The 115,343-nt window shown below is 47.0% G+C and carries 86 protein-coding genes, 1 tRNA gene, 1 pseudogene and 1 CRISPR repeat array; of the genes and pseudogenes, 47 read left to right on the forward strand and 41 right to left on the reverse strand.

The window, feature by feature from the left end:
* The first annotated feature begins 354 nt into the window (after positions 1–354).
* A complete protein-coding gene (locus NG796_RS14495; RefSeq protein ID WP_261207552.1) occupies positions 355–2,358 on the forward strand; it encodes a serine/threonine protein kinase in 2,004 nt (667 codons plus the stop codon).
* A gap of 225 nt (positions 2,359–2,583) precedes the next feature.
* Here NG796_RS14495 and NG796_RS14500 read toward each other — a convergent pair whose 3' ends face one another.
* Positions 2,584–2,832, reverse strand: a complete 249-nt coding sequence (locus NG796_RS14500) for a hypothetical protein (protein WP_261207553.1) — start codon at positions 2,830–2,832, stop codon at positions 2,584–2,586.
* A gap of 1,066 nt (positions 2,833–3,898) precedes the next feature.
* On the opposite strand from NG796_RS14500, the gene NG796_RS14505 reads away from it, so the two are divergent.
* On the forward strand, positions 3,899–4,123 hold the full coding sequence (locus NG796_RS14505) for a DUF2811 domain-containing protein (RefSeq protein ID WP_015150167.1): 225 nt from the start codon (positions 3,899–3,901) through the stop codon (positions 4,121–4,123).
* Positions 4,124–4,627: 504 nt separating this feature from the next.
* Here NG796_RS14505 and NG796_RS14510 read toward each other — a convergent pair.
* Together NG796_RS14510 and NG796_RS14515 are read right to left on the reverse strand one after the other, a co-directional pair.
* Positions 4,628–5,350: a response regulator transcription factor gene (locus tag NG796_RS14510; protein ID WP_261207554.1), complete on the reverse strand. Its 723-nt coding sequence runs from the start codon at positions 5,348–5,350 to the stop codon at positions 4,628–4,630.
* Between the two features lie 655 nt (positions 5,351–6,005).
* Positions 6,006–6,194 carry a hypothetical protein gene (locus tag NG796_RS14515; protein ID WP_261207555.1) on the reverse strand — a complete coding sequence of 63 codons (189 nt, stop codon included), beginning with the start codon at positions 6,192–6,194 and terminating at the stop codon, positions 6,006–6,008.
* Positions 6,195–7,081: 887 nt separating this feature from the next.
* Here NG796_RS14515 and NG796_RS14520 point away from each other — a divergent pair.
* From NG796_RS14520 to NG796_RS14530, 3 genes are all read left to right on the forward strand, one after another.
* The gene (locus tag NG796_RS14520; protein ID WP_261207556.1) at positions 7,082–8,293 is read left to right on the forward strand and encodes a hybrid sensor histidine kinase/response regulator; all 1,212 of its coding nucleotides are present in this window, start codon (positions 7,082–7,084) and stop codon (positions 8,291–8,293) included.
* A gap of 651 nt (positions 8,294–8,944) precedes the next feature.
* On the forward strand, positions 8,945–9,409 hold the full coding sequence (locus NG796_RS14525; RefSeq protein ID WP_261207557.1) for a DUF2141 domain-containing protein: 465 nt from the start codon (positions 8,945–8,947) through the stop codon (positions 9,407–9,409).
* Positions 9,410–9,693: 284 nt separating this feature from the next.
* The gene (locus tag NG796_RS14530; RefSeq protein WP_261207558.1) at positions 9,694–10,695 is read left to right on the forward strand and encodes a tetratricopeptide repeat protein; all 1,002 of its coding nucleotides are present in this window, start codon (positions 9,694–9,696) and stop codon (positions 10,693–10,695) included.
* 42 nt (positions 10,696–10,737) lie between these two features.
* On the opposite strand, the gene NG796_RS14535 is transcribed toward NG796_RS14530, so the two are convergent.
* Entirely contained in the window at positions 10,738–12,246 is a 1,509-nt protein-coding gene (locus NG796_RS14535; RefSeq protein ID WP_261207559.1) for a hypothetical protein, read from the reverse strand.
* 552 nt (positions 12,247–12,798) lie between these two features.
* On the opposite strand from NG796_RS14535, the gene NG796_RS14540 reads away from it, so the two are divergent.
* Both NG796_RS14540 and NG796_RS14545 read left to right on the forward strand, forming a co-directional pair.
* On the forward strand, positions 12,799–13,347 hold the full coding sequence (locus tag NG796_RS14540; RefSeq protein ID WP_317619316.1) for a sugar O-acetyltransferase: 549 nt from the start codon (positions 12,799–12,801) through the stop codon (positions 13,345–13,347).
* 29 nt (positions 13,348–13,376) lie between these two features.
* The gene (locus NG796_RS14545) at positions 13,377–13,505 is read left to right on the forward strand and encodes a hypothetical protein (protein ID WP_261207561.1); all 129 of its coding nucleotides are present in this window, start codon (positions 13,377–13,379) and stop codon (positions 13,503–13,505) included.
* Between the two features lie 66 nt (positions 13,506–13,571).
* On the opposite strand, the gene hsdR is transcribed toward NG796_RS14545, so the two are convergent.
* The 9 genes from hsdR to NG796_RS14590 form a co-directional block, all read right to left on the reverse strand.
* A complete protein-coding gene (gene hsdR / locus NG796_RS14550; protein WP_261207562.1) occupies positions 13,572–15,911 on the reverse strand; it encodes an EcoAI/FtnUII family type I restriction enzme subunit R in 2,340 nt (779 codons plus the stop codon).
* An 8-nt stretch (positions 15,912–15,919) separates the two neighbouring features.
* Positions 15,920–16,318, reverse strand: a complete 399-nt coding sequence (locus tag NG796_RS14555) for a type II toxin-antitoxin system VapC family toxin (protein ID WP_261207563.1) — start codon at positions 16,316–16,318, stop codon at positions 15,920–15,922.
* A complete protein-coding gene (locus tag NG796_RS14560) occupies positions 16,309–16,533 on the reverse strand; it encodes a hypothetical protein (protein WP_261207564.1) in 225 nt (74 codons plus the stop codon). Before NG796_RS14560 ends, NG796_RS14555 begins: the two co-directional genes overlap by 10 nt.
* A 33-nt stretch (positions 16,534–16,566) precedes the next feature.
* On the reverse strand, positions 16,567–17,811 hold the full coding sequence (locus tag NG796_RS14565; protein ID WP_261207565.1) for a restriction endonuclease subunit S: 1,245 nt from the start codon (positions 17,809–17,811) through the stop codon (positions 16,567–16,569).
* Positions 17,808–19,325 carry a class I SAM-dependent DNA methyltransferase gene (locus NG796_RS14570; RefSeq protein ID WP_261207566.1) on the reverse strand — a complete coding sequence of 506 codons (1,518 nt, stop codon included), beginning with the start codon at positions 19,323–19,325 and terminating at the stop codon, positions 17,808–17,810. The genes NG796_RS14565 and NG796_RS14570 overlap by 4 nt, the downstream gene beginning before the upstream one ends.
* Before the next feature lie 207 nt (positions 19,326–19,532).
* Positions 19,533–19,606 (reverse strand) — tRNA-Met (locus tag NG796_RS14575).
* A gap of 221 nt (positions 19,607–19,827) precedes the next feature.
* Positions 19,828–20,550: a TIGR00266 family protein gene (locus tag NG796_RS14580; protein ID WP_261207568.1), complete on the reverse strand. Its 723-nt coding sequence runs from the start codon at positions 20,548–20,550 to the stop codon at positions 19,828–19,830.
* Between the two features lie 35 nt (positions 20,551–20,585).
* On the reverse strand, positions 20,586–21,272 hold the full coding sequence (locus NG796_RS14585; RefSeq protein WP_261207569.1) for a TIGR00266 family protein: 687 nt from the start codon (positions 21,270–21,272) through the stop codon (positions 20,586–20,588).
* Between the two features lie 25 nt (positions 21,273–21,297).
* Positions 21,298–22,023 (reverse strand): TIGR00266 family protein, encoded by a 726-nt coding sequence (locus NG796_RS14590; protein ID WP_317619314.1) that lies wholly within the window; start codon positions 22,021–22,023, stop codon positions 21,298–21,300.
* Between the two features lie 391 nt (positions 22,024–22,414).
* On the opposite strand from NG796_RS14590, the gene NG796_RS14595 reads away from it, so the two are divergent.
* The 16 genes from NG796_RS14595 to NG796_RS14670 all read left to right on the forward strand — a co-directional run bounded on the left by NG796_RS14595 (position 22,415) and on the right by NG796_RS14670 (position 47,520).
* Positions 22,415–24,172: a Mu transposase C-terminal domain-containing protein gene (locus tag NG796_RS14595; protein ID WP_261207570.1), complete on the forward strand. Its 1,758-nt coding sequence runs from the start codon at positions 22,415–22,417 to the stop codon at positions 24,170–24,172.
* A 72-nt stretch (positions 24,173–24,244) separates the two neighbouring features.
* Positions 24,245–25,084: a TniB family NTP-binding protein gene (locus NG796_RS14600; protein WP_261207571.1), complete on the forward strand. Its 840-nt coding sequence runs from the start codon at positions 24,245–24,247 to the stop codon at positions 25,082–25,084.
* Positions 25,081–25,587 carry a TniQ family protein gene (locus NG796_RS14605; protein ID WP_261207572.1) on the forward strand — a complete coding sequence of 169 codons (507 nt, stop codon included), beginning with the start codon at positions 25,081–25,083 and terminating at the stop codon, positions 25,585–25,587. Before NG796_RS14600 ends, NG796_RS14605 begins: the two co-directional genes overlap by 4 nt.
* A gap of 119 nt (positions 25,588–25,706) precedes the next feature.
* Positions 25,707–26,066: a hypothetical protein gene (locus NG796_RS14610; RefSeq protein ID WP_261207573.1), complete on the forward strand. Its 360-nt coding sequence runs from the start codon at positions 25,707–25,709 to the stop codon at positions 26,064–26,066.
* A gap of 406 nt (positions 26,067–26,472) precedes the next feature.
* Positions 26,473–27,411 carry a DUF4007 family protein gene (locus NG796_RS14615; protein ID WP_261207574.1) on the forward strand — a complete coding sequence of 313 codons (939 nt, stop codon included), beginning with the start codon at positions 26,473–26,475 and terminating at the stop codon, positions 27,409–27,411.
* Positions 27,404–30,916: a hypothetical protein gene (locus tag NG796_RS14620; protein WP_261207575.1), complete on the forward strand. Its 3,513-nt coding sequence runs from the start codon at positions 27,404–27,406 to the stop codon at positions 30,914–30,916. Before NG796_RS14615 ends, NG796_RS14620 begins: the two co-directional genes overlap by 8 nt.
* Positions 30,897–31,700 carry a phosphoadenosine phosphosulfate reductase family protein gene (locus NG796_RS14625; RefSeq protein WP_261207576.1) on the forward strand — a complete coding sequence of 268 codons (804 nt, stop codon included), beginning with the start codon at positions 30,897–30,899 and terminating at the stop codon, positions 31,698–31,700. Before NG796_RS14620 ends, NG796_RS14625 begins: the two co-directional genes overlap by 20 nt.
* Before the next feature lie 65 nt (positions 31,701–31,765).
* Entirely contained in the window at positions 31,766–34,105 is a 2,340-nt protein-coding gene (locus NG796_RS26475) for a DUF262 domain-containing protein (protein WP_261207577.1), read from the forward strand.
* A gap of 202 nt (positions 34,106–34,307) precedes the next feature.
* Positions 34,308–36,638 (forward strand): DNA sulfur modification protein DndB, encoded by a 2,331-nt coding sequence (locus NG796_RS14635; RefSeq protein WP_261207578.1) that lies wholly within the window; start codon positions 34,308–34,310, stop codon positions 36,636–36,638.
* Between the two features lie 457 nt (positions 36,639–37,095).
* Positions 37,096–38,265: a cysteine desulfurase family protein gene (locus tag NG796_RS14640; RefSeq protein ID WP_261207579.1), complete on the forward strand. Its 1,170-nt coding sequence runs from the start codon at positions 37,096–37,098 to the stop codon at positions 38,263–38,265.
* A 195-nt stretch (positions 38,266–38,460) separates the two neighbouring features.
* Entirely contained in the window at positions 38,461–38,862 is a 402-nt protein-coding gene (locus tag NG796_RS14645) for a hypothetical protein (protein WP_261207580.1), read from the forward strand.
* An 86-nt stretch (positions 38,863–38,948) separates the two neighbouring features.
* Positions 38,949–39,239, forward strand: a complete 291-nt coding sequence (locus NG796_RS14650; RefSeq protein ID WP_261207581.1) for a hypothetical protein — start codon at positions 38,949–38,951, stop codon at positions 39,237–39,239.
* 103 nt (positions 39,240–39,342) lie between these two features.
* Positions 39,343–41,175 (forward strand): DUF262 domain-containing protein, encoded by a 1,833-nt coding sequence (locus NG796_RS14655; protein ID WP_261207582.1) that lies wholly within the window; start codon positions 39,343–39,345, stop codon positions 41,173–41,175.
* Positions 41,176–41,219: 44 nt separating this feature from the next.
* Positions 41,220–43,154 carry a type V CRISPR-associated protein Cas12k gene (gene cas12k / locus NG796_RS14660; RefSeq protein ID WP_261207583.1) on the forward strand — a complete coding sequence of 645 codons (1,935 nt, stop codon included), beginning with the start codon at positions 41,220–41,222 and terminating at the stop codon, positions 43,152–43,154.
* 567 nt (positions 43,155–43,721) lie between these two features.
* Positions 43,722–44,470: a CRISPR direct-repeat array (repeat unit 37 nt; unit sequence GTTTCAACACCACTCCCGCGTTGGGGTGGGTTGAAAG).
* A gap of 289 nt (positions 44,471–44,759) precedes the next feature.
* Positions 44,760–46,799, forward strand: coding sequence for an NACHT domain-containing protein (locus NG796_RS14665; protein WP_261207584.1), 2,040 nt, complete (start codon positions 44,760–44,762; stop codon positions 46,797–46,799).
* Positions 46,800–47,118: 319 nt separating this feature from the next.
* On the forward strand, positions 47,119–47,520 hold the full coding sequence (locus NG796_RS14670; RefSeq protein WP_261207585.1) for a fasciclin domain-containing protein: 402 nt from the start codon (positions 47,119–47,121) through the stop codon (positions 47,518–47,520).
* Between the two features lie 38 nt (positions 47,521–47,558).
* Here NG796_RS14670 and NG796_RS14675 read toward each other — a convergent pair whose 3' ends face one another.
* The 4 genes from NG796_RS14675 to NG796_RS14690 form a co-directional block, all read right to left on the reverse strand.
* On the reverse strand, positions 47,559–48,854 hold the full coding sequence (locus NG796_RS14675; RefSeq protein ID WP_261207586.1) for a CO2 hydration protein: 1,296 nt from the start codon (positions 48,852–48,854) through the stop codon (positions 47,559–47,561).
* Positions 48,855–49,013: 159 nt separating this feature from the next.
* Complete coding sequence (locus tag NG796_RS14680) at positions 49,014–50,522, reverse strand: NADH-quinone oxidoreductase subunit M (RefSeq protein WP_261207587.1); 1,509 nt, start codon at positions 50,520–50,522, stop codon at positions 49,014–49,016.
* A 63-nt stretch (positions 50,523–50,585) separates the two neighbouring features.
* A complete protein-coding gene (locus NG796_RS14685; protein WP_261207588.1) occupies positions 50,586–51,311 on the reverse strand; it encodes a carbonic anhydrase in 726 nt (241 codons plus the stop codon).
* 158 nt (positions 51,312–51,469) lie between these two features.
* Positions 51,470–53,329: an NAD(P)H-quinone oxidoreductase subunit F gene (locus NG796_RS14690; RefSeq protein WP_261207589.1), complete on the reverse strand. Its 1,860-nt coding sequence runs from the start codon at positions 53,327–53,329 to the stop codon at positions 51,470–51,472.
* A 950-nt stretch (positions 53,330–54,279) separates the two neighbouring features.
* Between NG796_RS14690 and NG796_RS14695 the strand changes: the two genes are divergently transcribed.
* The gene (locus NG796_RS14695; RefSeq protein WP_261207590.1) at positions 54,280–55,332 is read left to right on the forward strand and encodes an NAD(P)-dependent alcohol dehydrogenase; all 1,053 of its coding nucleotides are present in this window, start codon (positions 54,280–54,282) and stop codon (positions 55,330–55,332) included.
* 195 nt (positions 55,333–55,527) lie between these two features.
* Here the strand turns inward: NG796_RS14695 and NG796_RS14700 are convergent, their stop codons facing one another.
* The 6 genes and pseudogenes from NG796_RS14700 to cobN all read right to left on the reverse strand — a co-directional run bounded on the left by NG796_RS14700 (position 55,528) and on the right by cobN (position 66,658).
* A complete protein-coding gene (locus NG796_RS14700; protein ID WP_261207591.1) occupies positions 55,528–56,376 on the reverse strand; it encodes a nitrate ABC transporter ATP-binding protein in 849 nt (282 codons plus the stop codon).
* A 90-nt stretch (positions 56,377–56,466) separates the two neighbouring features.
* Positions 56,467–58,473: a nitrate ABC transporter ATP-binding protein gene (locus NG796_RS14705; protein ID WP_261207592.1), complete on the reverse strand. Its 2,007-nt coding sequence runs from the start codon at positions 58,471–58,473 to the stop codon at positions 56,467–56,469.
* Between the two features lie 93 nt (positions 58,474–58,566).
* On the reverse strand, positions 58,567–59,403 hold the full coding sequence (gene ntrB / locus NG796_RS14710; protein WP_261207593.1) for a nitrate ABC transporter permease: 837 nt from the start codon (positions 59,401–59,403) through the stop codon (positions 58,567–58,569).
* A 159-nt stretch (positions 59,404–59,562) separates the two neighbouring features.
* On the reverse strand, positions 59,563–60,912 hold the full coding sequence (locus NG796_RS14715; RefSeq protein WP_261207594.1) for a CmpA/NrtA family ABC transporter substrate-binding protein: 1,350 nt from the start codon (positions 60,910–60,912) through the stop codon (positions 59,563–59,565).
* Positions 60,913–61,587: 675 nt separating this feature from the next.
* Positions 61,588–62,124: pseudogene (locus NG796_RS14720) on the reverse strand (filamentous hemagglutinin N-terminal domain-containing protein); the annotation flags it as partial.
* A 652-nt stretch (positions 62,125–62,776) separates the two neighbouring features.
* Positions 62,777–66,658 (reverse strand): cobaltochelatase subunit CobN, encoded by a 3,882-nt coding sequence (cobN, locus tag NG796_RS14725; protein ID WP_261207595.1) that lies wholly within the window; start codon positions 66,656–66,658, stop codon positions 62,777–62,779.
* 620 nt (positions 66,659–67,278) lie between these two features.
* Between cobN and NG796_RS14730 the strand changes: the two genes are divergently transcribed.
* Positions 67,279–69,738 (forward strand): GAF domain-containing hybrid sensor histidine kinase/response regulator, encoded by a 2,460-nt coding sequence (locus NG796_RS14730; protein ID WP_261207596.1) that lies wholly within the window; start codon positions 67,279–67,281, stop codon positions 69,736–69,738.
* A gap of 126 nt (positions 69,739–69,864) precedes the next feature.
* Entirely contained in the window at positions 69,865–70,590 is a 726-nt protein-coding gene (locus NG796_RS14735; RefSeq protein WP_261207597.1) for an N-acetylmannosamine-6-phosphate 2-epimerase, read from the forward strand.
* 286 nt (positions 70,591–70,876) lie between these two features.
* Here NG796_RS14735 and NG796_RS14740 read toward each other — a convergent pair whose 3' ends face one another.
* Complete coding sequence (locus NG796_RS14740; protein ID WP_261207598.1) at positions 70,877–71,782, reverse strand: hypothetical protein; 906 nt, start codon at positions 71,780–71,782, stop codon at positions 70,877–70,879.
* Between the two features lie 83 nt (positions 71,783–71,865).
* On the opposite strand from NG796_RS14740, the gene NG796_RS14745 reads away from it, so the two are divergent.
* Positions 71,866–72,804, forward strand: coding sequence for a metallophosphoesterase (locus NG796_RS14745; RefSeq protein WP_317619315.1), 939 nt, complete (start codon positions 71,866–71,868; stop codon positions 72,802–72,804).
* Between the two features lie 76 nt (positions 72,805–72,880).
* Here the strand turns inward: NG796_RS14745 and NG796_RS14750 are convergent, their stop codons facing one another.
* A complete protein-coding gene (locus NG796_RS14750; protein WP_261207599.1) occupies positions 72,881–73,723 on the reverse strand; it encodes a DNA adenine methylase in 843 nt (280 codons plus the stop codon).
* Between the two features lie 175 nt (positions 73,724–73,898).
* Here NG796_RS14750 and NG796_RS14755 point away from each other — a divergent pair, with 175 nt between their 5' ends.
* The 7 genes from NG796_RS14755 to NG796_RS14785 all read left to right on the forward strand — a co-directional run bounded on the left by NG796_RS14755 (position 73,899) and on the right by NG796_RS14785 (position 79,535).
* Positions 73,899–74,024, forward strand: a complete 126-nt coding sequence (locus NG796_RS14755) for a hypothetical protein (RefSeq protein WP_261207601.1) — start codon at positions 73,899–73,901, stop codon at positions 74,022–74,024.
* Between the two features lie 407 nt (positions 74,025–74,431).
* Entirely contained in the window at positions 74,432–74,791 is a 360-nt protein-coding gene (locus NG796_RS14760; RefSeq protein WP_261207603.1) for a hypothetical protein, read from the forward strand.
* A gap of 33 nt (positions 74,792–74,824) precedes the next feature.
* Positions 74,825–75,841, forward strand: a complete 1,017-nt coding sequence (locus NG796_RS14765) for an ADP-ribosylglycohydrolase family protein (RefSeq protein ID WP_261207604.1) — start codon at positions 74,825–74,827, stop codon at positions 75,839–75,841.
* Between the two features lie 27 nt (positions 75,842–75,868).
* Positions 75,869–76,075 carry a DUF751 family protein gene (locus tag NG796_RS14770; protein WP_261207605.1) on the forward strand — a complete coding sequence of 69 codons (207 nt, stop codon included), beginning with the start codon at positions 75,869–75,871 and terminating at the stop codon, positions 76,073–76,075.
* 350 nt (positions 76,076–76,425) lie between these two features.
* Entirely contained in the window at positions 76,426–76,854 is a 429-nt protein-coding gene (gene rbfA / locus NG796_RS14775) for a 30S ribosome-binding factor RbfA (protein ID WP_261207606.1), read from the forward strand.
* Between the two features lie 10 nt (positions 76,855–76,864).
* A complete protein-coding gene (locus tag NG796_RS14780; protein WP_261207607.1) occupies positions 76,865–78,517 on the forward strand; it encodes a glycoside hydrolase family 3 protein in 1,653 nt (550 codons plus the stop codon).
* A gap of 787 nt (positions 78,518–79,304) precedes the next feature.
* Entirely contained in the window at positions 79,305–79,535 is a 231-nt protein-coding gene (locus tag NG796_RS14785) for a DUF4327 family protein (RefSeq protein ID WP_254564369.1), read from the forward strand.
* A 557-nt stretch (positions 79,536–80,092) separates the two neighbouring features.
* Here the strand turns inward: NG796_RS14785 and NG796_RS14790 are convergent.
* The 6 genes from NG796_RS14790 to NG796_RS14815 form a co-directional block, all read right to left on the reverse strand.
* Positions 80,093–80,488, reverse strand: coding sequence for a hypothetical protein (locus NG796_RS14790; protein WP_261207608.1), 396 nt, complete (start codon positions 80,486–80,488; stop codon positions 80,093–80,095).
* Positions 80,489–80,666: 178 nt separating this feature from the next.
* Entirely contained in the window at positions 80,667–81,827 is a 1,161-nt protein-coding gene (proB, locus tag NG796_RS14795) for a glutamate 5-kinase (protein ID WP_261207609.1), read from the reverse strand.
* A gap of 254 nt (positions 81,828–82,081) precedes the next feature.
* Positions 82,082–82,606 (reverse strand): YqeG family HAD IIIA-type phosphatase, encoded by a 525-nt coding sequence (locus NG796_RS14800; RefSeq protein ID WP_261207610.1) that lies wholly within the window; start codon positions 82,604–82,606, stop codon positions 82,082–82,084.
* A gap of 274 nt (positions 82,607–82,880) precedes the next feature.
* Positions 82,881–83,999 carry an endolytic transglycosylase MltG gene (mltG, locus tag NG796_RS14805; RefSeq protein WP_261207611.1) on the reverse strand — a complete coding sequence of 373 codons (1,119 nt, stop codon included), beginning with the start codon at positions 83,997–83,999 and terminating at the stop codon, positions 82,881–82,883.
* A gap of 485 nt (positions 84,000–84,484) precedes the next feature.
* Complete coding sequence (locus NG796_RS14810; protein WP_261207612.1) at positions 84,485–85,066, reverse strand: DUF3727 domain-containing protein; 582 nt, start codon at positions 85,064–85,066, stop codon at positions 84,485–84,487.
* A gap of 262 nt (positions 85,067–85,328) precedes the next feature.
* Positions 85,329–85,583: a hypothetical protein gene (locus NG796_RS14815; protein WP_261207613.1), complete on the reverse strand. Its 255-nt coding sequence runs from the start codon at positions 85,581–85,583 to the stop codon at positions 85,329–85,331.
* 41 nt (positions 85,584–85,624) lie between these two features.
* Between NG796_RS14815 and NG796_RS14820 the strand changes: the two genes are divergently transcribed.
* Complete coding sequence (locus tag NG796_RS14820; RefSeq protein WP_261207614.1) at positions 85,625–86,656, forward strand: helix-turn-helix domain-containing protein; 1,032 nt, start codon at positions 85,625–85,627, stop codon at positions 86,654–86,656.
* Positions 86,657–86,682: 26 nt separating this feature from the next.
* Here the strand turns inward: NG796_RS14820 and NG796_RS14825 are convergent, their stop codons facing one another.
* Positions 86,683–87,285 (reverse strand): DUF3611 family protein, encoded by a 603-nt coding sequence (locus NG796_RS14825; RefSeq protein WP_261207615.1) that lies wholly within the window; start codon positions 87,283–87,285, stop codon positions 86,683–86,685.
* A 1,349-nt stretch (positions 87,286–88,634) separates the two neighbouring features.
* Between NG796_RS14825 and NG796_RS14830 the strand changes: the two genes are divergently transcribed.
* On the forward strand, positions 88,635–89,042 hold the full coding sequence (locus NG796_RS14830; protein WP_261207616.1) for a PadR family transcriptional regulator: 408 nt from the start codon (positions 88,635–88,637) through the stop codon (positions 89,040–89,042).
* Between the two features lie 122 nt (positions 89,043–89,164).
* Here NG796_RS14830 and NG796_RS14835 read toward each other — a convergent pair whose 3' ends face one another.
* Both NG796_RS14835 and NG796_RS14840 read right to left on the reverse strand, forming a co-directional pair.
* The gene (locus NG796_RS14835; protein ID WP_261207617.1) at positions 89,165–90,469 is read right to left on the reverse strand and encodes a tetratricopeptide repeat protein; all 1,305 of its coding nucleotides are present in this window, start codon (positions 90,467–90,469) and stop codon (positions 89,165–89,167) included.
* 328 nt (positions 90,470–90,797) lie between these two features.
* Positions 90,798–91,091 (reverse strand): hypothetical protein, encoded by a 294-nt coding sequence (locus NG796_RS14840; protein WP_261207649.1) that lies wholly within the window; start codon positions 91,089–91,091, stop codon positions 90,798–90,800.
* On the opposite strand from NG796_RS14840, the gene dnaX reads away from it, so the two are divergent.
* On the forward strand, positions 90,977–94,630 hold the full coding sequence (dnaX, locus tag NG796_RS26480) for a DNA polymerase III subunit gamma/tau (protein WP_317619317.1): 3,654 nt from the start codon (positions 90,977–90,979) through the stop codon (positions 94,628–94,630). The two genes, NG796_RS14840 and dnaX, sit on opposite strands and share 115 nt — an antisense overlap.
* Positions 94,631–94,798: 168 nt before the next feature.
* On the opposite strand, the gene NG796_RS14860 is transcribed toward dnaX, so the two are convergent.
* Complete coding sequence (locus NG796_RS14860; RefSeq protein WP_261207618.1) at positions 94,799–96,220, reverse strand: glycosyltransferase; 1,422 nt, start codon at positions 96,218–96,220, stop codon at positions 94,799–94,801.
* 496 nt (positions 96,221–96,716) lie between these two features.
* On the opposite strand from NG796_RS14860, the gene ebsA reads away from it, so the two are divergent.
* The 4 genes from ebsA to NG796_RS14880 all read left to right on the forward strand — a co-directional run bounded on the left by ebsA (position 96,717) and on the right by NG796_RS14880 (position 101,408).
* Positions 96,717–97,097 (forward strand): type IV pilus biogenesis protein EbsA, encoded by a 381-nt coding sequence (gene ebsA / locus NG796_RS14865; protein WP_261207647.1) that lies wholly within the window; start codon positions 96,717–96,719, stop codon positions 97,095–97,097.
* Between the two features lie 284 nt (positions 97,098–97,381).
* Positions 97,382–98,485, forward strand: a complete 1,104-nt coding sequence (locus NG796_RS14870) for a phosphotransacetylase family protein (protein WP_261207619.1) — start codon at positions 97,382–97,384, stop codon at positions 98,483–98,485.
* A 293-nt stretch (positions 98,486–98,778) separates the two neighbouring features.
* The gene (locus NG796_RS14875; protein WP_261207620.1) at positions 98,779–99,057 is read left to right on the forward strand and encodes a hypothetical protein; all 279 of its coding nucleotides are present in this window, start codon (positions 98,779–98,781) and stop codon (positions 99,055–99,057) included.
* A gap of 170 nt (positions 99,058–99,227) precedes the next feature.
* Positions 99,228–101,408: an NACHT domain-containing protein gene (locus NG796_RS14880; protein ID WP_261207621.1), complete on the forward strand. Its 2,181-nt coding sequence runs from the start codon at positions 99,228–99,230 to the stop codon at positions 101,406–101,408.
* Between the two features lie 151 nt (positions 101,409–101,559).
* Here the strand turns inward: NG796_RS14880 and NG796_RS14885 are convergent, their stop codons facing one another.
* Positions 101,560–103,005, reverse strand: coding sequence for a carotenoid oxygenase family protein (locus NG796_RS14885; RefSeq protein ID WP_261207622.1), 1,446 nt, complete (start codon positions 103,003–103,005; stop codon positions 101,560–101,562).
* An 80-nt stretch (positions 103,006–103,085) separates the two neighbouring features.
* Here NG796_RS14885 and NG796_RS14890 point away from each other — a divergent pair, with 80 nt between their 5' ends.
* The 3 genes from NG796_RS14890 (at position 103,086) to NG796_RS14900 (ending at position 104,969) form a co-directional block, all read left to right on the forward strand.
* Positions 103,086–103,592 carry a DNA recombination-mediator protein A gene (locus NG796_RS14890; RefSeq protein WP_261207623.1) on the forward strand — a complete coding sequence of 169 codons (507 nt, stop codon included), beginning with the start codon at positions 103,086–103,088 and terminating at the stop codon, positions 103,590–103,592.
* A 324-nt stretch (positions 103,593–103,916) separates the two neighbouring features.
* Positions 103,917–104,408, forward strand: a complete 492-nt coding sequence (locus tag NG796_RS14895) for a YajQ family cyclic di-GMP-binding protein (protein WP_261207624.1) — start codon at positions 103,917–103,919, stop codon at positions 104,406–104,408.
* A 105-nt stretch (positions 104,409–104,513) separates the two neighbouring features.
* Entirely contained in the window at positions 104,514–104,969 is a 456-nt protein-coding gene (locus NG796_RS14900) for a YidH family protein (RefSeq protein ID WP_261207625.1), read from the forward strand.
* A 41-nt stretch (positions 104,970–105,010) separates the two neighbouring features.
* On the opposite strand, the gene cbiD is transcribed toward NG796_RS14900, so the two are convergent.
* Together cbiD and NG796_RS14910 are read right to left on the reverse strand one after the other, a co-directional pair.
* On the reverse strand, positions 105,011–106,072 hold the full coding sequence (gene cbiD / locus NG796_RS14905) for a cobalt-precorrin-5B (C(1))-methyltransferase CbiD (protein ID WP_261207626.1): 1,062 nt from the start codon (positions 106,070–106,072) through the stop codon (positions 105,011–105,013).
* 87 nt (positions 106,073–106,159) lie between these two features.
* Positions 106,160–107,047: a tetratricopeptide repeat protein gene (locus tag NG796_RS14910; RefSeq protein ID WP_261207627.1), complete on the reverse strand. Its 888-nt coding sequence runs from the start codon at positions 107,045–107,047 to the stop codon at positions 106,160–106,162.
* An 882-nt stretch (positions 107,048–107,929) separates the two neighbouring features.
* Here NG796_RS14910 and NG796_RS14915 point away from each other — a divergent pair.
* Positions 107,930–108,253, forward strand: a complete 324-nt coding sequence (locus NG796_RS14915) for an RNA recognition motif domain-containing protein (protein WP_261207628.1) — start codon at positions 107,930–107,932, stop codon at positions 108,251–108,253.
* Positions 108,254–108,566: 313 nt separating this feature from the next.
* Here the strand turns inward: NG796_RS14915 and NG796_RS14920 are convergent, their stop codons facing one another.
* Positions 108,567–109,049 carry a hypothetical protein gene (locus NG796_RS14920; protein ID WP_261207629.1) on the reverse strand — a complete coding sequence of 161 codons (483 nt, stop codon included), beginning with the start codon at positions 109,047–109,049 and terminating at the stop codon, positions 108,567–108,569.
* A 94-nt stretch (positions 109,050–109,143) separates the two neighbouring features.
* The gene (locus NG796_RS14925; RefSeq protein WP_261207630.1) at positions 109,144–112,236 is read right to left on the reverse strand and encodes an efflux RND transporter permease subunit; all 3,093 of its coding nucleotides are present in this window, start codon (positions 112,234–112,236) and stop codon (positions 109,144–109,146) included.
* Positions 112,237–112,358: 122 nt separating this feature from the next.
* On the opposite strand from NG796_RS14925, the gene NG796_RS14930 reads away from it, so the two are divergent.
* Positions 112,359–112,667 (forward strand): hypothetical protein, encoded by a 309-nt coding sequence (locus tag NG796_RS14930; protein WP_261207631.1) that lies wholly within the window; start codon positions 112,359–112,361, stop codon positions 112,665–112,667.
* Positions 112,664–113,131 carry an aspartyl protease family protein gene (locus NG796_RS26585; RefSeq protein WP_411268813.1) on the forward strand — a complete coding sequence of 156 codons (468 nt, stop codon included), beginning with the start codon at positions 112,664–112,666 and terminating at the stop codon, positions 113,129–113,131. The genes NG796_RS14930 and NG796_RS26585 overlap by 4 nt, the downstream gene beginning before the upstream one ends.
* 1 nt (position 113,132) lies before the next feature.
* Here the strand turns inward: NG796_RS26585 and NG796_RS14935 are convergent, their stop codons facing one another.
* Complete coding sequence (locus NG796_RS14935) at positions 113,133–115,277, reverse strand: efflux RND transporter periplasmic adaptor subunit (protein ID WP_261207632.1); 2,145 nt, start codon at positions 115,275–115,277, stop codon at positions 113,133–113,135.
* Positions 115,278–115,343 lie beyond the last annotated feature (66 nt).

Here is a 115,343-nt window from a genome sequence, read left to right on the forward strand (position 1 = left end):
TTCTCATTTTTGTCCTACACTCTTTTAACAGTGGCTCCCCTCCTGGTGGGTCAAATTTCGCTTAGTCTAAACTCCAGTCCGTAAGGATAATTAACAATTTACTTAACTTATAGAAATCTCCTGGGTTATGTAAATTTTAATAATTTATAACCTTCAAATCATTAGTTTCAGGGGTGTTTATTCCTTTATTAAAAATTGAGATAAAGACAAAAGAGACAAGGACTGTCCCCTGACATTGCAAATCAGGCCTTTGGGCTATGACTCCCAATTTACTGGAGAATTTTACCCTATTTTCACCCAGTTGGTGAAAGCAATCCCCTACAATAGAAAGGGATCGCTGCTCAAGTCAAAGTGATGGCCGAAAAAGTCGTGAAAACCTGGTTAAAACAAATCTCTCAACGGGTTGCCGGAAATAAAGCCCCCTTGGGATTGGAGGAAGGAGGAGATTCTGGAAACGTAAGTCTCTTCTCTGTGCTTAAGGGCAAGGATAACCCATCCTCGAACTCCAATCGGTCGAATTCAACCCTCACCCCTGGTTCTAATTTACAACAGTTCCCGGACTGTTCTAGTTATGGATATCAAGTGCTTCAGCGTTTGGGTCATAACTATACTGGGGGTCGTTCGACCTATTTGGCAACCCATCTGAAATCTCAAAAACCTGTGGTGATCAAACAATTTCAGTTTGCCAAACCTGGTGCAGATTGGTCCGCCTACAAAGCCCATGAACGGGAAATTAAAGTATTGCAGGGTCTCAGTCACCTGGGGATTCCTCGCTATCTGGATTCTTTTGAAACCCAGGAGGGATTTTGTCTCGTTCATGACTATAAAAATGCCCAATCTTTAGCCGTTTTTCGGCGTCTGGACCCGGAGAAAATCAAACAGATTGCCCTGGCAGTTTTGGAAATTTTAGTATATCTGCAAAACCGAGTTCCTGGGGTAATTCACCGCGATATTAAGCCGGAAAATATTTTAATGGGCGATCGCACCGATATTATTTACCTGATTGATTTTGGATTTGCCCGCATCGGTGGGGGTGAAGTTGCTCAAAGTAGTGTAGTTTCTGGCACACCCGGTTTCATGCCACCGGAGCAATTACTCAATCTCAAACTCACGGAAGCGTCTGATTTGTATGGGTTAGGAGTGACCCTCATTTGTTTACTCACCCAAACCGATTCTAGTGAAATTAACCGCTTAATTGATAGTAGCTATCGCCTTAATTTTTCCGAGTTAGTTCCCCATCTGAGTGACGAGTTTATTCACTGGTTACAGAAAATGGTGGAACCGAATAGTAGCGATCGCTTTTCTCATGCAGCAGCAGCTTTAGAAGCCTTAACTCCCCTTTCCGTGTGCCGCCTTTTACCGGAAGCGGAATTTAGCCAAACTCGGCTGGAATTGCGCGCTCAAGAAGGAGAAACCCTCAGTCAAACTCTAACGGTCAAAAATCCCGTGGCAGAGACAGTCCTAGCCGGACGATGGGAAATTGCTCCAGACTCAAATAATCTCAAGACAAAACCCGATTGGATTTCCATAAAACCAGCAAAGTTTCAGGGAAATGAAACAGAATTTGAAATTAAAATTGATCCCACTAATTTAATCGTCAGTCAAGATTATACTCGAAATCTTTTACTCCACGCCAATACGGCGAATAAAACCCAAATTATCCCGATTTCTTTGTCAGTTTCTCCTCGGGAAGTTCCCGCAGAATTAGCAGGTCCAGAACACGGGAAAATTGCTAATTGGAAAGAAAAAATCGTAGCGCCGTTTCCAGTTATTCTGTTTGGGACGACTGTAGCTGTTCCCTTGATTTTTCTATCTCCTTATGTGGCTGTTGCGATCGCTTTTCCCTTGGTCATTTTATCAGGTAGAGAGTTTTCCGAAAAAATTCACGACCCGGCGATCGAGCAGGTTGCGGAATTTTCGCGAAAATGGCTAGTTGCACCCAGTTTAGTCACCCTAGGTTTGTGGTTTTTTACCCTAGTCGATATTGACTGGTTGGAGCATCCGGAACGCAAATTATTAGCCGTCATTGTCACCGCAATGGCAATGGGAGGCATTGGCATTGGGATATTAGAGCTATTTAAAGCAGGCTTTAAACGGATGGTGGTGTTACTGCCGCTGTTAATTTTTGGTCTGTCTTTTGTGGCGATCGGCGTGGCTACAGGAATGGCGGGGAAATTGACAGAAATTGGGGTGACGGGATTAGTTTTAAGCAGTACCACCAAACAAGAAATTCAACGCAAAAACTCTGGGATAGGTGCGATTGCTCGTAATCTAGCGATTGCCACATTAGGTATCGGTGTGGGAACCGCGTTGAGTTGGTTATTGGTGCATTACGGACTCGCTGCGGGGATAGGGTAAGGGGAGATGGGGAGGATAGGGAGGATAGGGAAGATAGGGAGGATAGGGAGGATAGGGAGGATAGGGAGGATAGGGAGGATAGGGAGGATAGGGTAAAAGAAACGACTGAAGTCGGGACGTTAAACATCTCCCCCATCTCCCCAATCTCCCCAATCTTCCCCATCTCCCCCATCCCCCCCATCTCCCCCATCCCCCCCATCCCCCCCATCTCCCCTCTCTTCAGAGTCAGTAAAATTGGCCCTCATGCAAGATGACCTCACCATGTTCAGGGACCCAGGCTACCCACTCGCGATCGCCGCATTTACACAGGAGTAAGGCTTGATCTGCACTGTATTCGCTGGGTTGTTCTAATAACTGCACCCAGGTGTTTTCTTCGGGTTCCTGCCATAGGAGTTCCTTTTGGGATGTGGGGATCCATTCAGGCGATCGCAAATAGAGTTTTTCCAATTCTTGTTTAACTAGGTCGAGTTTCATAAGTTTTGCCCTTTTTATAATCCAGGTGTCCTTGGATCCAAAAACTAGATCTAGGGTGTACCTACATGGGTTATGTCATATTTTTGTCTGTAACAATTGTTACAGATATGATTTTTAGGCGTCAAGCAAAGTTAGTAGAACTTAACAATCCAGGACCTACCGGCTGGATAGTGCGGCAAAAAATCTCCCTGGGACACTCTGGAGGAAATGGGGTTAAAGGGGCTGAAAATCAGGAATGGAATGATTCTCAAAGACTCAGAACCTTGTCATGGTCCTCAATCTAAACATTGCCTAGACATAACTCTTGCGCATTCCCAATCTGGTTGTTAAAAGTCGATTTTCTGGATGACGCTGCCTAGGCAGGCTTTGTCTTGTGAGCCTCCACCCTTGAGGATGCGGGTTTTTATAGACCTTCAAAACCGGATTCTCTATCCTAAATTGGCCGAAAAAATAAACAGTTAATCATCACTTTATTTTCAATAACTAACTCTATATGAGCGAGACTGATAATTGCCAGTTATTAATCTCTAACTTCTCTAAAATTGCTAAAATTTTGCAATTCTTATTTTTTCTGCGGGTTTTCCCCACAGATTCCACAAAGATTTCCACAGGTGACCGGGGGTTTTCCACAGGTTAGGGAGAGTTTTCCCCAGGCGATCGCCTTCGAGTTCTCGTGTTTTGGTTGAACTGGGGATTAAGGCCAAAAAATGACTCAAGGCGATCGATAGCGAAAATTTTGTAAAGCAGTGTAACAATAAATAGCTAAAACCCTGATTCTATCGTGGCTCTAAGGGACCCATAACCGAAATCTTAACATTTCGCAACGTTGACAACTCCACCCCTTCTGAGCGCACAATGAAACCGCCAACCTAAAACAAAAGGGTTTCTCGTCATTGCAGCTTTTGAAAATAAGCCGCCAGCATTCTTATCGAAAGGCTTTAGCTTAAAGGAGCCAGCTAAAGCAGAGTGCGGCAACCCAAATGAGAATAACGCCAGCTTGAATCAAAGCTGGTAGGGATTGGTAAAACATCAACAGCTACGCGGAACGCGCACGGAGGTTTCCAGAATGAACGCAAACGTCAGTATCCTTGCAGAAATTCCAGAAGAACTGCATCAATCCCTTAAAGGGTATTTGGACTCTCACCCTGACTGGGATCAAGACCGGGTGTTTGCTGCGGCCCTGTCTCTGTTTTTGTTACAAAATGGGGATAATCGGACCCCAGAAGCCTCGAAAAACTATCACCAAGCGGCTAGAGTGTATCTGGAAACCCTGTTTCAGCATCCGGTTTAACCTGCCAAAGTTGGGGAATCTGGGTGGAGCAATCGCCAGAGGAGACGGCTACAGCAGTAGTAAAACTCTCATGAATTCGGGCAAACCATTGAGGAGAGGGGTACTGCCCGATTCCCAAATATTTCTAGATCCCTCGCTCCCCTGACGAGATCAAGCGTGCAACTGGCCCATTTCAACCCGATGAAATGGAGCAAAAGGATCTGCCGGGGGTGGAGATGAGGTTGTAGAGGGTCCATGCCTGCATCAGCATTAGCCGCCGTCCGATCAGAAATCTATGTAATGGATCCTTGCTGTCCTTTCCCGATAGGTGGGGGTGGAGTCATAACTCCAGACCGAGAGGGTCTAAGCTGTAGAGATTGCCTAGGCCCCGCTATAGCAACTCAAACAGCCGATTCATAAACATTGGGACCCCTGGGAAAAAGGCGTTTGTTGTTCTTACAGACGCCATTGAGTCCCGAATGAGAATGAATTGAACATGAGAAACGATCACATCTAAAATTTCGACTAGATTTCCTCCGGTGCATCTTCGGAATCACCACTGTGAGCTTCAAACTTGTACCCCACTCCGCGCACCGTATGAATCAACTTGGGATAGATGCCATCCCCTTCAATTTTGCGGCGGATTTGGCCGATATGGACATCTACCACACGCTGATCCCCCACATAGTCATAATCCCAAACTTCTTGAAGCAGTTCAGCGCGACGCCAAACTCGGCCTGGATGAGAGGCTAAAAAATAGAGCAGATCAAATTCCAGGGCCGTTAAGAGAATCGGACGAGCAGAGATAGTCACCTCGCGACGCACCGGATCAATGCTCATTGAGCCGAAATCTACGGACGGTTGTTCGGCAACCTGGACAACCCGTTGACGCTTTAATAGCGCCCCGACTCTCGCACCGAGTTCAACGAGACTAAAGGGTTTGGTAATATAGTCATCTGCACCTAAATTAAATCCCCGGATTTTATCAGCTTCATCCGTGCGACTGGTCAGCATTAAAACAAAAACACCCGTGCGCTTTTGCATTGCTTGACAAAGCTGATACCCCGTAGTATCGGGTAAGTTAACATCCAGAATCACCAAGTCTGGATTAAATTGCTCGAAAAGTTCGAGCGCTTTTTTTCCATCTTCAGCCGACTCCATTTGATAGTCTTGCTTACTTAAAAAGCGATGGATTAAATTCCGGATCGCCGGATCGTCATCAACCACAAGAATCTTGGCAGAGGCCATAGCTACAACTGTGCTGGTGTGAACAGGTCAAGAGTCATCATTTAGCCTGACATGATGAGTCAGATAAAGGGTCTAAGTTAATTGAGCCAATCAGGGTAAATTCAAGGATCCACTATAATCCCTTGATAGAGTATTGCCTAAATTATTGATTGGCAACAAATGAGGCAAATTCAAAGGAAACGGGACCTCCTCCTTTAGACCCTGCCTAGAGTGCTGTTGTCACTCCCTCCACCTCCACGGGTTTAGCGGATTTTGAATCGCGAAGGGTATCGCTGACTATACAACAGATCCACCCTCTGCTACTAGAGGGAGTTACTCAGTAGCAATTAGAGCAAGGAGTTCTCGATAAAATAGATAGAGGGGGAGTTAGGGAATAAAGCACTTTATAGGTAATTCGGCAACTAGACCACTCCCCAAAGAAACATTGACAAAAATAATCAAGATGATATTCAAACCTTACGATAGCTTAAATTTTACGATTGGGGGATTAAGGTTATAACAGAGAAGGGGGACAGGACGGAGCATTTGGAGGAAGAAGAGCAACCCGTTGTCGGTGATTCGGTTGCGCTATCTGTCGGCCTTTGGATCCGGAGATTTATCAAGCAGGAGGGGTGGAACCGGGGTTCCTACCTCAATTTTACTCTGGGGCATTGCTTCACAGGGTTCCTAGGCCGTTTTGAAGGGAAAGGGTTGAGAGGTTCAAAGGGGATGCGGGAAACTTAGTGTTCAAGGCAGTACCTTGGCGATCGCCCGCCAAGGCTGTCATAGCTTGTAGGGTGTCCGTTTCGCCAATCCCTACAATTCCAGAGATAATAGAAAGGAGTTTTTCTGATTCCGAGCCCATCAGCGGCCAAGACTTCCCCAACAACTATCCCTGAAACCCAATTTGGGGACCTCTGCCTCGGTTGGAGTCGTGAGTGGGGCGTTCTGAAAACCGCTGACGGCAATCCTTTTAAAAGCCCTGTGGCTGCCTTTGTAACCTAGGGGTAAACCGCTAGTAGAACGAGAGAGACCAGATAGGAGATAGGACGAACGGGACTCGCATCCCCCCTCATTAATTCACGACTCCAAACCCTGACTCAGAAGTGAAAGACCCTAACCGTTTGGGTCTGATATGAAGTTGAGGGGATAATCCCCCTGGATTAAACCGTTGAATCTGACCCCTGACTGAGCGAGTTATGGACAGCAGTATTGGCCTACAGTTTTGTCCCCGCTGAAAAAAGTCAAGTCATCCGGTGTAATTCATGACAAAATATCCTGGCACTCTTTGTCCTATCCCACTCATCTAACGCAACTGATAGCGGTTTTGAGTCGGCTCAGGGACAGATTGTTGAAGGATTCACTGCTTCCCTTGGGAGGGTCAAATTTTTGGATTTGCACCTCCTGACTGGGAAAATAGCAAGCGATGATCTCCACTGCAAAATTTTGTTGTAGTCACAGCGCAGAACCCTCGACTTCTTACTCAAGCTGACCGGGCAAGCGATTAGCAGACCTCGGGAAAACTGCGGGTATTTAATCGGCCCAATTGATCGGATTAATCCAGGCTCTAAAAGGTCTATCTTTTGAGGGATAGAAACAGTTTGAACCCGTCTAAGTAGCACAGGCTAAGGGTAACCTTGGGGTTGGTGACTGAGTGTGGCACAGAATCCCGCTCTTGACAGAGTTTTGTTCTTCCCGACACTCACGCCTCGCGTGGAGTGCGGTTCTCCGAATATTCTAGTAACAGATTAGATGAATAGTAATGATTCTCCAAACAATTCTCCTTTAATTCTTTTGGTTGATGATGACCGGCCAACGAGAATGATGCTGCGTCGGGCGATGCAGAATGAAGGGTATCGAGTGGTAGAGGCTGCCGATGGTATCGAAGGGTTAGAACTTTACAAGCAACTCAAACCGGATATGGTACTACTCGATGCCAAGATGCCGGGGATGGATGGTTTTACCTGCTGTACTCAAATTAAGGCGATCGCCGGTGGGTTAGGTATCCCGGTGTTAATGATTACCAGCTTAGAAGACGAGGATTCAGTTGATCGCGCATTTGAAGCCGGTGCCACCGACTATATTACCAAACCCATTCATTGGGCGGTTTTGCGACGGCGTGTTCAGCGACTTTTACAAGAAAAACAAGCCGAACGAGAAATTCTCAAGGCCCTGGAGCAAGAACGAGAACTCAATGAATTGAGGTCCCGGATTGTAACAATGGTCTCCCACGAGTACCGCACCCCCCTAACTGCGATTTTATCTTCCGCTGAATTGCTGGAATGTTATTGGCACAAATGGGATGAACAAAAACGGCTTAAACATCTCGAACGAATTCAAGTAGCGGCGACTCATCTGACTCAGTTGGTTGCGGATGTTTTGTCTATCAATGAGGTAGAATCCGGACAGATTGAGTTTAATCCGGCTCCGGTAAATCTGGAGCGCCTCTGTCAAGAAGCCATTGCCCATTTGCGGCTTTCTCCCGCTTCTCCCCATCAAATTACGTTAACTCATCATGGCGATGATTTTGAGGTGATTCTGGATGGTAATTTGGTTCAGCAAATGCTCATTAATTTTCTGTCAAATTCCATCAAATATTCTCCAAAAGGCGGAAACATAGAAGTTGAATTAATTTTCTACAATCCGGAGAGTTTACCTGAAGAGCAAGGGTTATCTTTGATTGACATTGACTTTAATGAAATTGAGTCACCTGTTACCATTTTTCGGGTAAAAGACCAAGGATTTGGGATTTTACCCCAGGAACAGGGGAAAATTTTTAATGCGTTTCACCGAGGGAGCAATGTAGGGACAATTCAGGGGACAGGTTTGGGCTTGGCGATCGCCAAGAAATGTGTCGAGTTACATCGCGGGGAGATTTCTATTGCCAGTGAAGTAGGGGTCGGGACAACGGTTACAGTCACCCTTCCGTCTAGGACTTCTGCCTTCCCCTTGAACCCCGGTTAGCGATCGCCACTTGCAAGCCCATCAGAAACGGGCTTGTTTACCCTCTTTTGGGTCCAAATCAATGAACATTTTACAGCAACCCAGTTTGTTTCTATCGGGATATCCCTCGTTGCGTTGCTCCTACCCTCGGGTTTTCCAAATAACTTCCCGCCCTGTGGAGTAGGGTTCATTTTTCCTCGAAATATCTCAGAAAAAGTTATTCCCAGCGAGGATTCTATTTTTCCTCAACCCCGATGAGTGATTTCTGCCTTATGGGGACGAGGGGTTTGGTAATCTGGGGGGATGATATCCCGTTTAACAGACGCTTTCCATACCCTAAATTTTGTTTTTTTAAGGGATTCTTTCTATATTTATCCAAAATGACTTGATTTTTGTATAAAAATTCATACAATTAAACCAGTCCAAACATTAGGGGGTTTTTGACTCCAGGGCATCTGGAAGAGAACCAAAGCGATCGCTTCCTGAGCAAAGAGCAGGAAGAAGGGCGAATTATTTTTACCTCCTAGGTTGCTGCACCTATCCCCCAGGCGAAAACAAGAGCAAGTCAAGGGGTTTGAGTTAAAAATTATCTCCTAGATAGCCCCAATTAACCCCCCAAATCAGAGGATGAGTGGGACCTTTATTGACCGTTTCATAAACTGGATCAAAATCATGAAAACAACTGGAAAAATTCTTTTAGCGATCGCCTCAATCTTTAGCAGTTTTACCTTAATTCAAACAGTCCGGGCTGTACCTGCTAGTCAACTCAACATTCAAATACAAGGTATCAGCAATCCCCGAGGCAATATTTGTTACACGATTTTTTCCCGCAGTGAGGGATTTCCTCGGGATGGGACGAAGGCACTCAAAGCCGAATGTTCTCCCCTTGAAAACCTGCCAGTGACCCTGAGTATTGAGGGTTTAAATGCGGGCAACTATGCCGTAGCCGTCTTTCACGATGAAAACGCCGATGGGCAACTCAATACCAATGTAGTGGGTATTCCCCAAGAAGGATTTGGATTTTCTAATAACCCCCCCATCGTGACGGGTGCGCCCAAATTTAGTGAGGCTACCTTTTTCGTCGGTGGACAAACGACAACGGTGGGGATTACGATGAAATATTTGCTACGAATCTAGGCTCAATTGTAAAATATAGCTAAATCAGAAAAGCGGGAGAGTTCCCTCTAACCCCGAATGCCACTCTAGTCGTTTCTTCACTGCCTAAAATGGCCTTTTAATCCCAATCCGCCCACCTCTTAAGCAGAAAATTGCCGGTTTTCATTCCCCCTGGGGAATTGTAACAGTCTTTCTTGGAATGGACAGCGGCAATTTCCAGGAGTCGCAGGAGTGGGAACCGATCTATAGTGGGGGCATTTCGGTCAAAAGTCAGAAAAAATCAGCAGTTGTTGGAGGCTAAACTGATGCAGCCAATGTTTAAATGGCTTGGTATTGTTACAGCAATGGGGATATCGGGAATATCAATGCCGTTACCCGGATGGGCGAGCCCTAATGATCCCACAGGTGGCATGGATTCTGGACAGGTGACGACTTCTCCAGAGATCCTAGAACCGCTACAGCCTCCGGTTACCCCTAGGGCAACTCCCGAGAGACCTCCTCAAAGCCCTACACCGACCCCGAGGGCGACTCCCGAAAGCCGCCCAGAAGCAGCTACCCCGCCAGTACAGCGAGAAACGGTGGAGCCCAAACCTGCACCACAGGCGACGAGTGAGATGGAAACATTGCTCTCCCGGGGTCAATTTTTATTGTCCTCCAAGCAATATGAAGATGCGCTCAGAACTTATGACAGCGCGCTGGAGTTAAATTCTAATAATGCAGATGCCTGGATTGGTCGAGGCATGGTGTTAGAGCAGTTGGCGCGGTACGATGATGCGATCGCAGCCATTGATCGAGCGACGGAAATTAGTCCGAATTATTCTCTGGCATGGCTCAGTCGGGGAATGGTTCTCAAAGAGGCGGAACGCTTTGAAGATGCGTTGACGGCGTTTGATCGCGCTTTAGCAGGGAATGGACAGTGGGGAGATAACCGCGCAGCGGATGCAGCCCTTAACCGGGGTTCGGTTCTCTGGCAACTCGATCGCCGGGATGATGCCCTGGCTTCTTTTGATCGCGCCCTTGAACTAGACCCACAATTTGCCCTCGCTTGGTACAACAAAGCCACCGCACTCCTAATCCTCGGGGATTGGGAAGCCGCAGTCAGCGCCTATGATAGCGCTATTAACAGTAATGGTCAGTGGGGTTTATCCACGGGTCCAGCGAGTGCCTGGTACAATCGCGGTTTGGCTTTAGAGCAGTTGGAGCGTTACGATGATGCGATCGCCTCCTATGACCAAGCCCTGCGAATTACCCCGAATCATACAAAAGCTAGACAGCAATTGTCTCGATTGCGTCAGCAATTGCAATAAGCCCTTAAAAAACGGGTGGAGGTTCCAACCTCCACCCGTTTTTTAAGGTAACCAACCCGGACGGAGGCCCTCAAAAGGTAACTCTTCCGGTTTGTAATCTAAGGGACGGTTAGGAGGGGCACTCGGATTCAAGGGCAGTAACCAGAGGCGGCTTCTGGCGATCGCTTCCCCGGAACTGGTGCGCACGGCATCCCCTGGGACTTGATTAGCTTGGGGGGCGATGCTGACAATTTGATCAAACAGTAACCCTAATCCATCAGGGGCCAAACTGATATGAATCTCTCGCTGATCCGGTAACAGTACCAGGGGTTGCAGAGACCCAGTTTCTACGTTAATGGCGGCGATGTAAGGTTCTTCTTTATAAATTTCCCCTTCTACCAATTTTGTCAGCAAACAATAGAGGGTTTTTCCTTCGGGTCCAAATTGGGCGCTCAGAAAAGAACCTTTAATGCGGAGTAGTTCTTTGTTGACCCCAGTTGTAGTGACCAAATAGAGCGATCGCGTGTAGTCGGTGTTGAATTTCACCATCGCCGCCGCACTCCCATCAGCGGAAAAGCTCAACACGCGACCAAATTGAGGGAGAAAATCGACAGGTTCAGCTTTGGGTTCCAGGGGCAAAATAGCGAGTCCCTGTCCCTGGGCGATCGCCACGGTTTGACTATCGGGAGTAATAATAAAATCCCCACCCGGTTCATTTTCTAGGGGTTTAGCTTGCTTTCCTTCCTCTATTTTCCAGAGTCCAAATTGTCCCGGGTCCTGTTTGTTGACACGCTGGACCAGAATAGTTTTACCATCGGGGGAGAGGTCAAAGCTGAGGTTTTGATACTTTTGGGAGTCTAATATCGGTTTGATTTGACCTGGGGAATTGTCACCTCGGCTGGCTTTTCTGCCGGGAGTTTCCGGGACTATGCCAGTGGTGACGGTGAAGAGTCGTTGCTCTAAAAGTCCTGGATTCGGAGATAGAGTGTCGATCGCTGAAAATAACAGGCGATCGCCGTCGGGATAGGGTTTATAATCCAGAACTGTCATTTCTTTCGGCGTCAGAATAGTTTTTTCGCTTTTACTGAAGTTGTAAAGGATTAACCGTCCCCGTTCTTCCGGAGAGACTCCAATATAAACTAAGGCGCGATCGCGGCTTTTGAACTCCCCGATAAAGGGTTCGATCAAGGTTCCTTCTGTTCCCCCTTGGGCGAACCGTTCCCGTGCTTGGCTCAGTTCCAGTTGAAATTCCATCCCATAAGGCACGCCTTGGGTGACGGTATAAGCCATCCGCCTTCCCGCCCAACTGATTTTACCCGGCACTGGGGGTTCAATTTTCAAGTTATCTTCCACACTCTGGCGGTCCATCGGACGGCTGAAAGTCATGATAAAGGCGCGATCCTTGGCACTGACTTGTTTATTTTGCCAGCTAAATTCCCGCACTCGGGGAGCGGTACTATCGCCTCCAAATAAGAGCAAGGCGATCGCCACCGTCAACACCGCAATCAGGGCGATCGCCGCGCGATCAAGCGGTTGGGAGAATTTTTTCTGGAGTTGGTCTGCACTGAACATCGGTTAAGGGTTAATGTTTAGAGTTAAGAAGCTCAAAGTTGAAGGACCCGGTTCCGGGACTTACGTCATTTACAAAGGGCATAGGCAAAGCAGTAGATGAAAAGCACCTCTTTTATTCGATGAAATCCCTTCTCTTGCGTAAGTCTTCGGGGTTAACCCCAGAGAACTGAATACCGACCCAGGTCATGGGAAATCGAAATTCAACTGTTTTAATGTAGCATTCTCATCGGACGAACGAACCTAAGTTGCCTCTGTTGGGTGCATGAGGATAACATAGGTTAAGCGTCTAATCCTTATAGACAACTTAACAACTGGTTTTATGCTGACCCATTTTTGGGCGCTGCCCATGCCTCACTGGTACTTATACAAATGTTTCACAGTCCAGTTAACAAGAGAGAAATTTTAACGGTATCTATCATATATTTTTCAACCTAATTTATACCCTAATTCTCCAAAAGTTAGTTATCCTATCACATGAACGCTGACTGAAAAAATCGGATCTTAAGATCAACTATGAATCCATTGAACTCCAACAAATCGATGCGCCAAAGAATGCTGGCAGGAGAGCCGTATTTGGCAACTGATCCAGAACTGGTGGCGTTGCTTGCGCGATCGCAACGCATCTTACATCGTTTTAATCTCTGTGTTCCTGATGCCACCCAAGAACGACAACAGCTCATCCAAGAACTGTTTGGGAGAATTGGAACAGGTTCGGAAGTTAAACCGCCATTTCGCTGCGACTACGGGTTTAATATTTTTGCGGGGGATGGCCTATTTATCAACTATGATTGCGTCATTCTCGACTGTAATACCGTCCGACTGGGCGATCGCGTCCTGATTGGACCCAAGGTGCAAATCTACACCGCCACTCATCCCCTCAACCCCACGGAACGTAAAGACGGATGGGAGTCGGCATTGCCGGTGGAAATCGGTAGCGATGTGTGGATTGGTGGAGGTGCGATTATCTGTCCGGGGGTGACCATTGGAGAGGGTTCTACCATTGGCGCAGGGAGTGTCGTAACGCGAGATCTGCCACCGAGAGTCGTTGCTGCGGGCAACCCCTGCCGAGTGATTCGGCACCTGGATAGTGAGAGCAAATAATCCATCATCAGCGGCTTGCTCAGAATCATGTGAGTTGGGTAACGACTTTTGCGGTTTTGATTATCGTTGCGATCGCCCGCCGGTCCGATATCCGTTTTCTCCTAAACTGGCAGAACCGACAGTTGGGAAAACCCGAACGCCTGGAAGCCCTTGCGTAATGGTAAATCCGGGTAGGGTTTAAGTGGAAAGAGCCGATCGCATTCTTCTCCATAGCCTTAGACTGCTCATCCTATAGCATCTTCCTTCTCATAGAGGTATCGTTGAAAACCAATGAACATTTGGCGGATATCGGGAGCAGGGAGGACCAATTCTTTAACACCATCGCGAATGGTGCCATACTTGAGTTCTATTAGGTGAGACAATTTATCTGGATGGAGTTCGTTGACCCCCTCATTCATGTAATGGTCTAGGACAAAATCTAAAAACTCCTGTTGCTTGTCGTTGTACTGAGAGAAAATCCGGCGTTGGCGTTTCATGACCCGTTCCCGGCGAGTGATGGGAGTTGAGGCGTAGGCGATATAGGCCAGGACGTCATAGATATCGCTTTTTTCAGCATCAATAATCCGGCTGATTTCGGTCAGTTCCTGGGGGCCGTAACCCTTCTCTCCTAGCCCTTCCAACAGTTTCTCGCGGGTGTCAGGCAAGCTCCACAGTTCCTGCAGTTCGCTCTCATTCTGGAACAGTTCCGGTAGGTCTCCAAACAGACGCTCGATAAACTCGGCGGCGGATAGCGGTTTGCCGTCGGCACTCCAAAAGTTGGTCGATATTGTGTGCTGTATCTCGCGCTCTTTGCCGTCAGCGAGCTTGATTTTAAGTTTTTTGTGTTGCGCCGGTTCCTGCGGTTGTGTCGGTTTGGACTGTAGGCGATCGCTTTCGGATGGGGGGCGTTTTTCTCTGGGGATTATTGGCGTTGGGGTTTCCGGTTCACCATCCCATTCCGGGTCACTAAAATGCTGATAGGCCCTAACGAAATCATAAACGGTGAAATAATCCTTACCCTCGAACAAGCGAGTGCCGCGTCCGATAATCTGCTTGAACTCAATCATCGAATTGATAGGGCGCAACAACACAATATTCCGGACGTTTCGGGCATCCACGCCTGTGGAGAGTTTGTGAGAGGTTGTGAGAATAGTGGGAATCCGTTTCTCGTTATCCTGAAAAGTTTTGAGATGCATATTTCCAATCTCGCCATCATCAGCCGTGACTCGGACGCAGTAGTTCGGATCCGCACTAATTTTCATCTGGTTGATGAGGTCTCGGATTGCCAGGGCGTGGTCTTGGGTGGCGCAGAAAACTAGGGTTTTTTCGTTCTGATCGAGACTTTCCATCAGCAGTCTGACCCGATATTTTTCCCGTTCCTCAATCTCAATGATGCGGTTAAAGTCGGATTCGGTGTAGAGTCGGCCTTCCTCGGCTTCCCCTTCAATCAGAGTATCTTCCGCAGTGTAGATATATTCATCCAGAGTCGTCTCAATCTGCTGGACTTTAAAGGGCGTCAAAAATCCATCGTTGATTCCATCTTTGAGCGAGTAGGTGTAGACGGGTTCGCCAAAGTAAGCGTAGGTGTCGGCATTGTAGGTTCGTTTGGGGGTGGCGGTGAGTCCTAACTGAACTGCTGGGGCGAAGTAGTCTAGGATGCCGCGCCAGGTGCTTTCGTCGTTCGCGCCCCCTCGGTGGCACTCATCAATGATGATGAAGTCGAAAAAGTCCGGTGGGTAGTCGCCAAAGTAGGCGGTAGGGTTTCCTTCGGCATCTTTCCTGCTCATGAAGGTTTGGAAGATGGTGAAAAAGATGCTGCCATTTTTGGGGACTCTGCCTCGCTTGCGGATTTCATCGGGGTCGATACGAACCAGAGCACCATCTTCGGAAAAGGCTGAGAATGAGTTAAATGCTTGGTTTGCCAGAATGTTGCGATCGGCCAGGAACAGGATGCGGGGACGGCGGGTGGGTTGGCGGCTGAGGTTCCATCGGCTTTGGAACAGTTTCCATGCCAGTTGGAAGGCGATGAAGGTTTTCCCGGTTCCCGTCGCCATCGTCAGCAGAATCCGGTCCCGTCCCGCTGCGATCGCCTCTAAAACCTGGGTGATGGCGTTGTGCTGATAATAGCGCGCCTCCCATGAGCCCCTTCTCTCCTCGAATGGGATGACTGCGAAGCGATCGCGCCACTCGTTGGCTTTGGAGAATGTCGCCTCCCACAATTCATCCGGGCTGGGATACTCGCTGATATAACCTTCTGCGCCGGTGAGCATATCAATTTGATAGATGCCCATCCCGTTGGTGGAATAGGCGAACCGAATTTGTAGCTTTTCGGCATATTTCTTAGCCTGTCCCACTCCTTCTGTATCTCTTAACTCCCGCTTTTTGGCTTCAATCACGGCAAGTTTTTGATTGCGATAGACCAAGACATAATCAGCATATTCCGATTTGGCCCGTTTCCCATCACCCACCAGGCGACCGTTAGTGATGCGTTGCTCTCGACTAATCCGGCTATCGGGAACCACTCCCCAGCCTGCGGCTTTGAGGGCGGGGTCAATCAGTTCGGCACGGGTCTCAGCTTCGTTCATAATTGTGATTAGGGGGAAGGAATAACCTGAATCAAACCAGTGTGAAAAGCAGTGTCGTAAGTCAGAATCGGTAAATTTTCTAATTCTGCCTGAGCCATGAGCATTCGGTCAAATGGATCTCGATGGGAAATGGGTAGACTTCCGGCCCTCAATGCGTGAGTGGCAGTGATGGAGAGTTCGATGAACTTCGCTTGCTGTAAAATGCCCTGATAATTATCAACCAAGGGTTTTGCTTCCGGGAGTTTGCCGATGCGGGATTTCGTGGCAATTTCCCAAGCAGAGGCGCTGCTAACCAGAATATGATAGTTGGGGTTAGGAATGATATCTCGGCACTCTGGATTAAGTTTGGGGTCATTAAAAAGCCACCAAGTTAGGATATGAGTATCGAGGAGATAGCTTATTCCCATCGCTGCAATTCTTCTTCTGGTAAAGGTTCAAAAAAAGCGTCTGAGAGTTTTCCGGTGAGTAAACCCGGGGTGCGCGCTTCCGCTTCGTTAACGGTCAGAGTTGCAGTTTTTTCTTGATTTAAACCTAAACGGAAGTAGTGAATTAGGTCATAAATTTCGGCAAGTTTCTCTTCTGGAATATCTTGTAGTTCTTGGATAATTTTTTGGATTAACATAAATTCTCCCGGTTTCAAGGATACAATAAATTTTTATGCACCAATCTCCTTAGACGTGTCTGTTACTTCTTTAGGCGTGTCGCTCGTGAGTTCTCCGGTGAATGCTTTTTCTAAAATAGACTGTTTCAGTTCTTTGAGGGCTTCGAGTTTGCGTTGGTAGATGGATTTTAGGCGTTGGGTTTCAGCTTTTAAGTCATCTAGCTTTTTAATTACATTTTTCTGTTCAGCTAAAGGCGGCATTGCAATCACCAGATCTGATATTGCCTTATTACTGAGGTTTTGCATCGTCGCTCCTGTGGAAAGTTCTTCTAACTGATTTCTGTATATTGCAGATCTAAATAAGTGAGCCAGAAAATCTGAATTGACGCCTTCAAAGGTTTTAATAAAAAAAGAACCACTTCCACAAAGCCATCCCGATTGTTCTTCTCTTACAACTGCACAACGTCCGATCTCACCTCTTCTGCCTATGACAATGTTGTTTTTACTCAAAACATAAGATTGTAATCGTTCTATTACATCTGGGCTTACAGTTTTATTAAAATTCGGAACAATTTCATCATTTTCAATATTTGCAGGATTAATTAATGGAATACCATTAGCAATATAATCAGCCTTGTGCAAGAGCGAGCCGAAAGGGCCAGTAAAAACTTTTCCACCAATTTCGGTTAGTTTCTTCTCAACCCACCCCTCACCTTTCTGCGTAAAAACGGCATTGAGATAACTCTCAAACAGTTCGCGGGCGTTGGCGAGGTTCTTCTCGGTGTTGGCGATCGCCGCATTAATCCCCTCAAACGCCTCATCCAAAATCGCCACAATCCGCTTCTGTTCGGGGAGGGGGGGCAAAGGTATTTGTAAAGATTGTAAAAACGGTACTTTTACACCCTGTACAGTGGCTCCTGTACCTGCATTTACGATTAAATGTGATATATTTTTAAGCCACCAAAATAAATATTTAACTTTTATTTTATTAGTATCTTTGGGAATAATACTTCTTAAGTCTTGATTGATAGCAGTATCTTGAGCCAGTATACAAACTTTACCTAATCCTACTCGCGTAGCAATAACAACATTTCCTTTGGGTATTACATTAGTTGAACTATTTTTTACAGCTTCTTCTGTTATTTGGCATTCTGTTTTAGAAATAACTTCACTTTTCATGTCTCGAACAGTAGCCCAGAATATATCTCCCGTATAAAATTCTTTGTTAGTTTTAGATGGAGTCCCACCTCCAACAAGATAACAAACATCTCCAAGATTTTTTGTTTCCCACATTTTCATCCCAACATCCCCCCAATACCTGCTAAAATTTCTGCGCTTTCCTCATCCAAAGCCGCAATCTCATCTAAAATTTTCTGCGGGTCTCTCAACGCTATTTCCTCTGCCTTATTCGGATTCTTCACCGACAAATCGCAAGTTTCCCAATCAATATCCGCCACATCCACAGACCAAGACTTTTCCGAATCAGTAAACGTCGCTTGTAACTCCACAAACTCTCGCAAGTCTTCATCATTAAGCGCGTTAGTCTTGCCCATATTCCGCCCCGGGTCTAGCTGGTAGTACCAAACTTTCCGAGTCGCCATTCCCTCAATTGGAGATTTTGCCTGGGAAAATAAAGGCATTCCCTGGACCGAATCGGAGTGATTACCCTTATCAAAAAACAGCACCACCGTTTTGACTCCGGCCCCGATAAATGTGCCACCGGGACAATCTAAAATACTATGCAAATTGCAACTACTCAAAAGCTCTTGCCGTAAGGCACGAGAGGCATTATCCGAATTCGAGAGGAACGTATTTTTAATAACGATCGCAGCCCGTCCGCCAACCTTGAGAATTTTGATAAAGTGCTGCAAAAATAGAAACGCAGTCTCTCCGGTTTTAATCGGAAAGTTCTGCTGTACTTCCTTCCGTTCCTTGCCTCCAAATGGCGGGTTAGCAAAAATTACATCAAAGCGGTCCTTATCCTGAATGTCGCTGATATTTTCAGTCAGAGTATTGGTGTGAATAATATTCGGTGCATCCACGCCATGCAGAATCAGGTTCATGATGGCAATGACATAAGCGAGGCTCTTTTTCTCCTTGCCAAACAGGGTCCCGGTTTGGAGTAGCTCAAGCTGTTGGGTGGTGAGTTTGCCTTGGCGCAAGTAGTCGTAACTTTCGCACAAAAACCCAGCCGAACCGCAAGCACCGTCATAGATGCGCTCTCCAATCTTGGGTTTGACCACTTTAATCATGGCCCGAATCAGGGGACGCGGCGTGTAATATTCTCCGCCATTACGTCCGGCGTTCCCCATATTCTTGATTTTGGTTTCGTAGAGATGGGATAACTCGTGCTTCTCCTGCTGAGTCTGAAACCGTAACTCATCTATCCGTTCCAGGGCCTCCCGCAGACTGTAGCCGCTTTGGAATTTGTTCTTAATTTCCCCAAAAATCTCACCGATTTTATATTCGATAGTGTCGGAACTGGCGGCCCGTTGTTTGAACCCTTGCAGGTGGGGAAACAGAACATTATTAACATATTGAATCAAATCATCGCCAGTTAAAAAATTGTTGCGGTCAATCTCTCCACTGGGCAACTTCGGCACCGCCCAATAAGACCAGCGATAGCGTTCGTCCAAAATGAACTCATAAGACTTACCTCTGAGCTCGGCTTCCATCGCCCGTTCCTGTTCCAAGTCATCCAGATACTTCAGAAACAGCAGCCAAGAAGTTTGCTCGGTGTAATCGAGTTCGGTCCCACAACCGGCCTCTTTCCAAAGGACATCATCAATATTTTTAAAAGTCTGCTCAAACATTCAATCTGTAAGATTACTTATAGTGGTTTGGTTAGATATCAGCCGGTTTGGGTCGTAACGTTAATCTCTAAAATAAGCCTCCCACAAATCAGCAGTTCACTCACATATCTGCCGCAACTGCAACTCAATTGAGGCCATTCTTTGAGTAAACGCATGATACTCTCAATCAGGTATGATGTTAAAACGCTGAAACGCTTATATAGTAAATGGCTCAGGCGGGATTTGAACCTGCGACCTTGGGCTTATGAGTCCCCTGCTCTAACCTACTGAGCTACTGAGCCTTGGTGTTTTTTCACCTTTATTACTGTAGCACAATTTTTAAATTTGTCTAGCCCTTTTGAAAAAAAATTTTATGATTCCGGAATCCCTGGATTTTCGTGGGTTTGGAGGTCTGAGGGAAGGGGAGTGGGACTTAGGGATAGCGGGACCGATCGCCTCGAACCGTCAGACCCCCACCGGCATAGTTCGTGTAGGACCCTGGAGATCCCCCCAAGTGAAAAGGCTACTCATCACTACTGCTGCTGATACTGCTACTACTTTGCACCGGGCGAAACGGAGTTAAAAAATTTAGGAAGGGGAATAAACTGCGGGATTGCACCCACAAGCGCCCGGTGCCTTGAAAGCGACAGACTAACCCTTCCCCACCCAGAATACCCGTTTTTAATCCCCGGAAGGATAATCCGCCTAAGACTTCAAGTCGATAGTTGAGGGTATCTTCAAAGGCAACAATATAACTGGTGTCTACAATATAATCCCCGGCGATGGGAATTTCTACGATAGCACCATAGGAGTTGAACCACAAATCTCCCGCGCCGGTTGCTCGGACTAAAAATAATGATTCTCCACTAAAAAAGCCTTTAAATCCTTGAAATTGGGTGTCAATTACCACCGTAGGACTGGAGGCGAGAAATCCCGAGGATTGAATGAATAAACTATTCCCTTGTAACTGATAATGTTGAATATCTCCTGGAACTGCCGGACATACAAATAATTGGCCTGCTTTTCTTTCGGCGGTAAATTCGGTAATAAATAAAGATTCTCCACTCACCATGCGGCCTAACCCTTTGAGCAGTCCCCCTTGAATTTTGGATTTCATTTTAATACAGGTATCCATTGCCGCCATTGCTCCGGATTCCACTAATACGGTTTGGTCCGGCTGCAAGTCAAAACGTAAGGAGGCATAGGAAGGTGAATGTTCAATTTCATAGGCAATAGGACGGCTCATGTTTATCTCCTTCAAGGCCATTAAAAAAAATTAATCTATTTAGTGCGCGGGGATAACTGAGACCCGATCAATTGACCGAATGCTTGGGGATTATGGGTTTGACAAAAGAGACGACCTCTGCCTTTAAACCGGCAAACTACCCCTTCTCCACTGAGCCACGCGCTCACCCAGTTGCTTCCGGGGGGTTTGGTGATTTCAAAGGTTAAGGTCTTTTCAAAGGCTACAATATGGCCGGTATCTACGATATATTCTCCTTCTACAAGGATTTCATAAATGGCCCCAAAGGAACTAAGAAGCAGGTCACCGCGACCACTGATATCGAGCCAAAAGAAACTTTCTCCGGAGAAGAAGGATTTAAAGCCTTGAACGCCGATATCTAGGATGACTTGAGCGCTACAGGCAAGGTAAGAGGTGGCTTGGACAATTAAGCCGGTTTCTCGTAGTTTATAATGGAAAATATCTCCTAACATTTTTGGGGATAGGAAGATTTCGCCGCCGGTGGAAGGTGCCCGAAAGACGCTTAAAAATAAGGATTCACCGGCAATGGTGCGTTTGAGTCCGCCTAAGATGCCGCCGCCTTTGCCTCGGCGTAGGGTGGTGCTGACTTGCATATCGCCGTTCATGGCAATCATAGAACCGGCTTCGGCTAAGATATCTTCACCAGGTTTGAGGGTGAGATGAGCGATCGCACAGTCGGGTTGATGTAAGATATTAACGTTCATGGTTGTCTAGGCATTCCCGCTGAAATTACCGAAATTGGGGGTTTAAAAATTTGACTAAGCCTTCTACACTTCGCGATTGTAAGTAAATGATTCCTTGCCCTTTTAAGCGGTTGACAAATCCTTCGCCGGATGATACGGAACTCAATAAGCCACCGGACAAGGAAATTCCCATTTTAATGGTCGGTTCGTAGGCGACTAAATGACCATTATCAACGATGAATTCACCGTTAATTCGTTTGGGAGTCAATCCACCATACGCGCCGAAAAATACGCGCCCAGTGCCCGTTAATTTGAGTTTAAACAGTCCCTCCCGGGCGAACCAACTGGCAAATCCTGCCCAACCGAGGGTGATTTTTATGCCAGGGGTATGAGCAATATAAGCCCCGGGTTGCAAGCAGATACTCGACTGGGTGAGTTCAATGCAAGCGATGTCCCCTATACTGGCTTGACTGAGGACGACTTCTAACGGGTGAGGGGTGGGATTACGAAAGATGTTAACGAGTAAACTTTCTCCGCCAAACCATTTTTTTAATAAACCGGAGAAGAACCCGCCAGAAAATTGGGTTTTCATGACAATTCGGCTATCCATCGAGATGGCGGCCCCAGGTTCGGTGGTGATGGATTCACCGGGACTGAGGGTGACAAATAGGGTGGCAAAGGAGGGTTTATAACGAATCTCATATTCCACGGTAAAACTCGGTTGTTTCTCAGGGGGATGGTTATTTACCAGTGTGGCAAGATTTAGGGGCAAGTTTCGATTCCTTAACAAAAAGCAAAATATCTCCGGAAGGGGAGGTTACGAGGGGTTCAGGGTAGCTGTCACGTAACAAATTATTTGTCATCTTAACAAATTAATGTCGTCGAGATTTTATGGTCTTAAATCCTTATGGGATAAGCATTTCAGGAATTTGGCTGTCAATCTACTGACCTAACTTGCTTTAACAAATTAAATGTTATTTTATAAAAATTTAACAAATTACTTGTCGCTTTAGAGGATTTGGATATTTTTTACATTTAACAAATTAGCTGTCGTTTTATCATTAATTTAACAAATTAAGCGTCGTTTTATTGCAGTTAGGCGCTATTTTCTTTGAGCCAAGGATATAATCTTGATTATGTAGTCAACTCCTTGAGTGATGATTATGGGAGAAACTGATTCTGATTCCCTGGATACTACCGTCCAATCTGTAGAGTGCGATGAAAAACTCGCTCGATTTCTAAAAGAGGAAGACATCGACACAGCAGTGAGTCCTATCCTTTACCCTTTGCTGGATGAAGAAGCTAAACTCACGATGGAGGTGCTGGAGAGTCTCCGGGAACCTTGCGATCGCGCCACTTATGGTGAAAAGCTTCGCCAATCCGCTGAAAAGCTGGGCAAATCAGTACGCACGGTTCAGCGTCTGGTGAAAAAGTACGAGGAAAAAGGTCTGGCTGCGATTACCGCAACCGAGCGATCAGATAAAGGGCACTACCGCATTGACCGGGAATGGCAGGAGTTTATCCTCAAAACCTATAAGGAGGGAAACTCTGGCAGCAAGAAAATGACGATCGCCCAGGTGGCGATCCGGGTACAGGCTAGAGCGGACCAACTTGGACTCGATCAGTATCCCAGTCACATGAGTGTCTACCGATTGCTCAATCCAATCTTAGAACGACAACAGCAGAAACAAAAAATTCGCAATACTGGCTGGAAGGGAGGGCGACTGTCCCACAAAACCCGTGATGGAAACCAGCTTGATATTCAACATAGTAACCAAGTCTGGCAGTGCGACCATACCAAATTGGACATCATGTTGGTCGATCGCAATGGTGAAATTTTAGGGCGTCCTTGGCTAACCAAAATTACTGACAGCTACTCGCGCTGCATTATGGGAATTCATTTGGGTTTTGATGCTCCCAGTTCTCAAGTGGTGTCTTTGGCTTTGCGTCATGCCATTTTACCCAAGAAGTACGATTCCCAGTTCACTCTTTCCTGTGAGTGGGGCACCTACGGAGTCCCGGAACATCTATTTACCGATGGCGGTAAGGATTTCAAATCGGAACATTTAAAGCAAATTGCCTTTCAACTGGGCTTCTCTAATCATTTACGCGATCGCCCCTCAGAAGGTGGGATTGAAGAACGAAGTTTCGGCACCCTCAATACTGCCTTTCTCTCTGGATTCTTAGGATACCTGGGTTCAAACGTGCAGCAGCGTCCGGAAACAGCAGAGGCAGAAGCTTGTATGAGTTTGTTAGAACTGCATCGGCTACTGGTCCGCTATATTGTTGATAACTACAATCAACGCATTGACGCTCGCAGTGGCGACCAAACCCGCTTTCAGCGATGGCAAGCAGGACTGGTAAAGCTGCCTGAATTGATTCAGGAGCGGCAATTGGATATCTGTCTGAAGAAACAGACTCGGCGTACTATCTACCGAGGTGGGGGTATCAAGTTTCAGAATCTACTCTACCGGGGAAGTTCATTGGCTGCTTATGCGGGTGAAACCGCGATTGTGCGGTTCGACCCCAGAGATATTACGACGATTTGGGTGTACCACTTACAGAAAGGTAAAGAGGTGTATTTAGCTGCCGCTCACGCGCTGGACTTGGAAATGGAGGAGCTTTCTGAGGAAGAAGCCAAAGCTGCCAGCCGCAAAATTCGCAACACTGCCAAGACAATGAGCAATCAATCTATTTTGGCAGAAGTCCGCGATCGCGATGTCTTTATTAAAGACAAGGAAAAAACCCGAAAAGAGCGTAAGAAGAAAGAGCAGAATCGGGTTCATCCAGTTTATAAAGCCCCGAAAACTCCTGAGCCTGAAGTAGTCGAATCCTCTCCGGAACTGGATGAGCCAAAGCCTCAGCCCAAGCGTCGGCGAATTTTTAATTATGACGAACTTCGTCAGGAATACGAGGAATAGCTTTCTGCTTTTTTGCGCTAGTTAACAGGCTTTCAGTGGTTTCTGAACCGTTAGAATAAAAGGTATTAATTCATGAAAGGTAACGATGATTTACTGCCGTGGGTGCAGAACTTGTGGGGAAAGGAACCAATTCCCGATGAAATGCAGCCTGCGATCAAGCGACTGATTACGCCCCAGATCGTCGAACGGGAACTGATGGCCTTAATCCACGAATGGCTTGATTTTCAGCGGCTTTCCAAGCAACCGGGTCGGATTGTTGCCCCTCCCCGCACGGGGAAGTCTATCAGTTGTGATGTTTATAAGTTACTGAACAAGCCGCATCGTGCTAATGGTCGTCAGCGGGTGATTCCGGTGTTATATCTTCAGGTTCCAGGGAATTGCTCACCAGGAGAATTGCTCACTTTAATTCTGGAACAACTTAATTATGGAGCAAGCACAGGCACAACAACTGCTCTGCGTCAGCGCGTTTTAAGGGTGCTAAAAGAATATAAGGTTGAAATGTTGATTATTGATGAAGCCAATTTTTTAAAGTTAAATACTTTTTCGGAAATTGCCCGAATTTATGACTTGGTGAGGCTTTCGATAATTTTGGTCGGGACGGATGAACTGGATAGTCTAATCAAACGAAATGAGTACGTTCACGATCGCTTTATTGAATGCTATCGTTTCGGAATTTTGTCACGGCAAGAGTTCCGAGACCTTGTACAAGTGTGGGAAGAAGAGATCATTCAGCTTCCCGTTCCCTCAAATCTTACCCAAGAGCAAACCCTGATGAAGCTATACGAAAAAACTGGGGGCAAGATTGGGCTATTAGATCGCGTGATGCGGAAAGCTGGTCTTTTGGCATTGAAGCAAGGAGCGAAAAAAATTGATAAAGAAATTTTAAATGAGGTTTTAGGACGGTTTGAATGATGGTAGAAGATAATGAAAGCCCCTGGTTTTTTGAAGTCACACCCTTTGCTGGAGAAAGTCTTAGCCATTTTCTGGGGCGATTCCGGCGAGAGAACTATTTAACTCCGGCAGGGTTGGGACAGTTAACGGGGTTGGGAGCAAAGATAGGGCGATGGGAGAAGTTTTATCTCAATCCGTTTCCAGCGCCGGAGGAGTGGCAAGCTTTGGCGAGTGTGGTGGGGGTGGAGGTCGATCGCCTGCTGGAGATGCTACCGCCAAAGGGGGTGACGCTGAAACCCAAACCGATTATGCTCTGTGGTGCTTGTTATGGGGAGGCTCCCTATCACCGGATCCAGTGGCAGTTTAAGGAGAATTTCGGGTGCGCTCGCCACCCGTTGCGTTTACTATCGAAATGCACGAACTGCGGTACGCCGTTTCCGATTCCGGCGTTATGGCAGCAGGGAGAGTGCCTGCGCTGTTTTATGCCGTTTGCAACGATGGCGAAGCGTCAGAAGTCTCTTTAGCAGAGCAGTAACAAGTTTTCTCAGTATAATAAGAAAATCATTGACGAATTTTTCTATTTATGCTGGATACATTTAGCCTTGCAACAAAAGCCTCTCAGGTGCGTTTTGGGCTGGCATCTATGTCACTCTTGGTTGCGCTTGCTGCACAGAAGAATCGGATCCTACCGGAACCCGTTAGTAATGCAGCAAAGTTGGGGTTGGAATGGCATTATAAATTTGGCGGCGGTAAAAATATTGGCTTGGCAAAAGCGATCGCCTCCAGAAAAGCGCTCACTCACGAACAGATTGAAGCGATCGCTGATTTTTTTGAAACCTTTGAGCCGGATCGGAAGGATCCGGGTTGGATGAACCATGATAATCCGTCACCGGATTGGATTTTATGGCTGCTCATGGGTGGGGACGTGGCGTGCCTGTGGAGCATGCATTACAGGGACGGCTGTTTGCATCCTAACCCGATGGCCTATAACGAACCATTCTAGATCGCCCGTGGACGGTTAAGCTGGGAGTAAGTTTTTAACGAGTCGATTTGGGGTTGCATCCCATCCATCTCACTCGCCCTTTTCTAGCTACCCAACCATGAGCAAAGAACCTGAATCGAGAACCCGATGCGATCGCATTAACAAGAAGGGACGATTCGATTGCTGATTGAGAATGCGTCTGGTTAATCCTCACCTGTGAACTCTAACTCTTCTAGAGTAGGATGGTAGGCTCTCTATTTCCCGGAGGTTGACTTTTTACTCAAGCGCGGTACTATGGACGATGGACATTACAAGCTCATCCAGTCCCTAAGTTAAAGATGTAACATTTTATTGCTCGGGCCGATCGCCCAGGCACAGACTGGGTAATAATAATCGTTTTGCTTACCAGACGTCACCGGAAACTATCGTGATTCAAACCAGCCTCAACCGTCATATCATCGATCCCCCCCAAAGCGTGAATCCGGTTTTTGCTCGTCATGAAACCTTTCACCCTCGGTTTGGCTGGCTTAAAAAGGGTTTTGATAAAGCCAAGGAAGATTCCGGGGTATTTCTCGCTGAGGATGCGCCAGTGCGTCTCGGGGTGGGGAAAAATATGGTGCGATCAATTCGCTACTGGTGCAAGGTGTTTAAGCTGTTGGCAGAAGATCGCCCCACGGAATTCGGCTACAACCTTTTAGAAGATGACGGATGGGATCCGTTTTTGGAGGATCCGGCATCCTTGTGGTTGCTGCACTGGAATTTGCTCAAACCCCCCTGCGACGCGGCGGCATGGCATTACACTTTTAATCAGTTTCGGCGGGTGGAATTTTCCCAAAATGATTTGTTCTTGGCAGTGTCCGACTATGGACAAACCCTGAAAAAGAATATTGCCGAATCTTCAATTAATAAAGATGTTAGCTGCATTCTTCGGATGTATGTGAAACAGCGATCGCAGACGAAAGTCAGTGAAGATTCCATCGACTGTCCCTTTACTGAATTGGGATTGATTCATACTGCTGGGGACTCCAAATATTACACCTTTCGAGTGAATCAGAAGCGGAATTTACCCTCAGAAATTGTTGTTGCCGCTTGCTTGGAATATGCAGATTGGGTGGGACATGGACAGCGGACGATCGCCCTATCTCGGCTGCTTTATGATAGCGGTAGCCCCGGTATGGTATTTAAGTTGCCCGAAAGTGCCGTTTGTGATGCGATCGAACGAGTAGCGCGTCAGTGGAAGGCAGTCGCTTTATCTGAATCCGCCGGATTAATTCAATTTTCTTTTAACGAAAATCCAGAAGTCTTGGCAAAGGATATTATAGAACGGTACTACAATTTAAGACGAGGCGGAAACAACCATGACTAAATTCTTATCTAACTATTTTAGCCTCAATCGTCGGTATTCTCGTTCTATTAATATCGAGCGAGATTTGGAGCGTTCCGAAGCCTTAGCCGGATATATTATGACCGAGCGATCGCTAGATGCGCTTCACAGAATTTTAACCGGATTTGCCAACCCCGAAACCAACCGCGCTTGGACATTAACCGGCGTTTATGGCACCGGAAAATCTTCATTCGCTCAATTTCTCATTTCAGCTTGTGCAAACCAAGACAATCTCATGCGTCAGCAGGCATTAGCCCTTCTGAAATCAACCCTGGAATCCGACAGTCAGGAGTATGTGGCACTGAGTGAAATGATTCCGGAGCAAGGGTTTTTTAGAGCCGTGGTAACTGCGCAACGAGAACCATTAAGTCATACCATCGTGCGGGCGCTGCATCGCGGTGCAGAAGTGTTTTGGCACGATACGGCTCAGTCTAAAAAATCAAAAATTGCTCGGGAATTGGTCGATTTAAAAGCTGAAATTGATGCCGGAAAAACCATAAAAAGCCGAGCAATTCCTAGGTTAGTGCAAGAGGTGGCACAAGTAGCCAAAACTCCGGTATTGCTGGTTGTGGATGAGTTAGGGAAAAATTTAGAATTTGTTGCTCAGAATCAGGGTCAAGAAGATTTATATCTGTTGCAACAATTGGCAGAATTGCCCAGAGAGAGTAATTCTCAAGTTTATTTAATTGGGTTACTGCATCAATCTTTTGCTGACTATGGTGAGCGCTTATCATCGGTGCAGCGCAATGAATGGGCGAAAATTCAGGGCAGATTTGAAGATATTCCCTTTAAAGATTCGGCCCCGCAAATGATGCGGTTAATGGGGAAAGCGATAGAGCGCTCTGGGGCGGAAAAATTTGCCTGCGCGATCGCCAATCAAGCCGAAGAATGGTTTGACTTGCTCCCGAAAGAACTCACCGCAGATATTTCGCCGGAGGTGGTGAATTCGACCTATCCCTTGCATCCCGTAGCGGCCCTGGTTTTGCCGGAATTATGTACGCAATACGCCCAAAACGATCGCTCCTTATTTACATTCCTCACCAGTGCCGAACCCTATTCGTTTAATCGATATTTAGAAGAGACGCAGGTGGAGGGGATGGAACTGCCCACCCTGAAACTTGATCGCGTCTATGATTATTTTATCGAAGCCGTGGGAATGGGAATTACTTCGAGACCCAAACTGCAACGATGGATAGAAGTACAGGGTTTAATTAATGATGTGGCAAAAACCCTGGATGCTGATAGTTTGCGCGTTCTCAAAACCATCGGCACTTTAAACATTGTAACAACAACCGGCGCACTCAAAGCGACTCGTTCTCTGGTCAGTTTAGCCTTATCGAACAGCTTTGAAGAGGCGGAAAATTGGCAACGGGCGATCGATAACTTGCTGCAAAAAGGGATTGTCACTTATCGGCGGCAAGTCGATGAATTGCGGATTTGGGAAGGGTCTGATTTTAATGTAGATAGCGCCGTCGCAGATTATCTAGCAAAACAGCGATCGCCCCTGGTGGAGTTGCTCTCGGAAATCCGTCCGATGGAACCCTTGGTCGCGCAGCGGCATAGTTATCTCACCGGGACCTTGCGCTATTTTGAACGCCGCTATCTCGATGAATCCACAAATCTCTCAAAACTGTCTTGTTTGAACGAGGATGCTGATGGATTAATTGCCGATTGGTTGGGGGAAGAATTGCCTCAGCGAATCCCCACTATGACCACCGATGGCAAACCCTTAATTGTGCTATGTGCGTCCAAATTAGAAACATTGCGAATACAGGCGCGAGAATTTGCAGCACTTGAACACATTCAACTCCATGCCTCGGAATTGCAAACCGATGGCGTAGCGCGGCGAGAAGTGCGCTATCGCTTAGTTCAGGCAGAGGAATTGTTAGATGAAAGCCTCAGTCAAGCGTTTGATGTATCAGAAAATCGCAACCTCTGTTGGATTCAGGGAAAACAAGAAACCCTCACTCACGTTACCGATATCAGTGCTCGACTCTCGGATCTGTGTGACGATGTGTATCTGAAAACGCCGATTCTCTGGAACGAACTGATCAATCGTCGCGATCTGACCTCCCAAGGTGCGAAAGCCCGAATGGAACTGATTGAGGCGATGTTACAAAAGGCTGACCAAGAAAAATTGGGCTTTGAGGGATATGGCCCAGAAGTCTCAATGTATCATTCCCTATTGGGTGAACCGACGATTCATAGGTGGGAAGCTCAGGAGGAAGAATGGGGGTTTTTCCCGCCGCCACAGTATTCTGATTTATGGAGTATTTGGGAGGCGATCGAGGAGTTTTGCCTGGAAGCGAAAGAACAACAGCAGACATTAGACTTGCTTTACCAACGTTTGCAAGCACCTCCTTATGGCATGAAACAAGGTGCGATTCCGGTGTTGTTGGCAGCGGTGCTGCTTTACCATGTGGATGATGTCGGGGTGTATCAAGATGGCACCTTTATTCCCATATTAGGATTGGAGCATTTTGAGCTACTGGTGAGATATCCCGAACGCTTTGCGGTGAAATACTTTGAAGTCGTCGGACTGCGATCGCAAGTCTTTAAAGAACTGGAAGCAATTTGGGGAAAACGCAAACCCTTAAACAAATCTGGGGTTCGTAACGCGACCCTGCTCACCGTCGTCAAACCGTTATTTCAATTTGCCAAAGCATTACCCGCCTATACCACTCAAACCCAGCGCCTCAGTGGTGAAGCGTTAAGGGTTCTGCAAGCGTTAAAACGGGAACAGGAACCGGATGAACTGGTGTTTACATCGTTACCCCAAGCCTGTGGGTTGGCTGCAATTACCAGCGAAGAGGGGGAGGATGCCAATATTGCCAAAACCCTCCGCATCAAGCTGGGGGAAGCGCTGCGAGAGATTCAGACTGCCTACGATCGCTTGCTCAACGACTGTCAGACGCGCTTATACGAAGCGTTTGGCATCAGGAGTCCCGAAACCAAACTGCGGGAAGACTTGCGAGTCCGTGCCAGTTATATTGGCGGTCAATCTCTGGAACGTCGCCTAACCAGTTTTGCTCAGGCGGCAGCAGATGAGAGTAAAAGCGATCGCCAGTGGTTAGAAGCACTGGTGATGATAGTCGCCGATAAACCGGGCGAATCCTGGACCGATGAAGATGCCACCGGGTTCGAGATTAAACTCAGCGACATCGCACGACGGTTCAAGAACTTGGAAGCCTTGCAGAAAGAAGTGGCTGCCAAAGGAGAGGGATTTGATGCGCGACGGATTACCGTCACCCGTCCCGACGGCGAAGAAACCCACCGCATGGTTTGGGTTGAGCGTGAATCCGAAGGTAAAATCGAAGCCTTAGTTGAAGAAATATTGCAAAACTCGATTTTGCGAGATAATCCTCAACTCCAGCAAGCCTTTGTTGCTAAACTAACCGAAAGAGTCTTGGGAGCAACATCCCTGGAGAATATTGCTCAAATGCAGAAAACCCGTCACAATCGGAACAATGAGCAACAAACCCGTTAGACATATCCTCGGTTTATCCGGCGGCAAGGACAGCACGGCCCTTGCCATACTCCTGCACAAACAGGTACCGCAGATGGAATACTTCTTCTGCGACACCCATAAGGAGTTGCCGGAGACTTACGAGTACCTCGATCGCATCAAAGCTCGCTTAGGGATTAAAATCCACTATCTGAGCCCCAAACGAGGATTTGACCATTGGCTCGACATTCATGGCGGGTTACTCCCATCACCCAAAAAGCGCTGGTGTACGGTGATGATGAAAATCAAGCCCCTAGAGGAATTTGTCGGGGACGATGAGGCAATCAGCTACATCGGGATCCGCGCCGACGAAAACCGCGATGGTTACATCTCCACCAAACCCAATCTAAAACCCGTTTATCCCTTTAAGGAGAAGGGTCTCGTTAAAGCAGATATCCTACGTTTGCTAGAAGACAGCGGCATCGGACTCCCCGACTATTATCGGTGGCGCAGTCGTTCAGGTTGCTTTTTTTGCTTCTTTCAACGAAAATATGAATGGGTCAAGCTGGCGGAAGAACATCCGGATCTGTTTGCTCAGGCGGTTGACTACGAGCAGAATCATAGTGACGGCAGACATTACACTTGGACTGAGGGGGAGACTTTATTAGAACTACTCGACCGCCAGGAGGAAATTATTGCCAACCATGAGAAAGCAATGGCCAAGGAAACAACAAAATCAGTCTCCAATCGACCTTTAGCTGATGTCCTATCTTCAGTCTTAGATGATGAAGATGAGGATTTACCATGTTTGGCGTGTCATTTGTAAGGGACGTGGAAGCGGCAAATGAGCAGTAAGATGTAACAGTTTAAAATTTTAGTGAGGAGAAAAAAGTGATTGATGATATATCCAAGTCTTTTTTAAATACTAGCGAAACTGTATCAGATTTCTTTCAGCGTCCGGGTATTAGTTTCTACATTCCTTTATACCAACGCGAATATAGTTGGGATGAGGAAAATATAGATCAACTGATGGAAGATATATCGCAAGGGGTTGATTCTATTCTCACTGAAGGCCAAACTCTCCGCTTCTTAGGAACCATTATTTTAGTCACCCAAAAAAATTCGGATCTTACTCTTTATTCACAAGATAAAAAAGCGCGACCTACACGTATTGATACGGTAATTGATGGTCAACAAAGAATTTCAACTCTGGCATTATTAGCTTGTTTACTTTACCAAAAACTAGAAGAAAAGAAGAACCAGTTGCCCGAAAATATAAAAGAACTAGGTATGGAAGAGGCTATTGATTACTATTTAGAAATTCTTCAAGAAATATTTTCGGTTAAGCTAGGAAGGGGTTTCCCTGATCGGAAGCCAATTATCATTAGGGAATCCGATGATAGTTGGACATTGAATGGAGAAGATGATCTAAACTATAAATCTGATGTTGCTTCGTTTTTGGCATCTTTTATTCGAGTTATAGAAAAAAATAAAACAGAAGAAGAAAAATTGGATTTTCCCAAACCTCGAAAAAATACTTTGGTTGGAACTAATCTTACCCGAATGAAATCCCTACTACTAAAAAATGTTGAAAAAGCATACGAGTTAGACAACTCGGATTTTCCACCTGCATGGAAAATTTTAGAAAAAATGTCGGAGAATGACTTATGGATCTACGAAAGACCCGAGTTGGCATCTATCGTAAAAGATCATCAAGCAGATCGGATGTCAAAGGAGGTAAGGCTGGTATGCTCTCTCGTTCAGCTTTTTGCATTTTGCTCTTATCTGCTGCAACGTTGTTGTTTTACAGTGATTGAACCAGCATCAGAAACTTGGGCCTTTGATATGTTTCAATCACTCAATGCCACAGGCACACCGCTGACTGCAATTGAGACATTTAAGCCGCTCGTCGTAAATCATGTTAATTCAAATGGCACAACATTATTTAAAGATTCAAGATCTGAAAAATATTTTGCGAAAGTGGATAAACTATTTAGTCGATTACGGACTGCGGCCAGTAAAAATAAGCGAACTAACGAGTATTTAACACTATTTGGTACGACTTATGATGGTGATAATAAACCATCCAGACAGTTCAGCAAGCAAAGGAAGTGGTTGATAGAAAAATACGAACAATGTATTTTACCAGAAAAAAAAGAAGAGTTTATCCGTCGTATGGCTGATGTGGCAACATATTGGGGAGAAATTATAAAACCGCAGCAAATACCAGATTTCCCCAAAATAGAGACAGTGGAAGGAGCAGAGAGAAAACTAGCAACACTTTGCGTGATATACCTTCAAGACGCTGGACACAAAATGGCCCACTCAATCCTCAGTCGCTTCTATGCTATGGCGATCCGTGAAAAAGAAAATGGAGAGCAAGAATTTGTTTCTGCTTGTAAAGCAGTTGCAGCCTTTTTCACTCTATGGAGAGCGGCATTACCGAATACAGGTCTTGATGATGTTTATAGAAAATTGCTACGCGATCAGATGTCATGGGAACAGGGCGATGCTAAACTATCAGTCGAAGCGCTCAATATGTACTTTCTAGAAGTCCTCACACAGAAAGGAATCGGGACACAAGACGAGTGGAAAAACAAAGCTACACAGTATTTAAGATATGACAATGTAAAAACTGTTTGCAAGTTTGCCCTATTTGTCACGGCACATGATACTATTCCAGATCAACATAATCTAGGTCTGATGAAAAAAGGTAGAAAAAATTCATGCTCCTTATTAGATCCTGATCAATGGGTTTCTACTGATTTCAAAACGATTGAACACGTAGCTCCTCAAAACCCAGATGAACCTACAAACTGGGACAAACATCTGTACGAAAGTGATAATTGGCATAGAATCGGTAACTTGATATTACTGCCCACAGAAATAAATAGCTCTGCTGGGAATAAAGGGTGGATTGAGAAATGGATTTACTATCAACACTTAGCCGAAAAAGATCCGGATAAGTTAGCGAGTTTGAACGAGGAAGCTAAAAATAATGGGGTAAACTTAAACCCCTCTACTCTTGATTTGTTGAAAAACACGTCCTATAGCCATCATGTCACGCCTCTTGTAGAACTAGGAGCAAAAGGCCTATGGGATAAATCTTTGGTAGATCGAAGAACTGAGCGTATATGTGATATTTTGTGGGAACGTATGCATGAATGGCTAGAGCAAGCAACACCCACACCAAAAGTGACAAAAAAGAGAGTTACAAAAGAGAGAGAGTAAATAAATAGCTCTACTTATTTAATGATAGTTCCTTTCTTAGCAAAGGCTTACACATATTTTTTGATCGAGCAGTTCAATTGACTAGGGACAATTTCAACTATTGGTTCGGGTACAGACGATACCGAATCAAATCCAGCTCCTAGACGCGCTCTAGAGAAGCTGATTTAACTTATTGTAAATCCAATTGGTGGGAAACGCTGATATGTCATTTAGCTTTGGAGTTCAAAAAGAGCCAATTTACGGAACCTACGGGGAGTTTAGTATCGGTTCAGACGATAACCGAGTCCGCGCTCAATTTTTGTTAACAAAAATGAAACCAGGATCCGAAGGGATTTGGGAAAACTCTCTCGCTTCTCAGATGGTTCCTTGGCGGGAAGTTTTTAATATAGAAGAATTAACGTTTGATGAACTTCTCCAAAGGGATTTAGATGATTCTCGCGTTGCTCACGATCTAATACCTTATTTACTAGGAGAATCGGGGGCATTTGCCCGATTTTTTCCTCCAATTCTTGCAGTATTAGTCCCTAAAAAATCAGAAAAAACGGGAATCCAGTCTTACTACCCCGCACCGCGCCAAGTCAGTGAACTGTCAATCAGCTTTGGTGACTTATTTGATTTTGAAAAAGCTCAAATTGAAGGCTCCATTACTCCCCTAGGAGTCATCAAATATAACCGACAAAAAACTGCCTTCATTATCGTTGATGGTCAACACCGAGCAATGGCTGTATTAGCCTTACATAGACAAATCAACGATAGCTGGTCTGGGAATCCCTTTGCGGGATTTTACAATCACCTCCACCTCACGGAAAGTCAAATCAAAAATATCGAATTACCCATTTGCATTGTTTTTTTTCCCGATTTAAACGACAACAATGAACAATTTAAGCAGAAGGGAATCAGCTTGCCAGCAGTATGCCGAGAAATATTTTTAGTCGTAAATAAGAACGCCAAACCAGTCAGTCAATCCCGAGAACTTTTACTGGACGATGAAGACTTTGCAGCTAGGATGATGCGTGAAACCCTTTCCAAATTGAAAGGTCGGGGTGAGTCAGAGGCTTCAATCGCTCATATTTATTCCTTTGCTTTTGGAGATTCAGTTTCTGAAGCTCAACACCGCAAGACTGAAGTGGTAGCGGGTCAACTTGAATACACCTCTGCAGTAGCTTTGCACAAAATGCACGCAGCCGTTGCCTTTGGTGTACCCGCAGCTTTCCAGCTTGACTCCAAACAAGATATAACCGATGGCAGAAGAATCCAAAACTCAGAGCGTCCAGCGACAATTTTGGTAGGAACGGAACTACAGAAGTGGCCTACACTTTCCCGCCGTTCTGGTAGATATCATCCCCCGGAGGAAGTAGAACAAGCGGTCAAGCTATTGGGGGAAGTTTCGGATACTGTGATGCTTCCACTCTTTGATCGGTTTCGTCCGTTTGCCGTACACAACTTTGAAATGAGATCCTTACGCACTCGGTTACTGGATCCAAGTTTGAGAGCGGATCCGATTCAGTGCAAGTGTTATAGTCTGCTGTTTGAAGGGAGTGGAGTCCGAAGTGTTTTTGAAGAACATATTAAGCGGCTTCGCGAGCGGGAAGACCAACTCCAAGACGAAGGTCGATCAATTGGAGATTATGTAAAGAACCAGCTACAAGATGCTAAAACAACTGCTTCAGCACTCAATCGGTACGAAAATGATATAAAAAGCCGAACAGCCGCAAGGTTCTTTAGTATCGATCATGAGAGATTTTTCTCTGCTGAAGGCAATGAAGCCGAACGAAAAGAGTTGCTCAATCGAGCCAAGCCAATTTTTGATACAGTTTCTACACAAGCTTTCCAACTCGGATACTTGATGGCGGTTCATTCAGTCGTAGAATTGATGCTAGATAATGGTACACCCTACGATCGGCGTCTTCATGTCATTGAATTTGTTTCTAATCTGTACCTCAACGCAATGAACACCTACTTTTCATCTGGAACAGAGGTGGAGCATCGTACTCTAAAAGGTTTGGTGAATGAACCCAGAGCAAAAGTCTTCGCTCCCAATGAACTAGGTTTGCGCGGCCTTTTAGCTCAAAGTGTGAAAGAACTTAATGAAAGTCAATGGAGCTTCTTTCGCTATGCCATTTTAGAGATGGTTCACTGCAAACACGCTTATGAGACGCTTTTACATGGATTAAACACAGCTACCGATGTTTCCCTTGCTGAAGCATACAGAAGAAATTTGCCTTACTCGGTCTATGCCATGATTCAAATGCGGAACCAATACATAGAGGCGGCAGTCAATTCATCGCTGAATTCTACAGAATTTAAACAGGAGATTCAGCTTTTGCGAGCTCGCTGCCAGGGTGAAGGTAAATTTCAAGAAGAAATAGGGAATCTGATTAATCAAACAGAATCCGAAAGAACCGAAGAAGTAAAAGACAAGTGCAAAAAACATATTAAAGCCAGTTTGGGGGAATTTGCGAAAGAGGATAAGATTACTAACCGTCTACTAGCGAATCCTCCGGGGAGTGATACTCTAGACACAACGGAATAAATGTCCGATAAAGTGGTGTAGAGTAGGTTTGGGTTTGACGCTTTACTAATCCACCACAACTCCGGTAACTTTACGATTTTATTGGAGTTTCGCCCCTGCCTAGAATTACCCTTGAAGTCCCGGACGAACTTTTGGGAAAACTGAGATAACTAAAGTCACAGATAAAATTTCCTAAAAGTTAAAAAAAATTGGCGATCGGCTGCCCGAACTTCTGGCCCAATTTCTCCAACAACCGACACTCCCGGTCCATATTTATCGCTATCTCCTCAATTTTATCACCAGCGCACCCACTCCCGAAGAAATTGCCGACTTTAACCCCACAATCGAACATCTAATTATTATGCGGAAATCTGGCAATTTTCATGATTTACCCCAGGTAAATGAATCACAACTAAATCAGCGCATCACTTCCCGATTTGATTGTGCAATAGTTAAGACTTGATTTAATGGATATCCGATGACTGATTTCTATCCCATCTATCTCGACTACCATGCCACGACTCCAGTTGATTCCAGAGTGGCAGAGAAAATGCTGCATTACATGACGACAGAATTCGGTAATGCCAGCAGTATCGACCATAGTTATGGCGATCGCGCTGAAAAAGCGGTTTCTCAAGCAGCGAGTCAGGTGGCAGAATTAATCGGCGCATCTCGCAAAGAAATCGTTTTCACCTCCGGCGCAACGGAAAGCATTAATCTGGCGGTTCAAGGGACCATTTTCGCGCATACCCCCGCTACAGGTAAACCACGAATTGCCGTTTCTCCCGTAGAACATAAGGCAGTATTAGATACTTGCAATGCCTTGGCAAAAAAAGGTCTGGCCGAAATCGTTTACCTGCGGATAGACTCCCAAGGGAGACTGGATTTAGATGAGTTGGAAAAAGTCTGTACCACTGGGGTCGCTTTGCTCTGCGTTATGGCAGCCAATAACGAAATTGGCACGATTTATCCCGTTGAAGCTATTGGCAATCTGGCTAAAACTTATCATATTCCCTTTCTTTGTGATGCTTCTCAAGCCGTAGGAAAGATTCCCATCAAGTTTCAGGAATGGGGAATAACTTACCTAACGATTTCGGCCCATAAATTGTATGGTCCGAAAGGAGTCGGCGCGTTAGTGATGCCCCTAGGCTATCGTCTGGAACCGATTCTATTTGGCGGCGGACATCAACAGGGAATTCGTTCGGGGACGTTGAATGTTCCGGGAATTGTGGGGTTAGGTGAAGCCTGTCGGTTGCGGCAATTAGAAATGGCGGAAGATGAGCGGAAAATTGCAGCATTGCGGGATAAGTTGCAAGGGTTACTGCTTAAAGAAATTCCCGGGTTAGTGATTAATGGGGATATGAGCGATCGCCTATCGGGAAATTTGCATATTTCGGTTCCGGATATTCCGAACAGTGCGGTCATTTCTCGGGTGCGCGATCGCCTCGCCATCTCGACTGGTGCCGCTTGCTCCTCCGGCGTAGAAACACCCTCTCACGTTTTGCAAGGGTTAGGGTTATCTTCCCAGGTCATTGATGGCGCATTGCGAATTGGGATCGGTAAATTTACTACGGAGTCAGATATTGATCGCGCGGCTGAAATTCTGGGGAGTGCAGTAGGTGCTATTCGTGCTGTGATGGAATTTTAGAATGTTAAAAGCGAGTTCTAACTGAGAAGAATAAAAACGACAGGTTTCCAGTTAGACAGGGGTTATCTTTCTTTTCAAAGCGTCTTTTAAATCGATCGTAGGGCAACTGTAAGAACTTTCAACAGCGAATTCTTATCTCCATAACACCCCTACCTTTCCTCGTGGTGTTACTTAAGAGGGTGAAAGACTGAAGGGGTGATAAGCCCCACCCCAGGAAAGAAAGATCGCACCGTCACTCCCAAACAGCGAGTCAACACAACTCGTAAACTCCGAGCAAACCCACCCCCGATGACCCTCCGACCCATAGACAGCAACCGCCAGAGTCCGCAAGATAGAATTGATGCGCTCAGAGACCTGCCTTTGGAACCCCTGGAATACTGTCAAAAATGGGTTGAACTGTCCCCGGAGGAACGGGGATACCGGAAAGCCTGCGTGGAAGCCTTAGCGGAAGCAACAGGCTTGAGTCCGCGCACTATCGAGAATTGGGGCAAAAGTTTCGAGAAGCGCCCCGACCACATCACCCACAGTCTGCGGATGGCGGATACCCTCAACCAAATCCGCAAATTGGTCTTACCTACCGACTTACTGCAAAAATAATTTACTCGTGTTTTACGAGTAAACTTCTGGTATTGGCCGTCAAAATTGCTTAATTTGGATTCGGCCAACATTAGAAGGGATTTGCATTGGCTCCCCATCGCATTGACATTCTGCGTCAACTGCCCCTGGAACCGATGGAGTATTGCCGTCGCTGGGTACCCGACGACCCGAATCGCAACCATCGCAAAGCCTGCATCCATGCGATCGCAGCCGCCACCGGACTCAGCCCCAACACCATCAAGGATTGGGGCCATGATTTCTGCCGTCGCCCTCGCTACGTCCTCCATCTCCTGCGTCAAGCGGACCTCATCAACCAAATCCGAAAACTCGCCGCTGAGGGGGCGATCGAGCTTCCTCCAGACTTCCTTGAAGAGTAACTGGTCGCGAATCGCGACCAACTGCCCTCAAAACCCCTTGTTGTCACCAGAGGCTGACTCCTACGCTGAGAGAGAACCGCAATACTTTCAGCAATACGCTCCAATGAATTCGATTTCTACCTTTGACATTGCCAAATATCCCCTGCTGGATCTGCTCAAGGACATCAAAAACGGATGCATCCAACTCCCCGACTTTCAGCGAGATTGGATGTGGGACGATCGCCCGGTGTGCCGTTTAATTGCCAGCGTCTCCCTGGGATACCCGATTGGCGCAGTGATGATGCTGCAACAGGGAAACTATCCCCTGCAATTCAAACCCCGCCTCGTGGATGGCGTCACCTTACCGGAACCCAACCCGCCCAAATTGCTGATTCTGGATGGACAACAGCGCCTTACCACCTTATTCATGGCCCTGCTATCCGGCGAACCCGTCACCGTCAAAGAACCGAAAAGCCAGAAAGGCCACCGAAAATGGTACTACCTGGATATCTTGAAATGCCTAAGCCCCAATCTCGATCGCCGCAGTGCGATTATCGCCTTACCCCAATGCAAGCGATCGGCTCATACCTGTCTCGACTGCACTACCCCAGAAAAAGAATATCAATCCTTGCTGTTCCCCCTCTCGGAACTGTTCTCCTTTTCCGACTGGCGTAGCAGATACTCGAAATTTTGGCACTACGACCCCGCCAAACTCGAACTGATTGACGCTTTAGAACAGGAAGTCATCAAAAAATTCGAGCATTATCAAATCCCCGTCATCCAGCTACGGGACTCCCTCCCCAAAGAAGCCGTTTGCCAAGTCTTTGAAGACACCAACACTGCCGGATGCGACCTGAACTACTTTGATTTAATGAGTTCGAGCTATTGCGCGGGTGACTTCAGCCTCAGAGATGATTGGAAATTGCGCGAGTCTCGCCTAAAAACTTTCAAAGTCTTAGCCAAACTGCGAAATACCGATTTTGTGCAAGCCGTGACCCTCGTCTCCAGCTATACCCGTCGCGCTCGCGCCTTGAGCAACGGCTGGAGTGGAGATATCTTACCTGCGGTTTCTTGCAGTCGCGCCGAAGTCCTCAAACTCTCCAAAGAAGACTATCAAACCTGGGCCGATCTCGTGACCCGAGGCTTTGAGGAAGCTGCAAGGTTCCTGTATGGACTGAAACTGTTTGATGCCAGCGATATCGCCTATCCCATTCAATTAGTCGCCTTAGCTGCCATTTTCAGCGTCTTGGGAGAGCAATCGCGCAATGAACGAGTGCGATCGCAGTTAGAGCAGTGGTTTTGGTCGGGATTATTTGGGGAAATGTACACCCGATGGAGCGAAGGACGAGTCTCTTACGACATTTTGGAAGTTCCCTTATGGATTTCCAATGGCCCTGTCCCTTCCACCATCGTCAATGCCAGTTTTTCAGCCGAGAAACTGCGACGGGTACGCAAGCGGTTTGGGGCGGTCTATCAAGGGTTAACTGCTTTATTGCGACGCCAGGGAGCGATTGATTTGCATACCGGAGAGGCGATCAATGACGTGATTTACTTCGAGGAACAGATTAACTCTCACCACATTTTCCCGGTGTCCTGGTGTCGCAAACAAGGCATTGACGCTAAAGACTATAACTGCTTGCTCAACCGCACCCCCCTCTCCGCCACGACCAACAAAAAAATCAGCGCCAAACCGCCTTCGGTTTATCTGAGGGAATTTGAGGAATCCGGTATTGCCCCTTGGACACTGGATCGAATGCTGCACTCTCATGCGATCGAGCCCAAGTTCCTGTATCAAGACGACTTTGAAGGCTTCATGGCAGCCCGAACCCAAGCATTATTAGAGCTAATTGGCAAAGCAATGGGACGCAACCTCCTCCGAGAATATCTCGAACAATTGGAGGAAAATAACTTCCATCACAACAATGGTAAAAGCAACGGAATCTACTCGATAAAATAGAGGGAAGTGGTTTCCCGCTCTGTAAGCTGTCTGGGGTCATCTGTATGAGCGTAATTACGATTCAATGTCGCCTGGTTGCCAAAGAATCCAGCCTCCGCTATCTGTGGGAACTGATGGCGCAGAAAAATACACCTTTGGTGAATGAACTTCTGCAAGCAATTGTCCAACATTCCGACTTTGAAAGCTGGCTGCAAAAGGGAAGTATCCCGCAAGCCACTATCAAAGCCCTATGCGACTCACTCAAAAATGGCCCTCGTTTCAGCGGACAACCGGGACGCTTCTACACTTCAGCAATTTCCTTAGTCAGCTATAACTATAAATCCTGGTTCGCACTGCAAAAGCGGCGACAGCAAAAAATTGAGGGTAAAGAACGCTGGTTGAACCTGCTGAAAAGCGATCGGGAACTGGAAGAAGAATGCGATCGCACCTTAGAGGAGATTCGAGCCAAAGCCACGCAAATTTTAACTCAGTTTCAACCCCAGACAGAAAACGCCGAAAACGCCGAAACCCCGCCCGGGGAGGCAACCCAGAAAAAGAAGGGAAAGAAGTCTAAATCGACTCCATCCAAGGCTAAAGCGGCTTCCTTGTTTAACACTTTATTTAATGCTTATGCCCAAACCAAAGACCCTTTAGAGCGATGCGCTCTTGCCTATCTACTCAAAAATAATGGGGAAGTCAGCCTTGTGGAAGAAGATCCAGAAGCCTATCAACAGCGACGACGAAAAAAAGAAATTGAAATCGAACGCCTCAAACAACAACTGAAAAGCCGACATCCCAAAGGCCGAGATTTGACGGGAGAAAAGTGGCTGGAAACCTTAGAAAACTCCCAAAGCAAACAACCGGAAAGCGAAGCCGAAGCCGCTACATGGCAAGCAAACCTTTTAAGGAACTCTTCCCCTGTGCCGTTTCCCATCAGTTACGAAACCAACGAGGATATGACTTGGTTTAAAAATGAAGCGGGTCGCATTTGCGTTTTCTTTAACGGATTAAGCGAGCATCATTTTGAGGTGTGGTGCGATAACCGCCAACTCCATTGGTTTGAGCGCTTCTTCCAAGACCAACAAATCAAACGCCAGAGCAAAAATCAGCACTCCAGTAGCTTATTTACATTACGAAGCGGACGAATTGGATGGCAGGAATGTACGGGAGAGGGTGAAGCCTGGAACGTCCATCACTTAAAGTTGTACTGTAGCCTTGATACCCGACTCTGGACAGCAGAAGGAACCGAACAAGTTGCCCAGGAAAAAGCTGCTGAAGTTAGCAACATTTTGACCAAAACGAAAGAAAAGGACGACCTGAATGAACAACAACTGGCATTCATCAAACGAAGAGAAACGATGCTTGCCCGAATTAATACCCCCTTCCCGCGTCCCAGCAAACCTTTATATCAAGGTCAAAGCGCGATCATCGTGGGGGTCAGTTTAGGCTTAGAGAAACCCGCCACGGTTGCCGTTATTGATGTTCCAGGCGATCGCCTATTAACCTATCGCAACATCAAACAACTGCTGGGGGACCATTACCCCTTGCTTAACCGCCGCCGACAGCAACAGCGATCGCTTTCTCAGAAACGGCAGAAAGCCCAAAAACAGGGGGCAGCAAACGAGTTTGGAGACTCAGAGTTAGGGCAGTATATTGATCGCCTGGTGGCAAAAGAGATTGTGGCGATCGCTCGTACCTACCAAGCAGGGAGCATCGCCCTGCCTAAACTAACAGATATCCGGGAAATCCTCCACAGCGAAATGCAAACTCGGGTGGAAAAAAAGATACCCGGTTATAAAGAAGTCCAGGATAAATATGCCAAACAATACCGGGTGAATGTCCACCGCTGGAGTTATGGCCGCTTAATGGATGCGATCGCCGCTCAAGCGGCAAAAGTTGGCATTGTCATAGAGGTGGGGAAACAACCTTCTGACGGCAGTCCCCAGGACAAAGCTAGAGAGTTGGCGATCGCCGCTTACTGCGATCGGTCAGTAAAGTAAGCCGAGCAAAATTCGTACCTTGATAATATAATAAATAAACAACAGCGCCGCAGTTCATGCTCTTTGAGCCGCTGTACTGCGAAAATATGGGTTCGTTTGGCTGTAGAGATACAGTCTTACTTTCTGACCCTAGTAGCTGCCCGTTCGGGATGCTGCCACTTGCGATCGGATCTCATCGCCAGTGGGAAAGTTCGGTTTATAAAGCCATCTTGCTATAGATCCTTTATACCCCGACAGGTGCGCTCCCAGCAATACCGAATTAGGCCCAGGGAAGAGATGCACAACCCAAAGCCTTAATCTTGGACTTCCAGGATGCGGATTACCGCAGTGGTGGCTACACAATCACCCCCTCGGGGGAACCCATCTTTACATTTTTTTTGGCAAGGCAAAGCACGGGCAAAATCCCCAAACCTCCTGCCAAAATCCGGAATCCCTTGTCGCGTATAGGTTTAGCCGTTTGACAGGCCAACAAATACTTGCTCTTGTAGTGACAATGTTGCTACATTTTTCGGGGTTTGCCAAAACTGCTTGTGGAAACCCCAGTAGACAAGGGTTTCAGCGGGCGCGGTTTCAACACCACTCCCGCGTTGGGGTGGGTTGAAAGAAAATATTTTACAGAGGTGGAGCGATCTCACTCGCAGTTTCAACACCACTCCCGCGTTGGGGTGGGTTGAAAGGAATTGGTCCGCTCCAAGGAGGTCAAAAATATTGTGTTTCAACACCACTCCCGCGTTGGGGTGGGTTGAAAGGGAGGGCTGGCCTGACCAAGCTGGAACACACATTGAGAGTTTCAACACCACTCCCGCGTTGGGGTGGGTTGAAAGGTGTAGTTGTATGATGTGTGGCAAACAACCGTAGCAGGGTTTCAACACCACTCCCGCGTTGGGGTGGGTTGAAAGCGTGTCCAATACGGAATCCCTAAAAAGTCCGCCTTTCGGTTTCAACACCACTCCCGCGTTGGGGTGGGTTGAAAGGATTGTCTGAGCTAGAACTCCCGTTCGCAAAGTGTGTTTCAACACCACTCCCGCGTTGGGGTGGGTTGAAAGACTCCAGCCACTTGGAAGGCGAACACGACCCCATTGAAGTTTCAACACCACTCCCGCGTTGGGGTGGGTTGAAAGTTAGGAGATTTGTTCGCTACTAATCGCGGATTAAGGTGGGTTGAAAGATCGATTCTCAATTTACCCTCTTATCGTCCACTCAGTGTTTCAACACCACTCCCGTGTTGGGATGGGTTGAAAGATAGCCACATAAATAGCCTCCTCATAACTTCTGGCAGGTTTCAACATCACTTCTGGGTTGGAGTGCCTTGAAAGTGGGGGACAGAATTACTGACGGTGTAGAATAAGAATCGCTTGAAAGAAAGTATAGCGTTAGCCTTCCCATGAGAGAACTCGATCAATGGCTCGGCGACATTAATTTGTTAACGATTGGTTTTGAGGCTCGATGACATCAATTTGTTAAACTCGGCCTTCGACGACACTAATTTGTTAACAGCGACAAATAATGTGTTAAATGACAGTAGCGATCGCCTTGCTTCGGGGGGACTATGGGACAAGAAGAGGGTAAATTGAGAATCGATAACCTGCAAGAGAGGCATCTACCATGCCAAAAATTAGTCCGGCGTTCATTTTGATTTTGACTGTATTGGTGAATGGGTTTTTCTGTATGGCGATCGCCATTACGGCGGCGTCCCCAACGAGTCTGGGCATTTTGCTGGGGGTTTTAACCCTGGGATGTGGACTGTTGTGTGCCTTAACCTGTTGGTTACCCGGCGGCAGGGTGGAACGGGGTTTTTGGCTGTTTGGGGTTCTGCCTCTGATTGCGGCAGTGTCGGTGTACTTCCTGTTCGTCAGTGAGTCCCTTAATCCCGCTTTTCAGGGAAATTTAAGTGCTGCATCGGTGTTGTTGTGGGCGTTGGGCACGGGATTGCCGACGGTGTTGAGTATAGTGCAGCGGTGGCAGGGCTGGCAATCCTCGGAAATTGCAGGGCGATCGGGGTTACTGGCAGCGGTGGAAAGTGAAGCGATCGCCCGACAGCAGCAGTCGTTACAGTACGCGGTACACCGCTATTTGGTGCGCGAACCCCTCACAGAGGATATCCCCCGGTTGTGGGATGTAGAGATAAAAATTGGCAAGCATCCCAGACGGAAACTGGCACCGGAACAACGGATTCTGGAAGGGTTACAGGTGGCAGCACCCCCTCCAACAGGGGTAGAGGCATTGAATGCGTTGGCAGTGCGTGCGGACCCGGAAACGGGTACTCTGGAAGGGGGAGCGATCGCCGGAATTGTATTGATTCTCGGTGCACCGGGTTCGGGGAAAACTAGCACTTTGTTAGAATTAGCCCAAGAGTTATGCGATCGCGCCCGACATAATGAGCTGGAATCTATGCCGGTTATCCTCGATTTAGCACATTGGCTGGATCAGACCCCGTTTCTAACCTGGATTGAGGAAGAAGTTTGTCATAAGTATAACGTTAAGGGGAAGTTGGTTCGAGAATTGTTGGCCGACGATCGCTTGTTACCGCTCCTGGATGGACTAGACGAACTGGAGGGCGATCGGCAGGAACAGTGTTTAAAAGAAATTTCCCAATCCAAACGCCAAAATGGACAGGCGCTGCCCGTGGTACTCTGTACCCGGATGGATACTTACCAACAGCGCGAAACTCGTCTACGCTTGTATGCGGCAGTTGGAGTGCAACCGTTGACGATGAATCAGATTGAGAGATATCTGCTTGCCTCTCGGAGTCGGGAACTTTGGGAAAATCTCCAAACTGACCCCACCTTATTCCGATTAGCCCGAACTCCTTTATTCTTAAATCTGATGACTGTTGCCTATGAGGAAATTTTAATTCATTCCTGGAAACGGTTAAAGACGCGAGACGAACGTCAGCGCTATGTGTTTAATGCCTATATTCGGCGGCAACTGTCTCGGGAAATGGAAAAACCAATTTATACCCGCAAAACCGAACCCACGGCGGAACAAACCAAACTCTGGTTACGCTGGCTGGCAGGGGTCATGGATGAGGGGAATCAACGAATATTTTCCCCGGAATCTCTTCCTACCTTACGGTTGCAACCCACCCGAGAACAGCTACAGTATCCCCTCGCTTTGTTATGGCTATTTATTCTGGTATATGCTGGATTATTTGCCTTGATTTATGGATGGGAAGTGGGAGGAATTTATGGAATATTTTTTGCAATTATTGCCTTAAGCTGTGGGGGAATTATTGTTTTAAAAGCGCCGGATATTGAACTGGACACCACCACCCCTCGTATCCTGTGGCAGTCGGCGATCGCCTCGGTGAGTTGTTGCCTCCTGGGTTTCTTAAGTTTTCAATTCATTGGGGCAATTTTATCCGCTATCACCCCTACCGGAGGGTGGATAATGTATCTGCTTTCGGTGTTGTTTTTCATGGGTTCAACCGCCCCTATTTTAGGCTTAGTTTGTGGACTAATTACCGCCACTCCCTGGATGAAACACTTGATTGTACACCTCATTTTGTGGCGCAAAGGGGATATTCCCTGGAATTATAGCCGGTTTTTGGAATATGTCAGTCAACGGTTATTTTTACAGCGCGTTGGAGGGCAGCAGTATCGATTCCTTCATGAGTTATTACGCGATCGCCTGGGTGAGAGTTAGAACCCGTTGTTTCTGCTGTCTGCAAATGCTCGTCTGTCCTCTATTGAGGGCGATCGCTGCCTATATTTCCCAACTGTCATGCAAATGACATCCGGCTGTCATCTCGACTCCATACCCCCTCGTTAGAGTAGTTCTTAGCTATTGAAGAACCCTCGCTGTTTTCCGGTAGCTCCTGCACTCCTAAATTCCTCTCAGTCCCCACTGAGAGTTTTTTTTTGCTTGTAACTCCCCTTGCCTTAACTTTTCCATTCTTTCCCTACAATTTCACCGTTTATCATACAATTAACTTAAAGCATTTTGTACAAAACCAGGTGGATTTATGCCCGATATTGTGGATATTGCTGTGAGCAATGACTCCTTTAAAACTCTTGTCGCTGCGGTGCAGGCGGCGAATTTAGTTGAAACCTTAAAAAGTCCCGGTCCCTTCACCGTTTTTGCGCCCACGGATGCCGCCTTTGCCAAATTACCCCCGGGAACCATTCAAACCCTCTTACAAAATATTCCTCAATTAGCCCGAATTTTAACCTATCATGTCGTTTCGGGTAAATTGATGCAAGCGGATTTAGCCCAATTAAAATCCGTTACTTCCGTGGAAGGGTCCCCCATTTCTATCAATTGTTCCAGTGGATTTGAAGTCAAAAATGCCACGGTTGTTGCGGCGGATATAGAAGCCGATAATGGAGTCATTCATGTGATTGATACGGTGATTTTAATGGGATAAAATCCAGGGTGCGTCATGGGTTGACGCACCCGATACCCTTATCGATAATCCTGATTTTGGATATCCCGCAACCGGGCTTCCGGACGTTTAAATCGATCTAACTGGCTTTCAAAAAACTGACGATTTGCCATCAAATGCTTGGGATTGGGATCATCTAAGGGATAGAGTAAAGCCGTCCGTAACGCTTGAATGACAGCGGAAGTGACACAATACATCGATCGCTGGAAACTAATTCCCAACTGAATCAACATATCATCCTCACCCCGGCAATATTGGCGATAATAATCGACCAAATAAGGGGGGAGGAAATGGAGCATATCCTGCATTAATAATGTGGGGGGAATGCCAGCAGTTCCCACGGGAAAAACATCAGCATATAAAATGCCATAATGAAAGTCTTTTTGCTCATCCGGGACTTGTTTAGCTTGGGCGTTATAAGATTTAGTACCTCGGAATGGTGCAGTGCGATAAAAAACGGCTTCCACATAGGGTAAGGCGGCTTCATATAACCAGGTAAAGCCTTTAGATTTGGGGATAATTTCGTAAACTTCGCCGCGAATATGAACGTGATGGTAAATGGGACGTCCAGCGATCGCAAAGATGCCATTAACCAGGAAATTCATAGCTTCTGGAACGCTGGTGAGCTTGCCTTCATCATACAGATCGGACATTTCAAAAAAGACTGGGGCCATCACTTCCCAGAACAATCCCAAATTACTATAATACGAGAGTTGTCTCACCTGTTCTAAAAACATTTCGGGAAACAGTTTATAGAGTCCCAACATGACGGGATTGCCTTTAAAATAGGCTTTAATCGCGACATCTGCATTAGCTTTGTACTCATCACTATCCAGATAGGCATCAAATTTACCCCACCCCATATCTCTGCCATGCCACAACATGGCTCGCATACAGGCTTCAGCGAACTCCATGTTAACGCGATCATGAAACCAATGATGGAATAGCCGGGGAAGTTTCTGATTTAATTCCCCTTTTTCAATAAAGGCTAAAAGTTCCGGGTGTGCTGTTGCCTCTCCCCGCCAGATTCGCAAGTCGGCATCATCTCCGGCATAGTGATTATGCAGTTCTAAATACTCTTTCGGGAGGAAGTATTTGAAAAAGTTAAAGGGTTCTAAAAAGACTTCTTGGGCAATATAAAGCAAATCCCGCCAGTAGAAGTCCATTGGTACGGCATAGGCTTTATAAATGCCGATAATTTGCTTCAAATTTTCTGGATTGTCCGGCAACATTGCGCCACCGGCTTCTAACCGATGAATAATATCGGCAAATTCATGGGTAGAGGGGGGAAGTTGTGTTGAAGTTGCAGTTGTCATAGTTTAGATGTTTTCTGGGATAACAATCAAAAAAAGGCAATTAAGACGGATTTTTCAATGCGTTATAGGGAGTTAAAATCAGGATAACCCGAGAATTCAGGAGGGGGAGGGTCTCACTCCTTGGCTCCCACTCCTATATCCGGAATTTCTCCATTGATTTTAGGGTTTTAAAGTGTTCAATTCTTGAGCAATTGGCCCTGAATTAGAGGAGTTAATATGGGCTACCATTGCAGTAGTTGTCGGTTCGCTCCACCGGACTAACCAAGCCGGTTGAATGCCTAAAATGAAAATAGTTACAGCCAAGATTAATGCCGGAACTCGTTCAGCAAACAACACTTTAGGATAATAAGCCAATTGATTATCCAACTTTCCAAAACAGGTGCGATTGATTAAAATGGCGAAATAAACAGCGGTTAAACCCGAGGCAATAATACAAAGCAAAGTCTGCACAGGGAAGACTGAAAAACTGCCTTGAAAAACCATGAATTCAGCAATAAATCCGACTAATCCTGGAATTCCCGCACTTGCCATTCCCCCTAAAATTAGTAAGGCACTGGTGAGCGGTAATCCCCGGTTGGGATTCATTAATCCATTTAAAACATCCAGTTCGCGAGTGCCGACTTTCTGCTCAATGATGCCAACAATATAAAAGAGAATGGCGAGGATTAATCCATGACTCACCATTTGGGCGACTGCACCGAGTAAGCTCAGGGGAGTTCCGGCGGCGGCAGCTACTAAAATATAGCCCATGTGTCCGATAGAACTGTAGGCAACCATGCGTTTGATATCTTTTTGAGCGATCGCACTAAAGGCACCATACATGACGCTCACCACCCCAATAATCGCCAACCCAGGACCTACAATTGCCCAAGTTTCTGGGAACAGTTGTAACCCAAATCGGATTAACCCATAAGCCCCTAATTTAGCCAGAATTCCCCCCAGGAGAATGGCAACAGCCGGGGACGCTTCCACATAAGCATCAGGTAACCAAGTATGCAAGGGAACCAAGGGAATCTTAATCCCAAATCCGATTAACAGAATCGTGAGTAAAATCAGTTGGGAGGTTAAGGATAAATTTTCTGTAGAAATCGAGCCGATATCAAAGCTGCTCGAACCGCTTAACCAAGCCATTCCCAAAAAACCGGCTAAGATTAAAATCCCCGACAATGCGGTATAAATTAGAAATTTCATCGCGGCATAACCGCGTTTTTGACCGCCCCAAATCCCAATTAAGAGGTAAAGCGGAATGAGTTCTAATTCATAAAATAGCACAAATAATAACAAGTTTTGTGCGACAAAGGCCCCGGTAATTCCAGCATTCACGAGGAAAATCATGGGATAATATAACCGAGGACGTTCCACCGTTTCACCTCGCCCATAAATGGCAATGCAATTGAGAAATGCACTTAAGGCAAGCAGGGGAAAAGATAACCCATCAATGCCTAATTTATAGCTGAGTCCTAACTGGGGAATCCAAGGTAAATATTCTTGAAATTGCATTCCTGGGGAGACTAAATCAAACTGGGTGGCGATCGCCACTGTCCAAGCCAGAATCCCCAAGGCGACGGCTAGGGCAATATTTCGCAATTGCGTAGGTGACCCCTTGGACGGCCAAAATCCAATGAGTGCTGCACCGAAAAGGGGCAATCCAATTAATAGACTCAGCATGGCGTTATCCTTTCTAGCTCCTCAAACATGAATGAACAATGGAAGCACCGAGGCGGGTGGAGTTTAATTCACTAACTCAACTTTTCCCGTATCCAAATCGTAGTAACCGCCGACTACTTTTAATTTTCCTTGGGCGATTAAATCAGAAATCACGGGAGATTTTTTCAACTCATTAACTTGCCAAGAAACATTAGCTTTGACCGCATTTGCTAAGGGGTCACCATTTTGTTCTTGAATCGTTGCCAGTGCCGGTGCGATCGCGGCCACTAATCGGCCAATTTGACCGGGAAATTCACCCCCTTTCAGGGCCGCTGCGACCGCACCACAGCGTTCATGTCCCAATATCATGACTACCTTGCAACCCAAAACAGCGGTCCCAAATTCCAAACTCCCAGTTTCCTCGGGACTCACCAAATTTCCCGCTTGGCGGACCACAAATAAATCCCCAAATCCCTGATCAAAAATAATCTCAACCGGGACTCGTGAATCTGCACAACTTAAAAGTGATGCAAAGGGAGCTTGATGTTCTGCGATTTCTGCCATTCGGTCAAAACTTTGGTGAGGATTGACGCGTTTTTCGGTAACAAACCGTTGATTGCCTTCAATTAACAGAGTTAAGGCATCATCGGGGGATAAGTTGTTAGGAACCTCCGGGGCTTCATTCGCCAGTATTTTAGAGGAAGAACCCGAGGAGAGGGTCGCTGTAACGGCGCTAGTCCCCAGGACTGCTGCCCCAAATTTGAGTAAATTGCGCCGGGAAATTTGAGTAGAGTTGATCACTTTTTCCATGAATTTGTTCGGTTGAGTTGGCACCCGCTCAAGCTGACAGGTGTAAAGGGGTGGATAGACTAGAAATTATGAGGCGATGCCCTTGCTTAAAGTTCAAAAACTCAGGGTTAAGCCTCATCCTTCTAAGAAACTTTGGACATCCTATTGTACCAAACAGGTTAATTGAAAATTAAGAAAATTTTCGACAAAGACGGCCAAGCGAGCAACATCCCTAATACCGCAATCCCAAACAGAATCGTTAAGGCATAAAATTGGGTTTGTCCCGAAACATTGTACTTTAATCCCTGGCCGCTAAACAGGGTAAATAACCCTACTAAATTAACCAATCCATCCACAATATAGCGGTCAAACCAAAATACCATCTGGGAAACTAACCCTACGGCAAATACAATGGTCAGTTTGTACAACTTGGCGGTATAAAAATCATACGCAAAAAAGTCTTGGACGGATTGAGGACCAAATTTTACGGGTTTGGAAATGCGATCGCTCAGATAAATAAAGGTAGCCAATCCACCCCCAACTATGGTCGATCCAATCAAAGCACCCGCCACGGGAACATTCAGGTTCGCCCAATCCGGTAGCAGATTCCATTCCATCAAAATTAAGGGAATATGCAAAGTCACCCCCATTAAAATGATCATGGGGATAATCATCGGCCAATGCACTTCCGGCGATCGCACCGTCATCGGTTTTGGCTGGCCCGCAAAAATTAATCCGAACTCCCGCATCACACTAAATGCCGTTAATCCATTCACCACCACCAACACGCCCACCAACTCCGGATGCGCTTGCCACAGATTCTGGGCCATTGTGAGCAAGGACCAGAATCCGCCAAAGGGAGGGAGTGCAACTAAACCCGCCACTCCCACAAGAAATGCCAGCCCAGAAATGGGACGCCGAGACCACAGTCCCCCATACTGCGTGAGGTCTTGGGTAATCGTATTCCAGATAAGTCCCCCCGTACAGGTAACGAGAAGTGCCATCGCCACCGCGTGAGAGAGGAGCAACATGAGAGCCGTTTGAGTCTCACCTGTACCCACGGCGATAAACACCAAACCCATGTAGGCACTCACAGAGTAAGAGAGCGATCGCTTGATATCAATTTGAGCAATGGCGATCGCAGAAGCCCCGACTGCTGTCACCGCCCCAATATAAATCGCCGTCGTCGTGGCAATCTCTGACAACGCCAACACCGGCTGTAATTTAATCAACACCCAGGCCCCAGTCGCCACCACCACGGAATTCCGCAAAATCGTACTGGGAACCGGCCCCTCCATCGCCTCATCCAACCACAGATGCAAGGGAAACTGTGCACATTTCCCCAACGGTCCCGCCAGTAACGCTAACCCTAACAACGTAGCAACTTTAGGATCTAAATCCGCAGTTTGCGCCCATTGTGCTAATTCATCAAAATTCCAGGTTCCTGCTAAGGGTAATAAAGCAACTACCCCCATGAGCATGATTAAATCTCCCACCCGTTTTGTTAAAAAAGCATCTCTTGCACCCGTCACGACCAACGGTTGAGAGAACCACAATCCTACTAATAAATAAGTGCCCAGGGTGAGGACTTCTAAAATGACATAGCTGAAAAATAAAGAATTGCACAAGATCAGGGCGCAAATTCCCGCTTCAAATACGCCCAACATGGCATAGAAGCGCCCCCAACCCCAGTCCATTTCCATATATCCCACGGCAAAAATTTGCGCCAGCAAATTCAATCCCGTGACTAATGCCATTGCACCCACGGTCAATGCGGATATTTTTAAATCTACCGTTAGGGTTAACCCTGCCGCATCCAACCAAGTCCAAGATAGCTGTTGCGCCGGTTGATTCCAGGTTGCCGGTAACGCAAACAAACTATGAACAAAAGCTAAAAATGTCAGGACTAAATTAATATAGCCCGAGGGTCTAGGTCCAGTTTTTCGGATCGTTCCCGGGGACCAAGCGCCCGCCAGGAGTCCCCCAAGTAAAGCATATCCAGGCACTAACCAAACGGTTGTCAAAAGTAAATCAGCCATCCGCATTTCCTAATATGAGCTCTAAAGGACCAGTCTGCCCTTGATGCTTCCCTCATAAATTTCAGGACTGCACTCCGGCAAGGCTGGAACAGATTTATCTTTTCTTAATCTTCTTGGAAGTAGAGTATCCTTATTCCGTCCCAAAAGGAAGATACTCCTCCACAACAATTAATAATTTGTTCTGTAATTTCTGCTTATAACCTTATCTACACAAGGTTTTGGGGGCTTTGATAGGCTAACCCCGAGAACTATTGATTTTAATAAGGGATATCATTGATTTTACTCTATGGTTAGGGTGAATTACCCCATTAATAGGCTCAACCTCCCCAGGTTCCACCTCAACTCTGAGCTTAAATTAAAATTTTGGTCGGCCTGAATAAGTAATGATACTCATCAACCGTCCCGAATTAAACTCGCCCCAATCTATATAGTGAACTTACCTTAATTTGACAATGGATCCCAGCCTGATAGTCTTGTAGGGCGTCAAGTCTGGGGCGTAGCTTCCCTTAAAGCGCAGCCTGTGAGGGTTCCCTTTACATCGGGCTCGCTTTCTTTCTGTCCAATTTATTTAAACTCGCTACGGAGGAAAGCAAACTCTTAAATTAGTTTGACAAGACTTGCCAAACATCAGTTAAGAAACCCAAAATAGTTTAAACCTAAAAAATCTATTTTCCTGGCTCATTCTCAATTCTTCTGCCCTACAATTGAAAGATTAAGTAATTTTGGGAAACCCCAAGGCGGTAAACCGAGCGATATGGCCTCGCCGCTAACCTTACTTTTAAAAAATCCCCTCCCACTGATAGAGCGACGGATCAGGGTTGAATCTTTACAATTGGGAGAGTAAATCAAGTCGCATCAAGTGGAGAAATCAAAAAAATAGGCATCAACAGCAGGGATTGACAGACGAACATGACCCGTTGCTAACCGTAAACCATCAAGAGCATCAACTTATGTACAAAACAAAAGCGTATTCCGCTGCCAGTGAGACATCAGGACTGGCCGCCGACACGATCGCCCGCCGGGATCCCACCGACCATGACGTAAAAATCGAAATCCTGTATTGCGGCATCTGCCACTCCGACCTCCATTCCGTGCGCAACGAATGGAGCCACATGGTGCCTACCGTCTATCCTATTGTCCCCGGTCATGAGATTGTAGGTCGGGTTACCCAAGTGGGATCCGCCGTGACGAAGTACAAGACGGGTGACCTCGCTGCGATCGGCTGTATGGTCGAATCCGACGGGACTTGCCCCAATTGCCAAGCGGGTTTTGAGCAGTTCTGCCCGAACCTCACCCTAACGTTCAACTCCACGGACAAATACCTCGGAGGGGTGACTTATGGGGGCTACTCCGATAGCATCGTCGTCAATGAGCGTTTCGTTTTGCGGGTTCCTTCCAACCTGGAACTCTCAGGAGTCGCACCGCTGCTGTGTGCCGGAATCACGACCTACTCACCGCTGAGGCACTGGGGCGTCACCAAAGGTAAGAAAGTTGGCGTGGTCGGTCTCGGGGGCCTCGGTCACATGGGCGTGAAGTTCGCCCATGCCTTCGGGGCACAGGTTGTTGTCTTCACCACCTCCCCTGACAAGACAGAAGATGCCCTCCGCCTCGGTGCCGATGAAGTGGTAATCTCCCGCAACGCAGATGAAATGCAGAAACAGGCGGGTAGCTTTGATTTTATCCTGGATACTGTCTCCGCCCAGCACGACATTAACGCCTATCTCAATCTACTCCGCCTCGACGGTAATATAACCTTAGTCGGTGCACCCTCGAATCCTCTGGAAGTCTCCGCATTCAGCCTGATTATGGGCCGCCGCAGTCTCTCCGGCTCAAATATTGGGGGCATTGCCGAAACCCAGGAAATGCTCGATTTTTGCGGGGAAAATAACATCACCGCTGATGTGGAAGTCATCCCGATTCAAAAGGTGAATGAAGCTTATGAGCGACTACTCAAGTCTGATGTGAAGTACCGCTTTTGTATCGATATGGCATCACTTAAATAGACCGCTGGCAACATCCTGGATTCATCCCTTCGCAAGGGGGAAGCTGATGGACTGGAGAGTGCTGTGCATCTTTCTGACTCACAAGCGAGTAAGATGCACAGCATGGAGGTATAGCTAAATGTTGTGTGGCCCAGACTGTCCCAAGGATAGGAAGCACCACGCAGAGATAGACAATTTTATATCACCGCTTTATGGTTAATCCTTGGTGTCATCGTGGGCAAAACGGTTATAAAGGAAGTCCAAGGCGTAGTTACGCAAATCGTAATATAAGGGATCTTCCATAATGCGCTCGCGATCGCGAGGACGGGGGAAAGGAATTTCCATGATTTCCCCTACTTTTGCTTCGGGGCCATTGGTCATCATCACCAATTTATCCGCCAAGAATAATGCCTCATCAATATCGTGAGTAATCATTAACACCGTACAGCGATGATCGTTCCAAATTTTTAAGAGTTCCTCTTGTAATTCCTCCTTGGTAATGGCATCCAAAGCTCCAAAAGGTTCATCTAAAATCAGCACTTTTGGACGAATGGCTAACGCCCGGGCAATGGAAACCCGTTGACGCATCCCCCCGGAAATTTGCTTGGGTTTTTTATCTGCCGCTTCGGTTAAACCGACCATCGCTAAATGATCTCTGACGATCGCCTCTTTTTCCAGTTTGGACTTATTGGGATAAACCTCGTTAACACCCAGATAGACATTTTCAAACGCCGTTAACCAAGGCAAGAGGGCATAGTTTTGGAAAACCACCATGCGATCGGGTCCGGGTTTAGTGACAGGTTCTCCACCTACCGTCACCGAACCCGTAGAGGGGGTATTAAACCCAGACACCATATTTAACAAGGTAGATTTTCCACAACCGGAATGACCGATCACACAGATAAATTCGCCCCGATTAATGGTTAAATTGACATCTTTTAAAACCGTATAAGGACCTCGCGGGGTTTTATAGGTTTTAGAAACATTGTTAAAAACAACAAAAGGCTTTTTACCGGATGGATTGACTTGATTGGCTTGAATTTTTTTGTAGACGACTTGTGGCATGGCTAATTTCTCCTATTTTAAGAATCAGTCATTGAGAGATATAGATCAGCAGACCCTCATGAAACTTGCCCATGAGAGAGTTACCTACTATCAAGCTGAAAGCGGATCTCTTTCTCGGGTATCGAGAATAATTTCGGCCATCGTAATATTCCGTTTTATTTTTAATTGGTTCAGATACTCAATGGGGTTTTCATCATTGAATCTTACTCTATCAAAAAGATTAATTCCCGTGCGTTTGTACTGAACATCAATTCCTAACTCACGCGCCGCCGTACTAAATACATTCACGCGACAAACTCGCTCTAAAATTTCCACCCAATTACGAGGGAAAGGAATATCCCCCCAACGAGCCATTTGAGTCATCATCCACAGATGTTCTGTCCGAATTGGACGGTTAATTCCTTCCCCAAAAAATTCGTGATGAGCATATTCTCGCATCGGATGATCCAAACTACAACTCATTTCATTAGGAGAGCCTAAATGAATGTAGTCTATATCCGTACTTAAATATTTGCGAGTGGCTAACAATTTGCGAATTTCCAGATGGTTATCTTCATCCGCACAATAAGCACAAGCTTCTAATAAAGCTTTGACCAAAGCAATGTGAGTATTGGGATATTTATTTGCCCAATCTTCTCGGACTCCTAAAACTTTACCCGGGTGTCCTTGCCAAATTTCTAAATCAGTGGCTACCGTAAAGCCCACTCCTTCCATTGCGGCCCGGAAATTCCAAGGTTCTCCGACACAATATCCATCAATGGTATTCGCTTTTAAATCAACCACCATTTGCGCCGGGGGAATGGTTTTTAATTCCACGTCTTTATCTGGATCAATTCCTCCAGCAGCCAGCCAATATCTTAGTAAAATATTGTGCATTGAAGAGGGATGAACCATGCCCAAGCGATGTTTCTCATCGCTACTTTTCAGAATGGCTTCTTTTAAATCTTTGGCCGTCTGAATCCCTTGATTGTAGAATTTTTTAGCCAAAGTGATGCCATTGCCATTGCGAGTCATGGTCAAAGCGGTTACGACGGGTAAGGGAATATCTTTATTACCCGCATTGGTGAACCACATCGGCATTCCGGCAGGCATTTGCGCTGCATCTAAATAGTTTTCGGCAATGCCATCAACAATGCCACGCCAACTGGTTTCTCGGACTAAATTAACTTCCTCTAATCCATGTTTGACAAAGAAACCTTTTTCTTGGGCAACCATGAGAGGAGCGGAAGCGGTGAGGGGGACAAAACCAATCTCTAGGTTGATTTTTTCTAAGCCATGACGTGAAATTACATCAACTTTTCGGGCGCGTAGTTTTTTGACTCGTTTTTGTTGATTTAAGAAGTAAATAATTTCACTTCTTAAAATATAATAACTGGGGTGATTGACCACTTCCATGCGTTTTCGAGGACGGGGAATATCCACTTCTAAAATGCCCCCAATTTTGGACCCTGGCCCGTTGGTTAACATGACAATGCGATCGGACAGTAATACCGCTTCATCCACATCGTGAGTCACCATCACCGATGTCACCTGATATTCTTCACAAATTCGCATCAATTGTTCCTGGAGATTGCCCCGAGTTAAGGCATCTAATGCCCCAAAAGGCTCATCTAATAGTAACAATTTGGGACGAATGGCTAGGGCACGGGCGATCGCAACGCGTTGTTTCATCCCACCGGATAATTCTTTGGGTAATTTATCTACTGCATGACGTAACCCCACTAAATCAATGTGGTCTTCAATAATTTGCTTTCTTTCGCCTTCAGGCAATCCGGCCATCACTTCATTGACAGCAAGACCAATATTTTGACGCACGGTTAACCAAGGCAAAAGGGAATAGTTTTGGAACACCACCATGCGATCGGGTCCGGGTTTTTGAATCCGTTGTCCTTCCAGGGCCACCACTCCATCACTGGGTAAATCTAATCCTGCAATCATATTTAACAGGGTTGACTTCCCACAACCAGAGTGACCAATTAAAGAGATGAATTCACCTTTTTTAATCTGTAAATTGATACCTTTGAGCGCAATGTATTCACCCCCATTGCTTAACTCAAACACCTTATCAATTTGGTCCACTGCCACAAAAACGCTCATAATTTATTCCCTCATTAATTTTTTTGGATTCTTGAGATGGAGTTGGGTTTGGATTTAGGTTAACCAAACCCAGGCAACAGGATGGATTCAGGATTATTCCCCGGGCGCGATCACGGTTTGTAACCATCCCATGAAGCGATCGAGCATTAAGCCCACTGCACCGATATAAACTAGAGCCAAAATAATGTCTGAAATATAGTTATTTTGGTAAGCATCCCAGATGAAGAATCCAATCCCTACAATTCCTGACATCACAATTTCAGCCGCAATAATCGCTAACCAAGCTAGACCGATCGCAATTCGTAATCCCGTAAAAATGTAAGGCAAAGCTGACGGAATCAAAATCTTGAAAAAGAACTTTTGCGGAGAAAGTTGTAAGACCTGACGAACGTTAATGTAATCCTGGGGAATTTGTTGCACTCCGACGGTCGTGTTAATTAAAATGGGCCAAACAGCGGTAATAAAAATCACAAATAAAGCCGCCGGTTGATTTTGTTGCAAAGCTGCCAGAGACAGGGGAACCCACGCCAAGGGAGGCACAGTTCGCAGGAATTGAAACAAAGGATCCAGAGCTTTATTTAAAACCGGATTCAATCCAATCAAAATCCCAGTGCCAATGCCCACAATTGCCGCAAAAGAATAGCCAATCAAAACTCGTTTTAGACTTTCCAGCGTCTGCCAGAATAATCCTTTATCCAGTCCGCCCCGGTCAAACCAAGGATACATTAAGTAAATCCGAGTTCGTTCATTGGTAATGATATTTGATGGGGGAGGCAATTTAATTAAACCCAGCATTGACACCATTTGCCAAATAATTAAAAATCCTAGAAAGCCCATTAAAGGCGGGAGAATATTGTGCGAGTTTTTATTCCAAAAATCTAGGATAGGGTTTCCGGTTCTTTGCCGCTTGCCTCTGATGATATTTGCCATGATTATGCCTCCTATTGTGTTGAATTAAACGTGAACTAAAGAAAGATTCGTATTACGGTATCAGTGCACTCTATTGATGAGTGTTCAGTGGAGACTCTCAACGATGACAACTCTCACCCTAAAATTTGAAAGCCGATCGCTGAGATCTCAATGCTTGTCTTAAATTCTCTTAATGGACAGACTATCTAAATAAGCCTGGGGATTAGCCGGATCAAAAACCTTACCATCAAAAAATCTTTCAACCCCTCTCGATGTGTTGGTGGGAATATCTGATTCGGATATTCCCGCTTCTCGGGCGGCTTCTTTCCAAATATCTTCTCGATTGACTTGATCGATTAATTGTTTAGCATTGGTTAACGTCTCCGGTGGCAAGAAACCCCAGCGAACACTTTCGGTTAAAAACCATAAATCGTGACTCTTGTAAGGATAGGAAACACTTCCTTTTTCATCCTTCCAATATAAGGTAGCTTTTGTTCGCTCGCTAATGGGTGCTAAGTTATCTCCTAATTTATAGTTTCCCGAAAAAGCACCTTCTACAACTGAGCTCGGAACATTGAAATAATTTGCAGTTGATAAAATGGAGGCCAGTTCCCCATGATTTTCAGCGCGATCGCACCATTGTTGCGCTTCCATTAATCCTTTTAATAAGGCTTTGGTTGCCTTGGGATTTTTATCGACCCAATCAGCCCGAATTGCCAAATATTCTTCGGGATGACAAGGCCAAATATCAGCGGTTAATGCTGCCAGAAAACCAATCCCATCTTTAGCAATGCGATCGGGCCACGGATCCCCGGTACTGAACCCATCCATTGTCCCAGTTTTCATGTTGGCAACGGTTTGAGCCGCCGGAACTGTAATTAAGCTCACATCATTATCTGGATCAATTCCTCCTGCTGCTAACCAATATCTCACCCAAAAATCTTGGTTCACTTTTGGGAAGGTATAGGCTAAGGTAAACGGTGTTCCCGTGCTGCTTAAACCAATAATATAGTCTCTGGCAGCGTTTAAATCTAAGCTAATATTCTTACCTTTATGAATATTAGCGATCGCAATCCCATTCCCCTGAGTATTCAGTTGAGCCAGGACATACATGGGCAATTTGACATTATTTTTAGTAATTAGTCCTTCGGAAATTAAGTAAGGCATCGGCATTTGCCACTGTCCCCCATCAATTCCACCCCCAGCCGATCCAATTTCCACATTATCTCTAGCTGCTCCCCAACTGGCTTGTTTAGAAACATCCACATTCGTCATGCCATATTTAGCAAAAAAGCCTTTTTCTTTGGCAATAACCATTGCTGCTGCTTCCACAATGGGCAGATAACCGAGTTTAATCGTATTGGTTTCTGGGGTAGTTTCTGGACTCAAACTAACGGGAGCAACCGCTGGAGTAGAACTACTACTGTTGGTCGGTTCTGGGGGATTACCTAAACACCCTTTTAGCAACACAGAACTGGCGGCACTAGCGCTTAGGGTCAATAAAAATTTACGTCGGGAAAGTTGACTCATAGTAGGTTCCTCCGATGGATAAAAACGATTGAATCAGTAAGAGAATTTGGCTTAATCAAGACGGGGAGCAAAGAAAGCTTTGATAGAAAATAAAAGAATCAACAGTACAAAGTAACCGATGAAAATGCCCTGGATTAACTGTTCCATAAAGTTTTCCTTACGTTGTTGGCATTTATCATAGAGTAAGCTTTTTGATAAGTAAAGACTTTATTTTAAATTCTTGTTATAAGTTTAAATTATGTATAATCGTTTTTGGACTTTGGGGGACAAAACTGATCCAGATACCTAAATTACTCGCTATAGGCCACTATACAAGGTATTGAAGCAAACGGATTAATTATTATATGAAGTGTGGTTAATTAACCGAAAAAACAGTTCTTCCTCTTCTCCCCACTTTGCAGGAAAGGGGGAGAAGAGGAAGAACTATTTTTTTAGGTTATACGCAATCCGTTTGTCTCAAGTCGGTTTTCTCTCTGACGCCGCGCCCGCTGGCTATAGCCCTAACGGCCCGGGCTTCGCTCAATCCGTATAGCTCCACCGTTGACGGGTGCGGGTTTTTAGGGAACTCCACAAAATAAAATTTTCTATCAGAGATCCCCCCAACCGATTGGCGTTCTTAAGGGGGGCTTGAATAATTCGGCATTACTTCTAATGCAGAAGTTTTTTTATGGAAATCCCTAAATTAACGATCGCCCCCGGTTGGGCGATATCAAAGGCAAATTGACTGAGAGTTCCCACTAAATTCGCCCAATTATTCTCGCCAACTGCATTAAACTAATCATTTCCAAATCCGATTCCCGTAGCACTCGTAGCTGTAAAGGAAGCAGGCACATTTAACGCCGCATTCGGTCCAAAGAGCATCCCCGCAGGATTCATCAGAAATAAGTTAGAATTGCCGCCAGTGACTTGAATTAAACCATTAATAATTGAGGCATTCCCCCCCGTCACTCGTCCGAGGATATTCTGAATCTCTGGGGAAGTCAGAAAATTCGCTACTTGACCCGCATCCAGACCAAATTGTTCAAAACTATGGAATAAATTGCTATTATCCGGGGATAAAGTACCGCCGGTAATATTAAACTGATTTCCCTCGGAGGTGACTTCAGTTCCAGTCCCATCAGGGGTAGGCGTAATAGATTGAGCCAGAATTGCCGGTGCATGAAAGACCGATACCACTGTCAATCCGACTAGGAAACGATTGAGTTTATTCATATTACCTCTAGGCTGGGTTCAATCGATGGAAATAATGCCAGACGATACCCCTCTAGCCGATTCTGCGGATTGCGTGCCGTATAGATACAATTAGAAATCGCCTGAAACCCAGATTTCTTATGTTAAAAAATCCGGCTATCGGATTTAAGTCGCTAAGGGGTGTCACTCTTTTCTACAGTCACCCTTGAATCTTGGACACCTGAGAATATAAATGGTTCACTTTTACAGCAAATGAGTTCCTCTGTTTCAACCGATTTGACAAGGGGAACGGGAGGGGGGAAGATCTTTCCCTGACCCTGCTGATTGAGCAGTTCAGTTACCTCAGACTGCCGATAAGATTGCTTGATTCCATCATACTGCTATTTGAGGCGACATTTACCCCTCCGGATGGTTAAGAAAAGTAGAAATTTTTCCCCTATCAGTAGCACTTTGTCTCAGGCTTTTTCCAGATTTAAGCAAACTTCCGGTTTAGACTCGATATAGCGGTTCAGGGACTTAGCGGGTAAAGATACTCCCACTCCCCAAAATGTACATCCTAACTGGGGAACCCGCTATATATAGCGCCTCTTGGATGCCGTTTTTTAACTAATTTTGAAGAGTGATATCGCCTAATATAAGGACCTCTAAGTATTTGATGTTCTTCTATTCTAGTTTAGGAACCGATCGCCGATTCGATCGCCCCTTCTGCATCATGCACGATCGCCCGTAACTCTTCCAACATTGGCTGATCCACCTCTTGCCACAAACCGCGCTGATTTGCCTCTAACAAGCGTTCCGCCATATCTCGCAACGCCCAGGGATTCTTGTGGTGGATAAACTCTCGCACTTGGTCATTTAACAAATATGCCTTTGCTACGCCCTCATACATAAAATCTTCTACACAATGTGCTGTAGCATCGTATGCAAACAAATAATCCAAAGTCGCGGCCATTTCAAACGCACCTTTATACCCGTGGCGCATCACGCCTTCAATCCATTTGGGATTGACCACTCGCGATCGATATACTCGGTCAATTTCCTCCTGTAACCGGCGAATTTTGGGCTTTTCCGGTAGGGAATGGTCGCCGAAATAGGCCACTGCATCCGTGCCTCGGACCGCCCGTACTGCCGCTAATAACCCGCCTTGAAACTGATAATAATCATCAGAATCCAGTAAATCATGTTCCCGATTATCTTGGTTATGTAAGACAATCTGCATTTGCCCTAACCGTTGTTCAAACGCTTCTGGGGCGGAATGTCCATTTCCCATGCCTGTATAAGCGTAACTACTCCAATTAATATAAGCGCGGGCCAAATCTGCGTCAGTAGTCCAGTTTTGCCCTTCGATTAATCCTTGTAATCCTGCACCATAAGCACCCGGTTTTGAACCGAATACTCGATAACGCGATCGCCGGTTTGCCTGTTCCGGAGTCAACCCCAAACCTTGCCATTTCTCACTTTCTACCTCCACTTGCGCCGCCAAGGGATTATCGGTTGCCGGTTCCTCCAAACTCGCCACTGCTTCCACGGCGCGATCGAACAAATCAATTAAGTTGGGAAAGGCATCCCGGAAAAATCCGGACACTCTCAATGTGACATCGACCCGGGGACGTCCCAAAACCCGGACGGGCAAAATTTCAAAATCGACTACGCGCCGGGAGGGTCCATCCCAGACTGGGCGCACCCCTAGCAAGGCGAGGGCCTCGGCAATATCATCGCCGCCAGTTCGCATGGTGGAGGTCCCCCAGACGGATAGTCCCAGGGTTTGCGGATAGTCCCCATTTTCTTGAGTGTAGCGCTCGATCGCCTCTTCGGCGGCCCTCCGTCCAATATCCCAAGCAGTTTCTGTGGGAATTGCCCGAATATCTACAGAGTAAAAATTGCGTCCCGTTGGCAATACTTCGGGGCGTCCTCGGGTGGGTGCACCGGATGGCCCACTCTTGATATATTTTCCCTCTAATCCCCGCAATAATTGAGTGATTTCTGCGGAAGTTTGTTGCAATGCCGGAAGCAAACAATCGCGAATCCACTCTAATTCTTTTGCCGTGGCGGTGTCAGGTTGGGGCAGAATTATTTCTGCCGTTGGGTTGATAATTTGGGCGACTAATGTTGCTGCTTCTGCTTCTAAAGAGGCGATCGCATCTCCAATGGTTCGCCGAGAAGAATTAGCCGTTAATTGCGGTAAAAATTCCGCCGGATTGCTGGTGATAGGGTCAAAGGAAAGTCCTTGATCCTGTGCTAAAGCGCGGGTCAGTCCGAGGCGACTGCTTCCGGGATGTCTGGCGATCGCCACTATTAAATCCACCAGTTGCCGCCCTTCGGGACATTTCCCAAAGATATGCAGTCCATCTCGGATTTGGGCTTCTTTTAATTCACACAAATAGCCATCCAAGTTGGCGATTAATGCAGTAAATTCCGGGTCAGACTCCGTAGAATTGGATGGATTATTCCAAGATGAGTTTTTATCCAAATGTTGGTCTTTTACCAGTTGAATCAGGCGATGGCGAATCGGTTTTAAACGAACTGGATCCAAACTTTGGGCTTCATAATATTCATCGATTAACCCTTCGAGTTGTTGCAGAGGACCGTATAATTCCGCCCGGGTCATGGGTGGGGTTAAATGGTCGATAATCACCGCTTGCGATCGCCGTTTTGCTTGGGACCCTTCTCCTGGGTCATTCACAATAAACGGATAAAAATGCGGCATCGGTCCCAGGGCAACTTCTGGGTAACAATTTTCTGAAAGGGCGATACTTTTTCCCGGTAACCATTCTAAATTGCCATGTTTGCCCACATGAGTAATCGCCTGTGATCCAAAGCATTCTCGAATCCAATAATAATAGGCTAAATATTCATGAGTTGGTTCTAAATCCGGGGCGTGATAGTTCAAACTGGGGTCGATATCATAACCTCGCGAGGGTTGAATTCCGATAAAGATATTGCCCAATTGAATACCGGGAATGGGGAAGGTTTGGGTTTCTAAACTAAGGCGATCGCCTTGCTTGTTTCCCCACCGATTCTCAATCCCTTGGCGAACGGGTTCGGGCAAAGTTTTAACATAAGATTGATAGTCTTTTCCAGGTAATACTTGGCGAATTTTTCTCCATCCTTCCCCTTCCGGGTCGTTGGTAACTCCGGCAGTGAGGAGGCGAATCAATTCGTCCCCTGTAGTCGGGATATTTTCCACCCAATACCCAGCAGTTTGAAGGGCATTGAGGATTTCAATACAACTTGCTGGCGTATCCAAACCGACCCCATTAGCGAGGCGTCCGTCTCGGGTGGGATAATTCGCGAGAATTAAGGCAATTTTGCGCTGACTGGGGGGAGTTTGCCGGAGTTTGATCCAGTTGGCAGCGAGATCCGCCACGAAATCAATGCGATCGCCTAGGGGTTCATACCTCACCACCGGGGTCTCCAGTTTCACATGATTTTCAAGTACCGTCTTAAACGACACCACCCGCGTAATAATCCGTCCATCCACTTCCGGAAGGGCAACATTCATCGCCATATCCCGGGGGGAGAGTCCCTGAAAACCCGATTCCCACTGTTCCTGAGTGCCTCCACTAAAAATGACTTGCAAAACGGGAACATCAAGGGTTTCCCAGAATTTGAGGTCCGTGGGGGGAGAGTCGTAGGTAGCGGGTAACGTCTGGACCGCTTGACCGATCGCAAACCCTGTGGTATTTAATATTATCTGCACGGTTTCAGACTGAGGGGGTTGCAGATAGGTCAACAATTCGGCTTGAACATCTTGATCCCGCAAAGAAGAAACAAATAACGGCACTGGGTCTAAGTAGCGATCGCGCAACCCTTGACAAAGTGCATCAATCGGGGCAGTATTTCCAGCCAAGTAATGAGCGCGATAAAAGAGAATCCCCACCTTGGGAAATGAAGGGGATAATTGAGAAGAATTTAGGGCAGATTTAGAATTAATTGATCCGGTCGGATTGAGGCTTGATTCTTCTGGGGTGAATGGTTCATTTGGAAGTCCAAAGCTTGCGGATTTCCAAGGATAAAGTCCAACCCGAGGGATGGGCATCGGTGGACCGGGATTATAGTCTTTTTTTAAACAAACCTGGGCGATAAATTGGAGCGCATTAACTAGATTATCGACACCGCCTTCGGTAAAATATTGCCAGACTTGATTAACCACAGTGAGGGGAACCGAGGAATGACCGATTAAATCGGGGTCCCCGGCATCATCGCCGGGAATCACAATCAGGTGAGCCCCTGTGTTTTGCACCGTTTCTCGAACGACTTCCAACCCGTAGGACCAATAAGCACGCCCTCCCAGCAACCTCAAGATAATGACCTGTGCTTCGGAGAGGACCTCCAGTGCATAAGTATCGATACTGAGTTGCTGTTGCAGTTGCAGCAGATTGACCACCCGTAAATCGGGAAAGTCCGGTGAGAGGTGGACAAGGGCCTGGGCGATCGCTTGAATATCCGTATCCGCCGCCGTCACGATCGCGATGGGTGCCGGAGTTTGGGACACCAAAATTACCCCCTCCTCCTGCGGATTCCAACCCCCGGGTGTAGCAGCTAGACGATGCATGAGAGTCTCCTGAAGCGATCCAAGTACAATGGCACAGTCCATCGTACCAAACCCCAGGGCAGACGCAACCCTAGAACTCCCAGGGCATCAGTACCAATGCCGGAAGGCAACCAGGTTTCCTGAGAAAATTTCTCCTGATGTTGCCGTCAATCTCCGTCCAAATCCTGGTTTTTTGCCCTCGGGATCTCATCCGAATCCCGATACCCTAGAGAAATTCATCAAGCAAGCCGGGAGAAATCTCCGATCAAGTCCCTGCCAATTTTTCTTAAGATAGAGATGACTCTATGTTTATTATTCCGAAAAAATACTGATATGGATTAAAAGTCAACTTGTCCCCTGTCCTCGGTCTATCTTATAAAGAAAAGGTGAAGACTAGAAAAACCCCCAAATTTCTGACCCAAAACTTGAAAAATTACCCTACTATAGCTAATAAGCCAGTGACTAGAGACTTATTCAAGTTATTTTTAGAAATCCGAAGTGCAGCAGCTTTAGGGCAAGCTTCACTCGGTGATTCTAAAACAATAGAAATTGGGGAAGGTTTGAGGATAGAGTTAAGGACAAGCATTTCCCCCCGAAAATTCCCCCATCGCATTCAGCTTTTGCCAATAGGCGCTTAAAATATGCCGACCTTAGAAGTCTCACGAAGAACTTTATCTCATAACACCTTTGAGCAGTTGCGCCAGTTGTTAGAGCAACAGGGGCAACGTCAAGGGTCAGTGGTACTGACTGAAGCGGACCTCGGTACCGAAGAAATTCCTTCTGATGACCCTTGGCAATGGTTTACTCTAGTCCTGTCCGAGGAGTTTAGGGTGTTGCTGTTGGGGGGACCTGCCGAGGGGACGAATGCCGATCGCCAGGATGCGATCGGGACTCTCTTGCCCCCGGTGCAAGTTGGTTTAACCTTTGAACCCTCACAAGTGGCGGCATTTGTAGCCCGGTTAGAACAGTCGCCTCTCGTCAATCTCGATCGCGACGAACTCCAACGCCGCCATCATAACCCCCAACCGAATAATCCCCAACTCATCAGCGAATTTATCCTCTCGGCGATCGCCTTGCTCAGTGCCGATAATTTCCATTCCAATGCCAGTGATCCCGCCGATAGCTGCGTCTCCATCTGCCAACCCGTAGAAAATGCCCTACACCACCAAATCGAACAAGAACAACTCTTAAATCAAGTCACCACCCAAATTCGTCAGAGTCTGGAACTACCCACCATCTTATCCACTGCCGTGGAACAGGTGCGTCGTTTCCTCCGGGTTGATCGATTGGCTATTTTTCAATTTAACCCTCAAAATTCCGCCCCAACCCTAGAGGCAGGCAATGGTAAACCCTCCCCTGAAACCGCCGGGGAAACCTTCCACCTTTGGGACGAAATCCAGTCCATTTCCGACGATTTAGAGAGTGGGGATACGGACTTTCTCTACGAACAATTGCCCCTCCCGCGAGAAGCGGAACTCGGAGCTATCACCTACGAATCCCGAGCTTCCGACGAAATTCCGTCCCTCCTTCGAGTTCAACATGAAGGGGGTTCTTTTCTGCCCGGAGCGGAATTTCGCGACCAATATCATAAAGGATTTATTCAAGCGATCGCCGATGTTTCCCTCGCCTACACTTTATCCCCAAGCTGTTTAAAAATGCTGCGGGACAATCAAATTCAAGCCCAATTAATTGTCCCCATTGTCGTTCAGGAAAACCTCTGGGGACTGTTAATTGCTCATCAATGTTTTGAAACCCGATTTTGGCTCCCCAGCGAACAAAACTTTCTTAAACATATTGCTGAACATTTAGCCTTAGCCATTCACCAAGCCGAACTGTACGCTCAAGTCAGTCGCCAAAAAAAAACATTAGAAGAACGAGTCATCGAACGCACTCATGACCTCCATGATGCCCTCGTCGCTGCTGAATCTGCCAATCGTGCTAAAAGCGAATTTTTAGCAACTATGAGCCATGAATTGCGGACCCCGTTAACCTGTGTGATTGGGATGTCTTCTACCCTCTTGCGCTGGTCCTTTGGACAAATGAGTGCCAAACAACAGGAATATCTCAAAACTATTCATGACAGTGGCGAACACCTGCTTGAACTGATTAATGACATTCTGGACTTGTCTCAGTTAGAAGCAGGCAAAGCCATTTTAAAAATTACCGAATTTTCCTTGACGAAACTCGCTCACCAGTGCTTACAAAGCGTCGCCCACAAAGCGGTAGAAGCCGGATTACACCTAGAAATGACCCTAGCCTTAGACGGTCAAAAAACCGACCTTTGGACCGCCGATCGCCGACGAGTGCAGCAAATTATCTTAAACCTTTTGAACAATGCCATTAAATTTACACCCAACGGCGGAACGGTGACCCTGCGAGTTTGGAGTGAGGGGAAAAATGTGGTATTCCAAGTGGAAGATACCGGCGTCGGGATTCCCGAAGACCAACAATCTTTACTCTTCAAAAACTTTCAACAATTGGATACTTCCTACCGTCGTCAATATGGGGGTACGGGACTTGGACTCGCTTTAACCAAACAACTCGTCGAACTCCACGGGGGATGGATTGAAGTACAATCTACCGTGGGTGAAGGGTCTCTTTTTACCGTCCATCTGCCTGCGGCACGGCTATTATCTAACTCCAATTCTCAGAATCGGTTAGGTGATAGCTTTAGTTCCGAACCCCTGCAAGGTCGAATCATTTTGATTGAGGATTGTGAGGAGAGTGCTAACCTAATTTGCGATATTTTAACCACCGCTGGTTATCAGGTGGTATGGATGATTGATGGGGCGACAGCACTAGAACAATTTGAACTCTTACAACCTACTGTAGTCATTCTCAATTATAGCTTACTGAGCATGAATGGCTCTGAACTAATCCACGCTTTACGGCAGTCCCCGGGGCGGGACCCTCTGAAAATTTTAGCGTTAATTGGCCTAGAAACAGGGGAAGATAAAGAGCGAGCTTTTGAAGCGGGGGCCGATGATTGGTCTCCGAAACCCATCGCTCCAGAACGGCTGATTAATCAAGTTAATACCTTGTTTCATTCCTGTAGAGTGGTCAATCAACCCGAACGAGGGGAAATTGGAGCGAGTAAATAATCAAGGGAATAATCTCAATTTTTGCCCAATGAAATAGGTTAAATTTTTATCGTTTTTTGCTGGAATAAGCTAAAGTTAATTGCATCCCTTGAAATTTCATGAAAATCAAGAGTATTTAACGGGTTAATGAACGAACAACTCTCTGAAAAATCGGTGAATTTGAGCGCGGCGATCGCCCCTTTGGAGGGCGGATTAATTGTGTCTTGTCAGGCTCCCCCAGATTCACCCTTGGCGGAACCCTCAATCATTGCCGCGATCGCTTTAGCATCGGTTCAGAATGGGGCCGTGGGGGTCCGCATCGATACCCCCGCTCATGTCAAAGCCGTGCGCGATCGCCTCGGTGTCTCTATTCCTATTATCGGCCTCTGGAAACAATCCATCCCCGGATCTGAAGTCTACATCACCCCCCAGTTTCATCATGCCGAGGCGATCGCCGCCAGTGGTGCCGATATCATCGCGATCGACGCCACCGATCGCACCCGTCCCCATGATGAAACCCTCGCCAATCTGATTACCGCCATTCACACCCACCTGGGAAAACCTGTCATGGCAGATGTGGATACCCTAGAAGCGGCGATCGCTGCCGCCAATTTTGGAGCCGATATCATTGGTACCACCCTCTATGGCTACACCCGCGCTACTCAAAACTCCATTCCTCCCGGCTTCGATCTCCTCGCGGAAATCCGCCACATCTTCCCCGGATTCCTAATTTGTGAAGGCGGCATCAGTTCCCCGGAAATGGCAAAACGCGCCCTTGATTTGGGCGCGAATGCTGTCGTTGTCGGCACTGACATTACTGGCATTGACCTCAAGGTTCAAGCTTATCAAAAACACTTGAATTTGAGTGATTAGAGACCTGACAAAATACCATATTGATCCCCCCAACCCCCCTTAAGAAGGGGGGCTTAAGAGAATTTTGCCAGATATCTATTTATTCCTCCGGCTTCCCCCAGGAACTAAACATTTATTCCTCCGGCTTCCCCCTTCTTAAGGGGGACGGGAGGGGGATAATCAGGGGGACGGGAGGGGGATCTGACGGGAGGAAAGGGAGACCAAACTGGTATTTTCCAAGAGATCTGTTGAAAATCCATCCTTTCGTAAAAGACTTGTTTCAGTTTTAGCTAACTCCTTGAAACCGTCATTCTTGCTGCCGTTTGACAATAATCATCTTAGAGCCAACCACAGGACTGCGAGCCAACAAATGGCCTTGAGAATCGGCAATTTCCACCGTTCTAAAGTCCAATTCTTTCCCCCGCTCGAAGATTTGTGAGGCTAACTGATCTTGGCGAGAAGCAGTGATATTGTACCACTCATCGCTAATTCGCACGAGCAATTGAGAGGCTCCAAAATTAGCTTGAATTGAGGCGATCGGAATATCCGCATCCTCCGTTACTTGTGCAACTTGGGTCTGAATTGCTGCAATGAGGGTTTGTTCAGGAGTTAAGGGAACGGGTGGCGTTTCAACCACAGGAGGCGCTTTTTTAGGTCGGGGTGTCTCTTTTGGGGGGATGATTGGAGGGGGTTCTTTCTGGACTGGGGGGAGTTCCGGTGCCGTCGTAGGAACCTCGGAAACCGGGGGGAGATAGGCTGGAGGCATTTCCGAGACTTCCGAGGAGGCAGGAGGGAGAATTTGTGCCACTTCAGGGGGTTTGGGGACTAAAACGCGGGTTGTCGTCCAAGTAATGATCACGACAATCAAGGCGATCGCCCCAGTTAATCCCCAATCGGACAAAGTTTGATTGAGTGCGGTAGGCAACAGGGCGCGAATCGGCGCTAAAATCTGGGATAAAACCGTGGGCTTTCGTTCTACCCCAAGACCTTCTATCCTAACTTGGGCAGGAGTCTTGGAGGGGGGAAGGGGTTGCGCTTCCAGGGTCTCGACGACCCCTTCTAAGAGTTGAATAATGGAACGCAACGCGGCGATCGCCACCGCTTTAAATCCTGATGGCGGAGGTTTCGGCGAAGGCGAGACAGATGGAGAAGAGTCTGCCGGTTTTGGGGTTTGAGGGTCTGACTCTGGTGGAGTTGGCGGATCTTGGGACATCTTGTTCTAGGCGATCGACGAGGACAACAGGGAATACTTTAAAGATGCGACCATCCTTGGATTAATCTATCATTTTGTGTGAAATGTCCTTTAAATTCTTGCAAATTCCCCACCGAATGAATGTGAAACGCCGAGAATTTTTACGGGCTGGACTTAGTGCCTTAACCTTTGCTATCCTAGGCAAATCTCTCAGGGGGCTAACGAAAGAGAGGACAGAGACTGAGTTGGATTTGATACCACCATCCCCAGATACCTTGCTGCTGCGTTTTGTCGCCGTGGCGGATACGGGTGCGGGTAATGAGGGTCAATATGCAGTCGGACGGGCGATCGCCCGCTACCATGAGCAAAATCCTTTTGATTTAGTCTTGCTTGGCGGGGATAATATCTACAATCATGGCGAAATTGAGAAAATAGAGCGCGTCTTTGAGCAACCTTACCGATCGCTCCTCGATGCCCAGGTTAAATTTTATGCCTGTCTGGGCAATCATGATATTAAAACCAATAACGGCAATGATCAAGTCCAATATCCGGGCTTTAATATGCAAGGGCGCTACTATAGTTTGCGTCGAGATCAAGTCGAGTTTTTTGTTCTGGATACCAACCGTAATGCGGATTGGCAGAGTCAGTTACCTTGGTTAGAGACTCAACTCCAAGAGAGTGATGCACCGTGGAAAATTGTCATGGGACATCATCCCCTTTATACCTCGGGGTTACATTTAGGCAGTCGGTTTCTCCGTCGAAAACTGATGCCTTTATTCCTAGAACATGGGGTTTCACTTTATATTAATGGACATAATCATAATTACGAACGAAGCCAGACGATCGGGAATACCACCTACTTAACCTGTGGTGCCGGTGCAAAAACTCGACGAGTCGGGCGTTCCAGTTGGACGGCGCGATCGGCAAGTCAACTGAGTTTTGCTGCGGTTGAAATTTACAGCGATCGCCTTCACATCACCGGCATTGACCAAAATAATCGGACTTTTGACCGAGGTGCGATCGCCATCCTCAATCCTGTGTAATTCAACTCGCAAGCAAGATGCTCCCACTCCTACTCCCTATGCCTAGCTTATCACGGTGGGAACCGCTAGATTCCAATCAATAGGATGTAACCACCACTTCAGAAATCTTCCCCCGATGAGTTCCTTTGGAATTAATCGATCGCGCTGCTGACACTTCATGAATCTGGAACTCTTGGTAAAGCTCTCGAATAAACGGACAATCTGAATTAGACAGCATCACCTTCACCCCTCGATTCGCCAGTTTCGCAAACACATCCCGTAAGCGAATTTGGTCCTTTTCATTAAAATTATAGCGACTGTACGACGTAAATTGACTCGTATTACTCAGGGGATAATAAGGCGGGTCAAAATACACAAAATCTTGATCAGTTTTGGCTTCATCCAAAACCTTATCAAAATCCCGAACTTCTATTTGTACCGATCGCAAAGCCTGGGAATCCGCCCGCAGTAGCTCCCCATTACAAATTGTGGGATTTTTATAGCGGCCAATCGGCACATTAAATTCCCCTTTAGAATTTTCTCGGTACAATCCATTAAAACAAGTTTTGTTTAAATAAATAATTCGAGCCGCTTTCTTAACTAATGTGCGATTTTTCTGCGCTCTAACTTGATAATAATACTCATCATTATGTTTAGCTTGATGCAATTCTAACGCTTTGATTAAAGCCTCTACATCAGTTTGAACACATCGATATAAATTAATCAATTCTTCATTAACATCAGATAAAACAGCCTTAAACCCTGCTGAATGCTCTTGAAATAAGTAGAAAAAAACCGCACCCCCTCCTAAAAATGGCTCGTAATAATTTTTAAATTGAGGGGGAAATAGGGGTTGATATTGTGAAATCAGTTGAGTTTTGCCCCCAGCCCATTTCAGAAAAGGGCGGGGTAAAACTGTTAATGCAGTCGTCTCGTTCATCTATACCTAAAACTGTACCTAATTTTGTAGCAACGGCCTCCCTTTTGGGTGAACCGAAGTCAAGTTATGAACTCAATGATTCCCCTTGATATTAGACCTCTTGTCTAAATCTCTTAAGCCCCCCTTTTTTAAGGGGAGTTTGGGGGGATTAATCCGGAATTTTGCAAGAGATTTATTGTTTTGTTGGGGTTGCGATCGCGCAAATAGCGGTGATCCGGGTTGGGCGATCGCCTCCTCAGAAATTGTTCCCCTCCACTGTACCTCCCCCCGGTTACCCCATCACTCCAGCGCCCTTGCCTAGGCAATTCTGTCGCAATTTGGGGCTGTTTCAATTCCACCCCAACTCCAAAAGTTCATGAATCCCTAACATACCACGATCGCGCTCGGAATTCTTCCATTGCTTACCTCGGGGAAACCCAGGAGTAATCATTGATACGACAGTTTAAAACCGATTTTGGCATAATGGGGGGAGTTCCCATTCCTTTAACGGGAGTGACCCACTCCTTCAGAGGACTTCTTCCTCGAATTGTCTAAATTCGTATCAAAACCCTGAGTCCTTTCAGTCTAAAATAGAGACACCCACTGCAATGAGATGGCAGTACAGCGGGTTGAATCAGTCAGATAGATCCATCCTTTCTCCCGAAAGCGCGATCGCTGCTTCAACTGAGTCCTTGATTCCGATCATGTATTTTCCAGGAGGTTTCCCAGATGGATTCTCAGGATGTTATCCAAGCCATAGATCGCATTTTACCCGACCCTAAAATCTTTGAAGATGTCAATAATATGTTACAAAAATACCGGGCTTCCGGTCAGAAAAAAGTGCAACTAGAAGATGAAGATATAAGTGTTGCTATCCCAGAAGGGGTTCAAATTGATATTGTAACGAAAGCCTTTTTTAATGAATATTTTGATATTAATTTAGGAACAGGTTATCGGGTTCAGGTGGCAATGGGTGGGATTCAAAAACAAAAACGGGGCAGAGTCTATCCCGAACTCTGTTTTGCCACGTTATTTTATGATGCCACGGGAAAAATGTTAATGATTGATTTTCATCAAAATATGATATAATTAAAATCTTTAATAGAAATTTATCTACTGTAAATGACCATGCCCAAGGTATCCCGTTTAGAACAATTTAAGGGTTGTTTGATTGGACAGTGCCTCGGTGATGCTGTCGGCTGTCGTGTTGAAGGCTATGCCGAAGAAGTTTGTCAAAATTATGTAAATTATGAACTTAAAGTCAAGCGAATTCGAGACCGCGATCGCTTCCCTTTTCCCTTTGGTCAATACACCGATGATTCCCAACTCGCCCGAGAACTCCTCCAAAGTTATATTGCCTGTGGCCGATTTGACCCCGCAGACTATGCCCAACGCATTGGCGCAATTTTCAGCGAAGAACGCATCGTCGGGCGAGGGCGCTCTACAGAAGCCGCAGCATTACGATTAGCCCAGGGGATTCCCTGGCAATCCGCTGGGGAACCGCCTCCGTCGTCAGGAAATGGCAGCGCCATGCGGGCCGCACCCATTGGGTTAATCTTTTACAATGACCCGCCTCAACTGATTCAGGCTGCCGTAGACCAAGGACGCAGCACCCATCAGGACCCCCGATGCGCTGCCGGATCCGTGGCGATCGCCGGGGCCGTGGCCCTCGTCCTTCAAGGGGAATCGGTCAATCCCGCCTCCTTTCTATCCCAACTAAGCGAATGGACAGGGCAAATTGAACCCATCCTTGCCGGATATCTGAAAAACTTAATCGACTGGATCGAATTACCCATTGAGGAAGCCGTCCGACTCATTTCTCGGGCGGGTCTGGCCCCAGATTACGAGCAACTTTGGCCGGGAATTTCGCCTTTTGTCATCGGTAGTGTCCTGTGGAGCCTCTATTCCTTCTTAAAAACCCCCGAGGATTACTGGGAAACCCTTTGCACCGCCATTATTGTAGGGGGTGACGTGGATACCACCGCAGCGATGGCCGGTGCAATATCTGGGGCCTATCTTGGACTCGATGCAATTCCCCGGGAACTGGCGATGAATCTGAATGACCAAGGAACTTGGAAGTTTAAAGAACTGGTGCAACTCGCGGAACAATGCTACGCGGTACAATGCAAACAGACTTAGCCGCACCTGTTCAGAATCTGAATTTTTATGTTTGATGACTTTTGGAGTAATATCCTTCGCTACCCGCGCTATTTTGTCACGATCATTCTGGGTATCTTCTTTGCCCTGTTCGGTTGGGTTAAGCCACTCTTGCAAAAACCCGTAACTGCGATCGCCTTAGTCACGTTCGTTGTGACTGCCCTAATTTTTGTCGGGTTGACCTTACGCGGAATGTTGGGATTGGCGGTGACCTAAACGGTCAGTACAGTTTTAGATCCTAGGGAAAAGAAACCGGGTTCCTGACTCAGATTCGGTCCTGGCAGGGCAAAAATTGGATGAACAACCCGGTTTCTAACCTGGACTGGACCGCCATCCTAGCCCCTTTCGGACTAGGAACCCTCCTACCTGAGTCCTTTAACTATCCTCAATTGAATGATGTGGATGAATGACAGTGGCGGATTTCCCTCCCGAGAAACAGATCCTCCTACAGGCGCGGTTTGCTGTTGTAGCGGTAGCAGGGGTTAAAACTCTACACTACAAACAGGTGGATGCCTTCGAGGGCCACCTAAACCAATGAGTATCATGCAAACAAGGGAATCAATATTATGGCTACCGATCGTCGAGTAGAGCGTGTCGCGTCTTTAATTAAGCGCGAAGTCAGTTTAATGTTAATCGGCGACATTAAGGATGACCGAGTGGGTGCGGGAATGGTCAGCGTTACTGATGTCAATGTGTCCGGTGACCTCCAACACGCCAAGATTTTTGTCAGTATCTATGGCAGTGACGAAGCACGGGCGGAAACAATGGAAGGACTACAGGCCGCAACTGGCTATATCCGCAGGGAACTCGGTCACCGCGTGCGATTGCGTCGGACTCCAGAGGTGATATTTTTAGAAGACCGATCCATTGAACGCGGGACGCGCATCCTAACACTGCTCAATCAGATCAGTGCAGAACGCAAACAGCACAATCCCGACGCGGATGAGGAAGATGTGGATCTAAACGAGAGCGAAATTTCAGAAACTGAGGCTTAAATCTGTGGATATGTCGGATCTGATCCCGGCACTGCCGGATCTCGAAACCCTATCGTTAGAAGAACAGGTCGCTCAGTTGTTCGTCGTGCGAGCATCTGGACATCTGTTTGACCACCAAATTGAATATCCCGATTGGGAACCCCCAGCGGCACAGTTGCAGAAGCTGGTGCAGGAAAAGGCCGTGGGGGGCGTAATTTTGGTGGGAGGCAGTGCGGGTGATTTGATGTTGCGATCGCAGCAGTTGCAATCCTGGGCCAAGTATCCCCTGCTGATTGCTGCCGATATCGAAGAAGGGGTCGGACAGCGATTTGCTGGTGCAACTTGGTTTCCCCCGCCAATGGCGATCGCCAAAATTGCCGCAGAAGAACCCTCAAAAGCTCAGGGTTACGCCACAGCAATGGGAGCCTATACCGCCCAGGAAGCCCTCGCCGTCGGGATTAATTGGGTCCTCGCCCCGGTGGTGGATGTGAATAACAACCCCGAGAACCCGGTGATTAATGTCCGTTCTTTTGGGGAAAATTCTGAAACTGCCAGTGAGTTAGCCCTGGCGTTTATGCGCGGTGTACAGAAATATCCAGTCCTCACCTGTGCCAAACATTTCCCCGGACATGGGGATACCAGTGTGGATTCCCATATCGAGTTGCCGGTGTTGCGTCATTCCCCGGAACGATTAGAGACGGTGGAACTTCCGCCATTTCAACGGGCGATCGCCGGTGGGGTAGATGCAGTCATGAGCGCTCACCTCTGTATAGAAGCGTGGGATTCCGAATATCCGGCAACTCTTTCCTCAAAGATTTTAACGGGACAGTTACGCCAACGGTTTGGGTTTGAGGGGTTAATTGTCACTGATGCTTTAGTCATGGGGGCGATCGCCAAACGCTATGGCCCCAATGAAGCCCCCATTTTAGCCTTAGAAGCAGGGGCGGATATTTTATTAATGCCTGTGGACCCCGCCGAGGCCATTACTGCCCTTTGTGAGGCAGTCAAATCCGGTCGCATATCCCGCGATCGCATTCTCCAATCCCTAACCCGCATTTGGAAAGCCAAACAAAAACTTTTCTCCCCTTCTACGGTGGTTAATCCCCCCACTTCTCCCACCGCCCAACTGATTAATTTGTCTACTCCTGGGGCAATCAACTGTGTAGAAAATATCTTGCGGGAGTCGCAGCAAATTGGGGGGTCTTTGCCGTTATCCGTCCCTCAACCAGAATCAGGGGAGTATTGGAATAATTTATTGGTGACTGACTCTCTGGTTAATAGTGCATTTCTGAATAAACAAGCCCCAGCGATCGTCATGCCTAAATCTAAGGGCTATCAATTTCACGGAGTGGATTGTTCTACTCCCTTTCGATCGCAAGACTTCAAAGCAATGGCAACGGGAAAAACCCTACTGCAAGTCTTTATCCGGGGCAATCCGTTCGGAGGACCCGCCCAGGTGACTCGCCTCGCCCGAGAATGGCTGAATCAATTATTAGAAACAGGACAATTGCAGGCGGTGGTGATTTACGGTAGCCCCTACGTTTTGGACGAATTTAAAGCCCTCTTGCCTCCATCCATTCCCTTTGTGTTTTCTTATGGTCAAATGGGGGCCGCCCAGGCGATCGCCCTGGAAACTTTATTTGGACTAACCCCAACCCCCACCCAACCCAATCCGTTCTACTAAGGCTACAGATGAAATCTGCGCCTTGATTCTGAAACTCGGTAGAGCCTCTGAGTGCTCCGTTCCTAGGCTCTACCGGGGACTCATTTTAAATCCGATTTAAACCCGTTTATCCCCCGAAATCGGCGATCCCTGTCCTGTTAATCGTTGTTCTCGTTCCCCCTAGTCTTCTCCCAGTCCGGCTTTAGCGGATTTAATTCAGGGGACAAGATAACCAGACTTCTGACCTTTTTTCTTCGGGCATCGCCAGGGGAAATTTTGTCAAAAAACCCGGTTGTCTGCCCTTGAATGTACCTACGCCCCCGGGAGGATACCCGCCAACTAGAGATTCAGGTTGAATTCCAGGAACTCCTTCCCCTAGGCAGGCCCCAAACCCCGTCTTTTCCCCTGAATTTCAGCCCAAACTCTAGTCAGTGAACCGGCTGAAATTTATATAAAATAGTCGTGAGAAGCATAGCTACAAGTATGTCCCTGTATAAAATTTGGGCCTTAATCGCGCTAATTTAACCCCTAAATAATGCAATCATTAATCATTCTGAAATCCCCCCAGGGAAGTACATCGAAAAAATTTATCTATCTGGGGGTGCATAATTCTTCATATTTTATTAAGATAAGGAAGAGTCAATTAGCGCGATAATAACAATGCTGCTGTATAGAATGTAACAAATAGCCCAACGAGGCCGCCCAGTAGTCTCCCTTCTTCAATGAGCTATTATGAATTATTCACCTAGCTGGGGGGTGGTCACAGATATACCGTTGATTAAAGAATCTATCTAGCGAGGTTTTAAAGATGGCTCCATCTACATCTACCGTTCAATATTCCATCGAGTTCATCAAAGAAGAAGCTCGAACCTTGGTCAAAAATGGCTTTGTGGGGCGACAACAACCCATCTATACCCTTTGCCAATATATCCCAGCGCGGGAATGGGCTGTGGTTGAATCTGAATTAGAAAAGTACGATTTCTTGCTCCGCGATCGCATTGTGGATCTCATGGGCCGCGAAGACTGGGACAACGATTAAAAAAAAGCTGGTAAATTATATCAAACAAGTGTAGTCCGGTCAATAGAAAGTAAGATAAACTTTACTTTTTATTGACCGGGTATATTCTTATTTAAACCCTAAACCCTTTATGCTTAAATCCTAGGGTTGTGCGATCGCCCACCGGATCTGCCCCTCGCTCTTGTTTTAATCCTGCACTCAAAAGCCAGGAGCAAAACGGAACAATTTCCCGAGAAAATTCCCTCACCTAATACCCTGTAATGTAGTCCAAGGTTTAGAGTAGCCGGAAGACAAACCGGGTTTCTTTGCATAATTTAAAGCCCATGAGCTACAAAATAAAGAGCCAGTAACTGAGTGTCTGGTCCTACCGATCTAACACTGTACTAGCCTCCTCATTGTGCTAAGTATTTTAGCTAGGCTCACCTCGGGGACCCCCGATCGCTCCTCCCCTCTGGGAAAACCACTGGCTTTCTGTATCAACGGTGTTGGAAATTAGCAGTCTGTGATCACCAAACCCGGTTTCGGGTCCCTGGGATTCAAGACTGTACCGGCATTTTCGCACCCGGGGCTTAACAGTCCTAATCTTTCTTCTGTAAATTTTCCAATTCAGACCGCAACGCTGCAATTTGAGCGGTTAAGTCTTGTAAATCTTGGTAGACTTCCGGATTGGTTGCCGAAGTCGGTGGGGGTGAGGGAGGCTCAGAAGTTGATGCCGAGGGACTTGCAGCGGAGGGAGGCTCCCCGGGCGATCGCTGGTGATCGATCAGGGTATCCACATAATTGCGGGCTTCCCGTTCGGTCATTTCTCCTTTTTCCGCCCATTTTTTGGTTAAATCGCTGACGTCTAGTTTTAAGTCCGCCAGATTTTCTTCTCGTTTTTGAGGGTCTTGGATGCTTTCGAGTAGGGAAGCCGTCGCGCCTACCCCAACTCGAAATCCGGTTTGTAAAAATTCCATGACGTTATCGGGGTTCATCGTCTATTCTCTTCCGTTTCGTAGAAGTATTTTTAGTCCGGGTCCGGGGTGAAAAATGGCTTGATGCTGGCAGGAGAGCGCAGCTTCTGATCGTTGCATTGACCACCGAATCGGGATGAGAATTGCCTCATCTGATGAATGGGGTCATTTTAACTTGAACGTTCCGGCCCTGTCAAATTCAGCCCAGGGGGTCGGGTTTGGGCAACTCGGCAGCATCGCTACTAGAAAGGCTTAACACTAAGTTATCCCGGTGAATTACCGTGTCGGCAACAATATAACCTAAAATTTCGGGAATTTCATCGGACTTTCGTCCGCGAATGCGATCGAGTTCGTCACTGCTATAGTTGACCAGTCCTCGGGCAATTTCCCGACCCGAGCGATCGCACAGTTGCACCGCATCCGACGCCTCAAACTCTCCGAACACTTCCAGGATGCCTGCGGCTAAAAGAGACTTTCCGCCTTGACAGATCGCCCGGACTGCCCCTTCATCTAAATACAGTTTACCCGAGGGAATGACTGCATTGGCAAGCCAGCGCTTGCGGGCATTACTCGTACTCTTTTGCGGGGCAAAATGGGTCCCGATCGCCTCCCCTTGCAAAATCTTCTCCAAGTTACGCGGGGATTGAGACGAGGTAATCACCGTGCGGACCCCTGCACCTGTGGCAATTCGAGCGGCCTCAATTTTCGTCATCATGCCCCCCGTTCCCCAATTGGTCCCACTGCCTCCGGTTTGCACCTGTAACTGCCTCAACTCATCCATGTGCTGAACTAGAGTAATCGGTTGGGCGTCAGGATTGCTGCGGGGGTCTGCGGAGTAGAGGCGATCGACATCCGTCATCAGAAACAGCCATTCCGCCTCGACTAAGCTGGCAACCATTGCCGAGAGGGTATCATTGTCGCCGAACTTGAGTTCTTCGATCGCTACCGTATCATTTTCGTTGACAATCGGGATGACCCCGAGGCGCAGTAATTCTTGAAAGGTGTTGTAAGCGTTGACGTAGCGACTCCGTTGGACTAAATCGCTGCGGGTGAGCAAGACTTGGGCGATCGGCTGTTGCAGGGTGGTAAACAGGTCATCATAAACCCGCATTAAGCGGCCCTGACCCACTGCCGCTACCGCTTGTTTAAGCGCGATCGTCCGGGGACGCTCTTTTAATCCCAGACGCGCACAGCCGACCCCTACAGCACCAGAGGAGACTAAAATAACGCGATGCCCTTGGTTACGGAGGGCCGTGAGAGTTTCAACGAGGGCCGCAATGGTGGCGATCGCCAGGTTTCCGGTGCGGTCCTGGGTGAGACTAGAGGTGCCAATTTTGACGACTAGGGTTTGCAGGTTCATAAAAAAAGCGCTCTCGTTGGGGATGAAGTCCGGCTTACCATTGGATGACCGGATCCAATTGTAAAGCGCCCGCCTTCATTCAGTGAAGGTAGGCGCTTTGTTTTTAATCAAACTGAATTATCATCAGGGTTTTGCTCAAGGCGGCCCCTATAAATTCATCTTTAATGCCGCTTGATCATTTGGCATCAGCCTCAATATTTTAATATGCAGCGCTATATTGGGGTTTTTCAAGGGGTGTTCAGCTCAATGACCTGTTACTTCTTGTTGGCGAGGGAAGCGCCGAGGATTTGAGATAACCAGACTTCCAGCGATCGCACGGGATGCTTGGTTTGCATAATTTCTCCAGGGTTCACCATCGGTTCTACCAAAATGGTAAACATTCCCAAGCGGTTACCGGCGAGAACATCCGTAAAGAGGCGATCGCCCACCATTGCTACCTTTTCCACCGGCAGATTCATCCCCGTCACCGCCTGTCGTAACTTGCGCCGCGAGGGTTTAGCTGCACCTGTAATGTAGGGCAGATTTAAAGAGCGAGCAATGCCACCGATGCGAGCTTCACTGATATTATTGCTAACCAACCACAGGGCAGCAACTGGACGAATTTGTTCCACCCACTGCCGCAGATAATCAGACACTTGGATTTCGCGAATAGGAACGAGGGTGTCATCCACATCCAAAACCAAACCCTTGAGATCGTACTCTTTAACGACCTCTGGAGTCAGACTTAAAATTGAATCCCCTAAAAATAAATCGGGTTCTAAAAGTTTTCCCCAAGACATAGTAATTGACCTTCGCTGACTAACACTCACCACCGTCCTGCGGAATACCGAAAACCACAGTTAAACAGCATTGTAGATACACCCCCTAGAACCTGTCGTGAACCTATAATCTGGTTTTACCGAGCGATCCTAGGGATGACCAGGATGCTTTCTAAAAACTGCATTCCCCGCATAATGATTTTGACATACTAAGGCTGGATAGCTTACTGCGATCGCACTCAATTCCGAGAAATCCGCCCAGAAGCCTCCGCCAAAGGCTCCTGGGGGACTATCATTACCGTAACGTCGGGTCCCGCTCATCCCAGATAGCATTTTGAGCCGCTTCATGTTCAGCTAAGGTGCGACTAAAAATATGAGTGCCATCATAGAGAGCCACAAAATAGAGATATTCTGTGTCTTCTGGGGCTAAAGTGGCCTCTAAACTGGCAACTCCCGGGGCCGAGATTGGGGTTGGGGGTAAACCCGGATTCAGATAGGTATTGTATGGATTAGGGGTGTTTACCTGGGCTAGAGTTAAGGGTTTATCTTCCGTTTGTCTGATATTTAATCCGTATTCCACCGTGGGATCAGCACCCAGGGTAATCCCCTGTTTGAGGCGGTTGGTAAATACACCCGCAATGCGATGACGTTCCGATGCAACCACCGACTCTTTTTCTACAATACTGGCTAGGGTGACCCATTCTTTCAGACTCAGATTGGTTTGATTTTGCGGTTGTTGATACACCGGCAAAGCCACCTGTTCAAACCGACTCAGCATGGGTTGAATCACGGCTTGCGGGGTAATATTGTCCGCACGCAGCTTGTAAGTATCCGGGTATAAAAAGCCTTCTAAATGGGGGATATCTTTAGGAAGCCAGGGATAGTCAGCCCAGGGAATTTCCTGAGTAGCGGCGAGAAATTCTGCCGCCGTAAAAAAGCCTTGAGACTCAAAATATTCAGCCATTTGCCGCAAATTCCACCCTTCCGGAATCGTGAAACTCAACTGCATGACTTCACCATTCCAGATTTTTTGGGCGATCGCCTGCATCGATTCATCCGGGGAAATTTGGTAGGTTCCCGCCTTGTATCCCCCATCTGGGTTTTGGCGAATTAACCACCGACTCCACATATTCCAAGCATTCGCCGACCGAATTAAACCCTGTTGTTCAAGTTTAAGTCCAATGTGTTGTCCAGGTTCTCCGGGGTCGATTTGGACAACTTCCAGGCGATTGTCTTGGACGACAGAATCCCGAGGTAAAGATTCTGCCACAGGTGCACTAGCTGATAGCCACCACCGCCAACCTTGCCATGCACTGATTCCGATCGCAGCGCAGAGGATAAGCGCCACATATAACAACCAATTTGTTTTTCGTTGACTCGCTGCTTTCATCTTCTGGTGATCTGTAACAACCATGATGGGATGCCGCGACGATCTCCGGGGATATGGCCCTGATGGAGAAGCGATCGCCCGCCATCACCCCGAGGGGATCTTCATCGCGGCATTCATCTATTCCAGGGTAATCTTTAATCTCTGAATTGATAGACTCCACATCAGACGGCAAATTCGGTCTGATATTCTCCTAAGTGCTTAGACAACTCATGCAGCTAGAGGGTACTCTTCAGACCAGGGATCGTCTGCTTTGTGGATCTAAGCGCCTGATTCCCTAAACGTTAGAGTTGCCTCTCTCGGGTCAAGCTACTGGCGAACGAGAGCAAGGATCAAATCAGAGTTGAAAAGCTCTCATGCGATCGCCGACGAACCCTGATGTTCGGTTAGTTTAAGCTGCTGATCCCGTTAAAAATTTTGTCGAAATGGGACTGATCGGGCTTCAACATTGATTCGAGTCCCAGATCTAATGGGGTTACTGAGTCAGATACAGGACAGTGCTTGTTTCCTCGTTATTCGAGTTCATCAAACAACCGTTCTTCGATCATGCCTTCTAAGGTAGACATCATCGGTTCAAGTTCCTGTAACTCTTCATCGGAAAGTAACTCAGGGTTTCCGTCTTCATTGAGGCGCGCCAAAATAAAAACGGGATCCAAAGGCGAGTAGATGGCATACTCGGCTTCTTCGTGATAAAAACTGGCTAACCACTGAAGTTCCTCATATTCTGCGGCTTCACCGAGTTCATCATCACTGATTTCCTCTTCGGTAAATTCCGGAAGATCTCCGCTAACCGTCAGCGTAATTGCGCTGCGTTTGAGGGTGAGATTTTGTTCTTCGAGAACTGCTTTAGCCGTATCAAAAATAGTATCTACTTCCTCCTCACTAATCGGAATGGGTTCATCATCCTCATCCTCAGCTTGCCATGCAAAAATTTCCACTGGCGTATCAATGGGAGTGAGTAAAACGTAAGTATTGTCGTTTACTTCAACCGAATGTTCGATGTAACAAGATAGCGATCGCCCGGCCTCATCCGTCAAAATTGTGGATGAAGTGTGGGATTGCCCATTCTCTTTTGATGATTCCGATCGGGACATGACAAATAATAGGAAGATAAAGAGCACTAGCGAGGAGCAAAACGGAATCAGAAAACCGGAAAACGCCCTTCCCGTATTTCGGTCGAGGCGTACAGGTTTTTGATTGCCCTGAACCCAGGAAGAGCAAATCCTAGGGCAAAACCAGAATATCACGGGAGGGAGCTGATCCGATTTCTATTTTTTGCAGTGGGACTCTTGGCGATCGCCTGCTGAGGGTTTGCCGGATTCACGGTCACCAATCCTGATCCGATGGAGCCAAAACTTACCCGTCTTGAGGGGAAACATGGGATGGCGAGGAGGCTACTCCGGAGGAATCCATTGCCGCACTTGCCCTTTCCATGTGCTGATTGTAACCGCTGGAGGCAACGTTCCATCCGGAACAGGTACAAATCCCCGGAATGAAGATACTCAGATACAGGTTCTCCCTGAATACCTGTCTAGCCAGACCTGAGTCTAACTTCGGGCTAAATTCAACATTTTGGGCCAAGACAGGATCGCGGGGTAACTGTTCTTTCATTCAGTTACTCATCACTGAAGTCCCCCGATTTAACGAGTATCATGGCACTTGACACCATCTCCCAGGCCACACTTCCTCAAGAGGAACTGACAGCTATCCTCACTCAAATTGAGTCGGAACTGTATCGGACAAACGTTTACCGGACCGCATTGGGGTTCCTCAAGCAGAGACTCGGTGAGTCTGCGGAGGGTTCCTCCATGTTGCTACAAGCGGTTGCTAAAAAAGCGATTTGGCTGACCCTTAAGCAATGGATCTCCCCGGGTCAGAACGAGCCAGAACCTATGAATGAGGCTGAGTTGGTCGTAGAGGACCTAGATTTATCTTTGAGGTCCAGCGATCGCCAAGAGTCCCAGGCATTAGAGGATATCCGAACACCGGAAAGTCATTCCCAATCCCTTGGCGATTCAGATCCAGCGGCGATCGCCAAAAAGACTCCCGCTCCCTTCTCATCAAAAGCTAGAATTAACCTTTTTCAAAGTCACAAAAAACAGCAGCAATCTCAACAGCAAGCTCAAATCCTCGCCCATCAACAACAATGGGCCGATCGCCTAACTCAAATTGGGCAACAACTGCAAGCGGCACGCTGCGATCGCGGGTTATCGATACTGGATTTGCATAAACAGACCCTGGTTCCTTGCCGTCATATTGAAGCGATCGAGAACGGCTATTTATCCAAGCTGCCTGAAGATGTTTATGTGCGGAGTTTTATTCATAAAATTGGGGATGTTTTAGGCTTAGAGGGGGCGAAAATGGCGAACGTCTTACCCGTTCCCCCGAAACAGACTGCGCCCATCCATTCCTGGCATCCTCAAGACTTTAACCTCGATTTTTCCATTAGTCCCCTGCATCTGTATGTAGGCTACACTGCGCTCATGGCTGGGGCGATCGGGGGACTAGGGGTGATGAATGGGCAATCTGCTCCTACAACCGTGACCGAACCTGACCCAACTTTAACCGCCCCGGCGAGGGACTCTCATCAAGGGGCGCTCCCGATGCAAACACCGGGAATTACCTCGGGGGCGATCGCCTGTGCCATCTCCGAGATCGCCCCACCGGAAGCACTCGAATGGTAACCCCACCCTTGGACGAGGGTTCAGGGTTACCCCTGAGTCTGGCGATCGATCCAACTGAGCAACCAGAGTCCGGTGACAAGCCCAATAAAGTGGGCCACAATCGTATGCGTATTCGCCAACACTACAAAAATATCCAAGGCTTGAATAAAATCTTGGGGACGCAACGCCGTCACCAGGGAGCCACCGCCTTGGTACTGGAGGGCCTTAGCTAGGAGGATTCCGCCAATAGCTTCTGCAGCGATCAGGGTAAAGGACATCCCGGCTAAATTGACCATTAAACCCCGACGCACAATTTGTAGGGTATCTGCTCTTTTAGGGCGCAGCTTAGGATTGACCGAACTAAGCTGTTGAGATAGGCGAGTATAGCGATAAGCCCAATAGATACTCAGTCCGAGGGAAACCAGTCCAAGAACGGCAAAAAAAATGCCCGGAGCAATGCTGACATTACTGGTTCTGGCTGCTTCCCGAGGTCCTGGAGATTCAATCAAAATTGCAAATAAGAAAATCAGTCCGGCAACAACAGCTAGAACTAATTGTGTCCAAAAACTGATCCAGCCGACTCTGCGTAAGGCAGGGATGACGCGCTGGACGGGGGGTGGAAGTGCTTTTAAGTCGGTTTGATTTGACATACGGAGAACGCAGTTACCGTTTTAGAGCGTTGAGAGTGATCGGCTCTTGCTCAATCATAGACCACCGCACCTCCTGATGGCTGTTCCCCGGTGATATTGAGGAGCAATTGCTGTCTTTGCCCTGTTTATTTTAAATTAACTTGTAAAGAAAAATAGAGAACAAAAAAACACCAATGCGCGTCAGCCGATGAAGAATGCATCTTTTCAGCAGGCGATCGCCCCATTGGTTTGGGGAAATTCCAAGCATCTGGGTTTTTTTAGCGATTTATGTCCGCACTATCTGATGATCCGTGCTTGAAATTGGGGTGCAACTTAAGTCAAGTTTCAGGCAAACTTGACTTGAGCCGTGGCAGAGGATAGCGATCGCCAATCACCGGGTTACCCCAGTCCCGGTTGATTAGCCAGATTTTCCTTTGAGAATCGGGGTAAAATGCCCCAAGGGTTTATGACGACAAGCTGTTCTACAAGCTTTCGGGGGGTGCGGCATCGCCGACCCTCCCCGAGTCACAATCCAGAGCTTAAACAGATTAAGACTCCAAAAGGTTCTGATTGATCTGTGGATTGATTGCTCTAGTCAGCTTAAAGAAGAGAAAGGGTGCGCTCAGGTTAGAGAGAATCCAGTCATTTTCCCCCTGAGTTAATTAAGCCGACTGAACCACAGATGACCCTGAGCGATCGCTCGTATTGATGATTCATCCCTCGGTCTAACTCGGTATCAACCGGGGTGCAAATTACTACTAATAAATCAGGGCTGGCTTGCCGTTGGAGATGATTTTTTACAATTTCTATTCCACGGTTCAAGTCTACAAAAGTTGTATTTATTTTATTTGGGTGCTGACTTTCGCTGATTCCATCAGTAGGAGTCTGTATAAAAAAATTTGAGAGTGCGTGTTTTGCTCGTCAGTCGGTAAATTTTCCGGCTCAACTCTCACCACAATTCGTCTGAAATGGAGGGTTGTTCTTAGATGGATTTTAGGCTCTTTTTGTTCCCGTCTTGTCGGAAGTTATGTAAAAACTTCTGCCATACCAATTCCCTGAAAATTGGCAGTGATTTCCTTCCGATCCTCCAATTTTAAATCAGGCTATTAGAAAGAGCTTAATTCTCATCCAAGCTGGGCGGATCAACGGGATTCTCTTGCAGTTTCATCCAGCAATGCATCTATACCGAAGGGAACCAAATCACAAATCTTCCCGATGCTCGGGACGGTATCTGGGTTGACTTTGAGTTGACTTTGAACTGTAGATTTTTCACCCCTCCCCAGAGCGGGCAAGCTACGAAACGTCAATCTTTCAGGGCGTCAATTCCTGTATCAATTGGTATTTTAAGGGGTATTCAGCGGGTAACTCAAATGAATTTTGAAGAGATCTATGACTTTTTTCAAAACCCTCCGCCGATTTATCTGAATAAAGAACTAACCGTGTGTTACGTTCTTTCAGTATTATTGGCGGGTGACTCTTATGGCACAGAACTGATTCAGCAACTAGAGCAGGAATATCCAGCCTATCGACTTTCGGATACGGTACTCTACAGTGCTCTGAAATTTTTAGAAAATGAAAGAGTCATTAAGGGCTACTGGAAAAAGGTTGAAGGCCGGGGAAGACCCAGACGAATGTATCAGGTTCATCCGGAGTTCCAGGGACAAGCGGAGGATTTAGCTCTACTCTGGCAACAGTATGCTCACGAAGGTCATGGGATACCGAATTCTGCCCCAGGTCCTGTGCAGTGCCATGAAAACAAGAACCACAGTACGGGTTAAATCGGGATAACCAGGATTCTTCCGGTGATGGGTGCGGCCCTGCCATCGCCCTCATCGGTCATGTTCGGTTCAATCATAAGTCCCTGTTATCCCGGGAAAAGCTAGGTTAGGCGATCGCCGTCCTAGCTTTTTTTTAGGTCCAGGAGTGCGGCGTTGCGATATCTCCAGGCGGTGGGGTCATCGGGTCGCAGTTGTAAAGCGCGTTCATAAGCGGCGATTGTCTCGGGGATTCGATGCAACCGTTCCAGGGTTTGACCCAGGCACAACCAGCCATGATAGTCATGGGACTGGATTTCCAGGAGTTTCTCAAAGGCGGCGATCGCCTCGCCATATCGATGCAGATTCCCCAAGGCGGCCCCCCGATTAAACCAAGCGGCAGCATAGTCCCCTTGCAGGTCCAGGGCTTTATCATAAGCCGCGATCGCCTCGTCATATCGCTGCAAGTCATAAAAAATATTGCCCCACTCATACCACCCCTGATGACATTCGGGATGGGTTGTCAGGGCTTCTTCATAAGCAGCGATCGCCCCCTCCGGCTGCTTTAACTGCATCAGGGCCTTCCCTCTGGCACAGCATTCCTCGGGAGTTTGTGGTTTCATCGTCACGGCAGATTCAAAATCTGCCGTTGCCGCTTCTAAATCCTCTAGGGCTTTATAGGCTAAACCTCGTTGAGTCAGGGCCACCAGAAACTCAGGGTTTTGAACCAGTGCCTCGGTCAAATGGGCGACTGCCTCGTGATAAAGTCCCATACGATGACAAACTAAACCTAATCCATACAATACTTCTGGGTGATTCGGAGAATAGTTTGCCGCCTGCTCAAACGTGGTTAACGCCGAGGGATATTGACGGCGATCGAGATGAATCTGTCCCAGTTGTAGATAATGTTCTAGGGTGAATTCTGAGGCAACGGGCGAGGCGGGTGTAGCTGGGGATGGGGATGGAGTATTTGCCTCGCGATCGAGCAACATTTGACCAATTTCTGCCGCCACTTCCGAGAGTTTGCCACAGTTTAACGCGCCTAACTGCACCATCCGCCTTGCTAATTCTTGATTGGGAACTGGGGAATTGAGCAGACGAGTTCCAAACTGGCGTAACCAGAGCACGTATGCCTGATTTTGGGCATTTTCCATCCCCGAACCCTTAACAAAATCCTTGACATTCGGAGCAGATTCTGGTTCGATCTCCTGCAAAAATTGGTTAACCTGAGCCTGACTCCACCCTCGATGCACCCCATCCAGCAATTCAGAAAAGAGAAATTCGTACTCTGCCGCACACAGAGGTTTAGGAGGTTGGGGAACGCGAGGTTCTGAGTTTTTGGGGTTTGACTTTGTGAGGAACGACTGAGGCGGCGATCGGCGAAACCACTGTTTCCACAACCGGACAAGCTGCTGCCAAATTCGGCCCAAAGTTTTCACAACCCGTTGCATGAACTGCCTCATTGATAAATTTATCCCTCTGTCCCTACGGATTTCTGTTTGATTGCGAGTCCCACCCCATCGCTGCATTTTTTCGATGCTGGCAGCGTTTTCCCTTAATTTTCGTCAAACTTGCCTCCAACCTTGCCACAGCCAACCTGGGTAAATGGGGAGGCGCTCCAGCCCAATCCTAAACTGGGTCCTTTGCCACAGATATCTATCTATAGGGTTAGGAAGGGAATAGGCCAGTGCTATTCTATTTTAGAGTGGGGATTAAGGCTTTTTCCTTTAAAATCGCAGATTGGGAGCCTAGTTCCTCGGGTAAAAAAATGCAAATTTTTCACAACAAAGGGAAACCCGTAGAAAAGGGGAACCCTGGAGGGGCGATCGGGCTTTCTGTGGATATTGACTGCCTCTGCATCACCCCATCTTGAACTGGCGATATTTCCAGCCTTGCCATTCCACCGGCCATTGCCTCCAGATTTAACCGTATTGTCTGCTGATATTCTTCCCCCATCCATGCCATACGAACCGCTACATCACAAATATCGCCCCCAAACCTTTGCAGATTTGGTGGGACAAGAGGCGATCGCCACCACCTTAACCAATGCGATTCGCCAAAACCGAATCGCACCCGCCTATTTATTTACAGGACCCAGAGGCACCGGCAAGACGTCCAGCGCCCGGATTCTCGCTAAATCCCTCAACTGCCTCAACTCCAACGGTCCCACTGAAATCCCCTGCGGTGAATGCGAAGTCTGTCGCACCATTGCCCGAGGCACCTCATTAGACACCATTGAGATTGACGCCGCCAGTAATACCGGGGTTGATAACATCCGTGAACTCATCGAACGCGCACAATTTGCCCCCGTACAATGTCGCCAAAAAGTTTACATTATTGATGAATGTTTAACAGGTGACACCCTGGTGCAAACTGCTGAGGGGTTGATGAGAATTGATGACCCTTCTCTGCAAAACAAACAGGTTCTCAGTTATAACGAATCGAACGGGAACTGGGAATGGAAAAAAGTTCTCCGCTGGCTAGAACGGGGAGAACGACAAACACTGATTATTAAAACAGGGAATCGAGAAATCCGATGCACCGCCAATCATCTGATTCGGACCGAAAACGGCTGGATAGCCGCCGAGAAAGTGAAACCGGGAATGAACATTCTTGCGCCTTTACTGAATCCGAAAATTGTAAACAGCGCGATCGCTGCCAAAGTACCCTCGCCCAGCTTGAATCTATCTGGCCCCTTTGTGCCTGTGGCTGTGGAGCCAGACTTACCGTTCCCGAGTCTTACCTCAAAAATAATGCCAGTATTAACACCATCCAAAAATACTGGAAGCAATACACCTACAAAAAGAACCATCACCCCCGTTGTAAATCCACCCCTTGGAATAGCAAACTCGCAGCGTTGGAAGAACTTAGACCCCTGTGTGCCTGTGGATGCGGGGAAAAATTGGAAATACCAAATCAGGCAAAAAAAACCAGCGTGGAATACATCCAACGTTACTGGGAAAAGCATCCAACTAAGCAAAACCATTACAAGCTCACAACCTTGGCAGATAAGCTCACAGAACTGGAATACTGTAGACCCTTCTGTGCTTGCGGATGTGGAGAACAACTCGATATTCCTATCCACTTGCTTAGTCGCAAAACTCCCTCAACTGTTGTCGGAATTAACTCACACTGGAAGAGACATCCCTACAAAAAAGGACATGGACAGTGGGATAAAAGAACGGAAAAGTTTTTGGCTAATGCCGAATTTCTGTCAGCCGACACATTGGGGCTTATCTACGGAACCTTGCTGGGAGATGGCTGCATTACCTACCCCAACCAATACAGTCGATTTCCGAGATTGTCTTGGACTCATGGGGAATCTCAACGAGAATGGATGGAATACAAAGCCTCCCGTCTTGCAGCACTGCAACCCCAGATCCGAATGGCACCCAACCAAGGATATGGATATCTATCCGTCTGTTGCCAGACCCGTTGTCATCCCCAACTCCCAGCAGTTTTTGAATCAGTTAGACCCCAAGGGAGAAAAAAGCGGGTTTCTCATGAGTGGCTCAAGCAAATTACACCAGAAGGGTTGGCTTGGTTCTATATGGATGATGGATCCCTCAGTATTTCTCAAGGCAGCCCATCCATTCAACTGCATACAGAAGGATATTCTGTCGAAGAAAATCAACTCATTGCCGATTGGCTTAAAGACTGCGGATATCCAGCAAAAATCATGTTTTACACTTCCAAAAAAGATGATGGAAGTAAAACATACCCTTACATTAGACTCAACGCAGATACTACCCGAAAATTTGTGGACGAGCTCCAACCCTATTCAATCCCATCAATGGATTACAAGTTTGGAGAAGGTCGAATCTGTCGCAATGGCAGATCCGCGTCAAGTTTACGATATTGAAGTAGAAACTCATCATAACTTTGTGGCAAATGGACTGTTAGTGCATAATTGCCATATGCTGAGTACGGCTGCTTTTAATTCATTGCTCAAGACTTTAGAAGAACCGCCCGATCGCGTGGTGTTTGTCTTAGCAACAACTGACCCCCAACGAGTTTTACCCACGATTATTTCTCGCTGTCAGCGATTTGATTTTCGCCGGATTCCTGTAGCTTCAATGGTTCAGCATTTGAAGCATATTGCAGGCAATGAAACCATTAATATCAGTGATGAAGCGGTTTTGACGGTGGCTCAGATTGCTCAAGGGGGACTGAGGGATGCAGAAAGTCTCTTGGATCAGCTTTCGTTGCTGGAAGAACAGGTTACTGTAGAGCGGGTTTGGGATTTGGTGGGGTCGGTCCCGGAGCGAGATTTGATTCAGTTATTAGAGGCGATCGCCGGAAATAATGCAGAACAAGTCTTGGATAAAGCCCGAGAATTAATGAATCGCGGTCGAGAACCGCTGATTGTTTTACAAAATTTGGCCGGATTTTATCGGGATTTATTAATTGCTCATACCGCGCCCAATCGCCCGGATTTAGTCGCTGTTACTCCTCCTACCTGGGAACAGTTATGTGCCGTAGCTCAACAATGGGAAATGCCGACTATTTTAGCGGGTCAACAACATTTAAGGAGCAGCGAGGCGCAAATTAAAAATACCACTCAGCCTCGTTTGTGGTTAGAGGTAACCCTGTTGGGATTATTGCCCTCGGCTTTAATTACACCCACTCAGGGACGGCAAGAAACCTCCAGTTCTTCATCCAGTCGAGGGGCTGCAAATGTGGCACCACCGGGGAGAACCTCAGCAAGCCACCCTTCTCCGGAAAATGTCCCTCAATCTCCCCCAGTACAGGGGATGAACACAGGGAGTTCGGGGTCACCATCCGGAAGCGTTGGCGCTGCCTCTCCCCCGGAAAATCGCCCTGCTTCTCCCCCGCCACCGGCACCGAGTCAGGGGTCTGGGAACCCGGAACCCTCGACTGTAGAACCGAGTGGCAACCTGGAACAAACCTGGCAAACCTTGCTGGAATACCTGCCGCTGGGAAGCAAAGCGCTGTTGCAGCAACATGGACGGCTGATTGGGTTCAGCAACCATCAAGCTCAAATTGCGATTCGCTCTCCCAACCTGTTTAAGATGGCGCAGAGTAAGGTATCGGATATGGAAGCTGCCTTTTTTAAGGCGTTTAATATCCGAGTTAAAGTGGTGATTCAGGTGTCTGGGGACGCACCCCCTCCGGCTTCTGGCGCGATCGCCCCTAACCCTTCCGAACCCCCAGCAGCAAGGATGGAGCCACCGCCACCGCCGATGGGCAATGGACAGGCCAACTCGACGCCACAAAGCCCCGCCAATCGCGAAAATTCACCGCCTCAATCCCCCCCTCAAAACTCCCGAATTGAACCCAGTAACGGGCCAGAAAACCGCCCCACGGTGTTTGTCGGAGCGACGGGGAGACGGGATATTCCCCGGGGTGAGCAACCCGATGATGATGAAGTGATCCGGGCGGCTCAACGATTTAGCAATCATTTTAATGGGAAATTAATCAGTCTCCCGGATGACCCGGAGGCACAGGCGAGGGGTCGGGCAGTTGAGGCAGACTTTAGTCACAGTTGGGACGTTCAAACCCCGAGTTCTGAGGCGGAAATGGGGGGAGTTTTAGAGAGTCCCAATGATGTGGATATAGACGATGATCCGTTTGGTGGATTGGATTTTTGAGGGGACAGGACTGACGCCTATTTTCCCAAGAAACCCTTAATATAGGGGCGATTTGTGAATCGCCCCGGATGGGCGGGAGGGAGAATAGATTTCTTGCAAATATCTGGATTGATCCCCCCAACCCCCCTTAAGAAGGGGGGCTTAAGAGAATTTTGCAAGAGGTCTAAGTTAAGCGGGTAATTCGCCGGTGCCTTGATGAACGGTTTTCACCCATTTGAGTTGTTTGGGACGGACCGAAATCCGGAGGGTGATGCTAGAAATTACAACTACCCAGTGCAGGAGGTAAATGATACCCCGCACAGTTTGGATGAGGGTTTGGAGGGGCGAGGCGGGTCGAGTTTTGGCTTGTTGAGCGGTTTGGAACTCAATGCGCCGCAGCCCGGTAAATATTCCCACGAGGGAAAGACTCATGGCGAGGGTGGTTAAGGGGCTGTAAATGGGGAAATGTTTGAAGGCGATCGCCAGGATTAAATCGGGGATGGCGGCTGCCGGGAGGAAATATTGGATAATCCAAAATGCAAACATATCCCAAGATTTGGACCCGGGAAGGCGATCGCTGAAAATTAGCCGCCAATAGTCTAAATACCGCTGATATCCCCCTTCTCCCCAGCGATTACGTTGATGCCACAGGGCCAAAGGACGAGTGACGCCCTCTTCTTTGACGGGGACGCTGATAAATTGGACATCCCAACGGTCTAAATGCAGGCGCAGGGTCAAATCTAAGTCATCGGTGATGGTTTCTTCGTTGAATCCACCACAGCGATCGAGGGCTTGACGCCGGATAAATTGACCGTTCCCCCGTAGTTCCCCAATGCCACCGATCGCGATGCGTTGCTGTTGGAAATAAGTATCTAAGGCCATTTCTGCGACTTGTCCTTTGGTCCAGAAATTGACTCCAGGATTGGCGATCGCCTTCCGCATCTGCACGGCCCCCACTTGGGGCGGATTGAACGTAGGGAGAATCCGTTGCAGGAAGTCCGGGGAGACTTGCGCATCGGCATCAAAGACCCCGATAAATTCTCCGTGGGTTAGGGGAATAACTTGATTGAGTGCCCCAGATTTGCCCCCCGTGGCATCGGCAGAACGCCGAAACACATTGAGGTTGTCATATTTTTGGGCGAGTTGCTGTAACACCTCCGGGGTGCGATCGCTACTGTTATCGTCGATCGCCCAGACTTCATAGCGATCGCGGGGATAATCCAGATTGCACAGGACATCAATCAGCTTACTAATTACGGCTTCTTCGTTTTTAGCCGCTACCAGTAAGGAAACTTGGGGCCAGTGTTCCTGGTCTTCCCGGTCCAGGGGTTGGGGGGTCGGGAATGCTTTCGCCCGGACAATCCGAATTGCATGGAGTCCTAACAGTGCCGTAAAGCCCAACACCAGCCAATATCCCCAGGAGAGGAAATGCAGGATGAGGGTGAGAATAGAAATCCCCAATAGCAATACCGCTGCTTTGCGTCGGCGACCCAGATACCCCGGATAGGAAAAGTCTTCGACCTGATCAGAATCTTCAAAAGCAGACAAAATCAAATGAAGAGGCTCGAATTCCTCGAAGGAATTGTTTTCGGGCCAGGAATTCGCTGGCATAGTTTACTTAGGTAAAAAAGCAATACAGGTTTAGTGGTTTCTCAGCCCCTAGACCCCAAATTATGGCAGGGATTGCAGTTATTAAAGGGTCCAGTCAAGTTCCAGATGCCCTCAGCGGGAGACAAGTTAAGTTTCCCAGACAATTGGACAGCTCAGGCGGGACTAAAGGCGATCGCCCCCGCACTGCGGTTCCCGTTGGGGAATCCTCTCTCTCTTCGGTCTCTACTGCTTGAGCGTCAGTTGAGACTGGAGAGCTAGGAGCTTAGAGAAACCTTAATGTTGTTTTATTGTATCCCTGATTGTTATTTTTCTAACTCGTTGCTGCAATTGAGCAGGATTCAGTCTTCTGGGTCCACAGAAACCTACCCCCCTTATTTAGTCCTGAAAACTTGCCAAAATTGAAGAGGATAAGGGAATCATGACCGGGAGAATTCAATTCCCCACCCCCTTCTCCACTACACTTTTTATTGATACTGGACTAGAAGGAGCAGCGAGCATGGGTAATAACCTCGATCAACTTCAGCCTGCGGATAATCGGGAAATAGGGGTCTATATCCCTTACTACCAAGGCAATAAACGAGCGGTGTTACCGAGAGCGATTAGCCTCTATCGTCAAGGGAATTTGGAGGGTGAGCGCAAAATAGAGGGCGGTGAAAACGTTCCATTTGTAGCAAGCTGGCACGTTTCCTCTCTTCCGGCTGACCTCACCCGGTGTCGCATCCAGTTTGATGGGAATGCAGACCTCAGCTATGAAGTGACGATGGCAAATTTTGAGTTTATTGACCACTTAATCGATGTGATTGTCAGCCATAAGCGGCACCACTTGGTGGATTTTTCTAAAGGCTTCTATCGAAAGTTGCTACTACTGGATGACTAGAATAAAGACTGACGATTAGCCCGAGGGGGCAGTCGCTTTCGGCAACAGCTTCCGATGGAATCAGGGACAAGGGTCTCGGATTCCAGGGTCATCCTTGGGGAAATGCTGCTGCTGTGATGCCGATGCCTACCTTAACCCGCACCCTTGAGGGTGGGGCGTTTGCGGACAAAGCCTGCCTACGCAGGCTACTAGAGAATACCGACTTTTCATACCCCGATTTGGGATAAGACGTCATCTGACGACCCAAAGCAGACTATCAACACAAGAGAATAGGGAGTGAGTGCGTGCCAACATCTGCCAAACCAAAATCTAAATATCTCGCGATCGGATCAACTCGGCCTTACAGCGGTAAATCTTCGATTATCCTAGGCATGGTCCAGCAATTCCAAGCCAAGGGGCTGGATATTGCGTATTCTAAACCCCTGGGAACCTGTTTCAGTGAAGTGGGAAATGATGGGATAGACGAGGACCATCGATTTTTAGCCAAAACTTTGAATCTGCCGGATAATCGCCTGGGGGATACCCTGCTGTTTTTAGATGCGCCGACCCTGGAGAATCGTCTGCAAGGCATTGGACAAACGGACTACTCTGAGACTCTGGTGAATTCGTTGGAACACCTCGGGGGAGATTTAACGATTTTAGAGGGGGCTGGTACTTTAGATCAAGGCCGGTTATTTAATCTGTCGGTGCCTAAAGTTGCCACTTTGATTGAGGCGTCGGTATTGTTGGTGGCGCGCTTCCACTCGATGTTAGATGTGGGGGAACTGCTCTCGGTTCAGGACCGCTTGGGCGATCGCCTCCTAGGAGTGGTCCTCACGGATATCCCAGAAGAAACCTGGACCAGTGCCTCCACCATTCTGCGTCCGTTTTTGGAAGAACAGGGGATTCGGGTGTTTGGGTTGCTGCCAAGGAGCAATTTGCTTCGCAGTGTCAGCGTTCGAGAGTTGGTGCAACGGCTGAATGCGGAGGTACTCTGTCGTCCCGATCGCCTAGATTTGATGGTGGAAACCCTGAAAATTGGGGCGATGAATGTTAACTCGGCTTTAAAGTATTTCTCCCAAGCTCAAAACATGGCGGTGATTACCGGAGGCGATCGGTCAGAACTACAACTGGCGGCCCTGGAAACCTCCACCCAATGTCTGATTCTCACGGGACATATGCCACCGAGTCAGATGATTCTGAATCGCGCTGAAGAGGTCGAGGTTCCGGTTTTATCTGTTGACTTAGATACTCTAACCACGGTGGAAATTATCGAAGAAACCTTCGGTCAAGTTCGCCTACATGAACCGATTAAAGTGGAATTTATGCGAAAACTCATGTCAGAGCATTTTGACGTAGACCGCTTGCTGTCTATTTTAGGGTTAGAACCAGCCCTTTCTGGGCGGTAAAATCTTGAGGGAAAAATCTGCTACAAAAACTTGTAGGGTTTTACTTTAGAAAAAGATTCAGCAGTAACCGTTAAGTGAAACCCTAATCAATTCTCCTTTTGAAGCTCTAGGGCGCATATCTTTGCGCCTTACACGATTAGCAGAGGGAGAATTTCTTTTGTGATGTTGTCTAGCAAAAGGAAAGTAATATCATGCGTCACGCGCTTTTTTCAGGAATTGCACTGGCTCTCAATATTGTGTTTCTGCCCTTCAATGGAGTTACACAATAAGTCCCTACGGATTTGCGGCAGTCTATGCCTTACAGCGAAGCCAGAGAATTTATTTTAGACGAGGGATGGCAGATTAATTCCCAAAATCCCAACTCAAACGACTTATTATCGGGGTCGTTAGAGCGACTGGTAAATGAGTTAGACTATCCTGAATTTGAAGACTGTTCGGGAACTGGGATGGGGTTTTGTCGGGCTTCGTTTGTGAATGCTTATGGTGAAAATTTAATTCTGGTGACTGTTAATAATGAGGAGGAACCTACATTATTTCGATGGTGGATAGAAGAAGAACAAGAACAGGAATAAAGTACAGCATCTGGTTTTTAAAGGTCTATAAAAACCCGCACCCTTGCGGGCTGAAGAGGTAAAGTAGGGCTTTGATAGCCGGATTTGGTATAATTCTCTTTAATTTGGGAACACTAAACATAAATTCTGCGAGTTCGCTAACAGCAACCACTATTTGCGAGGGGGAGGTCATGTCAAATCAGCAAAATCGATTTTTTCGGTATCTTCGGTTGGCATTTGTGGCCCTGGCGTTTGTTCTCTATCCTTATTTCGTCAACCAACTGCCTCCCTTGCCGGATTGGATGGGGAATGTACCCACTCCAGTGGCAATTTGTGGGGCGATTATTTTTGCCATTATTGTTGTCGTTGGACCAGAATTATTAAACGTAAAAGAAACGCCCCCGGAAGAGTTATGGCACAAACTATTGCAAGAGAATCAGAAACTCATTAATGAGCGCCTTAAAAATTCTCTGGATCAAGACAGCCATATTCCTATCACCAGCATTGATTCTCCGGGTGATTTGGAACGACCCCAAAGGAAAGCGCCTCAACAATCATCCGTCAAGGGGTGGAGAACGTGGTGGCAAAAATTGCAGCCTTCCGCCAGTTTACCAAAAGCGATCGCTGATAAATTGCCTCTAATCAAAACTGGGCGGAATTTGGAGAATTTACAGACAGGAGAAGTCACTAAATTATCACCCAGTAAACCGATTATAGAGACTTTCAGCGAAGCCAACCAGCGTTTATTAATTTTAGGAGAACCGGGTAGCGGCAAAACGACGGAATTGCTCAAATTAGCCCAAGCATTAGGAGAAGCAGCAGCAGCAGCCGAGAACAATCCCAAAGACCCTATCCCCTTGATTTTTGAGCTTTCTACTTGGCGGGGAGAACCGATGTTCGAGTGGATGGTGGGAGAAATAGTGGCGCAGTATGTACGAAATCCAAAGCTATGCCGGGAGTGGCTGAAGGGCGATCGCATTGTGCCGTTGCTTGATGGTTTGGATGAATTGGGGGAGGAACGAGCAAAAGAAGCGATTCGGGCGATCGATGCTTTACAGGCAGATTATCAACATCAGCAAAAGGCATTAGTTATCTGCTGTCGCGTCAAAGACTATGAAAGCCTCACCGATAAAAACAACCGCCGTATCCGTTTAAAAGGAGTCGAACAAGCAGTCAGGCTTTGTGAATTAGCTGATGACCAAATTAAAACATATTTAGAGCAGCGTAAGGCAGAACATATTTGGGATGAACTACAATCCAATTCTGGGTTAATGGAGTTGGCGCGCAATCCCATGTTATTAAACCTCATGCCTATTGCTTATCCTGATGAATTACCAAACAACCTCCCTCAAAACACCCAAGATTGCCAAAGCCGACTATTTGATGATTTTTTGCATCGAAAACTCTCTCAACCCCTTGCAGGCTACGACCCAGAAAAGGCTAAATATTATTTAGCGTGGTTGGCTGCAAGTATGGGACGAGAAGACATTAATCAACGAGAGTTTTTGATTGAAAGGCTGCAACCAACTTGGCTGGAAACTCAAAAACAACGAAATCAATACTCAGGGATTAATCGGCTGATTTTAGGGGTAATGGGTACGCTAACCGGGGGACTGATTGGACAGATAATTGGAGGGCAGATTGGACAGATAATTGGCGGGCTGATTGGTGGACTAATTTTTGGAATTATATATGATTTCAATGCAATTAACCTAATAGAAGATTTTGATATCTCTTGGAAAAATTTAAACCAAATAATTAATCTTGGATTGGGCTATTCAATCTGGTTGGGGCTGATTGGTACGCTGATTGGTGTGGTGATTGGTTGGCTGAAGGGAGATTCGATTTTTGGGGGGATTGTCGGCGTTATTTTCGGGGGAAGTTTAGGGCTAATTTGGGGGGTTATTTTAGGTTTGAGAACAGATTTTAAAATTAGGAAATCTCCCTATCAATGGATTTGGAAAACGGGATGCACTTCTTTGATCACGATGGGATTGTCTATGGTGCTGTGTCCCTGGATTTTGATTATCCCTCAGTGGGCGACAGGACAGAATTGGAACTTGAGTGAATCGTTAATTGGGGGATTATTATTGACAATTTTATTCGTATATGTGATTGGCGGTGGGCAAGCAGTCAGCCAACATTTTATTTTGCGAGAGGTGTTGTGCTGTCAGGGTCGTATTCCCCGAAATTATGTTCAATTTCTGAACGAAGCAAGTGCCCGTGGCATTTTAAAGCAATCTGGGGGCCGCTATCGGTTTTATCATGATAAATTCCGAGAGCATTTAGCCAATACGATCTCGTGGAAATTTGAACCCCTATCACCCCGTAAACAAAATAAGTTTTTTGGATGGTCTTTACACAGAAGATAGGGATTATATTTGCAGGGGTTTGATTAGCAGAATTCTGACGAGGATCTGGTGGTGGTTAAAACTCCCGCTTTTTGACTCCTGAAGGCGTCACTACAAACAGTTTGTAGTAACTCCTTCAGGGGTTTCTTTTTGATAACTCCTGAAGGCGTCACTACAAACGTTTCTGCGGGTTCCAAGTCCCATGAAACCCTAACGGAATCACCCCCGGCAACCCTAACCGACATTCCGGTTCCTCTTCCAACCGATCGCCATCAAAAATCCATACCTGACTCTGATGTTCGTTCGCATCATAAACCACCGTTAAAACCCACCCTTGTTCAGCCCGATCGCCATCTGGTGCGTAAATCGGTTCACTCGGATAACAGTTCTCGGGAATAGGGGCCTCGGTCAGATGGCCGGTTTGATAGTCGAACCGCCCGATCGCCCCCACGGGTTCTCTCCCTAACTCCACTCCCTCTCGATGCAAGGATAAATAGGTATAGCGCCACTCCTGTCCCACTTCTCGGAAATCTACCGAGGGAAACTCACAGTGGCGATCTATCATCGTCTCTGTCTCCATCACCTTTCCAGTCTTGGGATTCACTCGGACTCGGCAAAGGGTCCCTTTGGCGGCTGTCTCTGTCTGCAAGGTGGCAAATTCTTTGAGATATTGATTCGTCTGAAAATCCTGATAGCGCACCACATCTAAGCTAATCTCTCCACTGCCATTCACGGAACCATTGCCAAAATGCCACTGATACCAGGGTTCCGCTTCCCCCCGACTCACCAGTTCTAAACTAGAACGGTCAATCACTAAAATTTGAGTCCCTAACTCGGGATGCCAGGTTAAGGAGTCGCTAAAACTTTTCAGGTGCAACAGGACGGGTAATACCGACATCCTTACCGGGGGAATCACAAAGATTAAATAGGGTCCCGCCATCACAAAATCATGAATCAGGGGCATTCCCTCTAGGTCAAATGCGGCCTGTTGTTGGATTTGGCCCTGGTTGTTGCTGCGGTAAACGTGCAGTTGGGCGTTTTTTCCCGGGGAGACGCCAAAATTATAGATTTCCCCGGTTTGGGGGTCGCGTTTGGGGTGGGCGGAATAGCCCCAGTTTGGTGCCAATCCGCCTAAGTTGTCCAGTCCGAAGGTTTCTAGGGTTTCTAAATCTAATCCGTGGGGATGTCCCCCTTCCCAAAGGGCTAAGAGTTTGTCCGGGAGGGCAATCACGGAGGTATTGGCAGTATTTTTCACCCCCTTGCCTAATCGTTTCCAGATAGGTCCCGGGGGGAGTGTGCCATATCCGGCAAATTGCAGGCGGCCCTCAGCTTCCTCCGCTTGATATCCGGCGGTTTGGACGTAGCGGTAAAGGGCGCGGCTGTCTCTGCCGGTAAAATGAACCCCTAAAATTGCTCCATCCCCATCAAACCAATGTCCGACGCGGTTTTCCCCTCGGGTGAGTCGGGCGGGACCATTGCGGTACAGGGTTCCACGCAATCCGGGGGGGAGGGTTCCGGCGATGATTTTGAGGGGAGTGGGGGGAAATTCCTGGGCGGGGGTGGCGATCGCCTTTGTCCAACTTTTCTCTCGGATTTCGGGTTTGCTAATACTTTTCATGGCTATTTTCCATCTATTTATCGTACTTGGTCTTATCTTTGCTAAAATAACTCCGTTGTTCTAGTTATTTCATACCGTCTTTGAGTCAATCAATAGACACATCACCTGGGATCGATACTCTGGCGCAAGAACTGGCCTCGATCCAGCAAACAGGCTCTAAACGAATTTCCGTCCTAGGTTCCCGTCATGTTCCGATTACCCATCAAGCTCTCATTGAGCGAATGACCTATGCTTTGGTCTTAGAAGGGAATCGAATTCTGACCTCTGGTGCTACCGGCACCAATTCTGCTGCGATTAAAGGCGCGATGAAGGCAGATCCCAATATGCTGACGGTGATTCTCCCCCAAAGTCTGGATCGTCAACCCAGCGAGTCGCGCAAGCAACTCGAAAAGGTGATCCACTTGGTGGAAAATCCCGCGAATGACCATTTATCCTTAGCTGAAGCCAGTGCTTTGTGCAATTTGGAAATTGTCTCTCGCTGTCAGCAGTTAATCTGCTTTGCATTCCATGATAGCCACACGCTATTGCAAACTTGTCAGGATGCGGAGGAACAACGCCGACTCGTGACGTTGTTCTATTTTGATTAAGGGCATCCTCGTTTACCTAGGCTTGACCCTGCGATCGGATTTCCCATTTGGCGTTTGGATCCGCTTGTGTCTGTTCCCGTTTTACTCTAAAATTTCCCCCGCGAAGAAGAGATGAAACTGCCGTTGCCTAGGTCAGTTATTGTTTAGAGACTCCCAGGCAATGGCCCCGAGGCTACTCGATTCGTCCACTTTCCTGAAGAACGTTGCGAGGCGAACTCACGGAGGCGATCGCTGATATTTGGCACTGGCAGTTTGTCCCCCTCTTCGAGTGGTTTCATGGTCTAGTAATTTGTAGTTGTACTGATAATTAGTCACGTTTTATTCATGGCTTCAACGTATTCTTTTGATATTGTCAGCGATTTCGATCGCCAGGAACTCGTTAATACGATTGACCAAACCAATCGGGAAATTACCAGTCGTTACGACCTGAAAGATACCAATACCACGGTTGAACTCGGGGAGGATGAAATTGTCATCAATACGAATAGCAAAATGACCTTGGATGCGGTGCACTCGGTTCTGCAACAAAAAGCGGTCAAGCGGAATTTATCGTTGAAAATTTTTGACTATGGTAAGGAGGAAACTGCGAGTGGTAACCGCATCCGTCAGGTGATTAAGCTCAAAAAAGGTATCGCCCAAGAGGTGGGTAAACAAATTACCAAGTTACTCCGGGATGAATTGAAGAAGGTTCAAGGTTCAATTCAAGGGGATGCGGTGCGGGTTTCTAGTAAGTCGAAAGATGACTTACAAGAAGCGATGCAGTTGATTAAACAAGAAGATTGGCCGGTGGCCTTACAGTTTACCAACTATCGGTAACAGGGTAGGGTAAGAAGTTCCTAAGAATGGGGTAAAACCGTGCGATCGCCTCGAATTTGAAGCGATCGCACCGTTTAAGGGAACTTCAATTAAACGGGAGTGGCAATGACTCAGGACAAAATAGACCGACAACGCGAACATCAAGCGAATGAACGGACGTTTTTGGCTTGGTTACGCACTTCTATTGGCATGATTGGGTTTGGATTTGCGATCGCTCGTTTTGGTCTATTTTTACGGGAGTTACAAGCTAGTGTGACGGGTGAACCAGACACTGGAACAGCGATCGCTATTAACTCCCAAACCCTGGGTGTGGTATTGGTAATTATGGGGATTATTTTTATTCCCCTCTCCGTCTGGCGCTACAATCAGGTTTTTCAACAAATTGAATTTAGCGCCTATCGCCCAAGTCGTTGGATGGTTTGGTTAACCGCTGCAACGGTGATGATTGTCGGGGTTCTGACGATTCCCTTTGTATTGTTCCGACATTCTACGAGGGAACCAATACCCCCATTGGAACCCCAAAGTTGGAAAAATGTGATGGGCGATCGCGATCGGCAGTAGGTTTTTCACCCCCCAGTCAATCTATTTCCAGTGCCCTCTCCTCACCACCGGCAAGGCTGTTTTTGAGTAATAATTTCCCCTTGGCGGTCAAATAAAATTGTGCCCATCTCTAAAGAAGTATCGGCATATTTTTTAACATAATTCTTAGCATTTAGACTAATTTTTTCGGCCAAATTATTAAACACTAACTCAGCCAGTCCTCGGGCTTTAATTTCAAAATAAGCCGCATCGGCAGTTTTAGCATTTAATACCGCTTCTACTGTTTCCAAATCTCCCCCCGCCTGAACCACTGCAGCACTGAGAATTTCTAATTTAGCATCGGCAATATGGCTGGATGTATTAAAAATTCCCCCAGCTAATTTAATCAGTTTTCCCTGATATCCCAACAACAAAACCGATTCTGCACCGCGCAATCCTGCTTCAACTAACAGCGCCCCGATCCAGTTTCCTGTTTGCACAATGCTTGATTCAGGAATGCCTAACCGTTGAGCAACTACGAGACCATTATTCCCCAGGCAAAAGGTTAAATGAGGTGAATTTTTGACCTTTAACTGCAAATTCTGCCGAAATTCATCGAGATGATCGGCAGAAGACAGGGGTTGAGAAATACCACTGGTTCCAAGTAAGGCAAGTCCTTCTAAAATGCCAAAAGCGGCGTTAGAAGTCCGGCTGGCGAGTTGTCGTCCTTCGGGTAAAATGATGGAAACAACGAGGGTTTTATCTTCGGGAATTAAGGGGAATAAATTACGCTCAAACAGTTGCCGCGCATAGTGATAAATGGCGGGTTCTCCGGTTTGGGTTTTGCCTAATCCTTCTCCGGCTTCGAGGATTAAAGGTTGGGTTTGGCGAGGGGTCCATTTCACCCATGCCCAAATGGGCGTATTTCGAGTCAAGTCAAGATTATCCCCGGGATCGCTGAGGGTGATAGCGAGGGCGGAAGTCGTATCCAGTTGGGCGACTTGGTGAATGGGAATCTCGATAGATTCGGGAATCAGGTCAAGGGTGACGGTTTTGGGGGCCTCTGTACTGGGAGACAGCACCATCAGGGCCGCTTTCGCCGCAGCAACGGCGAAAACGGGTAGGGTGTAGCCGGTTTTTGCCATGTTAAGAGGGCCACTGATTAAACAGGGTTCTCAGATTTTCTAAGGACTGAAATAATGAATGTTTCGGTTTAGAGGGACTGGTAAAAATTAGGACAGATCTTTGCTAACTGAGGACTCGATATTGAGGTTAGGTTTGAGTTCGTAGGCTTTATCATAACTGGCGGCAGCGCTACGGGTGCAGTCTAAGGCTTCTAGGGCCAAGGCACGATAATACCAGGCTTCGGCATTTTTGGGGTTGAGGTTGACTGCTTTATCAAGACTGACGATCGCTTCTTCATTGCGGTTGAGTTCTTGAAGCACGACGCCACGATTGTACCAAGCCCAGTGATAGCTGGGGAAAGCTTGTACCGCTTTGTCGTAGCTGGCGATCGCTTCGGAATATCGTTTTAACAAGTATAAAGTGTTACCACGATTGTTCCACACTTCGTAGAAGTCCGGTTGTGAGGCCAAGGCTTTGTCATAACAAGCGAGGGTTTTTTCAGTCAATCCCATGCTTTTGAGGGCCAGTCCTCTATGATACCAGGCGCGGGAATAGTCCGGTTTGAATTCGATCGCCCGATCATAGCTGGCGATCGCTTCGTCATATTTACCTAAGTTCCCCAGGGCAATCCCACGATTATTCCAGGTGCGATGATGATCGGGTTTAAGCCGTAAAACGCGATCGTAGCTCTCAACGGCTTCCTGGTGGCGTCCGCTGTCATCCAGGGCGTTGCCGCGATTGATCAGGGCCTGGTAACAGCCCGGATTTAGCTCTAGCGCCATGTCGTAGCTTTTGATCGCAGGATTAGTCCGCCCCAAGTTGTACAGCGCATTGCCGCGACAGTACCAGATTTCATCGGCATTGGGTTCTAGTTCGAGAGCTTTGTCATAGCTGGCGATCGCTCCTGTATAGTTTCCCGCTTCACTCAGGCTTAATCCTTTCCGAAAGAAAAACTCAACCTCTAGGCCCGTAGCACAAGTTATGAAATTTGACATCTTTCTTTTGGGAGACGTTTTTAAGATGATGTTAGCCAGGATACCATATTTTTGGGGGTTGGTAAAACTTTAATTTTAAATTTTTCTGAAACAATTCAGGGGTCTCCAATCGGAGGCCCTCTCTTGTTCATCCAGCTTTCTTCTTGATTATATCGAGGTTTGGGGAGTATTTTTGCAGAAAGGTTGCACTCCCCTAGTCTCAGATCTGAAGCGTTCCTCCCGCCCGGTCCTACGGATAGACTCAGAAAAAAATCATAAGGGCGCAATAGATGTCAAGGGCCTGGGGTAGAGATTTTCTAGCCCTTAAAAAAGAGTACCGCTGTGATCCTGATCCCAAATGCATCGCTATCCATTTATACCTATCCAGATTCTGGGGAATTTTATCCTAGAGTCCATTGATGTCACTACTAGGAACTACTAGAACGCCGATACCCTATTACCCTATATAGATAGACATAAGCTACCGAGGCGATCGCACCGTTCCTAACTGGAAAGGGCAGCAGATCCCGGGGTGTCCCCCGTTATGTTTCACACAGGACTTGCTCAGGGTTCAGGGGGAAGAGGTTCCTAAAATGACACAAGAACCCGGGTGGGATGTTGAGGGGTGAGGGATGGATGCGGCGAGATTTGTCACCTCAAAAAAGGCGATCGCTGGGAAATTTCAATTCTTAAAAATACCTGGGGTAAAGGGTTTCAGCAAATTTTCCGAAAAACTACTGATAGCTTTACCCAAACTGAAAAAACTGTGTTATTGTTATGGATGAGATTGAAATTCGGTTGCAGTGTTTGTTTCGAGTATTGATAGGTATTTCTCCCTTTCGTCTGGACAGGCTTCTCTCCGAAAACTTGACCTCTACATCCGTTGAATTTTGGAGTTAGTCCATGTCTATTTACGTTGGTAATCTTTCTTATGAAGTTACCCAAGATGATTTGAGCGCCGTATTTGCAGAATACGGCTCTGTTAAGCGCGTGAACCTGCCCACCGACCGGGAAACGGGTCGTGTGCGCGGCTTTGCCTTTGTGGAAATGTCCACTGAAACTGAAGAAACCGCTGCCATTGAAGCTCTTGATGGGGCTGAATGGATGGGTCGCGATATGAAAGTCAACAAGGCCAAACCCCGTGAAGACCGTGGCTCCTTTGGCGGCGGCGGCGGTGGCGGCGGCGGTCGCGGTGGTCGTCGCAACAACTTCTCAAAAGGCTACTAAGCTAGATTAGTGGAACTCCAAATTATGAAATCTCCCGAATGATAAGGCTACAGGCACTGAAACCTTGAGTGTCGGAATCCTTTAATCACCATCGGAGAGTTTTTTTCTGGAAACCCATAAGACGAAACTGCTTCGTTTCATAGCTTAACCTGAAAAAGCTCAGATATTCAATATCTGAGCTTTTTTATTGGCTTTAACCCGCCCCCTCAAGGGTAGAGCCTTGGCGGAATGAGTCCGCTTTTACTAACTGGATTAGGTCTGATTTAATTCAGCGTCAACTGTAACCTCTCCCCGACGAGTACAAAATCCACCTTTATTCCCGATTGAACGTAAAGCGCCCATTCACTTTTTCCCCCTGAATATCTGTGAGAATTGCTACCTTATACTCCCCAGATACTTCCGCAGGCAAAAAAGCGGCATAATGTTTTCCCGGTTCGTCATAGGGTAGTTCTAGGGTTCGTTGTTCCCCCGTAGGCGTTTCCACTTGTGCGGTAACCGTTGCAGCGGGAATCGCTTCGTGAGTATCTCCCCTTTGCAGATAAAAATCTAAATGCACTCCTCCCGGTTCAGGTAACGCCACTAATTCTAAATGATACGGACCCATTTCAATCACCTGTCCTCCTTGGGTGGGACGGTCTTTTGGGGTTGTTTCCGTGGGGACTACTGGTGTTTCTGTGGGAGTTTCCGTCGCACTTTCTAGCACATTTGAGTCCGGTTCTCCGGTTCCACAGGCGGTTAAACTGATTAATCCCAGACTAACGACAGTAATAGAGCCTAATTTGAGCGATCGCCACATTTTGAGTTCTCCTTGAGTATGACCTTCTATTCTTCACAACATCTTACGAATCCGTAATGGGTTTCACTCCCTCATCAAACGGTTCCTCCCTATTTTATGTAGAAACTTTTTTCGGCTTTAACTTCCAACCAAATTGAGAATAAAGCGCTGGAATCACCAACAAGGTTAACGCCGTGGAACTAAATAATCCCCCCAAAACAACCACCGCCAACGGTTGTAAAATCTCCTTTCCGGCCCCGGTTCCGATCGCCAGGGGTAACATTCCTAAAGCGGATGTTAAAGCCGTCATTAAAATCGCCGTTAACCGTTCTATTGAACCTTGAAAAATTACCGACTTCAGGGGCATTCCTTCAGCGAGTTTAGAGTTGTAATTATCCACCAATAACAGTCCATTACGAGTGGCAACCCCAAACAAGGTAATAAATCCCACCATTGAAGCGACGGAAAGAACACCACCCCCCAAAGCAACGGAAAAAATTCCGCCGGTAATCGCTAAGGGGAGATTGAGCATAATCATCACTGTACTTGCTAGAGATTTAACAGCAAAATACATTAAAACGGCAATCACAATCAGGGCTAATGACCCAAAAACGAGTAAATTTTGACTGGCCCGCTGTTCTGATTCAAATTGTCCCCCATATTGGATAAAATATCCGGGGGGAAGTTGCACGGATGCTCGCACTTTTTCCCGAATTTCATCAACGATACTCCCTAAATCTCTCCCGGAAACATTGGCGGAAACTACAATTAAGCGCGAGACATTTTCCCGGTTAATGGTATTAGGACCCGTGCCATAATCAATCCGGGCAACTTGAGCGAGGGGAATTTTTGTACCGCTAGGAGTATCAACTAATAAGTTGCGAATCGTCTCTAAATTGTTGCGAAAATCTTCTTTTAACCAGACCACCAAATCGAACAATTGTTGTTGTTCTAGGACTTGGGAAACCACTCGCCCATTCAGGGCAGTTTCCAGGGTGTCTGACAAGTCACCCACGGTTAATCCATAGCGGGCAGCAGCAGGGCGATCAAAGTGAATTTGCACCTGACGGATGGGGACTTGAGGTTCGAGTTGCAAGTCTACTATACCGGGGATATCCTGCATCAAATCGCGGACTTGTGCCCCGAGAATGCGGAGTTCCGGAAGTTCTGGACCGAAGACTTTGACGGCGATCGCACTTCTAACTCCCGATAGGACTTCATCCATCCGGTGTGAGATAAATCCGCCAATACTGGGGGCAACACCCGGTAATTTATCAAATTCTTCCCGTAACTTGGCGATCGCCCCTTCTCGATCTTGTATTCCTACATCACTCAACTCTATATCCAAATGTCCTAACGTTACCCCTCCAGCATCGGAATCTCCCGGTGCTCGTCCCGATCGCAACTGCACCCAACTAAAACGCGGGTCGTCTTTCAGGGCCTCTTGCATCGCTAACCCCGCCCGATTTGTCATTTCTAATGATACTCCCGGATAGAGCACCATTGCATTCACTAAAGACCGTTCCTGAAACTCGGGTAAAAATACCCGTCCCAAAGAGGGCAAGATAATCAAAGAAGCAATAAATGCAGCGGTTGCTATCCCTAAAATTAGACCGGGCCATTGAATAGAAATTTGCAATAAAGGCCGGTAAAGCCATTCCGAAACCCTAGAAATCCAAGTTTCTTCCTCTGGTAAAGATTGAGAAGATAATAAAAACGCACATAAGGCCGGAGAAAGAGTCAAGGCCACAAAGGTAGAGGCAAAAATCGACACTAAATAGGCCACTCCCATCGGGGCAAAAATTCGCCCTTCAACGCCGGTTAATGTAAAAATTGGGGCAAATACTACAGCAATAATGACTGTAGAAAATATCACACTAACCCGTACTTCTACCGAAGTATCATACACCACTTGAAGCGCAGGAATTGGATTCCCTGCCGCTTGGTTTTTTCTTAACCCTCGGTAACAGTTTTCCATATCTACAATCGAATCATCTACCACGGATCCAATGGCTACGGCTAATCCCCCCAGGGTCATGGTATTAATAGCTTGACCGAAAAGATTCATCACCATTAATCCAATAATTAAAGATAAAGGAATGGCACTCAAGGTAATCACGGCAGTGCGCCAATTCATTAAAAAGAGAAATAGAATAATTGAAACGATGATAATTCCATCTCGCAGAGAATCCCGGACATTTTCAATAGAAGCATCAATAAAGTCCGATTGCCGAAAAGTGACCATGATCTTGACATCAGGGGGTAAGCTTGTTTGCAGTTCTGCGATCGCCGCCTCCACCGCTTTCGTTACCGTGGGAGTATCGGCCAGGGGTTGTTTATTCACCACCACTACCACCGCAGATTGTCCATTCACACTCCCATCCCCCCGTTTTAAGGCAGCCCCAATTTTCACTTCAGCTACATCTTCTAATAAAATGGGAGTACCATTACGGGAGGTTACTACCGATTTTTGTAAATCTTCTAGGGATTCAATCCGACCAATTCCCCTGATAATTAATTCCCGGTCCGGACTTTGTAAAAAACCCCCAGCAGCATTCGTATTCGCTGCTTCCGCTGCTTCTCTAACTTGAGTTAAAGAGACATTATAAGCCTGTAATTTTACTGGATCAGCTAAAACCTGATATTGCCGAACATCGCCGCCATAGGCAATGGCTTGAGTCACTCCTCGGACAGCCAGCAACCGATTAATGATATCGCGATCGACCCATTGTTTCAACTCCATTAAGCTGGTTTCTCCCTCTCCTGTCACCGTAAAGGCATATTGAATAATTGTCCCTATAGGAGAAGACATAGGAGAAATTTGTGGTGTTTCCACCCCTTGGGGTAATTGACTGCCTGCTTGTTGCAATCGTTCGGTGACTAATTGCCGCGCTTGATACTCATCAGTCCCCCATTTAAAAATCACTTTCACCACTGATAGTCCGACTCCAGAAGACGATCGCACGGTTTCTAATCCGGGAGTTCCATTAATGGCACTTTCAATGGGATAGGTGACCAAAGATTCCACCTCTTCCGGGGCTAATCCAGGGGCTTCAGTTTGAATTTCCACTTGAGGAGGAGCAAAGTTTGGAAACACATCTAAGGGCATTTGAGAAATTGTATGAATGCCCAAAATTGTGACAAGTATCGCTCCAATCACGACTAACCACCGCTGGGCGATCGACCATTTCAGAATACCATTAAGCATGGATTAGGAGGGGTGGGAGGTAAGAGTTTGGCTGTGATTTCAGGGTGGCATGAAAAGATGAAATCCAGATGAAATTTTGCTAAAATAGGGAAAATAGAACTCAACCGGGATAAGTAACGACAATGGAAAACCCCATAAAAGCAGCAATCAACGCCAGTGATCAGGATACCTCGTCCCCGACGAATGCCAAAACAGAGGGGATTGGGGAAGTGTTAAGTATGACAGAGATTAAACGCCGCTACCCCCAAGAGTGGGTGTTGATCGCCTACAAAAGGCTCAATCGCGATCAATCGGTACAATCCGGGGAACTGTTAGCGCATTCCCCGGATTGCGATGAGATTGAGAATCGCCTGCTTGAATTCCGAGGCAAACCTCTGGCGATCGAATATACAGGGCCGTTTGTTCCGGATCATGCAGGGGTGCTGATGTGAGCAATGATCAAGTTTATCAGTTAGAGCGCATAGCCTATCCAGGCTTAATCAACCCGGACTGGAAAGTTAATTACCTCTTGATTAGAGTCAAAGTAAGTGTTAACCGGAGAGGAGGAACGTCTGTCACAGCACCTTTATTGGTAGATTGTGGAGCAACTTTTACCTCATTATCTCCAAAGATACTTGAAACGGTCGGGTGCGATCTCTCCAATCCTCTCAAGTATGTTTCCATCCTTACGGGTAGTGGAATTGAAAATAGAATTCCGGTGTTTCAAGTTCCCTGGTTGGGATATAAAAACCATACAAAACCCAATTTCCCCGTCCTTGCTTTAGACCTACCAAAGGGTAGTCTGTGGAAGGGTGTTCTGGGAATGGACTTCCTAGAACAATGTCATGGGGTAATTTCTTTCGCTGAGGGGAAAATTCGCTTTGGTTCGATAGTTAGCATGGAGAGTGCAGGGTAATTTACTCCTTATGATGATGATTGTTGACTAAAACTGGCAATTCACAAAACTCACCCCTAGCTGGTTCACAAAATTCACCTTTTTCGGAGGGAAAAATCGAGTCAGGCTCGGTTGATTTATTTAGAGGTTTACTGCGCCGTCCGAACCAAAATGCCACCCCTGCGATCGCCCCTGATAGAGGGAGCCATCCCCACTGCATTAACCCGGTGGCATTCATCTGGGTTGTCTCGGTTTCTGCGGGGTGATCATGACTGGTATTACTGCCACCTCGGAGGGATTGGGCGTAGAGTTGCATGGCCCCTTCGGTGACAATGCGATCGCCTGCAAATAATCCCCCTTTGACCTCAATTCGCTCTCCAAATTGTTGTCCTAGTTTCACCTCAACCGCCTGAAATTGTTGCCCATTTTGGACATAAACTACCGGCAAATTATTAACTTCTACAATGGCACTTTCAGGGATACTGGTCACCCCTTGGCTGCTTCTCTCCGTAGCAATTTCTAACTCTGCAAACATCCCCGGTTTTAATTCTCCCCCCACATTATCGACTTCCGCCCTCACGGGAATGACTCGGCTTTCTCCTTGGACATCCGGGGCAATATAATTAATTCTTCCGGTAAAAATGCGATTGGGAAAACTCGCTACCTTGATATTGACTTGTTGTCCAATTTTTACCGAAGGTAAATCTTTTTCATACAAATTGGCGATTGCACCCACACGGGTCTGATTTTGAATGTTCATTAAACTTGTTCCTGCTGCATCCACCGATTGACCTGGGGTAATCTCTCGGTGAGCAACGACGCCTGTAATTGGAGAAATTACAGTAACAGTTCCTTGTTCATCTGCCATAATATTTAACTGTTTGAGACGAGTTTGATAGGTGCGATCGCTCAAGTTAACCTGAGATTTTGCTGCTTTTAATTCCGCATCCGCTCGTTTCAATTCCGCTTCGGCTGCAATCACCCCTTGGCGAGTTCTCGCCCGAGTCAGTTGCCCTCGCGCTTGGGCTAATAAATCTTCCGATTCCCGCAACTCTCGTAAGGGTAAATCGGCTTCAGCCCGTTTCACATTGGCTTGGGCTTCCAGTTGTCCTAAGCGGCTTTGAGCGCGGGCTAATTCAGTTTGTGATCGCGCTAAGAGTTCTTCAGATTCCCGTAAGTCTCTTAACGGTAAATCAATTTCTGCTTGTTTCACTTCTGATTCGGCTTGCAGTTGTCCTAAGCGACTTTGAGCGCGTTTAATGGCTGATTTTGCTGCCGCAAATTGGGCTTCAGAATCAAGCATTTGACGGCGTGGAATTGCCCCTTGTTCGACTAATTCTTGATCTCGTTCAAAGCGTTCCTGAGCCACGACTAATTCGGTTTCGGCTTGGGCAATTTCGGCTTCGGCGAGTTCCATTTGGCGCTGATAGTTTTCTCGGGCAACCGAGAGTAATCCGCCTTCCTCCACTAACTGTCGATCGCGTTCATAGCGAGACTGAGCAATTTCTACTTGTTTCTGCGCTGCAGCAATTTCCGATTCGGCTAACTCTACTTGGCGGCGATACCCTTCTTCGGCGGCGGTTAATACTCCCTGTTCATCTACCAAATTTTGGTCCCGTTTATAGCGCGATTCAGCCGTTGCTACTTGCTGTTCCGCTTGGGCAATTTCTGCATCAGCAATGGTAACTTGGCGTTGATAATTTTGTTGAGCTAATTGCCAATTTGCCTCAGCTTGCTTGAGATTAGATTCGGCTTCTGCCTGTTTTTGCAGTGCATCTACCCGCAAAGCAGCTAATTCGGGACTTGACAAAATTGCTACGGTGTCTCCCGCTTTAACTGCATCTCCGGGTTCGACTAATAATTCAATAATTTTACCAGCAATGGGTGCAGTGACCTCGACGGTTTCATTGGGTAATGTTTCAATTTGTCCCGTGACTTTTATTCCCAATTCCATCCCCGATTGTTGCACGGGTTCAACTACAATTCCCATGCGTTCAAGGGTTTGAGAATCGACTTTAATTCCCCCCGTCGGTGCATGACTAGCATCGCCACCGCCTTCAAACTCATTTCCATGTCCAGCATGAGCTAAAACTGCCGGAGGAGTCATCATGAGCAGGATAGCAGCCAGTAAGGTCGGGGTTAGGGTAGAGTAATTGAGCGATCGCATGATTAGTCTGGCTCTCGTAAGGGTGAATCAAACCTCACCCCTAAGTCTGACAGAGGAAAATGAAAT

This window comes from Laspinema sp. D2d (assembly GCF_025370755.1).
Lineage (GTDB): Bacteria > Cyanobacteriota > Cyanobacteriia > Cyanobacteriales > Laspinemataceae > Laspinema.

Coding starts and splice junctions, on each gene's coding strand:
- NG796_RS14495 (WP_261207552.1), top strand. CDS start 355: ATGGCCGAAAAAGTCGTGAAAACCTGGTTAAAACAAATCTCTCAACGG.
- NG796_RS14500 (WP_261207553.1), bottom strand. CDS start 2,832: ATGAAACTCGACCTAGTTAAACAAGAATTGGAAAAACTCTATTTGCGA.
- NG796_RS14505 (WP_015150167.1), top strand. CDS start 3,899: ATGAACGCAAACGTCAGTATCCTTGCAGAAATTCCAGAAGAACTGCAT.
- NG796_RS14510 (WP_261207554.1), bottom strand. CDS start 5,350: ATGGCCTCTGCCAAGATTCTTGTGGTTGATGACGATCCGGCGATCCGG.
- NG796_RS14515 (WP_261207555.1), bottom strand. CDS start 6,194: ATGGGCTCGGAATCAGAAAAACTCCTTTCTATTATCTCTGGAATTGTA.
- NG796_RS14520 (WP_261207556.1), top strand. CDS start 7,082: ATGAATAGTAATGATTCTCCAAACAATTCTCCTTTAATTCTTTTGGTT.
- NG796_RS14525 (WP_261207557.1), top strand. CDS start 8,945: ATGAAAACAACTGGAAAAATTCTTTTAGCGATCGCCTCAATCTTTAGC.
- NG796_RS14530 (WP_261207558.1), top strand. CDS start 9,694: ATGCAGCCAATGTTTAAATGGCTTGGTATTGTTACAGCAATGGGGATA.
- NG796_RS14535 (WP_261207559.1), bottom strand. CDS start 12,246: ATGTTCAGTGCAGACCAACTCCAGAAAAAATTCTCCCAACCGCTTGAT.
- NG796_RS14540 (WP_317619316.1), top strand. CDS start 12,799: ATGCTGGCAGGAGAGCCGTATTTGGCAACTGATCCAGAACTGGTGGCG.
- hsdR (WP_261207562.1), bottom strand. CDS start 15,911: ATGAACGAAGCTGAGACCCGTGCCGAACTGATTGACCCCGCCCTCAAA.
- NG796_RS14555 (WP_261207563.1), bottom strand. CDS start 16,318: ATGGGAATAAGCTATCTCCTCGATACTCATATCCTAACTTGGTGGCTT.
- NG796_RS14560 (WP_261207564.1), bottom strand. CDS start 16,533: ATGTTAATCCAAAAAATTATCCAAGAACTACAAGATATTCCAGAAGAG.
- NG796_RS14565 (WP_261207565.1), bottom strand. CDS start 17,811: ATGAAAATGTGGGAAACAAAAAATCTTGGAGATGTTTGTTATCTTGTT.
- NG796_RS14570 (WP_261207566.1), bottom strand. CDS start 19,325: ATGTTTGAGCAGACTTTTAAAAATATTGATGATGTCCTTTGGAAAGAG.
- NG796_RS14580 (WP_261207568.1), bottom strand. CDS start 20,550: ATGAGCCGTCCTATTGCCTATGAAATTGAACATTCACCTTCCTATGCC.
- NG796_RS14585 (WP_261207569.1), bottom strand. CDS start 21,272: ATGAACGTTAATATCTTACATCAACCCGACTGTGCGATCGCTCATCTC.
- NG796_RS14595 (WP_261207570.1), top strand. CDS start 22,415: ATGGGAGAAACTGATTCTGATTCCCTGGATACTACCGTCCAATCTGTA.
- NG796_RS14600 (WP_261207571.1), top strand. CDS start 24,245: ATGAAAGGTAACGATGATTTACTGCCGTGGGTGCAGAACTTGTGGGGA.
- NG796_RS14605 (WP_261207572.1), top strand. CDS start 25,081: ATGATGGTAGAAGATAATGAAAGCCCCTGGTTTTTTGAAGTCACACCC.
- NG796_RS14610 (WP_261207573.1), top strand. CDS start 25,707: ATGTCACTCTTGGTTGCGCTTGCTGCACAGAAGAATCGGATCCTACCG.
- NG796_RS14620 (WP_261207575.1), top strand. CDS start 27,404: ATGACTAAATTCTTATCTAACTATTTTAGCCTCAATCGTCGGTATTCT.
- NG796_RS14625 (WP_261207576.1), top strand. CDS start 30,897: ATGAGCAACAAACCCGTTAGACATATCCTCGGTTTATCCGGCGGCAAG.
- NG796_RS14635 (WP_261207578.1), top strand. CDS start 34,308: ATGTCATTTAGCTTTGGAGTTCAAAAAGAGCCAATTTACGGAACCTAC.
- NG796_RS14640 (WP_261207579.1), top strand. CDS start 37,096: ATGACTGATTTCTATCCCATCTATCTCGACTACCATGCCACGACTCCA.
- NG796_RS14655 (WP_261207582.1), top strand. CDS start 39,343: ATGAATTCGATTTCTACCTTTGACATTGCCAAATATCCCCTGCTGGAT.
- cas12k (WP_261207583.1), top strand. CDS start 41,220: ATGAGCGTAATTACGATTCAATGTCGCCTGGTTGCCAAAGAATCCAGC.
- NG796_RS14665 (WP_261207584.1), top strand. CDS start 44,760: ATGCCAAAAATTAGTCCGGCGTTCATTTTGATTTTGACTGTATTGGTG.
- NG796_RS14670 (WP_261207585.1), top strand. CDS start 47,119: ATGCCCGATATTGTGGATATTGCTGTGAGCAATGACTCCTTTAAAACT.
- NG796_RS14675 (WP_261207586.1), bottom strand. CDS start 48,854: ATGACAACTGCAACTTCAACACAACTTCCCCCCTCTACCCATGAATTT.
- NG796_RS14680 (WP_261207587.1), bottom strand. CDS start 50,522: ATGCTGAGTCTATTAATTGGATTGCCCCTTTTCGGTGCAGCACTCATT.
- NG796_RS14685 (WP_261207588.1), bottom strand. CDS start 51,311: ATGGAAAAAGTGATCAACTCTACTCAAATTTCCCGGCGCAATTTACTC.
- NG796_RS14690 (WP_261207589.1), bottom strand. CDS start 53,329: ATGGCTGATTTACTTTTGACAACCGTTTGGTTAGTGCCTGGATATGCT.
- NG796_RS14695 (WP_261207590.1), top strand. CDS start 54,280: ATGTACAAAACAAAAGCGTATTCCGCTGCCAGTGAGACATCAGGACTG.
- NG796_RS14700 (WP_261207591.1), bottom strand. CDS start 56,376: ATGCCACAAGTCGTCTACAAAAAAATTCAAGCCAATCAAGTCAATCCA.
- NG796_RS14705 (WP_261207592.1), bottom strand. CDS start 58,473: ATGAGCGTTTTTGTGGCAGTGGACCAAATTGATAAGGTGTTTGAGTTA.
- ntrB (WP_261207593.1), bottom strand. CDS start 59,403: ATGGCAAATATCATCAGAGGCAAGCGGCAAAGAACCGGAAACCCTATC.
- NG796_RS14715 (WP_261207594.1), bottom strand. CDS start 60,912: ATGAGTCAACTTTCCCGACGTAAATTTTTATTGACCCTAAGCGCTAGT.
- cobN (WP_261207595.1), bottom strand. CDS start 66,658: ATGCATCGTCTAGCTGCTACACCCGGGGGTTGGAATCCGCAGGAGGAG.
- NG796_RS14730 (WP_261207596.1), top strand. CDS start 67,279: ATGCCGACCTTAGAAGTCTCACGAAGAACTTTATCTCATAACACCTTT.
- NG796_RS14735 (WP_261207597.1), top strand. CDS start 69,865: ATGAACGAACAACTCTCTGAAAAATCGGTGAATTTGAGCGCGGCGATC.
- NG796_RS14740 (WP_261207598.1), bottom strand. CDS start 71,782: ATGTCCCAAGATCCGCCAACTCCACCAGAGTCAGACCCTCAAACCCCA.
- NG796_RS14745 (WP_317619315.1), top strand. CDS start 71,866: ATGTCCTTTAAATTCTTGCAAATTCCCCACCGAATGAATGTGAAACGC.
- NG796_RS14750 (WP_261207599.1), bottom strand. CDS start 73,723: ATGAACGAGACGACTGCATTAACAGTTTTACCCCGCCCTTTTCTGAAA.
- NG796_RS14760 (WP_261207603.1), top strand. CDS start 74,432: ATGGATTCTCAGGATGTTATCCAAGCCATAGATCGCATTTTACCCGAC.
- NG796_RS14765 (WP_261207604.1), top strand. CDS start 74,825: ATGACCATGCCCAAGGTATCCCGTTTAGAACAATTTAAGGGTTGTTTG.
- NG796_RS14770 (WP_261207605.1), top strand. CDS start 75,869: ATGTTTGATGACTTTTGGAGTAATATCCTTCGCTACCCGCGCTATTTT.
- rbfA (WP_261207606.1), top strand. CDS start 76,426: ATGGCTACCGATCGTCGAGTAGAGCGTGTCGCGTCTTTAATTAAGCGC.
- NG796_RS14780 (WP_261207607.1), top strand. CDS start 76,865: ATGTCGGATCTGATCCCGGCACTGCCGGATCTCGAAACCCTATCGTTA.
- NG796_RS14785 (WP_254564369.1), top strand. CDS start 79,305: ATGGCTCCATCTACATCTACCGTTCAATATTCCATCGAGTTCATCAAA.
- NG796_RS14790 (WP_261207608.1), bottom strand. CDS start 80,488: ATGAACCCCGATAACGTCATGGAATTTTTACAAACCGGATTTCGAGTT.
- proB (WP_261207609.1), bottom strand. CDS start 81,827: ATGAACCTGCAAACCCTAGTCGTCAAAATTGGCACCTCTAGTCTCACC.
- NG796_RS14800 (WP_261207610.1), bottom strand. CDS start 82,606: ATGTCTTGGGGAAAACTTTTAGAACCCGATTTATTTTTAGGGGATTCA.
- mltG (WP_261207611.1), bottom strand. CDS start 83,999: ATGGTTGTTACAGATCACCAGAAGATGAAAGCAGCGAGTCAACGAAAA.
- NG796_RS14810 (WP_261207612.1), bottom strand. CDS start 85,066: ATGTCCCGATCGGAATCATCAAAAGAGAATGGGCAATCCCACACTTCA.
- NG796_RS14815 (WP_261207613.1), bottom strand. CDS start 85,583: ATGAAAGAACAGTTACCCCGCGATCCTGTCTTGGCCCAAAATGTTGAA.
- NG796_RS14820 (WP_261207614.1), top strand. CDS start 85,625: ATGGCACTTGACACCATCTCCCAGGCCACACTTCCTCAAGAGGAACTG.
- NG796_RS14825 (WP_261207615.1), bottom strand. CDS start 87,285: ATGTCAAATCAAACCGACTTAAAAGCACTTCCACCCCCCGTCCAGCGC.
- NG796_RS14830 (WP_261207616.1), top strand. CDS start 88,635: ATGAATTTTGAAGAGATCTATGACTTTTTTCAAAACCCTCCGCCGATT.
- NG796_RS14835 (WP_261207617.1), bottom strand. CDS start 90,469: ATGCAACGGGTTGTGAAAACTTTGGGCCGAATTTGGCAGCAGCTTGTC.
- dnaX (WP_317619317.1), top strand. CDS start 90,977: ATGCCATACGAACCGCTACATCACAAATATCGCCCCCAAACCTTTGCA.
- NG796_RS14860 (WP_261207618.1), bottom strand. CDS start 96,220: ATGCCAGCGAATTCCTGGCCCGAAAACAATTCCTTCGAGGAATTCGAG.
- ebsA (WP_261207647.1), top strand. CDS start 96,717: ATGGGTAATAACCTCGATCAACTTCAGCCTGCGGATAATCGGGAAATA.
- NG796_RS14875 (WP_261207620.1), top strand. CDS start 98,779: ATGCCTTACAGCGAAGCCAGAGAATTTATTTTAGACGAGGGATGGCAG.
- NG796_RS14880 (WP_261207621.1), top strand. CDS start 99,228: ATGTCAAATCAGCAAAATCGATTTTTTCGGTATCTTCGGTTGGCATTT.
- NG796_RS14885 (WP_261207622.1), bottom strand. CDS start 103,005: ATGAAAAGTATTAGCAAACCCGAAATCCGAGAGAAAAGTTGGACAAAG.
- NG796_RS14895 (WP_261207624.1), top strand. CDS start 103,917: ATGGCTTCAACGTATTCTTTTGATATTGTCAGCGATTTCGATCGCCAG.
- NG796_RS14900 (WP_261207625.1), top strand. CDS start 104,514: ATGACTCAGGACAAAATAGACCGACAACGCGAACATCAAGCGAATGAA.
- cbiD (WP_261207626.1), bottom strand. CDS start 106,072: ATGGCAAAAACCGGCTACACCCTACCCGTTTTCGCCGTTGCTGCGGCG.
- NG796_RS14910 (WP_261207627.1), bottom strand. CDS start 107,047: ATGTCAAATTTCATAACTTGTGCTACGGGCCTAGAGGTTGAGTTTTTC.
- NG796_RS14915 (WP_261207628.1), top strand. CDS start 107,930: ATGTCTATTTACGTTGGTAATCTTTCTTATGAAGTTACCCAAGATGAT.
- NG796_RS14920 (WP_261207629.1), bottom strand. CDS start 109,049: ATGTGGCGATCGCTCAAATTAGGCTCTATTACTGTCGTTAGTCTGGGA.
- NG796_RS14925 (WP_261207630.1), bottom strand. CDS start 112,236: ATGCTTAATGGTATTCTGAAATGGTCGATCGCCCAGCGGTGGTTAGTC.
- NG796_RS14930 (WP_261207631.1), top strand. CDS start 112,359: ATGGAAAACCCCATAAAAGCAGCAATCAACGCCAGTGATCAGGATACC.
- NG796_RS14935 (WP_261207632.1), bottom strand. CDS start 115,277: ATGCGATCGCTCAATTACTCTACCCTAACCCCGACCTTACTGGCTGCT.